We start from the raw sequence: 114,384 nt of genomic DNA, 5'->3' as shown, positions 1-114,384 counted from the left end.
TCGCGCTCGACGACGACGGGGACGACGCCGTGGGACTTGCGCACGGCGGCGGCCATGTCCTCGAACGTCGACACCGGGGTGTCGGCGACCTTGACGACGACGTCGCCGGCGCGGATTCCCGCGAGCGCCGCCGGACCCGGCCCGGTGCAGTTGCCGACCTTGCCCGGCGCCACTTCCGGTGCGACGCAAGCGGTTTCGCCCACCACGGCCCGGGTCGGCGGGTGCAGGTTGGGCAGCCCCCAGACGAGCGCGATGCCGTAGATCAGCACCAGGCAGATGACGAAGTTCATGCCCGGGCCGGCGAACAGCGTCGCGACCCGCTTCCAGGTCGCCTGCTTGTACATCGCGCGGTCGGCCTCGTCGGGCGCCAGGTCCTCGACCGGGGTCATGCCCGCGATGTCGCAGAAGCCGCCCAGCGGGATGGCCTTGACGCCGTATTCGATCTCACCGCGCCGGGTCGACCACAGCGTGGGCCCGAACCCGACGAAGTAGCGGCGCACCTTCATGCCGGTGCCCCGGGCGACCCACATGTGGCCGCATTCGTGCAGCGCCACCGAGATCAGGATGGCGAGCGCGAACAGCACAATGCCGACAACGAACATCATCAGGCTGCTACGACCTTTCTCACACCATTCCCGAGACTTTGTGGGCACCCGCCAGGGCGAGTGCGCGCTGCGCCCGCTCCCTCGCCCAGCGCTGCGCGTCGAGTACCTCATCCACGTTAGCGGGTGAAAGCGCCCATTGGTCGGCGGCGTGCAGCACGTCGGCGATGGTTTTGACGATGGCGGGGAAGCCGATGCGGCCTTGCAGGAACGCCTCCGCCGCCTCTTCGTTGGCCGCGTTGTAGACGGCGGTCATGCAGCCGCCGATCCGGCCGGCATGGCGGGCCAGCTCCACGGCGGGGAAAACCGCGCTGTCCAGCGGCTCGAATTCCCAGCTAGAGGCGGTGGTGAAGTCGCAGGCGGCCGCCGCCCCTGGCACCCGGTCGGGCCAGCCCAGGGCCAGCGAAATGGGCAGCTTCATGTCCGGCGGGCTGGCCTGCGCGATCGTCGAGCCGTCGACGAAGGTGACCATCGAATGAACAATCGACTGGGGGTGCACGACCACGTCGATGCGGTCGTAGGGAATGCCGAACAGCAGGTGGGTTTCGATGAGCTCGAGCCCCTTGTTGACCAGCGACGCCGAGTTCAGCGTGTTCATCGGGCCCATCGACCAGGTGGGGTGGGCGCCCGCCTGCTCGGGCGTGACGGCCTCGAGGTCGGCGGCGGTCCAGCCGCGGAACGGGCCGCCCGAGGCGGTCAGCACCAGCCTGGCCACCTCGTTGGGGCTGCCGCCGCGCAGGCACTGGGCCAGCGCGGAGTGTTCGGAGTCGACGGGCACGATCTGGCCCGGCCGCGCCGCCCGCAAGACCAGCGGTCCCCCGGCGATCAGCGACTCCTTGTTGGCCAGCGCCAGCCGGGCCCCGGAATCCAGCGCGGCCAGCGTCGGCCGCAGGCCCAGGGCCCCGACCAGGGCGTTGAGCACGACGTCGACTCCGCTGGTCTCCTCGACCAGGCGGGTGACCGCGTCCGGGCCGCTGTAGGGGACGTCCCCGAGCTGCGCCGCCGCGCGCTCGTCGGCGATGGCCACGTTCGTCACCCCGGTCTCGGCGCGCTGCCGCGCCACCGCCTCCGGGTTGGCGCCGCCGGCGGCGAGCCCGACCACCTCGAAACGGTCGGGGTTGGCCGCGATGACCTCGAGCGCCTGGGTGCCGATCGAGCCGGTGCTGCCCAGCACCAGCACGCGCAGCCGGCGCTCGGTGGTCGCGTTCGTCACTCACCCATTGTGCCCGCTCGAGTCCCGCGGCGGGTGTGCCAGAATCTCCCTACCAGCCGATCACGAAGGGGATTCGCCGTGGCCAGTACCGAGGTGGAGCACTACAACGGCGTCGACGTCGCCGAGGTGCCGTCCGCTGCGTGGGGATGGAGCAAGATCAACGTCCGCACCTGGCACGCCACCGGGCTGTTCATCGTGATCTTCCTGCTGGCGATGCTGCGCGGAAACCACGTCGGTCACATCGAGAACTGGTTCTTGATCGGGTTCGCCGCCCTCACGATCTTCGTTTTGGTGCGCGACTGGTGGGGCCGCCGCCGCGGCTGGCTCAGGTAGCCGCCGCACCCGACGGCGCCGGGCGGCGGCGAACGCGCCCGCCACCAGCACGCCCAGGGCCACCGCCCAGGGCGCGGCGCCGTGTTGGTGCACCCACCCGGCCAGCGCGCCCTGCAGCCGCCCGGCCGAGGCGATCACCGCGTCCTGCGGGTTCGCGTTGCCGGTGAAGAGGCGCAACTCGTAGACGCCGTAGTAGCCGACATACAGCCCGACCAGCACCAGCAGCGCACCGCCGACGCGGCTGACGAACGGCAGGAGACGGCGCAGCCGGTCGGCCAGGGCCGAGCCGGCCGTCCCCGCCGCGATCGCCAGGACCCCCACGACCAGGGTCAGGCCCGCGACGTAGGCGAGATAGATCGAGACGCCCGTCACCACCGATCCGCCCCGCAAGCCGGCCGCTGTGACCGCGAGGAACGGCCCGATCGTGCACGACAGCGAGGCGACGGCATAGCTGACGCCGTACGAATACATCGACGCCAGCCGCACGGTCGGCGCCCACCGCGGGCCGAGCGGCCGCGGCGTGAGCGCCGTCAGCTCGCGACCCGACAGCAGCCAAAGCCCGAGGGCGACAAGCACGACGCCGATCGCCGCGGTTCCGTAGGGCAGGTAGCGCTGCACGGTGCCGGCCGCCGAAATGGTCAGCGCGCCGAACGCCCCGAACACCGTCAAGAAGCCCAGCGCCATTCCGGCGGTGGCGCCCAGCGCGCGGCCCAGCGCGGCCGGAGCCCGCCGTTCGCCGGACCGCTGCCCCCGCACGACGAGGAGCAGGTAGGCGGGCAGCATGGCAAACCCGCAGGGGTTCAGCGCCGCGACCAATCCGGCGGCGAAGGCCAGGCCGATCAGACCCCGATCCACGGCGTCAGCGCAGCGCGGCCACCCGGCCGGCCAGCTCGCTCTGGGGCATGGCCGCGGTGGGGTTGTTGACGAACGTCGAGCTGCCGTCGGCGCGGTAGAACACGTAGGCCGGTTGCCAGGGGACGTGGTAGCGGGCCCAGATCGAGCCGTCGGCGTCGTTGAGGTTGGTGAAATTCAGGTTGTACTTGGAGACGAAGTTCTGCATGGCCCCGACGTCCGAGTGCGCCGCGATGCCGACGAACGTGACGCCGGGATTGGCGGCCGCCACCTGGCTGACGCCGGGGGCCTCGGCGTTGCAGAAGGGGCACCACGGCGTCCAGAACCACAGCACCGCCGGCTTGCCCTGCAGGGCGGCCCCGTTGAACGGAGCCCCGCCGAGCGTGGTGGCGCTGAACTGCAGGCGATCGTCGGCGGCCGCCGAGCGCGGCGCCTCGGCCAGGCCGAAGATCAGGGCAACGGCGACAGCGGCCGCGGCAAACAACTTGAGCGGCGAGAACAAGCGAACCATCACGGCATCCCCTCGTTTGCTGGTTTATGCCCTAAAGACGTGTTCGGCGCCGCTGAGGTTCATCCTTCGGCTCATCCGCCGATCTCCCGCCGAGCGTGAAACCAGAGCGAAAATTTCGCGGAAAACTCGCCACAGCTTCACGTTCGGCGCAGGCCGCCTTCGGCGGCCAGCTGTCCGCAGGCCCGCCGAATCGCCTGCGCTCCAGCTACCCGCCTTCGGCGGCCAGCTGTCCGCAGGCGGCGCTGATCTCACGCCCCCGCGTATCCCGCACCGTGCAGGACACCCCGGCCGCGCGGACCCGCCGCACGAATTCCCGCTCCACCGCCTTCGGGCTGGCGTCCCACTCGCTGCCCGGGGTCGGGTTGAGCGGGATGAGGTTGACGTGCACCAGCGGGCCGAGCGCGCGGTGCAACCGCTCGCCCAGCAGGTCGGCCCGCCAGGGCTGATCGTTGACGTCGCGGATCAGGGCGTACTCCACCGACACCCGCCGACCGGTCACGTCGGCGTAATACCGGGCCGCTTCTAGCGCCTCGGCGATCTTCCACCGGTTGTTGACGGGGACCAGGGTGTCGCGCAGCTCGTCGTCGGGCGCGTGCAACGACAGCGCCAGCGTCACCGCGAGGCGTTCGTCGGCGAGCTTGCGGATCGCCGGGGCCAGGCCGACGGTGGACACCGTCACCGACCGGGCCGAGATGCCGAAGCCGTGCGGCGGCGGCTCGGTGATGCGCCGCACCGCGGCCAGCACCCGGGCGTAGTTGGCCAGCGGCTCGCCCATGCCCATGAAGACCACGTTCGACAGCCGGTCACCGAAGTCGTCCCGCAGCGCCGCCGCGGCCGCCCGCACCTGTTCGAGGATCTCGGCGGTGGACAGGTTGCGGGTCAGCCCGCCCTGTCCCGTCGCGCAGAACGGGCAGGCCATGCCGCACCCCGCCTGCGACGAGATGCACACCGTGTTGCGGTCCGGGTAGCGCATGAGCACCGACTCGACCGTGGCCCCAGCAGGGTCGTTGACGGCCCGCCACAACGTCTTTCGCGTCTGCCCTTCGTCACAGGTGACCTCGGCCGCCGCGGTGAGCAGCGTCGGGAACATCGCCTCCGCGATCACGTCACGCACGGTCGCGGGAAGATCCGTCATCTGGTGCGGGTCGGCGATCAGCCGGCCGTAGTACTGGTGAGCGAGCTGCTTGGCGCGAAAGGCCGGCAGGCCGAGCTCGGCGACGGCCGACGCGCGGCCCGCCGCGTCGAGGTCGGCCAGGTGCCGCGGCGGCTTGCCCGGGCGCGGTTCGGTGAAAACCAATTGTTGGACCATGACCCGTCCAGTATCGGCCACCTCAGCGCACGAGCGTCAGGATCGTCCACGTCGCGACCGCCGAGGGCAGCACCCCGTCGAGCCGGTCCATCAACCCGCCGTGACCGGGCAGCAGCCGGCCCATGTCCTTGATGCCGAGGTCGCGCTTGATCTGGGACTCCACCAGGTCGCCCAGCGTGCAGGTGATGACCAGCACCACACCCAGCAACGCGCCGACCCACAGCGGTCTGTGGGCCAGCAGGGTCGCGGTGAGGATCGCGGCCGTGATGCCGAAGACCAACGAACCGGCGAACCCCTCCCAGGACTTCTTCGGGCTGATCGCCGGAACCATCGGATGCTTGCCCAGCAGCACGCCGACGGCGTAGCCGCCCACGTCGGAGGCGACGACGGTGATCATCAGGCAGAACACCCGTCCGGCGCCGTCCTTCGGGTACACCAGCATCGCGGCGAACGAGGCGAACAGCGGCACCCAGGCCGCCAGGAAGACGGTCGCGGACGCGTCGCGCAGGTAGTTCGCCGAGGGCGAACCGGCGAACGGCTCCGGCCGCTTGCTGTTGTCCTGCTGGAACAGCCGCCACACCATGCAGGCGACGACGGTGGCCCCGAAGCCGGCCAGCGCGCCGGCGGAGCGGTACGGCCAGGTCAGCCAGAGGGTGACCTGCCCGCCGATCAGCAGCGGGATGAGCGGGATGACGTAGCCGGCCTCGCGCAGCCGGCGCACCACCTCGTGGCTGGCGACGAGGATGGCCCCGGAGCACAGCACCACCCACAGGCGCGGGGCGAACACCAGCGTCACGACGAGGACGCTGCCGATGCTGACGCCCACCGCGATCGCCGCGCGCAGGTCGCGTCCGGCCCGTGAGGTCTTCTTGGCCGGCTGCTGCGTCGTCTCCTCGGCCCCCCGCCCCGGCTCGTCGGACGGGGTGCCTGCGCCGGTAGTCACCACGGATAGGTTGCTGAGCGGCCGCTAGACCTCCAGCAGCTCGCCTTCTTTGTGCTTGACCAGCTCATCGATCTGGGTGACGTACTGCTGGGTGGTCTTGTCCAGATCCTTTTCGGCCCGGCCGACCTCGTCCTCGCCGGCTTCGCCGTCCTTGCGGATGCGGTGCAGCTCCTCCATGGCCTTGCGGCGGATGTTGCGCACCGACACCCGGGCCTCTTCCCCCTTGTGCTTGGCCTGCTTGACCAGCTCGCGGCGGCGCTCCTCGGTCAGCTGCGGCACCGCCACCCGGATCAGCGTGCCGTCGTTGGTCGGATTCACGCCCAGGTCGGAGTTGCGGATCGCCGTCTCGATGGCGTGCAGCTGATTCGCCTCGTAGGGCTTGATGACGACGAGCCGCGCCTCGGGGACGTTGATGCTGGCCAGCTGGGTGATCGGGGTGTGGGTGCCGTAGTAGTCGATCACGATCCGGGAGAACATGCCGGGGTTGGCACGCCCGGTCCGGATGGTTGACAGGTCGTCACGGGCCACGGATACGGCCTTCTCCATTTTCTCTTCGGCGTCGAAGAGAGCCTCGTCGATCATCGCGTCTTCCCCTCAGGTGGTGACCAGCGTCCCGATCTTCTCACCCGCGACCGCGCGAGCGATATTGCCACTGGTCAGCAGGTTGAACACCAGGATCGGCATGCCATTGTCCATGCACAGGCTGAACGCGGTGGCATCGGCCACGCGCAGCCCGCGGTCGATGACCTCGCGATGGCTGATCGCGGTGATCAGCTCGGCCTCGGGGTTGATCCGCGGGTCCGCGGAAAACACCCCGTCGACCGCCTTGGCCATCAAGACCACCTCGGCTCCGATCTCCAGCGCCCGCTGCGCGGCCGTGGTGTCCGTGGAGAAGTACGGCAGGCCCATGCCGGCCCCGAAGATCACGACCCGTCCCTTCTCCAGGTGGCGGACGGCCCGCAGCGGCAGGTAGGGCTCGGCCACCTGACCCATCGTGATCGCGGTCTGCACGCGGGTGACGATGCCCTCCTTTTCCAGGAAGTCCTGCAGCGCCAGGCTGTTCATGACCGTGCCCAGCATGCCCATGTAGTCCGACCGGGTGCGCTCCATGCCGCGCTGCTGGAGCTGCGCGCCCCGGAAGAAGTTGCCGCCGCCGATCACCACCGCGACCTGCACGCCGCCGCGGACCACCTCGGCGATCTGGCGGGCGACCTGCGCCACCACGTCGGGATCCAGGCCGACCTGGCCGCCGCCGAACATTTCGCCACCGAGTTTGAGCAAGACCCTCGAATACTTGGATCGACTCTCCGGTGACGATGGCGGTACGCCGTTGGCACTTCTCGTCGGCTCCGTCATCAGACTCCTCGCATGAGAGTGCCATCCCGGGCGAACTCATCCGGAACGGCATTTCACATCCTGCCTCATCGCAACACAATGCGGCGTCGGCGGGGTGCATTATCTGCACACTTGGCGAATTCACGGGATTGTCGGGTGCTTGGGCCCACGTCGATCCGGCCGTCCACGCCGGCGCGGCTTTGCTTCCGGCGCCGGATGTTTGAGCGGGCGGCGGCATGGGGAATAGGCACCATCGCGGGGGGCGAAGCCAGCGGTCTTGAGAATAAGGACCACGCCCCGCCGTGTGACGGGTCGGTCGTTTCGGCGATCGGCGCTGAGCAGTTGCTCAAGTACGGACGCCAATGAGGAGGAACAATTCATGGCGGACAACGAGAACAAGTCGGGACCTGCGGAAGCGGTCAAGGGCGTCGTCGAGGACGTCAAGGGCAAGGCGAAGGAAGCCGTCGGCGCGGTGACCGGGCGTGACGACCTCACGCGCGAAGGCCAGGCCCAGCAGGACAAGGCCGAAGCTCAGCGCGACGCGGCCAAGAAGGAAGCCGAGGCGGAGGCCGCTCGCGGCGGCGCCAAGGCAGCTGAGGAGCGCCAGAAGGCCAACCAGTAGCGCTTGTCGCAAGGATGGGTCCGGTCCGTGTCAACGGGCCGGGCCCATCGGCTTTCCCCGACCAGAGCATTGACCCCGCGAACGCGGACAATAAACTTTGCATAGTTTGGCTCTGATTCGGGTACTCAGCGCTGCGCTGGCAGACATCTCGCCGTGAGGTGCCTACGGGTGGGGGGCGATACAAACTCACGAGTTTGGAGATGTCGTTGGACGTTTTACTTCTTACGGACGAAGACGACTTCGAATCGGCCCTGCCCACCCTGCGGTCGTTCACCCACTCGGTGCTGCACCTGCCCCTCACCGACGGCGTCGACGAGCATCGCGCTGACGCCGACGTCGCGATCATCGATGCGCGCACCGACGTCGACTCCGCCCGCAGCGCCTGTCGCCGGCTGGCCTCCGCGGCACCGTCCGTCGCGGTGGTGGCCGTCGTGGCGCCGGCGGACTTCGTCGCGGTGGACGTCGACTTGCACTTCGACGACGTGCTGCTGCCCGCCGCCGGGGCCGACGAGCTGCAGGCGCGGCTGCGGCTGGCGATCTCGCGCCGGCGCAGCGCGCTCGACGGCATCCTGAAATTCGGCGACCTGTTGCTGCACCCCGCGAGCTTCACGGGCTCACTCGGCGGCGCGGACCTGGGCCTGACGCTCACCGAGTTCAAGTTGCTGAATTTCCTTGTGCAACATGCCGGCCGGGCGTTCACCCGCACCCGGCTGATGCACGAGGTGTGGGGCTACGACTGCAGCGGGCGCGTCCGCACGGTCGACGTGCACGTGCGGCGGCTGCGGGCCAAGCTGGGGCCCGAACACGAGTCGATGATCGACACCGTCCGCGGGGTCGGCTACATGGCGGCCACGCCCCCCCAACCCGAATGGATCCTCGGCAGCGGGTCGACGCTGGCTCCGCTCTGGACGTCGACGACACGCCCCGCCACCGACCACGAAACGGCCGGCCGCGCATAGCTTTTCGCCGGTCCCGGTTCACGCGAACAGCGGCAGCGCCCGCTTTCGCGCCAGGGCGTCCATGCCTTCCTGGATCGAGTCCTCGACCTCGTGGTACTTGCGCTCGACGTAGGCGTCGTCCTCTGCGCGCGCCGGATCGTGGTCGACCTCGACGGCCGGCATGAACCGGGTCCTGATCTTGGCCGGCAGCGGCAGCTGCGGCAGCGCCGCCGGCGCGATCCCCCACGGCAGGGAGACCGCCAGCGGGAAAACCTTGAGCCGCAACACCCGGTCGAGCCTCAGCGCCTTCGACAGGCGGTCGCCGCGGATCAGCACCGGCATCGCGTCGGCGCCGCCGACGGTGGCGATCGGCACGATCGGCACGCCGGCGCGAATCGCCATCTTCACGAAGCCCTTTCGCCCCGCAAGGTTGGCGCGGTCGCGCTCGGTCCACGGCCGCAGCGAGTCCACTTCCCCGCCGGGCCACAGCGCCACGTCGCGCCCCTCGGCCAGCGCCGTGGCGATCGCGTCCGGGGCGGCCGGCAGCACGCCCATGGAACGGAAGTAACGCCCGAAGATCGGGATCGCCATCAGCGCGTCGTGCGCCGTGCCGTGCAGCGGGCGGTCCTGGCCGAAGCGCCGCCACCATTGCAGCCCGACAGTCCAGGCGTCCCAGACGAACGGGGCGCCGGAATGGATGCCCACCAGCAGCGCCGGGGGTGCGGGGATGTTCTCCCAGCCGTCGATCTCCATGCGAAACCAGTAGTCCACCAGCACATTCCAGAAGAATTTCTGGCGCTGCAGGGTGGCCTCGTCCTGGCCGCTGAGGTCCCACCTGCCGGCGCGCTCGGCGAGCCAGCCTGCGAGCCCGCCATCCTGCTTGCTGCGCCGCTCGTCCATCGTCACCCGCGCCCGCTTGGCGTAGAGCTTGGCTTGTGCACGTATTTCGGCTGGCCTGTGATCGGGATTACTCATAGGGGTCGGGTACCCGATTCGGTCGCGCGGGATTCCCCGCAGACGCAAAATCTCCCCGCGCCAATTGGGGAGGCGCGGGGAGATGGTTGCGACCGATCAGGTGTGCGGCGCCGGCGCCGGCGGTTGGCCCGGTGCCGGGCTCGCGTTCGGCGGTGCGCCGGGCGTCGAGGCGCCCGGGACGTTCGACGTCCAGATCAGGACGTCTTGCAGCCCGTCGTTGTAGACGACGCCGTTAGGCGGCGCCCCGGTCACGTCGAAGTACAGCGTCCCGGTCGACTCTTGGCCCTGCGGGATCGGCGCCGGGTTCAGGCTGCCCGGAGCGCCGGCCTTGTCGATCAGCTTGTACGTCTGACCGTTGGGCCCGCGGGCGCTGAAGTCCTTGACCATCGGGGTGACGAGTCCGGCGTCCGACCGGGCGGTGATGTCCGCCTGGTAGAGCGTCCCCTTGGGGGTGTAGCCCGGAATCGAGACGTTGCTCGGCTGCAGGTTGCTCACCGTGTAGTTGGTGATCATGGGCCCGTCGACGAGCTGTTCGCTGGTGCCGAAGCCCTGGATGTTGGGCGGCGCAGCGGAAGCGGTTGCTGCTGCGAAAACGCCAGCGGCCGCGATGCCCCCGGCGGCAATGGCACTCTTGACAGCGGTTTTTGTGACCTTCATGGTATTCCTTTCGTGTCGAACAATCGCTCCCACTTAGGGCGATAACCGCACTCCGAAGGCATAACCGCTCGGCCGCGAAGGTAAACCCCAGGTATCGGCCGAATTCCGCATAAGTCGGTCCTCAGCTGCATTTACCGCGCCGTTGTTGCTTTATCCCGCAGCCCCTTTCGCGTCACAGAATTCACATTTGCATCATTGCCATCACCGCTGGAACCGGCGATCAGTTCCGCCACCGAGGGGTAGCCGCACCGAGAGAGCCGCGGTGAAGAGCCGCTTACAGCGCGCGGGTGCCCCGTGAATCCTGAAGCGGCGCGAAAAGCGAAAGCGCGAAAGGACGAGTCACAAATGAGTTTTGCGGCGCAGCAACAAGAAGTTCCGGGCGTGCAGGCGCGAATGGATCCCGTGCCCGACTGCGGCGAAAAAAGTTACCGGGGCTCGGGAAAGCTGACGGGAAAAAGGGCGATCATCACCGGCGGCGATAGCGGCATAGGCCGCGCCGTCGCCATCGCGTTCGCCCGCGAAGGCGCCGACGTCCTCATCTCCTACCTCAACGAGGACGATGACGCGGCCATCGCCAACTTCTCGGCCAGCCTCGCCCAGTTGCTGGGCGACAAGGGAATTCGGGTCAACAGCGTGGCACCGGGCCCGATATGGACACCGCTCATCCCGTCGACCATGCCACCGCAGAGCGTCGAGTCGTTCGGCGACAACGTGCCGCTGGGGCGCGCGGGCCAACCGGCCGAGTTGGCGCCGATCTATGTGCTGCTGGCCTCCGACGACGCGAGCTACATCTCCGGGGCGCGGGTCGCCGTGACGGGCGGCCGGCCGATTCTCTAGGCGTCGCAATTCATGGACGGAACGGGCACGCGGCGCCCGGGGTCCAGCCAAGCGGGACCGCCGGGTTGGCCGGGTCCGGCGGGCACACCCGGCTGCACTGGGTCCCCCCGAAGCCGAGTACCGAGACGCTGACGCAGTGGTCGTAGCTGCCGTCGGGGTACGGGTTGCTGTCGCAGTAGGTGCCACCGCCCCACGGTGTCCATCCGCCCTGACACCCGGCCGTCGGCAGGCTGTCAGGCCCGGCGAGCGGGCCGTCCGTGGATGTCAAAGGCGCACCGGCGCAAAGGAGTCCGGCCTCAGCGGAGGCCGGGCGGTCATCGTCGAGGTCGTCGCCGCGGTGTTGCCTACTGAATGTGAAGCCGCCGAACGCCACGGCCGCCGCCACCAGGCTGGCAGTGAATCCGGCACCCCAGGCCGGCGCAACGCCGTCCTTCATGACACTTCCTATCCGGCACGGCCGAACGCGAATGCTTGCGCACCGTTGCGCAAGTCTGAGCGACGGGCTCGATCGGCAGATAGGGCCTCAGGTCACATGGGGCAGGGCACTCGGTAGGCGCTCAGGATCCCCGGTTTTCGCCCAACTCCTCGACGATCGGGCTCTGGGCGGCGTTGCCTGCGTCGTCGTTGTCGTCGGCGATCGTCACGGACGCGGCGACCTGACCGACGTTGGTGTAGGTCTCGGGTGGTATCCCACGCAGCGCGCGGACGGTGTCGTCGTCGCAGCCGTTGCGAACGGCGGAATCGATCAGGTCCTGCTTGTTAGCCGGAAAGTCGACGTCTGTGAGGCACTTTCGGAGTTGACTGCGGGTGGTGGTCGCGACCATGGCTGCCGGGATGCCCAGCGGAAGTCGGCCTAAACCCGGCCCGCTCAGCGCCCTCGCACCCGCCGGTTCTCCTTCTTGATCGCCTCGACCAGCTCCGACTTGCTCATCGTCGAGCGGCCGCGCACCTCAAGACGTCGGGCCACGTCGAGCAGGTGCTTCTTGCTGGCGTTGGCGTCGACGCCCTCGGCCGAGCGGCCGGCGTTGTCCAGACCGCCGCCCTCGGCCAGCTCGTCCGACGGACCCTTCTGGTCCTTGGGTTCCCAGTGGTCGCCGACCTTTTCGAAGCTGTGCTTGAGCGCCGAGTAGGCCACCCGGTGGGCGCGCTCCTCGCTGCCGTACTCCTCGGCGGCCGAGTCGTGGGTCTTGGCGAAGGTGCGCTGCGCCTTGGCGTTGGAACGCTGCAGGGTGCTCGGCAGCTCACTTTTCTTCGCCGCGCCGCCTTTGGTGGTCTTGGGCATCGAACCTCCTCGCGTTGTCAGCCCTCGGTGATCTGCTGTGCCTTCGCGTAGGCCAGCTGCAGGAAGTCGGCGCCGGCCAGTGCGGTGAAGGTGCCCGCGATCAGGCGGGTCGGCCTGGGCGCGAAGATCAACCCGATCACGAACGCGGTGGCCACCCACATGTCGAGGCAGAAGGGGCAGGTCAACAGCTCGCCCAGGCTGTGGCGCAGGGCGCTGCCGTGCCGCGTCTCCTCCATCACCTCGGCCGGGCCTCCCGAACCCGCGTACCGGGCGAACGGGGCCCGCAGCGGGCTGGTCACGGCGTCCTTGGACACCGTGCGCGACAACTTGTGGGTGCCGACGGTCACGGTCAGCAGGTCCTGGACGCCCCAGCGCTCGGGTAACCGTCGCCCGGTGGCCGCGGCGATGGCGCCGGTCAGGGCGACGAGGGCACCGTAGATCGCGAGGACCACCGTGTAGCCCTCCAGCGGTCGGGGGCTGTCCCCGCGGTACGCGTCGGCTTCCCGCCGCGCGCGCTCGGCCACCCCTTCGGTGATGCCGGTTGCTTCGCCCATGGGCGCTCCTTCACGTTGTGGATCCCCTGTGGGTTACCCGGTTGGGCGCCCGGGAACCACGATCCGCCGAACCGCACCGGCGCGGGTGCGCATCTGCGCGTCCCGGATATGTCAAGATCACTGACATGGGTCAGGCCGAAGACGCTCCGCTCGGTTTCCTGCTGTACCGGGTGGGAGCCGTTCTGCGCCCGGAGGTTTCCGCGGTGCTGGGGCCGCTGGGCCTCACGCTGCCCGAATTCGTTTGCCTGCGCATCCTTTCGCTGCACCCGGGCATGTCCAGCGCCGAATTGTCCCGGCACACCAACGTCACGCCGCAGGCGATGAACACGGTGCTGCGCGGGCTGGAAGACGTGGGGGCGGTGGAACGGCCGGCGTCGGTGTCCTCCGGGCGGGCGCTGCCGGCCACGCTGACCGGCCAGGGCCGCGCCCTGCTGAAGCGCGCGGAGGCCGCGGTCCGCCTCGCCGATGACCGGATCCTGGCCAAGCTGACCGACGCGCAGCAGCGCGAGTTCAAGCGGATGCTCGAAAAACTCGGATCCGACTAGAGCGCGGCGTAGCCGGGCGCTTGGGGGTATCCCCGCGGAGCCGGGGGACGGGTCGCCGCCATCAGGCCTGGACGGTAGGGGGCCGGGGCCTTTTCACGCCTGGATGCGGGCCCACGGCCGCGCCTCTTCGAGCTCGTAGGCGAGTTCCAGCAGCAGCGATTCGTGCCCCAGGTCGGCCGAGAGCATCATGCCCACCGGCATGCCGTCGGCGGATTGGGCCAGCGGCAACGAGACCGCGGGCTCGCCGGTGACGTTGTGCAGCGGGGTGAACGAGACCCAGTCGATGAGCCGCTCGATGACCTGGTGATAGTCGGTCGGCGCCAGATGGCCGATGCGGGGTGTCTCGTCGGCGAGGGTCGGCGTCAGCACCGTGTCGTAGGTGCGGTAGAGCTCGGCGGTGCGCCTGCGTACCCGGCGCAGCCGCACGATCGCCAGCGGCAACCGGTGAATGTTGCGGCCGGTGTTTCGCTCCAGCCCCAGCGTCAGGCTGTCCAGTTTGGCGCGGTCGAACGTTTTGCCGAACAAGCGGGGCCCGGTGCGCACCTGCGCCAGCGCCAAAAATCCCCAGTACAGAACGAAATCCTCGACGAAACTGGCCGACACCGGCGGCGTGTCGAGGTACTCGACGCGGTGGCCGAGTTCCTCGAGCAGAGCGGCGGACTTCAGGGTCAGCTCGCGCACCTGCGGACTGGATTCCCGCTGCACCGACCGGGTCAGCACCGCGATCCGCAGCCGCCGCCGCCCGGGACCGGTGACGTCGCCGATCGGCGCCAGCTTGGGGTTGCGCCAGATCCGCTCGGCCTCGCGATAGAACGCCGCGGTGTCGCGCACCGAGCGGGTCACCACGCCGTTGGCGACGATGCCCACGGGCATCCGGCGCAGATGGGGGTCCAGGGGCAGCCGTCCGCGCGACGGCTTGAGCCCGACCAGCCCGTTGCAGGCGGCCGGAATGCGGATCGAGCCGCCGCCGTCGTTGGCGTGCGCGATCGGCACCACGCCGGCGGCGACGAACGCGCCCGACCCCGACGACGAGGCGCCGGCGCTGTAGTCGGTGTCCCACGGGTTGCGGACCGGCCCCAGCCGGGGGTGTTCGGCGGACGCGCTGAAGCCGAATTCCGACAACTGTGTCTTGCCCACCGGGGCCAGCCCGGTGGCCAGGTACAGCCGGGTGAACTCGCTGTCGCTGGTGGCGTTCCAGGGCGTCCACGCGTCGGTGCCGTGCATCGTCGGCTGGCCGGCGACGTCGACGTTGTCCTTGACGAACGTCGGGACGCCTTCAAAAAACCGCGAGAAGCCCGTGCTCGGGCTGCCCGACGCGGCGGCGCGGGCCTGCTGGTAGGCCTTGTGCGCCGTCCCGTTCAGGACCGGGTCGACGGCCTCGGTGCGTGCGATGGCGGCCTCGATGACCTCGGCCCTGCCGACCGACCCGGCCCGGATGGCCTCGGCCACGCCGACAGCGTCGAGATCACCGAGGGCATCGTCAAAGAAGGCGTGGACACGTCGCATGACACGACGCTAGCCGCTGGCGCCCGCCGGTCAGGCCTGGCCCACCTCAAAACGGACGAACCGGGTCAGCGTCACCCCGGCGTCGTCGAGCAGGGCCTTGACCGTCTTCTTGTTGTCGGACACCGCGGGCTGCTCGAGCAGCACCACGTCCTTGAAGAAGCCGTTGAGCCGGCCCTCGACGATCTTGGGCAGCGCCTGTTCCGGCTTGCCCTCGGCCTTGGCGGTCTCCTCGGCGATGCGGCGTTCGCTGGCCACGACCTCCTCGGGCACGTCGTCCCGGGACAGGTACTTGGCTTTCAGCGCGGCGATCTGCAGGGCGGCGGTGTGCGCGGCGTCCTGGCTCTCGCCGGTGAACTCGACCAGCACGCCGACGGCGGGCGGCAGGTCGGCCGCACGCTTGTGCAGGTACGTTTCGACGTTGCCGTCGAAGTACTGCACGCGGCGCAGCTCGAGCTTCTCGCCGATCTTGGCCGACAGGTCGGCGATGGCCTGCTCGACGGTCGTGTCACCGATCTTGGCCTGTTTCAGGGACTCGACGTCGGTGGCCTTAGCGGCCAATGCGGCGTCGACGACCTGGTCGGCCAGTGCCTGGAACTCGGCGTTCTTGGCGACGAAGTCGGTCTCGCTGTTCAGCTCGATCAGCGCGCCGCCCTTGGCCGCGACCAGACCCTCGGCCGTGGCCCGCTCGGCGCGCTTGCCGACGTCCTTGGCGCCCTTGATCCGCAGCGCCTCAACGGCCTTGTCGAAGTCGCCGTCCGTCTCGGCCAGCGCGTTCTTGCAGTCGAGCATGCCGGCGCCGGTCAGTTCCCGAAGCCGCTTGACGTCGGCAGCGGTGAAATTCGCCAATGCTCAGCCTTCCTATGAGGGTTCGGTAGTCGGTTCGGTCGGGCCCGCAGCGGCGTCGGTGGGGGCGGCGGTAGCGGTCGCGGTCGCCGAGGCCAGCAGCTCCTGCTCCCACTCGGCGAGCGGCTCGGCGGACTCGGCCTCGGGCTTGCCGTCGCCGCGGCCCACCCCGGCGCGCGCCTGCAGGCCCTCGGCGACCGCGGACGCGATCACCTTGGTCAACAGGGCGGCGGAGCGGATCGCGTCGTCGTTGCCCGGGATCGGGTAGTCGACCTCGTCGGGGTCGCAGTTGGTGTCCAGGATCGCGATGACCGGGATGCCGAGCTTGCGGGCCTCGCCGACGGCGATGTGCTCCTTGTTGGTGTCGACGACCCAGATCGCCGACGGCACCTTGTTCATGTCGCGGATGCCGCCGAGGCTGCGCTCCAGCTTGTTCTTCTCCCGGGTCAGGCCGAGGATTTCCTTCTTGGTGCGGCCCTCGAAGCCGCCGGTCTGCTCCATCGCCTCGAGCTCCTTGAGGCGCTGCAGCCGCTTGTGCACCGTGGAGAAGTTGGTGAGCATGCCGCCCAGCCAGCGCTGGTTCACGTACGGCATGCCGACGCGGGTCGCCTCGGCCGCGACCGACTCCTGCGCCTGCTTCTTGGTGCCGACGAACAGCACCGACCCGCCGTGGGCGACGGTCTCCTTGACGAACTCGTACGCCTTGTCGATGAACGTCAGGGTCTGCTGCAGGTCGATGATGTAGATGCCGTTGCGGTCGGTGAAGATGAACCGCTTCATCTTGGGATTCCAGCGACGGGTCTGATGCCCGAAGTGGGTGCCGCTGTCGAGCAGCTGCTTCATGGTTACGACAGCCATTGCCGCCATTCCTTTGTTGTCGGTTGTCGCCCGGCATCGGGTGAGGCCGGGCCCTGGCGCCTGCGGATTGCCGCGCCCTCCCCGGATGTCTTGGACGTCCGGGACGGGACCGCACGGCAGTCGGTTGGCTGCAGGCGCGCGAAGTCAGCCCGCTAACGAGCTGCGAGCAGCAGTTTACACCGACTCAGCAGGTGGTTTTTCCACAGCGGTGAGTGGCGGGGTCACGCGGGCCGCGCTGGACTGAGCGCGTGCGGTGGGTGGCGCTGGTCCTGACGTTGGGCCTGGTCAGCGCGCTACCCGCCAGCGCCGACGACGTGCGGTTGGACTGGCCGCTGCGGCCGCCCCCGGCCGTCGCGCGCGGATTCGACGCGCCCTCACCCGACTGGCATCCCGGTCATCGGGGCGTCGACCTGCCCGGCTCCCCCGGTCAACCGGTCTATGCCGCCGGCGCCGCGACCGTGGTGTTCGCCGGGCTGCTCGCCGGGCGGCCGGTGGTGTCACTGGCCCACCCCGGCGGCCTGCGCACCAGCTACGAGCCGGTCCTGGCGGTCGTGCGGACGGGCCAGGCGGTGACGGCCGACACGGTGATCGGTTCGCTGGTGGCCGGGCATGCCGGCTGCCCGGCCGCCGCCTGCCTGCACTGGGGCGCGATGTGGGGTCCGGCGTCGCGCGCCGAGTATGTCGACCCGCTGGGGCTGCTGAACTCCACGCCGATTCGGCTTAAGCCGCTCAACGGGTAAGCCCGTGCGCTGAGGGCTTTGGGTGTGCGCCCAGGGCGGCCCGCCACGGCGTGTCGCCGCCGGCCTTTCACACTCAAAGCCCTGAGTGCACACTCAGGCCCGCGGGTGGGCCTGGTCGTGCACGGCCCGCAACCGCGACACCGCGACGTGGGTGTAGAGCTGCGTGGTCGCCAGGCTGGAATGGCCGAGCAACTCCTGGACGACGCGCAGGTCGGCCCCGCCTTCGAGCAGGTGGGTGGCCGCGCTGTGGCGCAGCCCGTGCGGCCCCATGTCGGGTGCGCCGTCCACCGCGGCGACGGTTTGGTGCACGACGGTGCGCGCCTGGCGCACGTCCAGCCGACGTCCCCGCGCGCCGAGCAGCAGCGCCGGCCCGGACTCCGCGGTCGCCAGGGCGGGACGGCCGTCGGCCAGCCAGGCCTGCAGTGCGTCGGCGGCCGGCGCCCCGAACGGCGCGCTGCGCTGCTTGTTGCCCTTGCCCAGGACGCGGACCAGCCGGTGGTGGCCGTCCACGTCGTCGAGGTCCAGGCCGCACAGCTCGCTGACCCGGATGCCGGTGGCATACAACAGCTCGACGATCAGCCGGTCCCGCAGGGCCAGCGGATCACCCTGCTCGGCACCGGATTTCGCGGCCGCCATCGCCTGCAGCGCCTGGTCCTGGCGCAGCACCGACGGCAGGGTCCGGTGCGACTTGGGCACCTGCAGCCGGACGGCCGGATCCTCCTTGAGCAGGCCGCGCCGCGTCGCCCAGGCGGTGAACGCCTTGATCGCCGAGGTGCGCCGGGCCAGGGTCGTGCGGGCCGCGCCGGCGCCGGCGGCCGATGCCAGCCACGCCCGCAGCACCGGCAGGCTCAGCGCTTCCAGGCCCCGCTCGTCGAGAAACGCGAACAGCGAGCGCAGGTCGCCGAGGTACGCCCGGCGAGTGTGCGCAGAACGGCCGCATTGCAGGTCCAGGTACTGGTCGAACTCGTCGAGGATCGCCTCCACGCCCCCACGTTCGCAGGCGCCGCGGGCTCGGCTCAGGTGACGCGCCGAAGCGTGTCCGGGGTGAGATCTTTGAGCGTGGGATAGCCGTCGACGGCCATGATCAGGTCCGCCTCGGCGAGCATTGTGCGCAGCACGTGCACGACGCCGTCGACGCCGCCCAACGCCAGTCCGTAGGCGTACGGGCGGCCGACGCCCACCGCCGTCGCGCCCAGCGCCAGGGCCTTGACGACGTCGGCTCCGCTGCGGATGCCCGAGTCGAAGAGCACGGGCAGCCCGTCGGCGGCCGCCACCACCCCGGGCAGGCAGTCGATGGCCGGCAGCCCGCCGTTGGCCTGCCGGCCGCCGTGGTTGGAGCAGTAGATGCCGTCGACGCCGCCGTCCCTGGCGCGCCGGGCGTCGTCGGGGTGGCAGATCCCCTTCACCAGCAGCGGCAGGTCGGTCAGCGAGCGCAGCCAGGGCAGGTCGTCCCAGGTCAGCGCGTTGCCGAAGAGCTGTATCCAGCGCAGCACGGCGCCCTGCGGGTCCTCCTCCGGCGGGCGGGGCAGCCCGGCGCGGAACACCGGGTCGCTGGTGTAGTTGGCCAGGCAGTGCCCGCGCAGCTGGGGGAAGTTCGACGTGCTCAGGTCGCGCGGGCGCCACCCGGTGACCCAGGTGTCGAGGGTGACGACGATGCCCTTGAACCCGGCCGCCTCGGCGCGGTGCACCAGGCTGGCGGCCACCTCCCGATCGGTCGGTGTGTACAGCTGGAAGAAGCCGGGCGTGTCGCCCAGGGCGGCGGCGACGTCTTCCATCGGATCGACCGTCAGCGTGGAGGCCACCATCGGCACGCCGGTGCGGGCGGCGGCACGCGCGGTGGCCAGGTCGCCGTGGCCGTCCTGGGCGCAGATGCCGATGACACCGATGGGCGCCATGAAGAGCGGGGACGGCAGGGTCATGCCGAACAGCTCGACGGACAGGTCGCGCCGGGCGGCGCCGACGAACATGCGCGGGATGAGCCCCCAGCCCTCGAAGGCCGTGCAGTTGGCCCGCTGCGTGCGCTCGTCGCCGGCCCCGCCGGCGACGTAGGACCAGACCGACGGCGGCAGCGCGGTGGCGGCCTTGGCCTCCAGCTCCGCGAAGGCCATCGGGAACGGGGGCACCACGCCGGCCAGGCCCTGCAGGTAGATCTCGTTCTGGTAGTCGCCGAAGTGCGCCATGCGCCTAGGCCCCGGCCTCGGCCTCGGCCAGTTCCCTCTTCCACTGCCGGAACGTCTCCTCGGTGCGGCCGCGCCGCCAGTAACCCGAGATCGACGACGCCCATTTCGCGTCCACGCCGCGCTCCTTGCGGATGTAGGGCCGCAGGTTGTGCATGACGGTTTGCGCCTCGCCGTGGATGAACACGTGCACCTGTCCGGGCAGCCACGGCGCGGTGGTGACCGCCTCGATCAGCGGTGCGAAATCCCCGGCGCGGTCCTCGGGGACCAGGTCGGCGCGGCCACCGCGGTACACCCAGCTCACCTCGACGCCTTCCGGTGCGGTCAAACCGATTTCGTCCTCGGGGCCCCCGACCTCGATGAACGCCTTGCCAACGGCGTTGGGCGGCAACGCTTCCAGCGCGACGGCGATGGCCGGAAGCGCCGACTCGTCGCCGGCGAGCAGGTGCCAGTCCGCGGTCGGGTCGGGGGCGTAGGCGCCGCCCGGCCCCCTCAGGTAGATCGGCTGGCCGGGCTGGGCCGCCGCCGCCCACGTGCCGGCCACGCCGTGCTCGCCGTGCACCACGACGTCCAGGGTGAGCTCGCCGGCCGCGGCGTCCACGCTGCGGACCGTCATGGTCCGCACGGAGGGCCTCTTCTCCGGGGGGAGCTCGTTGAAGCTGTCCAGGGTCAACGGCCGCGGCAGCCCCGCCACGTCGACGTCGTCGGCCACGAAGGCCAGCTTGACGTAGGAGTCGGTGAACTCGCTGGGCGCGAAGGTGTCGAAGTGGTTGCTGCCGAGCACCACCCGGACCATGTGCCGGGTGAGCTGTTCGGTGCGCACGACTTCGAAACGTTGCAGAGGTCGACCTGCCACTTGGTCCTCCTGTCCGGTCCTCCTGTCCGGACCCGACCCCCGTCGACTATACGAGCCGCGCCGCCGAGTGCCGGGCCCCAGCGGCCCGGACGATTCGCCACCGCCCGCCGTCGCGCTGCGCCAACCCGGCCACCTCGAGGATGGCCAGCGGCCCGAGCACCTGCTCGGGCGGCAGCGCCGACGCGATCGCGATCTCGTCGACCGTGGCGACGCCGCGGCCCGGCAACGCCTCATAGACCCGGCGCTCGGCGTCGCCCAGCCCGTCGAGCGCGGTGCTGGGGCGCTGCTCTTCGGGCGCCAGCTCACCGATGCGGCCGACCAGCTCGACGACATCGTCGGCGCGGGTGACCAGCTGCGCGCCGTCGCGCAGCAGCGCGTGACAGCCCGCCGACGCCGAGGAGGTCACCGGCCCGGGCACGGCGGCCACCACCCGGCCCAGCGCCCGCGCCCAGGCGGCGGTGTTCGCGGCGCCGCTGCGCAGGCCCGCCTCCACCACCACCGCCGCCCCCGCAGCCGCGGCCACCAGGCGGTTGCGGGTCAGAAACCGGTGCCGGGCCGGACGGACACCCGGCGGGTATTCGGTGAACACCAGCCCGCTCTGGCCGATGCGGTGCAGCAGCCCGGAATGCCCCGCCGGATAGGGGATGTCGAGGCCCCCGGCCAGGACCGCCACGGTGATCCCCTCGCAATCCAGCGCCGCGCGGTGCGCCGCGCCGTCGATGCCGTAGGCGCCGCCGGAGACCACCGCGACGTCGCGCTCGACCAGCCCGGCGGCCAGGTCGGCGGCCACCTGCTCGCCGTAGGCGGTCGCGGCACGGGTGCCGACCACCGCGGCCGCGCGCTGGGCCACCTCGTCGAGGCGTTCGGGCCCCAGCGCCCACAACACCAGCGGCGGGCCGCCGCCGGCCTTGGCCGCGGCGCCGCCGAACGCCGCGAAGGCCAGCACCGGCCACTCGTCGGCGCCGGGGGTGATCAACCGCCCGCCGCGACGGGCGAGCAGCTCCAGATCGGCTGCGCTGCGGTCGGTTTCGCGTCTGGCCTCGGTGCGTCGCGCCAGGTCGTCGTCGACCGATCCGCGCCGAACCCGGTCGGCCGCCTCGACCGGGCCCACCCGTTGTACCAACGCGGCCAGCTCCGCGCAGGGCGGTTCGGCCACCCGCGACAGGTACGCCCACGCACGCAGCAGCGGATCACTCATCGCCGGGCTCCCGGTTGCCGGAAGCTCAGCGCGGTACCGACCTCTTCGACCCCGGGCGACACCCGGCCCGCCAGGTCGGCCAGGCTCCACGCGACGCGCAACGTCCGGTCCACGCCGCGGATGCTGAGCAGCCCGTTGTCCAGGGCCCGCTTCAGCGGCTCCATCGCGGCGTTGCCGGGGCGAAACTTGCGGCGCAGCAACGTCCCGCTGACCTCGGCGTTGGTGCCGAACCCGTGTGGTCGCCAACGCTCGGCGGCCGCATCGCGCGCCGCGGCCACCCGCCGGCGAACCTGCGCCGTCGACTCCCCGGCGGTGGCCGCGAAGGCCCCGGCGCGCACCGGATGCATCTCCACCCGCAGGTCGACGCGGTCCATCAGCGGCCCGGACAGTTTGCCCAGGTAGCGGCGTTTGACCGCCGCCGCGCAGAGACAGTCGCGCGGATCGGCGGGCGCGCACGGGCACGGGTTTGCGGCCAGCACCAGCTGGAAGCGGGCCGGGTAACACGCCACCCCGTCGCGGCGGGCGAGGCGGATTTCGCCGTCCTCCAACGGGGTTCGCAGCGCTTCCAAAACACTGACGCCGATCTCGGCGCATTCGTCCAGGAACAACACCCCGCGATGCGCCCGGCTGACGGCGCCTGGCCGCGCCATGCCCGATCCCCCACCGACGAGCGCCGCGACGCTGGAGCTGTGGTGCGGCGCCACGAAGGGCGCCCTGGTGATCAGCGGCGTGTCCGCCGACAGCAGCCCGGCCACCGAGTGAATGGCGGTGACCTCCAGCGCCTCACCCTCGGACAGGGGCGGCAGCAATCCCGGAAGACGTTGCGCCAGCATCGTTTTTCCCACGCCGGGCGGCCCGGTCAGCATGAGGTGATGCGCCCCGGCGGCCGCGACCTCGACCGCGAACCGAGCCTGCGCCTGCCCGACCACGTCGGCCAGATCCGCCGCCGGCTCGGGGTCGCCGGCCGCCGCGCCGATCCTGTGGTCGAGGCCGCCGGAGCCGTCGAGCCAGCGCCTCAGCTGGCGCAGGGTGCGCACGCCCCAGACGTCGATCCCGTCGACCAGGCTTGCCTCGGCCAGGTTGTCCGCCGGGACGACGACGGCCGGCCAGCCTTCGCGCTTGGCGGCGAGCACGGCCGGCAGCACCCCGCGCACCGGGCGCACCCGACCGTCCAGCGACAGCTCGCCGAGCAGCACCGTCTTCTCAAGTCGCTCCCACGGTTGCTTGCGCTGCGCCGAGAGCACGGCGGCGGCCAGCGCGATGTCGTAGACCGAACCCATCTTCGGCAGCGTCGCGGGCGACAGCGCCAGCGTGAGCCGCGACTGGGGCCAGGCGTCGCAGCAGTTGGTGACCGCCGCCCGGACCCGGTCCCGCGACTCCTGCAGGGCGGCGTCGGGCAGGCCGACCAGGTGCACGCCGGGCAGCCCGGAGGTGATGTAGGCCTCGATCTCCACGATCGCCCCGTCCAGCCCGCGCACCGCAACCGAGAACGCCCGCCCCAGCGCCATTAGCCGACTCCGCGCAGGTGGGTGAGCTCCGGGGCGCGGCGCGAATTCCTCGGCCCGATGCGCACGCCGATCACGTCGATGCGCAGCGCCGCCCACCGCGCGTCCTGGCCGGCCAGCCAGAGCCCGGCCAGCCGGCGCAACCGCCAGACCTTGCGCGGGGTCACCGCGTACGCCAGCCCCCCGTAGCCGTCCCCGGTGCGGGTTTTCACCTCGACGAAGACGACGGTGCGGGTGGCCTCGTCGGCGGCGATCACGTCGAGCTCGCCGTAGCGGCAGCGCCAGTTGCGGCCCAGGATCCGCAGCCCCAGCCGGGTCAGGTGATCCACGGCGAGCGCCTCTCCCAGCGCGCCCAGCTGGGCCCGGGTCATGCTCTGTTCGGTCGTCATGGCGGCCACGCTGCCCGGCGATCCCGACACGGCGTGCCGCCGCCGGGTGCGAACGGCGACGGAAACGACCGGTTATCCCCAGTCGCGCGCCCGTCCACAGCCGGTTACGTGATGCGGTCGGCCCGGGTGTAGACGTTCATCGAGTCCTCCCGCAGGAAGGCCACCAGCGTCAGCCCGGCGTCGTCGGCGAGCGAGACCGCCAGCGACGACGGCGCCGACACCGCGGCCAGCACGGGAATGCCCGCCATCACGGCCTTCTGCGTCAGCTCGAAGGAGGCGCGCCCGCTCACCAGCAGCACCGTGGCCGAAAGCGGCATCCGCCGGTGTTCGGCCGCCCAGCCGATGACCTTGTCGACCGCGTTGTGCCTGCCGATGTCCTCGCGCACCACCTGCATCGTGCCGTCGACAGCGAAAAGGGCCGCGGCGTGCAGGCCGCCGGTGCTGTCGAAAACCTTTTGCGCGGAACGCAATTGGCCGGGCATCGCCTGGAGGGTGGCCGCGGCGACGGTCGCCGCATCGGCGCCGGGTGGGAACCGGCCCGACAGGCGCACCGCCTCGAGCGACGCCTTGCCGCACACCCCGCAGGACGACGTGGTGTAGAAGTTGCGGGTGACGTCGAGCCCGGGCGGATCGACCCCGGGAGCCAGGGTCACGTCCACGACGTTGTAGGTGTTGGCCCCGTCCCCGCCCCGACCGCCGCAGTAGCGGATGGCGAGCACGTCGCCGCGCCCGCCGATCACCCCCTCGGTGAGCAGGAACCCTTGCGCCAGTTCGAAATCCGAGCCGGGCGTCCGCATCGTCACCGTGACCGGCGCGCCGTTGACGCGGATCTCCAACGGCTCCTCGACGGCCAGGGTTTCCGGCCGGGTGACGGCCCGGTCCGCGGTGAGATGATGCGCGTGCCGGCGCGCCGTTACGCGGCTCACCCGCGCCGGGACCTCATGCAGCCAAAACTACATTGGCCGACGTCACACCGCCCTCGGACCGCCCCCGGCCAGCGCCGCCAGCGTCTCCGCCGACGAGTGCAGCGGCTGCCACCCCAGCTGGGTCTTCGCCTTCGCCGTGTCCATCACCACGGACGTCCGCGCGATGTGCAGCCACTCCAGCAGCGAGGGGACGAACGGGAGCCGGGACAGCGCCGCCGACGCCGCCGACGCTGCCAAGGCCGGGACGCGCACCGGCCGGCCGCCCAGCGCCCTGGCCACCTCGGAAACCGTCACCACGCCGTCACCGGCGATGTTGTACGCCCCTGGGGGCGCCGGAGCCGTCGCCGCCAGCGCGATCGCCTCGGCGACGTCGTCGTGGTGGACGAGCTGCAACGGAAAACCCGGATCGGGCACGACCGGCTTCAGCACCGGCACCACCCTGGAAATGGCGCGCACCGGGCCGGGCAGCTGGTTCCATGGCATCGCGTCGGCCAAAGCGGTCGCCTTGGGCCCGGCGACGATGCACGGCCGCAGGACGAACACCTCGAGCGACGACTCCTTGGTGACCTCCGCCAGCAGCGCCTCGCACGCCGCCTTCTGCGCCGAGTAGTAGTGCTCGGCGGATCCCCGCGTCGGCACCTCCTCGGTGAGGGGCACCGGGTTGTCGGAGTGGTAGCCGTACGCCGCCACCGACGACGTGTAGACCAGCCGCCGCGGCCGCCCGGCGGCGGCCCCGGCAGCCACCGCCTCGAACACGTTTCGGGTGCCCTGCAGGTTGATGCGCGAGCTCTCCTCGCGCGAGCCCATGATGATGAACGCCAGGTGGATCACCACGTCGGCCTGCGCCACCAGGGCGTCGACCGCCTCCCGGTCGAGGATGTCGCCCCGCTGGTAGACGGTCTTGACCCAGCCGCACGACACCGGGTCGAACGGCCGGCGGGCCATCCCGATGATGGTGTCCACCGCGGGCTCGCGCTCGAGCGCTGTCACCGCGGAGATGCCGATTTCCCCGGTCGGCCCGGTCACCGCAACGGTCAGCCCCATTCGAGATGAGCTTCCCTGCGGCGCCGCTTCGAAACCACAAGTGACCAAAGTCGCAAGTCGATATTCTCGACAAGGGAGCGTGAGCAGCCACGCCGCCTATACCCGGCAACTGGCCATACAGCGTTTGCGGTCGTGTTGGCGACCGATAATCTACGGCGATCGCGGGCCGAACACCGGCAGCGCAGGAATGGGGACACGACGTGGCACAAGACGCGAATGCGGTCGCGGACGGTCCGCCACCGGGCGGCGAGAAGGCCGACCCGGGGACGGTCTTCGCCGCCCTCGCCGAGATCATCTATCAGGGCTCGGACGCCAAGCAGATGTACGCGGCCATCTGCATCGCGGCGACCCTGACCGTGCGCGGCTGTGACCATGCCAGCCTGATGGTGCGCGAGGGCGACCGCTACGTCACGGTCGGCGCGAGCGACCGCCTCGCTCACCAGATCGACGAGCTGGAGCGGCGCGCCGGGGACGGGCCCTGCATCGATGCGATCGAGGAAGAGACGCCCCAGATCGACACGGACCTGACCACGCCGTCGCTGTGGCCCAAGCTGGCATCCGTCCTCGTCGAGGAAACCCCGGTGCGTGGGGCCATGGGCTTTCGCCTGCTGGTCGACAAGCGCAAGGGGGCCGCGCTGAACCTGTTCAGCGACACGCCCAACATGTTCGACGCCGAGTCCGCCGGCCGTGCGGCGGTGCTGGCGGCGTTCGCCAGCGTGGCGATCAACGCCGTCGCCAAGGGCGAGGACGCCGCCAGCCTGCGACGGGGCCTGCTGAGCAACCGCGAGATCGGCAAGGCGGTCGGCATGCTGATGCTGCTGCACGGCATGAGCGAAGACCAGGCGTTCGACCTGCTGCGGCGCCACTCCCAGGCGCTGAACATCAAGCTGGCCGACGTGGCGCGTGCCGTCATCGAAAATCGCGGCGCGCTGCCGTCGGACGCCGAGAATCAGCCGCCGCCGGACGCCTGACCGCGTTACTCGGGCAGCCGCAGCTCGGGCTTTTCGACCTCTTCGATGTTGACGTCCTTGAAGGTGACCACCCGCACCTGCTTGACGAACCGGGCCGGCCGGTACATGTCCCACACCCAGGCATCGGACAGCCGGAGCTCGAAGTAGACCTCGCCGTCGGCGTTGCGCGGCACCATCTCCACGCTGTTAGCCAGGTAGAAGCGCCGCTCGGTTTCCACGACGTAGCTGAACTGGCCGACGATGTCCTTGTATTCGCGGTACAGCGAGAGCTCCATCTCGGTTTCGTACTTTTCGAGATCTTCTGCACTCATCTGCCACTCATCTGCTCAGACGCCTCCGTCGCCACGCGGGAACCTGGTCCCATCTTTCCTCACCGGTATCCGTCACGCTCGGCCGGAGGGTCCGGTTTGCACTCGGCCACTATCCGGGCCCCCGATCCGGTTGCCACGCGCCGGACGTTGATGAACGAATAGCGGTGCTCGGCGCAGGGCCCCAGCTCGGTCAGGGCCGTCGAGTGCGCCGGCGTGCTGTAGCCCTTGTGATCGGCGAAGCCGTAGCCGGGATGCTCGGCGTCCATGGCGACCATCAGCCGGTCGCGGCTGACCTTCGCCAGCACGCTCGCCGCGGCGATGCAGGCGGCCGCGGCGTCGCCCCCGATCACCGGCAGCGACGGCATCGGCAGGCCGGGCACCCGGAACCCGTCGGACAGCACGTATCCCGGACGAACGGCCAGGCCGGCCACCGCGCGCCGCATGCCCTCGATGTTGGCGACGTGCACGCCGCGCCGGTCGACCTCTTCCGACGGGATGAACACCACGTGATAGGCCAGCGCGTAGCGGCGGATCAACGGAAACAGCCTCTCCCGCACCTTCTCCGTGAGCTTCTTCGAATCATCAAGGGCGGCAAGGCTTTCCAAGCGCCCCGGTCCCAGCACGCAGGCCGCCACCACCAGCGGGCCCGCGCAGGCGCCGCGGCCCACCTCGTCCACCCCGGCCACCGGCCCCAGGCCGCTGCGATACAGCGCCGACTCCAGGGTGCGCAGACCCCCGGCCTTGCGGATCACCGTCCGCGGCGGCCACGTGGTGGCCACGGCTACTGGCCCTGTTGGGGATTCACCGATCTGACTCCGCCCCACCGCGACGGCGGCCACACGATGAATCTGGCCTTGCCGATGACGTTGGACACCGGCACGGTTCCCGAGTTCGGGTCACCGGTGCACAGGATGCCCTTGAGGGCTTCGGCCGGGACGCTGGTGCAGTGGGCCCGCGAGTCCGCCGAGTGCGTCCGGTTGTCGCCCATCACCCACAGCCGGCCCGACGGGACGGCGACCGGACCGAACTCGCTGCCCAGGCACGGATACTTCGCCGGGTCGGCCATCATGGTGTTCGGATCCAGGTAGGGCTCCTTGAGCGGCTTGCCGTCGACCGTCAACCCGGTGTCGGCCCGGCACTGCACGGTCTGGCCCCCAACCGCGATGACGCGCTTGACCAGGTCGTTCTCGTCGGGCGGCACGAAGCCGATGAACGACAGCCCGTCCTGCACCCAGCGCAGCCCGGTGTTGTTCGAGCGGATCGACTTGTATCCGGCGTTCCACGACGGCGGACCCTTGAAGACGATCACGTCGCCGGGCCGCGGCTGACCGAAGCGGTAGGTCAGCTTGTCCACCATGATCCGGTCGCCGACACAGCCCGTGCACCCGTGCAGCGTGGGCTCCATGGATTCCGACGGAATCAGGTACGGACGCGCGATGAACGTCAGCATGACGTAGTAGAGCACCACCGCGATCAGCGCGAGGATCGCGAGTTCGCGCAGCGTCGACTTCTTCTTGGGCTCCGGCCCGGGCGGCACGGTCCGCTCGGCGGCGGGCGCCTCGGTGTCACCGGGGTCGCGGGTGGATACCTTCGGCTCCGGCTGGCCGGCGTCGGACGGGGCCTCGGAGGGGTCCGGGTTGTCGGTCACGGGATCAGCGTAGCCAGCATGGTCGGCGCCCCGGTGAACCGTGTCCGGTCAGCGCTTTTCCTTGATCTTGGCCTTCTTGCCACGCAGTTCGCGCAGGTAGTACAGCTTCGCGCGACGGACGTCGCCACGGGTCACCACCTCGATGTGGTCGATGTTCGGCGAGTGCACCGGGAAGGTCCGCTCGACGCCGACGCCGTAGCTTTCCTTGCGGACGGTGAACGTCTCGCGGATGCCCCCACCCTGGCGGCGGATGACCACGCCCTTGAACACCTGGATGCGCTCCTTGGCGCCCTCGATGACCTTGACGTGCACGTTGATGGTGTCGCCCGGGTTGAAGGCCGGGATGTCGTCGCGCAGCGACGCCTGATCGACGAAGTCCAGCCTGTTCATCGTACGAAGACACTTCCTTGCGGTCGCGGCTTGCGATGGCCGCCCACACCCGCGGGCGTGGGGCGGTCATCAAGCCGATGGGTTTCGGGCTCTTGGTGTGCATCTCGCGGCGGCCGGGAAGGAGCCCGGCCCGCTGACGGGTGCGAGACAACTGAACAATTGTGCCAGACGGCCCGCTTGCTTTGAAAATCACATGTAAACGCTGCGGTTCATAGCCCGCCGAAGACCCTGGTGAGTGGTAAATATGACTCGGGTCCACGTGCGCCGATCGACCCGACGACGTCAGGCGAAACCAAGGAGACCGACCCATGCGCCCCCGCCCGCTCACCGTGCTCGCCGCCGTGGCGGCGGTGACGCTGGTGTTGGCAGGGTGCGACGAGGCGCTGGTGGAGCGGCAAAGCCAACCGAAGGTGTCGGGCAGCCCGGAACGCAGCGCGCCGGTGCTCGAGTCGCCGAAGCAGCCTGAGACGGTTCAGCTGCTGCTGGACAGCCTGCCGATGCACGGGTCGCCGCAGGCGCTGTCCGGAACGGTGTTCGGCGGCCTGCCGGCGCGGATTCAGCAGGCCATCGACGAGGCGGCCGCCGCCGGAGCCACGCTCTCGGTGGCCGTGCTCGATCGCAAGACGCATGAGCTGGTCTCCAACGGCAACAGCCAGATCATCGGCACCGCCTCCGTGGCCAAGCTGTTCATCGCCGACGACCTGCTGCTGGCCGAGTCCCAGGGCAGGACCGCGCTGCCCCCGGAGGACCGCCAGGCCCTGGACGCCATGTTGCAGTCCTCCGACGACGGCGCGGCCGAGAAGTTCTGGGGTCAGGGCGGCGGCGACGCCATCGTCAGCCAGGTCGCGGCCCGCTACGGCCTGTCCTCCACCACCCCGCCCAGCGACGGCCGCTGGTGGAACACGATGAGCTCGCTGACCGACCTGGTCCGCTACTACGACATGCTGCTCGACGGGTCGGGCGGCCTGCCGGCCGACCGGGCGATGATCATCGTCAACGACCTGGCCCGGTCCACTCCCACCGGGATCGACGGTTACCCGCAGCGGTTCGGCATTCCGGATGGGCTGTTCGCCGAGCCGGTGGCCGTCAAGCAGGGCTGGATGTGCTGCATCGGCACCGACTGGGTGCACCTGTCGACCGGCGTGATCGGCGCCGACCACCGCTACGTCATGGTGGTCCAGTCGTTGCAGTCGTCCGACGACGCCACGGCGCGGCAGACGATCACCCAGGCCGTCAAGACGATCTTCCCCAGCGGTCGCATCTGAGCCCGGCCGGTCACGGCGCGAGCAGACGTAAACGCCCCTAATCTTCGGCGTGTCGCGGGGCTTTTGCGTCTGCTCGCGAGTCCTCCAATAAGTCGGGGCGGCGTTCCCGCGTGCGCTGCCGCGAGACCTCGCGTCGCCACGCGGCGATGCGCGCGTGGTCGCCGGACAACAGCACCTCGGGAACGTCGAGCCCGCGCCAGCTCGGCGGCCGCGTGTAGCTGGGGCCCTCCAGCAGCCGGTCCAGGGCCGGCGAGTGCGAGTCCTCCTGCAGCGACGCGGGATTGCCCAGGACGCCGGTCAGCAGCCGCAGCACGGCCTCGATCATCACCACGGCCGCCGACTCCCCGCCCGGCAACACGTAGTCGCCGATCGAGACCTCCTCGACCCGCATCCGTCGGGCGGCGTCCTCGATGACGCGCTGGTCGATGCCCTCGTAGCGCCCGCACGCGAACACCAAATGGCGCTCGGCGCTCCAGCGCTGCGCGGTCGCCTGGGTGAAGAGCGAGCCCGCTGGCGTGGGAACCACCAGAAGCGTTTCGCCGGAACACGTTTCGTCCAGCGCCTCACCCCACACCGGGGCCTTCATCACCATTCCCGGGCCGCCGCCGTACGGCGCGTCGTCCACCGAGTGGTGCACGTCGTGGGTCCACCGGCGCAGGTCGTGCACCTGCAGATCGACCAGCCCCGAGGCAATCGCCTTGCCCGGCAACGATTCTCGCAGCGGATCGAGGTAGGCCGGGAAGATGGTGACGACGTCGATCCTCATGCCAGATCCAGCAGCCCCTCGGGCGGGTCGATCTCGATGACGCCATCGTCCAGCGACACCGACGTCACGATCGCGGCGACGAACGGCACCAGGGCTTCGCCGGAGTCGCGCTGCACCGCCAGCAGCTCACCGGCGGCGGTGTGCAGCACCTCGGCGACGACGCCGACGTGCTGTCCGCCGGTGGTGCGCACGCGCAGGCCCTCGAGCTGGTGGTCGTAGTAGGTGTCGGGCTCGTCGATCGGCGGCAGCTCCGCGGAGTCAACCACGAACAGGCTGCCGCGCAACGCGTCGGCGGCGTCGCGGTCGTCCACCCCGGCCAGCCGCACCAGCAGCCGCGCGCCGTGCTCGCGCACCTGGTCGACGACGACGTTGCGTTCGTCACCGGTCCGGGAGTTCTTGGCGCGCAACGTGTTACCCGGGGCGAAGCGGGCGTCGGGATCGTCGGTGCGGACTTCGACGACCACCTCGCCGCCGATGCCGTGTGCCTTGACCACGCGCCCGACCGTCAACTCCAAAGGAGGCGCTCCGCTACTGGTCGGTGTCCACCACGTCGACGCGGATGCCGCGGCCGCCGATCCCGGCGACCAGTGTGCGCAACGCGGTCGCGGTGCGTCCGCCGCGACCGATCACCTTGCCGAGGTCGTCGGGGTGGACGTGCACCTCCACGGTGCGCCCGCGCCGACTGGTCACCATGTCGACCCGGACATCGTCGGGATTGTCGACGATCCCGCGGACCAGATGCTCGACAGCGTCAACGACGACCGTGCTCACCCCGGTCAGCCTTCCTCGGACGTCTCAACCGGCTGGGCCGGCTCGGCCTGCTCGCCGCCCTTGGCCGCCGGCTGTTCGGCGGCTTCGGCCGCCGGCTGTTCGGCGGCTTCGGCCGCCGGCTGTTCGGCGGCTTCGGGGGCCGCTTCCTCGGCCGCCTTGGCGGCCTTCTTGGCGGGGGCCTTCTTCTTCGGCTTGGCGGCCTCGGTGGTGGGTCCGCCGTCGGCCTCGGCCAGCGCGGCGTTGAACAGCTCCAGCTTCGTGGGCTTCGGCGGCGCGGCCTTCAGGGTGCCCTCGGCGCCGGGCAGCCCCTTGAACTTCTGCCAGTCACCGGTGATCTTCAGCAGCTTGAGCACGGGCTCGGTCGGCTGGGCGCCCACCGAGAGCCAGTACTGGGCGCGCTCGGAGTTGATCTCGATGAGGCTCGGCTCCTCCTTCGGGTGGTAGCGGCCGATGACCTCGATGGAGCGGCCGTCGCGGCGGGTGCGCGCGTCGGCGACGGCGATTCGGTACTGGGGATTGCGGATCTTGCCAAGCCGGGTGAGCTTGATCTTCACAGCCATGGTTGAGCGACTTCTCCTGTGGGTGTCACGCTGCAATTCAGCGATCCGGGCGGGATGCCCGGATCCGGTTTTGCCTCGCGTGTGTGACCACCGGGCGGCCGTAACCGCGCGGCGGACAGCCGCCCATTGTGCCAGAACGGGGCGGTCGCGCGGAAATTGCAGCGATCGCAAGCGCGGCGCAGCCGGGCGCGGCGGGTCGCCGCCATCAGATTCGTCTACATCACCTTCTGGAAGACTTTGGTCTCCACCCGGCGCGTCATGCGCCAGCCCTCGGGGGTCCGCACGAACTCGTCGTCGTACCAGAGCCCGCAGAACAGCGCCTGGTCGCCCCCGCCGGGCAGCACCATCGGGTTGAAGCAGATCACCCGCGACGCGGCCTTGTCCCCGTCGATGTGCACCGAGAAGTTGCCCAGCATGTGCGCGTACACCGGGAAGTTCGGCAGCACCTCCGCCAGCCATTTCTTGACCTCGGGGTAGTGGCCCTCGATGCCCCCGAGGGCGGTGTAGTCGATGTAGGCGTCCGGGGTGAACACCTTGTCCAGGTCGTCGAATCGGCGGTTGTCGATCGCGGTGGAGTAGTCCACCAGCAGCTGCTGGATCTCGAGGCGGTCGGAGATTTCGGCCAGGCTCAACATGGCTCGATTGAACACGACCGCTGGTCGCCGCGCTCAGCCGATCCGGACGACGAGCTTGCCGACGTGCTTGCCGTCGCGCAACCGTTCGAACGCCGCTTTCGCGTCATCGAATTCGAAGACGTCGTCGATCACGGGCACCAGCCCCGTGGCGGCCACGGCTCGCACAAGGTCCTGCAGATCGGACCGGCTCCCGACGGTGATGGACCGCGTCGTCGCGCCGGCCCCCTTGAGCAGGAAATAGTCGATGCCCGGATTGTCTTGGCTGAGAAAGCCGATCAGCGTGACCTCGCCACCCTCGGCGACCGCACGCAGCGACTGCTCGATGGTGGCCGGGCCGCCGACTTCGACGACGCGGTCCGCGCCGCGGCCACCGGTCAGTTCGCGTACCTGCTCACCCCAGTTGGGATTGCGGCGGTAGTCGATGACGTCGTCGGCCCCCAACCCTTTGAGGGTCTGGGCTTTCTCCGAGCTCGACGTCGTCGCGACCACACGGCCGCCCACCAGCTTGGCCAGTTGCAGCGCGAACAGCGAAACCCCGCCGGTACCCAGGGTCAACACGGTCTGGCCCGCGCGAATCGGCGCGGGGCCACCGAGTGCGTTCCAGGCCGTAACCCCGGCGCACGGCAGCGTCGCGGCCTGTTCGTCGGGTATGGCGTCGGGAATGCGCACGACCGCCTCCCGGGACACCACCTTGTACTCGGTCAACCAGCCGTCCTGGCCGCTGCCGTAGCTGTCCGAATTCGCCGTCGCAGGCATTGGGCCGCCGAACCATCTCGGCTGGAACGAGCCCACCACCCGCTCGCCGGGACGGTAGTCCTCGACGCCCTCGCCGACCTCCACGACCTCGGCGGCGGCATCGCTGCACGGCACCAGGCCCGGTGTGCTGTCCCGCACGTACCGGCCCAGGGGAATCGCCACGTCTCGGTAGTTCAGCGAGACCGCTCGTATCCGAAGCAGCAATTCTCCTCGCTGGGGCGACGGGACGGGTTCGTCGTGAATCCGCAATCCGTCCAGCCCGGTGAAGTCGTCGAACCGGTACACACGCATAACGCACTCCTCCCGATATCGGTCTTCAACACTTGCGGATGATTCCCTTGTTCCGCAGCCAGAAACCCGTCAGGTTAGTGTGAGTCGACGCGGACCGATAGAACTTTAGCGAGGGGGAGTTCGCCTGTCCCGCAAGCGATTCTACGTCGTGAACCGCGCCCGGTCGCCGACTTCGATCTCGGCAACGTCGCCACCCGAGTTGGGATCGGTAGCCGCGTGCGCGGTGTGCAGTTGCCACAGGATCGTCAGCAACGAGGGAGCTCAGATGAACCAACCGCGACAGCATTCCGGTCTTCCCAGGACACCAGCGGCGAACGAGCGCAATAATCCTGAATTTATGAGAGCGGCCCTCGCGGCTTTGGCAACGACGCTGTTGATGTTCGGCGGCTCGGGGCTGGCCGCGCCGTCGGCCGAGGCCGCCCCGTGCCCGGCCGGGAAGTCCTGCCAGCACTGGTGCCCGGGCGACGTCCTCCCGGCGGGCCGGCCCGTCCCGTGGGACGGCAACGTCTGCCACGACTACTTCTGGGACTACTACGGCGTGCACGACATCGGCGACGGGAAGTTCTACTCCTGGCGCGACATGCCCTGGCATTAGCGCCTCAACTCGTCAAAAACACTCGCCGGGAGGGTCGCAGGTCAGCCGGGCAGGCGCCGCCCGCACCGGCGGGTCTGATCAGCCCGGGGCCACCTCCGTCCGGCAGCGGGCCCACCGCACGAAGCCGGAAGTTAAACTGAGCGGCCATGCGCAAGCTCATGGCCGCAGCCGCCGCCCTGCTGGCGGCCGTCGCGTCCGGTGCCACCGTCGCAGTGGTGCCCGCCTCGGCCGACAGCGCGCAGCCGGTCGGCTCGGTGCCGATCCCCGACGGCCCCGCCCAGACGTGGATCGTGGCCGACCTGGACAGCGGCCAGGTCCTGGCCGGCCGCGACCAGAACGTGCCCCACCCGCCCGCGAGCACCATCAAGGTGCTGTTGGCGCTGGTGGCGCTGGACCAGGTCAGCCTGGACTCGTCCGTCGTCGCCGACGTCGCCGACACCGAGGTCGAGTGCAACTGCGTCGGCATCAAGCCGGGCCGCAGCTACACCGCGCGCCAGTTGCTGGACGCGCTGCTGCTGGTCTCGGGCAACGACGCCGCCAACACGCTCGCGCACCTGCTCGGCGGCGCCGACGCGGCGGTCGCCAAGATGAACGCCAAGGCCGCGTCGCTGGGCGCGATGAGCACCCACGCGGCGACCCCGTCGGGCCTGGACGGGCCGGGTGGCTCCGGGGCGTCCACGGCGCACGACCTGGCCGTCATCTTCCGCGCAGCCATGGCCAACCCGGTGTTCGCCCAGATCACCGCCGAGCCGTCGGCGATGTTCCCCGGCGATCACGGCGACGAACCCGTCACCAACCAGGACGAACTGCTGGCGCGCTACCCCGGCGCCATCGGCGGCAAGACCGGCTTCACCGACGCCGCCCGCAAGACCTTCGTCGGCGCCGCCGCCCGCGGGGGCCGCCGCCTGGTGATCGCGATGATGTACGGGCTGGTGAAACCGGGCGGCCCGACGTACTGGGACCAGGCCGGCAGCCTGTTCGACTGGGGTTTCGCGCTGAACCCCGAGACCGGCATCGGCTCGCTCTAGGCGCCGGCCTCCGGCAGCGCCGCGTTCAGCAGCGCCGTCAGCACCGGGATCCGCTGCTGGGCGATCGCGGGCTGCGGCAGCACCCCCTCCACCACCGCCGCGCCGTCGAACACGTTTGTCATCAGCGCCACGACGACCGGGAACGTCTCCTCCGGGAAGGCCTCGGCCCCGGGCAGCGCCCGCGCCGCGTCTACGATCTTGGCGGAGTACTGCCCGAGCTCGTGTTGCAGAGTCTCCCTGAGCTTTTCGTCGGTGCGCGCGGCGATCAGGAGCTCGTAGACCACCGCGTTGGTGGGGCCGCTGGTGATGTCGCGCAGTATCGCCAGCGCGGCCTCGAGGGCCGGCCGGTCGGCCGGTATTTCGGCGACGCCCTTGGTGAAGGACTCCAGCTGGCGGCGCAGCACCTCGGATGCGGTGGCCGCCATGAAGTCACCCATGGTTTCGAAGTGGCGGAACAGGGCGCCGACGGACACCCCGGCGCGCTTGGTGATCACGGCGGCCGATGCCCGCGCGTAGCCGACCTCGATGATGGTGGCGATGCAGGCGTCGATGAGCCGCCCGACGGTCTCCTCGCGCCGCTGCTGCTGCGTCCGGGCCATGTCAGGCGCCCACGCTCAGCGCGGTCCGCTCGCCGGCCCGCAGGTAGCGGCCCGACTTCACCGTCTGGCCGTAGCCGTCGCGGAATCGGCCCCGCGCGAAGACGACGACCCCGCCGACACCGGTCGCGACGACGGCGTCGTCGTTGCGGTTGACCATGCGCCGCAGGCCGCCGTAGAACGGCACCGCTTCCTCGTGATAGCCGTCCACCGCCTCGTTGAGCCCGGCCGGGTCGATCACGACGAAGTCGGCCCGGTCGCCCTCGCGCAGGGTGCCCGCGTCGATGCCGAACCACTCGGCTAGTTCGCCGGTCAGCCGGTGCACCGCCCGCTCGGTGGACATGAACGGCGCGCCCGCCCGGTGGGCGTCGCGGGTGCGCTTGAGCATCTTCAGACCGAAGTTGTAGAAGGCCATGTTGCGCAGGTGCGCGCCGGCGTCGGAGAAGCCCATGTGGATGCTCGGCTCGTTGGCGAGCTTGTCGAGTTGGCGGGGGCGGTGGTTGGCCACCACGGTCGTCCAGCGCACGTTGCGCTCACCGTTTTCGACGAGCACGTCGAGGAACGCGTCCAGCGGGTGCAGCCCGCGCTCGTCGGCGATGGCGCCGAGGCTCTTGCCGATCAACGATTCGTCCGGGCATTCGACGATGACCGCGTCGTGAAAGTCACGGTGCCACAACGACGGTCCGAGCTTGACGCGGTCGAACTCGCGGCGGAACTTGCGGCGGTATTCCTTGTCGGCGAGCAACTCGTTGCGCTGCAGTTGGTCGCGCAGGTGCAGGGCCGCCGTCCCGGCGCCGAACTCCTCGAACACCGGCAGGTCGATCCCGTCGGAGTACAGCTCGAACGGGACCGGCAGGTGCTGGAACCGCACGGCCGAGCCGAGGAACCTGTTCAGCATCCTGGTGCCGAACCCGAACGTGTGCACCGCCAGCGGCATCGACTTGGCGTCGGCCGACACCAGCATGCTCATCCGAACACCCTTGCCGCGCCCGAAGATCCGGCTGCTGGTCAGAAAGAACATCAGCGCCGACGCCGGGTTCTCGACGTCCGGGGCGCTCTGCAGCATCCGCCCGCGCTTGCGCAGGACATTGATGAGCTTGCGCCGTTCCCGCCAGGTGGCGAAGGTCGACGGCAGCGCGCGCGACCGGAAGCGATCGCCGTCGAGCTTGTCGATGGCCGCGTCCATGCCGGACATGCCGAGCATCCCGGCGTCCAGCGCCTCGTCGAGCAGCGCCGCCATCCGCTCCAGCTCGGCATCGGTGGGCCGGACGGTGTCGTCGGTGGCGCGATCGAGGCCGAGCACCGCGGTCCGCAAATCCGAATGACCAAGCAGGGAGCCGACATTCGGCCCGAGCGGCAGGGTGTCGATCGCCTTGACGTACTCCGCGGCGGTCGACCAGGTCTTGTTGGAATCCAAAGCGCCGTAAACGAATTCGCGCGGCACCGCCTCGACGCGGCTGAACAGGTCGGCCGCGTCCTCGGAATCGGCGTAGACCGTCGACAGCGAGCAGTTCCCCAGCAGCACGGTGGTGACGCCGTGGCGCACCGACTCCCGCAGCCCCGGGTCCAGCAGCACCTCGGCGTCGTAGTGGGTGTGCACGTCGATGAAGCCGGGCATCACCCACTTGCCGGCCGCGTCGATCACCTCGGGGCAACCGGTCTCGTCCAGCGGCGCGGCCGAGACCGTGGCCACCACGCCGTCGCGGATGCCGAGCGTGCGAGTCTGCGGCGCGCCGCCGGTGCCGTCGAACCACAGCCCGTCGCGAACGATCACGTCGTAGGTCACGGTTTCCTCCAAGGTCGTCGAGTTGGCACGAACCGTAACATAGATAGCAAGTACTCGCAATCTTTCCGCGAAGGCCGGCGCGCCGCGCCGAAAGCGCTGGTCAGGCGGGCTCAGCGAGGGGGGCCGGGGGGCGAGGCGTGGGGGTCAAGGGCCCCCGCCGGGTCCGGGACCGTGACGCCCGACGGCAGGTCGCCGCTGCGGGTGGCCACCGCGGGCGCCCGCAGCACGGCCCCGAGCTGGCCGCATTCGTCGCTCTGCACGGTGACGGTCATGTCGCCGGCGAACTCGCCTTGCGGCCGCGGTCGCAGCGACAGCACCTGCGTGGTCGCTTGCATCCCGTCGGCCCCGTTCCGGCCGATGCAGGCGACGGTCGCCTCCTCCGGCCGCGACAGCCAACGACCGTCGCGGAAGTCGAGCACGACCGGCCTGCGGACGGTCGGCTTCGGCTGGGTGTGGTTATCGTCGTCCAGCGGCTGGCCGACGGCCGTGCACGGACCGGCCGCGCATGACGAGCGGAAGGCCCACCAGGTGGTCACGTCGGGTGGCTGCGGGTCGGGCGTGTCGTTGAACGTCTGCCGGGTGCGCTGGACCTCGAGGCGGTACGTGCCGTCGAGCGGGATCGCTGCCACGGGTGGCGCCGGCGGCGCGCTCGTTGACGGGCGACCCGCAGGGGCGATGTTCGTGTCGGTCTTGCGCCCGATGGCGACGCCGACGGCGAGCAGCGCCGCGACGAGCAGCGCCGCCGCGGCGGCCACCACGATCCTGCGGGGCCGGCGCCTCTTCGGCCGGGCCACCGCGGGCTCCCGCTCGTGCGGGGCGGTCCGCGTGAGCGCGTCGTCCAGGCGAAGGGCCGGCGATCCGGCCGCCGCTCGTTCGGCCGCGGCGGGTGCGGTATACGCCGGGTACTCGGCCACCAGGGCGGCCTCGGGACTGCGGTCACCGCTGAGGACGCCCGCCTGTTCGTTCGCCGCCGCGGCGAACTCCCGGCAGGTCGCGAACCGGTCGTCGGCGTTGGGGGCGAGCGCACGGGCGAACGCGCCGTCGAGGCGCGCCAGTTCCGGGCGTTGGTCGCTGAGCAACGGGGGTGCGGCGTCGGGTGGCGGCGGCGCGCCGGTCAGCAGGTGGAAGGCGGTGGCGGCCAACGCGTACTGGTCGGAGCGCCCGTCGACGCCCGTGCCCAGCAGCTGTTCGGGCGCGGCGTAGCCGGCCGTGCCCGGGTCGCGAACCACCCCGAAGTCCGTCAGCAGCGTCCGCTGTTCGCCTTCCCAGAGGCCGGTCAGCAGGACGTTGGCGGGTTTGACGTCGCGGTGCAGCAGCCCGCGCTCGTGCGCGTAGTCGAGGGCGCCGGCGAGCGCGGTCACCATGGCGAGCACCTCGCCCGCCGCCGAGACGGCCGGGAATCGGTCGGCGATCAACCGCGCGGCGTTGATGCCCTCGACGTACTCCATCGCGACGTACAGCTGGCCGTCGAACTCGCCGCGGTCGCGCGCCTCGACGACGTTCGGGTGGTACAGGCGCGTCGCGACCGGGACCTCCGCCAGGAATCGCCGACGGAATGCGCCGTCGTCGGACAGCGCCGGCGCAAGGACCTTCAACGCCTGCCAGCGCGACGCCCGCGGGTCCTGGACAAGGTAGACCGCGCCGGTCGCTCCAGAACCCAGCCTCCGCGCGACCAGGTAACCGGCGAAGGTCGCGCCGCTGGCCAACGCCATTCGAGGATCCTATCCGCGATCGCTACGCCGCGCCGCCTAGTCGTGTGGCCGAAAAATCTTGCCGCGCAATATCACAAGGTCCGGCCGGTTCAGGACCCCCGGACTCTGCCGTGGGTCCTGTGCGTAGCACAACAGGTCGGCCGACACCCCGTATTCCAGACCGGGCCGGCCCAGCCAGCGGCGGGCATCCCAGCACGCCGCGCCCAACGCCTCGGTCGGGCTCATACCGATGCGCTTGAGCGCCTCGACCTCGTCGGCGATCCGCCCGTGCGCGATCATGGTGCCCGCGTCGCTGCCGGCATACACGGCAACGCCCGCCTCGCGCGCGGCGGCGGTCCGCTGCAGGCATCGGGCGTGCAGGTCGCGCATGTGCGCGGCATAGGCCGGGTAGCGGCCCGCGGCGTCCGCGATGCCTTCGAAGTTCTCCAGGGTGTTGATCAGGGTGGGCACCAGCGCGGTGCCGTGCTCGACCATCAGCGCGATGGTGTCGTCGGTGAGCCCGGTGCCGTGTTCGATGCAGTCGATGCCGGCGTTGATCAGGCCGGGCAGCGCGTCCTCGCTGAAGACGTGCGCGGTGACGCGGGCGCCGTGCTCGTGTGCGGCAGCGATCGCGGCCTTGAGCACGTCGTCGGACCATAGCGGGGCCAGGTCGCCGATGTCGCGGTCGATCCAGTCGCCGACCAGCTTGACCCAGCCGTCGCCGCGCTTGGCCTCGCGGGCCACCGCCTCGGGCAGCTGGGATTCGTCTTCGAGTTCGTCGGCGAAGCCCCGCGAATAGCGCTTGGGCCGCGCCAGGTGCCTTCCGGCGCGGATGATGCGGGGCAGATCCTCGCGATCGTCGAGGCTGCGGGTGTCGGTTGGCGAGCCGGCATCACGCAGCAGCAGCGCGCCGACGTCGCGTTCGGCCTCGGCCTGGCCGATCGCCTCATCGAGGGGGATCTCGCCGTCGTCGCCGAGCCCGACGTGGCAGTGCGCGTCGACCAGCCCGGGCAGAATCCAGCCACCTTCGAAGACGGTGTCCGCGCCGGCCACCGGTTCGGTGCTGATGCGGCCGTCGACGATCCACAGCTGCAGCTCGGTCTCGTCGGGCAGCCCCCGGCCGCGCACGTGCATCCGCACCGCGCGGCTACTTCCGCCGGTGACGACCCGCTTCGCCCGGCTCCGCCGCGCTCGCGATCGTCACGATCTGACGGTGACGACCCGCTTCGCCCGGCTCCGCCGCGCTCGCGATCGTCACGATCCGCCGGTGACGACCCGCTTCGCCCGGCTCCGCCGCGCTCGCGATCGTCACGACTTTTTGCCCGGGAACTTCAGCTTGGACAGGTCGAAGTCGGCCAGCCCGGGCGGCAGCTCGTTGAGGCCCTCGGGCATCTGCGACAGGTCGGGGAATCCGGCCGGCATGCCGGGCATGCCCTGCATGAGCGGGTTCCTGGCCTTCGGCGGAGTCGGCCCGCGCCCGCCCTTCTTGCCCTTCTTTCCAGCCTTCCCCTTGGCCTTTCGGGTCGCCGACTTGCGGCCGATGCCGGGGATGCCCATGCCGCCGAGCATCGACGACATCATCTTGCGGGCCTCGAAGAAGCGGTCGACCAGCTGGTTGACCTCCGACACCGTCACCCCCGAGCCGTTGGCGATGCGCAGCCGCCGCGACGCGTTGATGATCTTCGGGTCGGCCCGCTCCTGGGGCGTCATCCCGCGGATGATGGCCTGCAGCCGGTCGAGCTGCTTGTCGTCGACCTCGGCCAGCGCGTCCTTCATCTGTCCGGCGCCGGGCAGCATGCCCAGCAGGTTGCCGATCGGGCCCATCTTGCGAATGGCGAGCATCTGCTCGAGGAAGTCCTCCAGCGTCAGCTCGCCGCTGCCGATCTTGGCGGCCGCTTCCTCGGCGCGCTGCGCATCGAAGACCTGCTCGGCCTGCTCGATCAGGGTCAGCACGTCGCCCATGCCCAGGATGCGGCTGGCCATCCGGTCGGGGTGGAAGACGTCGAAGTCCTCCAGCTTCTCGCCGCTGGAGGCGAAGAGGATTGGCACGCCGGTGACCTCGCGGACCGACAGCGCGGCGCCGCCGCGGGCGTCGCCGTCGAGCTTGGTCAGCACCACGCCGGTGAACCCGACACCCTCGCGGAACGCCTCGGCGGTGGTGACGGCGTCCTGGCCGATCATCGCGTCCAGGACGAACAGCACCTCGTCGGGGTCGACGGCGTCGCGGATGGCCGCGGCCTGCGCCATCAGCTCGTCGTCGATGCCCAGCCGGCCGGCGGTGTCGACGATGACGACGTCGAAGTGCTTGGCCCGGGCCTCCGCGAGCCCCGCCGCCGCCACCGCGACCGGGTCCCCCGGTCCCGACTCGGGCGACGCGCCGGGGTGCGGGGCGAACACGGGCACGCCGGCGCGCTCGCCGACGACCTGGAGCTGGTTGACCGCCGCGGGCCGCTGCAGGTCGCAGGCCACCAGCAGCGGGGTGTGACCCTGGCCGCGCAGCCACGCCGCCAACTTGCCGGCCAGCGACGTCTTGCCGGAACCCTGCAGGCCGGCCAGCATCACGACCGTCGGCGGCGTCTTGGCGAACGCCAGCTGGCGGGTCTCCCCGCCCAGGATGCCGATGAGTTCCTCGTTGACGATCTTGACGACCTGTTGCGCCGGGTTGAGCGCGCCGGACACCTCGGCGCCCCGGGCGCGTTCCTTGATCCGGCCGACGAACGCCCGCACCACGGGCAGGGAAACGTCGGCTTCGAGCAGCGCCAGCCGGATTTCGCGGGTGGTCGCCTCGATGTCGGCGTCGGTCAGTCGACCCTTGCCGCGCAGGCCCGCAAGGGCACCGGTCAACCGGTCGGACAGCGATTCAAACACCTCGCAAGCCTAGCGGGCGCGAGCGCCGCGAAGCCGGGCGCCGGGGGTGCCCCCGCTTGCGGGGGACAGGTGCCGCCGCGCGGGGCAGGGGGCTTGACGCGGAGGGGCCTGCTGGCAAAAAGTCAGCTCATGCTCGAGGTGATCGACAAGGGGTCCTGCAGCGACGCGCATCCCGTGCCGTTGCTGTTCGTGCACGGCGGCTGGCACGGCGCGTGGTGCTGGGACGACGGTTTCCTGGACTTCTTCGCCGACGCCGGCTACCGCGCGGTCGCGATGAGCCTGCGCGGCCACGGCGGAAGCCCCACCGCCGAGCCGCTGCACCGGGTTTCCATCGCCGACTACATCGACGACGTCCGTTCGGTGGCCGACGATCTGGGCGGCTCCCCCGTCCTCGTCGGTCACTCGCTGGGCGGCTACACGATCCAGCGCTACCTGGAGGACCGGGACGCCCCGGCCGCGGTACTGGTGGGATCGCTGCCGCCGAGTGGCGTGCTCGGGGCGGCGCTGCGGGTCTGGCGGCGCCGCCCGTGGATGACCGTGCACTCGTTCAACGACCCCACCTTGGTCAGGTTCCTCCGGACGGCGGCGCTGGCCCGCGAGTATCTCTTCTGCGCCGACACGCCCGAGGACGTCGTCCAATCGTGCTGGCATCGCGCCGGGCCCGAGAGCATCCGCGCGGCGATGACCGATCCGATGTTCCGCCGGGTCGACACCGAGCGGATCACCACACCGATGCTGGTCCTCGGCGGCGTGCACGACGGCTTCGTCAGCGTGCGGGCGGTGCGGGCCACCGCGCGCGCCTACCGCACCGAGGCGGAGTTCTTCGACATGGGGCACAACATGATGCTCGAACCGGGATGGGCCGACGTCGCCGCCCGAATCCACGGGTGGCTACAAGCCCGGGACCTGGCGGGCCACGCCGTCTAGTGGGGATCGCACGCGCGGCGTAGCCGGGCGCGGCGGGTCGCCACCATGAATCGACCCAGTGCGTCGCTGCTGCGCCGAAAAGCGTTGGCATGCTACATTTCACACCCGTCGCCGAGCCGCACCTGACGCGTCGAGGACGCAACTTTGGGGGGAACCTTTTCAATGCAGTCGGGCAGCGACACGGTCCTGGCGTTGCGGGGCTGGCAGCGCCGCGCGCTGGTCAAATATCTCGCCGCCCAGCCGCGCGACTTCCTCGCCGTCGCCACCCCCGGTTCCGGCAAGACGACGTTTGCGCTGCGGGTGGCGGCCGAACTGCTCGGCCAGCGCGCCGTCGAGCAGATCACGGTCGTGGTGCCCACCGAGCACCTCAAGGTGCAGTGGGCGCTGGCCGCGCAGCGGCACGGCCTCGCGCTGGATCCGAGGTTCTCCAACACCAACCCGCAGACCTCACCGGAGTTTCACGGCGTGATGGTGACCTACGCCCAGGTCGCGGCGCACCCGACGCTGCACCGGGTGCGCACCGAGCAGCGCAAGACACTCGTCGTCTTCGACGAGATCCATCACGGCGGTGACGCCAAAACCTGGGGCGAGGCCATCCGCGAGGCGTTCGGTGACGCCACCCGACGACTCGCCCTGACGGGCACGCCGTTTCGCAGCGACGACAGCCCCATCCCGTTCGTCACGTACGAGTCCGGCGCCGACGGCGTGGCACGCTCGCAGGCCGACCACACCTACGGCTACGCCGAGGCCCTGGCCGACGGCGTGGTCCGGCCGGTGGTGTTCCTCGCCTACTCGGGACAGGCCCGCTGGCGCGACAGCGCCGGGGAGGAGCATGCCGCGCGGCTGGGTGAGCCGCTGTCGGCCGAGCAGACCGCGCGGGCGTGGCGCACCGCGCTCGACCCGGCCGGCGAATGGATGCCCGCGGTGATCGCGGCCGCCGACGAGCGGCTGCGCCAGAAGCGGGCGCACGTGCCCGACGCGGGCGGCATGATCATCGCCTCCGACCGGACCGCGGCGCGCGCGTACGCCGCACTGCTGACCAGGATCACCGGGGAGGCGCCCGCGGTCGTGCTGTCCGACGACCCGGGGTCGTCGGACCGGATCACCGAATTCGCAGCGAGTACCAGCCGGTGGCTGGTCGCGGTGCGCATGGTGTCCGAGGGCGTCGACGTGCCGCGGCTGTCGGTCGGGATCTACGCCACCAGCGCCTCGACGCCGCTGTTCTTCGCGCAGGCCATCGGCCGGTTCGTGCGCTCGCGTCGGGCGGGCGAGACCGCGAGCATCTTCGTGCCGTCGGTGCCCGGCCTGCTGCAGCTCGCCAGCGAGCTGGAGGCTCAGCGCAACCACGTGCTCGGCCAACCGCACCGCGAGTCCGACGATCCCCTCGACGGCGACCCGGCCACCCGGACGCGGACCGAAAAGACCGACGCCGAACCGGGTTTCACCTCGCTGGGCGCCGACGCGGAGCTGGACCAGGTGATCTTCGACGGGTCGTCGTTCGGCACCGCGACGCCTGCCGGCAGTGACGAGGAGGCCGATTACCTCGGCATCCCGGGGCTGCTCGACGCCGAGCAGATGCGCGCCCTGCTGCACCAGCGCCAGGACGAGCAGCTCAAGAGGCGGGCGGCCGGCGCCCCCGGAGCCCCGGCGACGGCGTTCTCCATGCACGGCCAGCTTCGCGACCTGCGCCGCGAGCTCAACACGCTGGTCTCGGCCACCCACCACCGCACCGGCAAACCACACGGATGGATTCACAGCGAACTGCGCCGCCGCTGCGGGGGCCCGCCGATCGCCGCGGCGACCCGCGAGCAGATCCAGGCCCGCATCGAGGCCCTGCGCCAGCTGAATTCGGAACCGTCGTGACCCAGTGGGCCTGAGCCGGACCTATCCACAGTTGCGGTTTTATCCACAGATTGAATACGGGCTGCCCGAAGGTCAGGCGCAGCCGCGCGCACAACCGCGCCCGGACGGCCGGGACGGATTCGGCGCCGTCGGGGGGTTCGGCGATCTCGGCGAACAACCGATACATCAGGCCCCGGTTGGTGCGCTCCCGGGTCTCCAACCGCTCGGCCACCTCGACGCGAAACTCGTCGCCCACCAGGTTCGAGTCTGACGCAGCACGTCGTGCGCGGCATCGATCGCGTCAAGCGCGGCGCTGATTCGCTGCTGGGCCGCTGCAGACTCCGACCCACCCGACGAGGACGAACAGTGAGCCGCGCCGGGCCTATCCTGCAAGGCCGCCCAGCACCGCCAGCAGCTGCTTCTCCACCGCCGCCTGCGCGCCCGGCTCTTCGGGCAGTTCCACGCAGAACACGTCGGCGGCCGTCGACCCGAACGTGTGAACCTTGGCCCATCGCAGGTCGGCCCCCGCGCGCTCCAGCGCCCGGGCCAACAGCGCCAGTAACCCCGATCGGTCCATGGCGCGGACCTCGACGAGCGAGTGGCCGGACGCGGCGGGGTCGAGCCACTGGATGTGCGGCGGCGCCGTCGAGCGGGTGACGGGCACCCCGACCTGGATCTCGCCGGCCCGCGCGGTCGCCGCGTCGACGGCGTCAGTGTCACGCTTCTCCACCGCGCCGATGACGTCGACGTCGCCGTTCAGCGCGTTGGTGAACTGCTGCCGCAGCAGCCCGGCTTCGGGCGGTGATCCGAACAGCGGCGACACCACGAATTCGATGATCGCCGCTCCCTCGTGGGTGTTGACCGACGCCGAATGGATGCGCAGCGAGTTCAGGGCGAGCACCGCGGCGGCGTTCGACACCAGTCCGCGCTGGTCCGGCGCGACCATCACCAGGTTCAGGCGCTCGCCGCCGCCGGCCTCGATCTCGACATGCACCCCGCCGTCGGCGGCCAGCGAAAGGTATTGCGGCGCAATCGGTTGCGCCTGAGGCAGCGGCTCCCCGGCCATCACCAACCGGCAGCGCCGCACCAGGTCCTCGATCAGGGACGCCTTCCAGTCGCTCCACACTCCGGGACCGGTCGCCTTGGAGTCCGCCTCGGTCAGCGCCTGCAGCACGTCGAGCAGGAGCGGATCGCCGCCCAGGGCCGCCGACACACCCTCGATGGTCTTGGGGTCGTTGAGGTCGCTTCGGGTGGCCACCACCGGCAGCAGCAGGTGGTGGCGGACCAGCTTCGACAGGAACTCGGCGTCCTCGGGGGCGACCCCGAGCCGGGCGCCCATCTCGATGGCCATCTCGGCCCCCAGCACGCTGTGGTCGACGCCGCGGCCCTTGCCGATGTCGTGCAGCAGCGCGCCGAGCGCCAGCAGGTCGGGCCGGGCCACGCGGGTGGCCAGGGGCGCCGCGTTGACGGCCGTCTCGACGACGTGCCGGTCCACCGTCCACTTGTGCGCGACGTCGCGGGGCGGAAGGTCGCGGATCGCGGCCCATTCCGGCAGCAACCGCTCCCACAACCCGGTGCGGTCGAGCGCTTCGACCGTCGCCACCGCGGTCGGCCCCGCCGAGAGCACGACGAGCAAGTCGTCCAATGCCTCGCTGGGCCACGGGGCCGGCATCTCGGGCGCGCCGGCGGCCAGACGACTCAGCGTCGCGGCGCCGATCGGCACACCGGTGCCGGCCGACGCGGCGGCCACCCGCAGCACCAGCCCGGCGTCGGTTTCCGGCGACGCGTCGCGGGCGAGCACGATTTCCCCGGCGTACTCGACCACGCCCTCGTCCAGCGGTCGCCGCTTGGGCCGCCGGACGAGCACCGACACGCCGCGCCGCGGCAACGCGTTTTCGGCCGTCCGCAGCCCCGTTTCGGCGTGGTAGGCGATGGTGCGCCCGGCCCCGGACAGCTTGCGCGCCAAGTCGAATCGGTCACCGATGTGCAAGTGGGCGCTGATCTCGTCGGCGTACTGGGCCAGCAGCTGATCGCGGCCGCGCCCGGACACCCGGTGCAGCTCGGTGCGCACGTCGAGCAGCGTCAGATAGGCATCGTCGAGCGAACCCCCGGGCGTTTCCGGGCGGGCCATGCCGTGCCGGTCGATCAACTGGGCCACCCCCAGCGCGTCGAGCAGTTGCACGTCGCGAAGCCCACCGCGGCCCGATTTGAGGTCCGGCTCGGCGCGCTGCGCGATCCGGCCGCAGCGCTGCCAGCGGGCCTGCGTGATGTCGACCAGCTCGTCCATTCGTGAGCGAATTGCGCTGCGCCACTGCCTTCTTGCGCCGGCGATCAAGTCCTCGGACAGCCGCGCGTCGCCGGCGATGTGACGGGCGTCCAGCATGCCCAGCGCGGCGATCATGTCCGTGTTGGCCACGCCGAGCGCCCCGGAGACAGTCCGCACGCTGTGGTCGAGCCGAACGTTGGCGTCCCACAGGGGATACCACAGCTTGTCGGCGACGTCTTGGAGCACCTCGACGGGCTTGTCGTCGTGCAACAGCATGAGGTCCAGATCGGAGTACGGCAGCAGCTCGTGACGGCCCAGCCCGCCGATCCCGACGATCGCGAAACCGCTGCCGTCGGTGATCCCGATCTCGTCCGCCTTGGCGGTCAGCCACGACTCGTGCAGATCCTGCCACGCGTGCCGCAGCTCGGCGGCTCCCAACCCACGACCATCCGACAGCAAACGGCGCCGCGCGACAACCAAATCGCTTGCCGCGCAGGCGTTTTCCGCTCCCGCTCCGGATGACCCGGACGGGCCGGGTGGGTCCTGTTTCATACCCTCCCGGCCCGTCCGGCCTGGTTCAGCAATGCACGACTGGGGTCAGAGGGCATCGGTTCCGCGTTCACCCGTGCGCACCCGCACGATGGTTTCCACGGGGCTCACCCAGACCTTGCCGTCACCGATCTTGCCGGTGCGGGCCGCGCGGACGATGCTGTCCACGACCTTGTCGACGATGGAGTCGTCGACGACGACCTCGATGCGGACCTTCGGGACGAAATCGACCGAGTATTCCGCACCCCGGTAGACCTCCGTGTGGCCCTTCTGCCGTCCGTAGCCCTGGATTTCGCTGACCGTCATCCCCAGGACGCCGGCCTCCTCGAGGGCGGTCTTGACGTCGTCGAGGGTGAACGGCTTTACGATCGCGGTGACCAGCTTCATGAAGTCTCTGCCTCCACTTTCTTGACTGCGTCGTCCTGTCCGTTGAGACTTTCCTCCGCGCCGCCGATCCGGTGCGGAATGGACGAGGCCCCGATAACTGCGAACTCGTAAGCGGTTTCTGCGTGCTCCGACTCGTCGATGCCGCCAGCCTCGGCTTCCGGACTCAACCTGATCCCGATGGTGTATTTCAAGATAAGCGCCAGGATAAGCGTCACGATGAACGAGTAGAAGAGGACGCTGAACGCGCCGACCGCCTGCCGCTCGAGTTGAGACCAGCCACCGCCGTAGAAGAGGCCCTTCGACACGCCGGTCACGCCGTTGATCGCCGTGCTCTCCGGGGCCGCGACCAGGCCGACCAGCAGCGTGCCCGTCAAACCGCCGACCATGTGGACACCGACCACGTCCAGCGAGTCGTCGAAGCCGAACCTGAACTTCAGCCCCACCGCCAGCGCGCACACCGCACCACCGACGAAGCCGATCACCAGGGCACCGAGCACGTTGACCGACGAGCAGGACGGCGTGATGGCCACCAGCCCGGCGACGATGCCCGAGGCCGCGCCCAGCGTGGTGGGATGCCCGTCGCGGATGCGCTCGACCAGGAGCCAGGCCAGCATGGCCGTCGCGGTTGCGATCGTCGTCGTCATGAAGGTCGACCCGGCGGAGCCGTTGGAGCTGGTCGCCGATCCGGCGTTGAACCCGAACCAGCCGAACCACAGCAATCCGGCGCCCAGCATGACGAACGGCAGGTTGTGCGGGCGGAACAGCGTCGTGGGCCAGCCCTTGCGCTTACCCAAGACGATCGCCAGCGCCAGGCCCGCCGCACCGGAGTTGATATGGACCGCCGTTCCACCTGCGAAGTCGATCGCATGCAGCTTGTTGTTGATCCAGCCGCCGTGCTCGGAAGCGAAGCCGTCGGCCGCGAACACCCAGTGCGCCACCGGGAAGTAGACCAGCGTCGCCCACAGTCCGGCGAACACCAGCCACGCGGTGAACTTCAGCCGGTCGGCCACCGCGCCCGAGATCAGGGCGACGGTGATGATCGCGAACATCAACTGGAAGGCGACGAACACCGTGGCCGGCATGGTGCCCGCCAGGGGGATGTCCACCTGGGCGGCGCCCTTGGACGGATCCGCCTTGACGGCGTTGCCGCCGATGAGCTTCGCCAGCCCCCAGTAGTCGGACGGGTTGCCTACGACGCCGCCCTTGCTGTTGCCGAACGACATCGAGTAGCCGTAAAGCACCCACAGCACCGTCACCACGCCCATCGCGCTGATGCTCATCATGATCATGTTGAGCACGCTTCGGGTACGGACCATGCCCCCATAGAAGAAGGCAAGGCCCGGCGTCATTAACAGCACCAGAGCGGAACTCGCCAACATCCAGGCGGTATCGCCGGTATCGGGTTGGCCCAATTGCGGGAATGCCACGCGCTATCACCTCCGGTCGCACAGGAAAGGCCGTCAGACGTCCGTCCGTGGCCTGCCAGAACCATGCGCAATTGTTGTTTCGGCGATGGTGCCGCCGTGTTTCGGCGGTATTAACGTCGCGCTTGGCGTGTAAGCGGTCTCAGCCGAGCAGGGCGTCCACGAAAGCGGCGGGTTCAAACGGCGCCAGATCGTCCGGACCCTCGCCGAGCCCGACCAGCTTCACCGGCACCCCGAGCTCTTGCTGAACGCGGAAGACGATGCCGCCCTTGGCGGTTCCGTCAAGCTTGGTGAGCACCGCGCCGGTGATGTCGACGACGTCGGCGAACACGCGCGCCTGGGCCAGCCCGTTCTGCCCGATGGTCGCGTCGAGCACCAGCAGCACCTCGTCGACGGCGGCGCGGCGGCTCACTATCCGCTTGACCTTGTCGAGCTCGTCCATCAGCCCGACTTTGGTGTGCAGCCGGCCCGCGGTGTCGATGACCACCACGTCGGCGCCCGACGCGATGCCCTTGTCGACGGCGTCGAAGGCCACCGACGCCGGGTCGGCGCCTTCTGCCCCGCGGACTACCTCCGCGCCGACCCGGGACGCCCAGGTCTGCAGCTGATCGGCCGCCGCGGCCCGAAAGGTGTCGGCCGCGCCCAGCACGACGCGCCGCCCGTCGGCCACCAGCACCCGCGCCAACTTGCCGACGGTGGTGGTTTTGCCGGTGCCGTTCACGCCGACGATGAGCAGCACCGACGGGTGGTCGGCGTGCGGCAGCGCGCGGATCGAGCGGTCCATGCCGGGCTGCAGCTCGTTGATCAGCACGTCGCGCAGCACGGCCTTGGCGTCGGCCTCGGTGCGCACGTTGCCGCTGGCCAGCCGGCTGCGCAGCTGCGCGATCACCGACTCGGTGACCACCGGGCCGAGGTCGGCGATCAGCAGGGTGTCCTCGACGTCCTGCCAGGACTCCTCGTCGAGGTCGCCGCCGCCGATCAGGCCCAGCACGCTGCGCCCGAGCGCGTTCTGTGACCGGGCCAGCCGGCCGCGCAGCCGCTCCAGCCGGCCCTCGGGCGGGGCCTGCGGCGGCGCGGCCTCGAGCGTTTCGGGGTGCGGCAGTTCGACCTCGGAGATCGTGCGCCGGGGGGCGTCGCGGGGAATGGTGGCGTCGTCGCCTACCGCGGGCAGCCCGGTGGTGTCGATCGTCGGCGCGGACTGGCTGAAGGTGATGCCCGACGACGCCGTATAGCGCCCGGAGCGGTCGAGCGCGCCGGGCTCGGGCCGGGCCAGCCGGATCCGTCGGCGCCGGTATCGCACCAGGCCTGCGACCAGCGCGGCGATGACGAGCAGGGCGGCGACGACCGCGACGGCGATCCAAAGACCTTGTGACACGCCGACAATCCTTCCAGCCGCGGGTCACCCGGCGGTCGGCGGGCATTGGTGCGCGTGCCGGCCGTTGAGTGTGTTGCCTGGGCGTCGGGTGTGTTCTCCTGGCGGAAAAATCGCCGAAATCCCGCCGTCAGTACACGCTGAAAGCCGTCAGTTCACACTCAAGCCCCGACCGGCGCTAGTTGGAGCTGGAGACCAGCTGCTCGACCTGCTGACCACGCATCCGCTGGGAGATCACCGCGGTGATGCCGTCGCCCTGCATGGTGACGCCGTACAGCGCGTCGGCCACCTCCATCGTCGGCTTCTGGTGGGTGATGATGATGAGCTGCGAGCGGGCCCGCAGCAGTTCGAACAGGCCGATCAGGCGGCGCAGGTTGGTGTCGTCGAGCGCGGCCTCGACCTCGTCCATGATGTAGAACGGCGACGGCCGGGCGCGGAAGATGGCCACCAGCATCGCCACCGCCGTCAGCGCCTTCTCGCCGCCGGACAGCAAAGACAGCCGGGTGATCTTCTTGCCGGGCGGGCGCGCCTCCACCTCGATGCCCGTGGTGAGCATGTCGCCCGGGTCGGTCAGCCGCAGCCGGCCCTCGCCGCCGGGGAACAGGACGGTGAACACTTCCCGGAATTCGCGTTCCACATCGGTGAATGCGTCGCTGAACACCTGCAGGATGCGGGCGTCGACGTCGGCGATGACGTCGAGCAGGTCCTTGCGGGCCGCCTTGACGTCCTCGAGCTGGGTGGACAGGAAGTTGTAGCGTTCCTCCAGCGCGGCGAACTCCTCCAGCGCCAACGGGTTCACCCGGCCCAGCTCGGCCAGCTCGCGCTCGGCCCGCTTGGCCCGACGCTCCTGGGTGGCCCGGTCATACGGGATCGGGGCCGGCGCGAACACCTGCTCGCCGCGCTCCCGGGCCTGCTCGTACTCGGCCATCTCCAGCTCGGTCGGCGGCAGCGCAACCTCGGGGCCGTACTCGGCGATCAGGTCGGCGGGCGCCATCCCGAACTGCTCGAGCACCATCTGCTCGAGCTGCTCGATGCGCATCGCCGCCTGGGCATTGGCCACCTCGTCGCGGTGCAGCGAATCGGTCAGCTGAGCCACCCGCGCGCCGAGCGCGTGCACCTCGTCGCGCACCGCCGCCATCGCCGCCGAACGCTCCTGGCGCTCGGCGACAAGCGCGTCGCGGATTCCCGACGCCGCGGCGACCACCCGGTCCAACCGCGCCGCCAGCAACCGCCCGGCGTCGGCCACCGCCGCGGCCACGGCGGCCGCGCGCAGCCGCGCCGCGCGCGCCTGCTGCGCCCGCAGCCGCGCCTCGCGCTCCGCGGCGGCCGCCCGGCGCAGCGAATCCGCCCGCCCGCGCACCGCGTGGGCGCGCTCCTCGGCCGTCCGCACCGCCAGGCGGGCCTCCACCTCCGCGCCGCGGGCGCTTTCGGCGGCGGCGGCGATCTGGTGGCGGTCCACCGGTTCGGCCGCGTGCACGTGCTGCGTCTCCTGGGCGTTGCGCAGCCGGGTCTCCAGCGCCGTGACCTCCTCGACGGTCTGCGTGCGCCCCGCCTCGAGCTCATCGCGCTGGCGCAGCAGCCCGCTCCACTCTTCCTCGGCGGCGCGGGCCTCCTGCCCGAGCCGGCCCAGCTGCTCGTACATCGCCGAGATCGCGGTGTCGGACTCGTTGAGCGCGGCCAGCGCCTGCTCGGCGGAATCCTGGCGGGCGATCTGCTCGGTCAGCGCGCCGGACAGCGCCGCGGTCAGCTGCGCCACCTGCGCCTCGGCGGCGGCCAGCTCGGCGCCGGCCTTATCGATCTCCGACGTGAGCTCCAGCGTGGACAGCTTGCGGTCCGACCCCCCGCTCACCCAGCCGGCGCCCACCAGGTCGCCGTCGAGGGTGACCGCCCGCAGCTGCGGGCGGGCCGCCACCAGGTCCAGGGCGGCGCCGAGGTCGTCGACCACCGCGACGCCCGAGAGCATCGCGGTCATCGCCCCGCGCAGCCGCGGGGGCGCCTCCACCAGGTCGAGCGCCCACAGCGCGCCGTCGGGCAGCGCCGCCGGATGCGCGGGCTGCTCGGCCGGCCAGTCGCCCAAAACCAGGGCCGCGCGCCCGCCGTCGGCCTGCTTGAGCGCGGCGACCGCCGAACGGGCCGCGCCGAAGCTGTCGGCCGCCAGCGCGTCGGCCGCCAAACCCAGCACCGCGGCCAGCGCCGCCTCGTAACCCGACCGGACCTTCACCAGCTTGGCGATCGGCCCGAAAAGCCCCGTGCCGGCGTGGTTTTGCGCGAGCCAGGCGGCGCCGTCCTTGCGTTCCAGTCCCACCGAGAGCGCGTCGATGCGGGCGCGCAGCGAGGCCACCTCGCGTTCGGCGCCGCGCTCGGCGGCCTGCAGTTCGGCGACGCGCTCGTCGGCCAGCCGCAGCGCGGCCACGGTCCTTTCGTGGTGCTCGTCGAGGCCCACCTCGCCCTGATCCAGTTCGCCGACGCGGGCCTGCACGGTCTCGAACTCGGCCCGGGTCTGCTGGGCGCGGGCGGCGGCCTGTTCGATGCGCTCGGACAGCCGCGCGACGCTGTCGTCGATCGATTCGACGCGCGCCCGCATCGTCTCCACCTGGCCGGCCAGCCGCGCCAGGCCCTCGCGCCGGTCGGCCTCGGCCCGGACCGCCGCGAGGTGGGCCCGATCGGCCTCGGCGGCCTCGCGCTCGCGCTCGGCCAGCTCGGCGCGGGCGGCGTCCAGGCGGGTGCGGGCGGTGGCCAGCTCGGCCAGCAGGCGCTGTTCGGTCACCTCGACCTGCCGGGCCTCGGCCTCCAGCGCATCCGGGTCGGTGTCGCCGGCGGCCACCGGCTCGACGTCGAGGTGCTGGGCGCGCTCGCTGGCAATGCGCACGGTCGCGCCCACCCGCTCGGCCAGGGCGGACAGCCCGAACCACGTGTGCTGGACCGATTCGGCGCGAACCGACAGCTCGGCCAGCGCCGTCTCGTGCGCGGCGAGCTCCTCGGACGCCACCGCCAGGCGGGCGGCGGCCTCGTCGTGCTCGCGGCGCATGACGGCCTCGGCCTCGAAGATCGCGTCGCGCTCCACCTGCCGGCTGACCAGGTCGTCGGCGGCCAGCCGCAACTTCGCGTCGCGCAGGTCGGCCTGGATGGTCTGCGCGCGACGGGCCACCTCGGCCTGGCGGCCCAACGGCTTGAGCTGGCGGCGCAGTTCGGTGGTGAGGTCGGACAGCCGGGCCAGGTTCGCCTGCATCGCGTCGAGCTTGCGCAGGGCCTTTTCCTTGCGCTTGCGGTGCTTGAGCACGCCCGCGGCCTCTTCGATGAACGCGCGGCGATCCTCGGGTCGCGACTGCAGGATCTCGTCGAGCTTGCCCTGCCCGACGATGACGTGCATCTCGCGGCCGATCCCCGAGTCGCTCAGCAGCTCCTGCACATCCATCAAACGGCAACTGGTGCCGTTGATTTCGTACTCGCTGGCGCCGTCGCGGAACATCCGCCGGGTGATCGACACCTCGGAGTACTCGATGGGCAGCGCGTTGTCGGAGTTGTCGATGGTGACGGTGACCTCGGCGCGGCCCAGCGGCGCCCGGGACGAGGTGCCGGCGAAGATGACGTCCTCCATCTTCCCGCCGCGCAGCGTCTTCGCCCCCTGCTCCCCCATCACCCACGCCAGGGCGTCGACGACGTTGGACTTGCCCGAGCCGTTGGGCCCGACGACCGCGGTGATGCCCGGCTCGAAGCGCAGAGTCGTCGGCGAAGCGAAGGACTTGAAGCCCTTCAGCGTCAGGCTCTTGAGGTACACGGCGTGCCAGACTACCGCTCAAATTGGCGGCGCCGGCCCTCCCCGAGGGGTGTCGGGGCGCCTCAAATTTGCCTGCCGTTCACACTCTGACGCACTGGCCCCAGTGGCCACATCCGTCACGTCAGCGCTCCACGAAGCCTTCGAACCGCTCTTGCGGCGACGACCAGTCGGCGACCACCTTGTCGACCCGGCCCGGCCTGGCCGGCCACGCGGCGCCGCCTTCCAGCAGTTGCAGCAGTTTCTCGGCGGCCCGGCGCGCGCCCTGAGCCACCACCAGCACCCGGCCGTCGGCCTGGTTGGCGGCGTAGCCGGTGAGCCCGAGCTCCAGCGCCCGGCACCGCGTCCACCAGCGGAAGCCGACGCCCTGGACGCTGCCGTGCACCCAGGCGGTGAGCCGGACGTCAGGATCCGGCATCGGCGATCTCGAAGTTGACCGTCGTGCCGGATTTCAGCGTGCGCCCGACGGTGCAGACCAGGTCGACGGCCCGGTTGGCTACCACCAGCACGCGTTGCTTTTCTTCATCGGAGAGTCCCGAGAGATCGATCTCGAGCGTCTCCTCGAGCAGCGGATAGCGTTCCTGCTCGCGGTCGGCCGCGCCGGACACCCTGACGACGGCCTTGTAGTCGTCGCCCAGCCGGCGGGCCAGCGGCTCGTCGGTGGACATGCCGCTGCACGCGGCCAGCGCGATCTTGAGCAACTCGCCCGGGGTGAACACGCCCTCGACGTCCTCCGAGCCGACCAGCACCTGCGCCCCGCGCGAGCTGTATCCGGTGTAGCGGCGGGTTCCGGTGCGCTCGACCCACAGTTGCGTCATGGCTTCTTTTCTACCGGGCGTGCGTTGCGGCCAAGCGACGCGACCGTCGCGTGTGCGCTGACGGCTTTGAGTGTGAGCTGAGTCAGCGAATTTCGAGCTTGGGCTCACAGTCAAAGCCCTGCGCGCACACTCACCGCCGCGGCTACGGCGGGCATACTGCGTTGAATGGCCACCGTCGTCGCATTCCACGCCCATCCGGACGACGAGGTGATCCTCACCGGCGGCACGCTGGCGCGGGCGGCGGCGGCCGGGCATCGCGTTGTCCTCGTCACCGCGACCGACGGCCGCGTGCACAACGACGAAGGTGATCTCCGGTTGGACGAATTGCGTTCGAGCGCAAGCATTCTCGGCGTACATCGGGTCGAATGCCTCGGCTATGCCGACAGCGGCTACGGCCCCGACTTCTACCCGGATCCACCCGGGCGCGTCAGGTTCGGGCGGGCCGACATCGACCGGGCGGCGGGGCGGCTCGCCGAGATACTCCGCGATGAGCGCGCGGATCTGCTGCTCAGCTACGAGCGCAACGGCGGCTACGGCCACCGCGACCACGTCCAGGTGCATCACGTCGGCACGCGGGGCGCCGAACTCGCGGCGACGCCGCGCGTGCTCGAGGCGACGATGCCACGCGAATTGCTGGTGCGGATCGGCCGTCTCGCCCGTCTGCTGCGGCTACCGGCGCCCTACGAACCGGAGATCGCCCGCACCGCCTACGCGCCCAGAGCGGCCATCACCCACCGCGTCAACGTCTTCGGTTTCGCGCGGCACAAGCGCGACGCGATGGCCGCCCACCGCTCGCAGATCGGCGACTCCGGCCTCGCCGCGCGCGCGTTCGACGTGCTGCTTGCCCTGCCGCCCCAGGCGTCCGGCCTGCTGTTTCCCTTCGAGTGGTTCGTCGATCCGGCGGTATCGCCGGGCGCTTTGCGCCGCGACATCTTCGACTGACTCGCAGTTCTGCGCGCACATTCAACCCCGCGGGCGCGGCTGGCATCGCGGGCAGTAGAACGACGAGCGGTTCATGAACTTCTCCCGGCGCATCACCGCGCCGCAGCGGCGGCATGGTTCGCCTTCACGGCCGTAGGCGTTCAGGGACCGGTCGAAGTATCCGGACTCGCCGTTGACGTTGACATACAACGAGTCGAAGGAGGTCCCGCCCTGGCCCAGCGCGTCGCGCATGACGTCGGCGGCGGCGTCCAGGACGGCGGTCAGCCGGCGGCGGCTCAACGTGTCGGCGATCCGGGCGCCGTTCACCTTGGCCCGCCACAGCGCCTCGTCGGCGTAGATGTTGCCGATCCCCGAGACCACGGTCTGATCGAGCAGCTGCCGCTTGATCTCGGAATGCTTGCGCCGCAACACCTCAACGACGGCGCGCGCATCGAACTTCGGGTCCAGCGGGTCACGCGCCAGGTGGGCGACCGGCACGGGCACCATGCTGCCGTCCACGGTCACCAGGTCGGCGAGCATCCAGCCGCCGAAGGTGCGCTGGTCGGCGAAGCTCAGCACGGTGCCGTCGTCGAGCAGCGCGGAGATCCGGACGTGGTCGGCGCGCGGCACCTCCCCAAGCAGCATCTGCCCGCTCATCCCGAGGTGGACGACGAGCGCCGTGTCGGGATCGTCCGGGCTGTCCAGCAGCAGCCACAGGTACTTGCCGCGGCGGTCGGTTGCGGTGATCCGCGCGTCGAGCAGCCGGGCGGTGAGGTCGGCGGGCCCGGCCTCGTGCCGGCGCACCGCGCGCGGATGGTGCACCCGGACGGCCGTGATCGTCTTGCCCACCACGTGGGCCTGCAAGCCGCGGCGCACCACCTCGACTTCGGGCAGTTCGGGCATCGATTACGCCGACGTTTTCCCCGCGGTGTCCAGCGTCTCGAGCGCTTTCCAGGTGGCCGCCGCGGCCTTCTGCTCGGCCTCCTTCTTGGAGCGGCCCACCCCCGACCCGTATTCGGTCTCCATCACGACGACCACCGCGGTGAATTCCTTGTCGTGGTCGGGCCCGGTCGAGGTGACCATGTACGACGGTGCGCCCATCCCGCGCGCCGCCGTCAGCTCCTGCAGGCTGGTCTTCCAGTCGAGCCCCGCCCCGAGTGTCGGCGCGGCGTCGAGCAGCGCGCCGAACAGCCGCAGGATCACCTCGCGCGCGGTGTCGATTCCGTGCTGCAGGTAGATGGCCCCCAGCAGCGACTCCATGCCGTCGGCCAGGATGCTCGACTTGTCGGCCCCGCCCGTGTTCGCCTCGCCGCGGCCCAGCAGCAGGTGCACGCCGAGGCCCTCGTCGGACAGCTTGCGCGCCACGTCGGCCAGCGCCTGCGTGTTGACCACGCTGGCCCGCAGCTTGGCCAGGTCGCCCTCGGAGCGGTCGGGATGGCGATGGTAGAGCTCGTCGGTGATGGTCAGGCCCAGGACGGCGTCACCGAGAAACTCGAGGCGTTCGTTGGTCGGCAGCCCGCCGTGTTCGTAGGCGTAGCTGCGGTGGGTCAACGCCAGCGACAACAGGTCATCGGGCAGGTCGGCCCCGAGCGCGTCCAACAGGGCTTGCCGCGACGTCACCGCTCATCCCGCTTGATCTCCGGCTCGCCGGGCTGCAAGGGCAACAAGTCGGCCAACTTGGCCCAGCGCGGGTCGATGCGGTCGTGGTGATGGCCGGGCTCGGCCGCGAGGGCGACACCGCAGTCGGGGCACAACCCCGGGCAGTCCGGGCTGCACACCGGCGAAAACGGCAGCTCCAGCCCGACGGCGTCGATGATCGGCTGCTCGAGGTCGATGGTGTCGTCGACGATGTGGCCGACCTCGTCCTCCTCGGTGGTCGCCTCGGTCGTGCTGTCCGGATATGCGAAAAGTTCGGTCAACCTGACCTCGACGCGCCCGTTGACCGGCGCCAGGCAACGGGCGCATTCGCCGACGGTCGGCGCGGCGACCGTTCCGGTCACCAACACACCCTCGGACACCGACTGGACCTGCAAGTCCATCTCCAACGGGGCACCCTCGTCGATCGCGATCATCGGCAGGCCGATTCGCGCCGGGCTGGGCACGGTGTTGCGCAGGGTGACCATCGCGCCCGGGCGCCGGCCCAGTCGGGTGATGTCGACCCTCATCGGCGAGTTCGAATGGCGCTGCGCCGTGCTGCTGTGCTGCCGCGTCATAGGAGAAATCCTACGGCGCGCCGCGCGTAAGGAAAGGAGCGCTCGCGATCGCCGCAGGCCCGATGGCGGCGACCCGTCCCCCAGCTCCGCGGGGGTACCCCCAGCGCCCGACTCCGTCGCGCTCGCGATCGCCGCAGGCCCGATGGCGGCGACCCGCTTCGCCCGACTCCGCGGGGGTACCCCCAGCGCCCGACTCCGTCGCGCTCGCGATCGCCGCTAACGCGTCGCGTAGTCGTGGGTGCCGGCAGCCGTCCGCAGCTGGTGACGACCGCGGCCGACGGACCGCAGGGTGCCGTTGAGGAATTCCTCGAACTCGGCCAGCTTGTTGTCGACGTAGATGTCGCACTCGCCGCGCAGCCGGTCGGCCTCAGCGTGCGCCGTGTCGATGAGGCGGGTCGCCTCGGCGTTGGCCGCCTCCACCACGCTGTTCTGCGACACCAGCCGCTGCTGCTCCTTGATGCCCTCTTGCACGGCCTTCTCGTAGGAGATGTTGCCGTTCTCGATCAGCCGGTCGGCTTCGGCCTGGGCGCGGCTGACGCTGGCCTCGTACTCGCGTTTCGCCGCCGTGGCGATGCGGATCGACTCCTCGCGGGCCTCGCCGACCATCCGCTCGCTGTGCTGGCGGGCCTCGCTCACCATCCGATCGGCCTGCGACTTTGCGTCGGACAACAGCCGGTCCGCCTCCGCGCGGGCGTGGTTGAGCATCGACTCCGACTCGGTGGTCGCCGAGGAGACCATCGATTCGGCGTGCGACTTGGCGTCCTGCAGCATCGAATCGCGCGCGTCGAGCACGTCCTGGGCGTCGTCCAGCTCGCCGGGGATCGCGTCCTTGATGTCGTCGATCAGTTCCAGCACGTCACCGCGGGGCACGACGCAGCCGGCCGTCATCGGCACACCGCGCGCCTCCTCCACGATGGCGCCCAATTCGTCCAGCGCCTCAAAAACTCGATACACGGCCATGCCCTCCTGGCGTCTTGCAAAGAAACCCTGTTGTTACCAGTGTGCCTGCTGTTGCCTCTGTGACAGCGGTGGCGACGCCGGTGTGTCGAAGATTTGCCCGGTAAACCCGCCCTTTGCGGGTGAAATCCATAGGTTCTGCCCGTTCACGCCATGCCGCGGGGCCAGCCGCCGCGCGGGATTCGTCAGTCCATATTCTTTTGCCCGGTCCCCCGCACCGATTGTGGAGCCATTCTAGGGAAATCGGCGACCCGGGCCCGGAAATCGGCCCTCGGCGCCCTTGACGTATACCCCATGGGGGTATAGCTTCACTGGCGGGACGCGGCCCGAGCAACCGAAGGGGAGGACTCGATGAGGGCGCTGGCAGCGGTCGGTCATGCCTTGGAGCTGGCGGGGTCGATGACGTGGGAGATCCTGTGGGCGCTGATCCTGGGCTTCGCCCTGTCGGCGGTGGTTCAGGCCGTGGTGCGGCGCTCCACGATCGTGTCCCTGCTGGGCGACGACCGGCCGCGCACGCTGGCGGTGGCGGCCGGACTCGGCGCGGCCTCGTCGTCGTGCTCGTACGCCGCGGTGGCCCTGGCGCGCTCCCTGTTCCGCAAGGGCGCCAACTTCACCGCCGCGATGGCGTTCGAGATCGGTTCCACCAACCTCGTGGTGGAGTTGGGCATCATCCTGGCCCTGCTGATGGGCTGGCAGTTCACGGCCGCGGAATTCGTCGGCGGTCCGCTGATGATCGTGGTGCTCGCCGGGCTGTTCCGGCTGTTCGTGCGCTCCCGGCTCGTCGACGCCGCCCGCGAGCAGGCCGAGCGCGGCATCGCCGGCTCCATGGAAGGCCATGCCGCCATGGACATGTCGATCCAGAAGGAGGGCTCGTTTTGGCGGCGGCTGCTGTCCCCGCAGGGCTTCACCTCGGTCTCGCACGTGTTCGTGATGGAGTGGATGGCGATTCTGCGTGACCTCGTCCTGGGCCTGCTGATCGCGGGTGCCATCGCGGCGTGGGTGCCCGAAAGCGTTTGGCGGATCTTCTTTTTGACCGATCATCCGGTCTGGTCGGCGGTGTGGGGTCCGCTCGTGGGACCCATCGTCGCGATCCTGTCGTTCGTCTGCTCGATCGGCAACGTGCCGCTGGCCGCGGTGCTGTGGAACGGGGGCATCAGCTTCGGGGGCGTCATCGCCTTCATCTATGCCGACCTGCTGATCCTGCCGATCCTGAACATCTACCGCAAGTACTACGGCACCAAGATGATGCTGACGCTGCTCGGCACCTTCTATGCCGCGATGGTCGCCGCCGGCTACCTCGTCGAATTGCTCTTCGGCACAACGGGTCTCATCCCTCGGCAGCGCAACGCCACGGTGCTGGAGGCGTCGATCTCCTGGAACTACACCACGTGGCTCAACATCGCCTTCCTCGTCGTCGCGGCGGTCCTGATCGTGCGGTTCGTGACGTCGGGCGGAGTCCCGATGCTACGGATGATGGGCGGCTCGCCCGCGCCGGCGGACGGCCATGAGCACTGCCATCACGGGGACTGACGGCTGTGACGCGGGGATGACCGGGTCGCCGCCCATTCGTCATCGCTGATCGTGCTTCGCCAGTCCACCGGCAGGGCGTCCAGGGCGTCCTCGATGCACTCCCAGATCGACTCGAGGGGCGACGCGCCCGGCGCGGCCGCGGCAATCCGGTCCTCCACAGCGCAATTCGGCTCGTGCGGCGCGTCGTCGAACGGCGCGAGCGCGTTGATGGCGTCCATGACGCGGCGCCGACGTTCGGCGTAGGGCCAGGCCGCCAGCTCGTCGGGCATGATGGGCCGGCCGAAGATGTAGTCCTGCGCGGCGTGGCGATACGGCACCTCCAGCTTTCCGTCCAGCGGTTCGGTCGGCAGGCCCCCCGCGAAGTACAGCGGCACGATCGGCAGTGCCGCGTCGATCGCCAGGTCCAGCAGCGTCGAGGTGAGCTTCTCGACGCGCTGGCCGGAGCGCACGTAGCGGGTGCCGTCGGCGTGCACCATGGTCGACACCCCGTGGGCGGAGACGTCGCGCTTGATCTCGTCGACCAACCGCAGGAACTGCTCGGGGTTGCGCTGGTCGAAGTATCGGTTGCTGCGCGGCTTCCCGTCCGCCGCGGCGTCGGCCAGCCGCGTGAGGGCGCCGACCCAACGGGTTTCGTGCTTGGCGTGGGCGATCGTCACGACCTTCGTGTCGGTCAGCCACGACGCGATCGACGTGCCCAGGATCGACTCGACCTGCACCTGGTGGTTGGCGAGCAACAACACCGGCCGGCCCCGAACCGCCGCCATCGCGGCGGGATCCGTGACGATGACGTGCCTGACGTAGCGCGACAGCAACGCCCAGTGCAGCAGGTCGGCGAACCCGCCCGGCGCCAACCCCTGCCAGTCGGTCGACCAGCCGCGCACCGGCCGCCAGTCCGTCCGCAGCGACGCGCTGACCCGGCACGCGCCGGGCGTCCGCTCGACCTCGACCGAGATGCGCTCCAGTGGCAGCGCCGGGCAGCTCACCTGCCCGTCGGCGACGCGGACCTGTGCCGGGTGGATGGCGCCGTGGGCCGCGTCCGCGACGGCTTCCTTGGTCGCGATGTCGGCGATCAACGAATCACCGCGGCCCTCGGTGTCATACACCGCGCGCAAGGTTCCTTTGAACCAGTCCTGCGTTGCGGCCCGGGCGGAATCGAGCGTGACGACGCCGCGGCCCAGCCGCTCGCTCAACGCCATCCCGGGCACCGCGCGCCGCTGCGCCATGAACGCACGCCGCTTGCGGCCGTCGACCCGGACGAGATGCCCCTTCTCCAAAAGGAATTCGACGACGCGGAGGTAGGCCCAGGGCTTGCCCGCCACGCTGAGCCACAGATCGACGATCGGCAGGCGGGCAGCGGCGTCGGCCGCGTCGTCGAACCCGACGAACCGGGCTTCCACGTCCACCGTGCCCTGCGCGGGGGCGCCGCTGTAGAACCGCGCCCAGACCACGCGACGCGGAAAGCCGACGAGCGGATCCGCCGCGTCCGCGTACGACGCGACATCCGCAGTCTGTGTGGTCCATACGTTCATCGCGGTGTGGGGAACGATGTGAAACGCCCCGTCGAGCAGTCCGGGGTGCTGTTGACCCACGGGCACGGCGCAGCGCTCGACGGCCAGCCTCCCCGAGGATCCGTTGCGGCCTATCCGGGCGCCGTCCATCAGCGTCGCGAACGCGGGCCCGTGGAACACCGTGCCGTCGTACGGGCTGGCGTACGGCACCGCGTCGCGCAAGGGCGAGGGGCTCGGCGGTTCGCCCGAATACTGGTTCGCCGTGGCAATCACGGCCGTTGCGTGGGTTTCCCAGCGCGACAGCTCGGGCCTGGATGCGTCGCGCCACACCTCCAGGCGGCCCGTGAAGCGGCCCGGCCCGACGGGTTCGACCACCACCCGCACCCGCGTGGGCGAGTCGAGGACGACCCAGCGCACCAGTTCCAAGTCGGTGACCTCGACCACCTTGTCCGAGCCGGCGGCGCGGCCGGCCGCCTGTGCGAACAGGTCCAGCACCGACATCATCGGCAGGGAGGGGATGACATACGTCGGGCAGTGATCGCCGACCCAGGTGTCCCGGGCGGGATCGAGCGTGGTCTCCACCGTGGTCGCCGCGGCCTCGGTGGGCGCGGGGTCCGGTGCGGCTCCCGTGATGCGCATGCCCAAATCCGTGGCGCTGTAGATGCGTATTCCGTCGCACCACAGGGAGGCGTCGGCGACGGCCAAAACGCCCGGGGTGCCCTCGTTTTCGTGCACGATCCGGGTGATCTCCACCTCGGCGGTGATCTGGTTGTTCGTGGGCACGATCTGACCGCGATACCGCCACGTGATCGCGTGGTGCAGAGCGACCGGCTCGAAGCGCGCCGACGGTCCGGCTTGTTCGCCGAAACCGAGGTCGAGCATCGCGAATTGGATGAGCTGGAGCAGCATTTCGATGCCCAACGACCCCGGCTGGACCGGATCGCGGTAGAAGTGCGCCTTGAAGTACCACTCGGCGGGGTTGATGTCTTTGACGGCGCGCCAGCGGCCCAGGCCGGCGCCGCCCGCGGTGGGCCACCGGCCCGTGACCCGGTCGATCATCAACAGCATCGGGTCGGCCAGCCGGGCTCCCGGACCGAAGAACTTTTCCGGCCGGGTGCGCAGGTCGACGACCGGCGCCTCGCACCCGAGCTCCAACAGGGTGCGCTGCTCGGCGCTCACCGGCAGGCCCACCTGCTGCTGCAGTGCTTCGAGGCGGAAGTATCCGAACACCGTGTCGAAGGTGTAGACGACTCCGCCGTCCGCGGAGATTTCGCCGTCAAAGCTCACGATGATGGTTCCGCCCGCCTGGGCGATGCTCTTCAACACGGCCTTGACGGCCAGCGTTCCGGTCGACGGTGTGATCTCCCGGTGCTGTGTCCCCGTTCCGTCGAGGTTGCGGAAGAAGAGGTCCACGTCGAAGTCCAGCGGGCAGCCGGCGTAGGCCCCCAGCCAGCCGCAGGGCTGCAGCGCGATCTCCATCAGGACCGCGTTGGGCATCGTCGGTGTGCCGTTCGAGCCCTTGTTCTCGGCGAAATACCAAGCGTCGCGGGGAACGTCGTACTCCGCCACAACTTCCGCGCCGGGCTTTGCCACGCCGAGCTCACCGACCACCCGGGTGACCCGGGACATGAAGTGGTAGGGCGGCCCGGGCAGCCGCGCAACCCTGCGGTGCGTGTCGAACTTCTCGTAGAGGGGACCGACCGCCAGGGAAGGCTTGGCGATGGCGCAGGCGAGCATCGCTTGGTAGTCGAACTTGACCCCATGGCCTTCGGCGACGGGCTTGGGCTCGACGTAGCCGTCCAGCTCTTCGACGCCCATGTCCATCGGGCATCCGGGCGAAAGCCGCAGTCCCATGCGACGGCAGTGGAAGGCCGGCAATCCGTCGACCGTGCACAGCAGGTCCGCGAACACGGTGGGCTCGGGCCCGGCGATGACCTCGCGCACGAACACCTCGTAAACCAGCTCGCGTGATCGGGGCGTCACCTGACCGCGGCATGCCAGCTTGTAGGTCTCGAAGGGCACGGGCTCGAAACGCCAGCCGTCGCAATCCAGCGTCATGCCGAGACCGGTAATGTAGATGGCCATCGTCTGCAACGTCGCCTCGTACATGAGCGTGCCCGGCATGCACGGGTCGTTCTTGAAATGACCTTTGAAGAACCATGTCTCGGGGGTCACGCGCGCCACCGCACGCAAATAGCCCCTGCCCCAGGGCCCGCCGGTGAAGTCCAGCCGGGTCACCTCGTCGACGAACAGCATGTCGCCGCCGGCGATGCTCGGCGTGCGGGTGTGGCTGGCGGCGCGCTCGAAGCCGGCGCCGAACGTGTGCCAGATGTCGCCCGCGGCCATCGCCTCGAGATCAGCGCGCTGCAGTGCGGTGCGCGAGGTTTGCACCCGCGTCGACTCCATCGGCCCGCTGACGGTCTCGTCCTCGGGACGCCAGAGGATCCCGCCCGACGCCGCCAGCTCCTCGTCGGAGAAGAACCCGGCCTGGCCGTTGCGCATCGACATCCGCTCGACGCCGTCGATGGTGCAGTCGTAGTGGAAGAAGAACATGCGGATGTCGCCCTGGCTGGCGTGGCCGTCCACGTGGATGTCGAAGCGCAATGTGTCGCCGATCTCGGGCAGGCCACCCAGATAGGTCACCTCGCAGCCCAGCAGGCGGTACACCCGCTCCCCTTTGTTGGCGAAGTCGGCACCCATCCACGAGATGAGCATGAGGTCCGCCTGCCCCGCCTCGATCATGATTCCGGCCGGCATCCGGCCCTGATGCAGCCACCACGCGCCGGCGGTGACGTCGGTTTCGGTCCACAGGGTTCCGGTGCCGCTGCGGCCCGGCTCGGCGTCGATGCCCAGCAGGCGATCCGCCAGCAGCAGCGGAGGTTCGGGCATCCGCACCTGCCGCGCGTAGTCGTCCTGCACCGCGAACGCCGGGCCGTAGATCTCGGAGATCTTGCCCGACGCATGCACGCGCAGGCCGTCCTTGTCCAGCCGGAGGCCCACCGGTGTGCGTTTGGCGGTCGGCTCCGGCAACCGTTTGTCGACGGGCCGGGCCGGTTGGGTCGCCCGGTATGCGCCCGCGCCGGGCGGGGCGCCAGTCCTGTTGTGGCTCGGCGGTTTCCGGCCGTTCGTCGACGGCGGCGGTGGCGCGCCGGAGGCATCGGTCCCCGTGTGGACGCCCGAGCGATCGGCGGCCGGTTGCGAGTCCGGCGCAGGACCGATCGACAGCGGCTGCGGCGGCGTCGGGCCGAGCACGTCCGCGCCCAGCGGCACCCGCGCCAGCGCGTCGGTGACTTTCGGGAGAACCGGCGGAACGGGCAGGTGTGTTGTCATGCGCTGCTCCAGTCGAGGGGTGTCACCATTGCCGGCTCCGGCGCGAACGCGGGCCGGTAACCGAACGGGGGGCGGGTGAGCCGGAAAGGTCAACCGTGCGGGTTTCCCCGCACGGGATGCGGGGCGCACCAGGGCGTTAAGCGGGTCGACGCCGGTGCGTTCGGATGCCGTTGGCACCAGGACGATTTGCTGGCGCTGGCCGCCGAGCGCGTCGAGCGAGACGACGACCGAACGGTTTTCGGACGTCCATGCCGTGCCGTCGGGGCAGATGCCCATAAAGCCGTACAGCGCTCCGGCCGCGACATGCAGCAGTCCCGACGCGGCGTGGGCGTGGCCGAGCAGCGGCGTCAGGTTCAGCGCGCCGGGTGCGGTGCCGACATGCAGGCACTCCCCCTGTGGTTCCTGATCGGCCGGCAGGGTGGCGATGACGGTGTCGCCGTCCCGGCGCGCGTCGTCGGCGCGTTTGAGGACGACGACGACGGCGGCGTCGCCGGGGATCTGCTCGCCCGGTCCGAGCAGAGCGCGTGCCGACGCTTCGTGCACCGGCTCGCAGCTGAGGTCCACCGCACCGACGACGGCGGCGTCGACCTCGCGCCGCCGCAATTCGCGGGCCGCCATCAGCAGGGCCGTGGCGCCGGACAATTCTTCGCCGGACACCGTGAAACTCGGTCCCCGCAAGTCGAATTGCCGGTTCAGACGGTTGGCGACGATGTTCGGCATGGCTCCTACCACGCCGGCGGCCGTCCAGGCGGGCGCGACGGCGTCGCGCGCCTGCGCCAGTCGGACCGGGTCATCGATATCGCCGGCCAGCCGCCAGCGCAGTCCCAGCCGGGTGATCTCGGTGTCGCAGCCCATCCCGACGATGACGCTCGTCCCGTCCGGCGGCAGCGCGCCGATCAGCGCATCGATGTTGACGGCCGCGCCCAGCAGGGCCAGCTGCTGGGGCAGCGTCTGCTCGAGATCTGTTGGAGGGAAGCGTGTTTGGGTGATATCGAGACAGACCTCGGTCATCCGCGCGCGCCGGGCGCCGGCGGCGTCGGGGCTCGGGATCGGTTCGGATTTCCTCAGCCGCTCCGCCACCGAGGCCGTGTCGTGATCACCGACCAGCAGGCTGATGCCCACGATCGCGACGTCACCGCCGGCGACGCGGCCGGTGGCCACGGATGCCGGCCGGACGCGCCGTCCGCCAACGGGCTCGATCCATTCCTCCAGCAGCAGGTGGGCGTTGTTGCCGCCGAAGCCGAAGTTGTTGATCGCGGCGCGGCGCGGTCCGATGCACGCCCAGGGCTCGGCGTCGGTCAGCAGGCGGAACGGGGACTCGGCGACGAACGGCAACGGATCGTCGACGTGCAGCGTCGGGGGACGTATGCCCGCACGCATGGCCGCCAGCACCTTGATGGCTCCCGCGGCGCCGGATGCCGTGATCGAGTGTCCCAGATTGGATTTCAGGGATCCGATGGGTACGTTCGCCATACCGTCGAAGATGCGTGCCATGCTCATCAGCTCGGTCAGGTCGCCCCGGGAGGTTCCCGTCGCATGGCACTCGACGAGTGAGATGTCCTGCGGCTGTAGCCCGGCCATCTCGTAGGCGAGCCGCATCGCGCGCTCCTGCCCCGCCTGCGCGGGTACCAGCAGGCCCTGACCCCGGCCGTCGTTGCTGAGCCCGACCGCCCGGATGACGCCGAGGATGGCGTCCCCGTCGGCGATCGCGTCGTCGAGCCTCCTGAGCGCCAGAAACGCCGCGCCTTCGGCCGGGACCAGCCCGTCGGCGCCACGGTGGAAGGGACGCGACGTTCCGGTGCGGCTCAGCGCCTGGAGTGCGCTGAAGCCGACGTGCAGCAGGAGGTCACCGGCGCCGTTGACGCCTCCCGCCACCATCACGTCCGCGGTGCCGTCGTGGAGCCGATCGCACGCCAGCTTGATCGCGTACAACGAGGAGGCACACGCGGCGTCCAGCGCGGCGGCTCCTCCCGTCAGCCCCAGCGCGTCGGCCACGACGTGCGCCGGGAGCCCGGACATGAAGCGGTTGCGCCAGTCGATGCCGTGTTCGTCACCGCGCCAGACACTTTCGGCCAGGTCGGTCATCGATTTCGTCGGATAGCTCAGGTTGCCGAGAATCACCCCCGCCGGCCCCGGAACCTCACCGGGTCTCCAGCCGGCGCTCTGCACGGCTTGGCGGGCGGCCTCGAGGGCCCACAGGAACAGCGGATCGAGACCGTGGAACCGCTCGGCGTCGAGCAGGAAGCGGCCGGGGTCGAAGATGTCGTCGAAGCCCCGCACGTATCCGCCGCGGTCCGACCAGGCGTGGTCGAGGAACGAGGCGTTCTCGTCGTCGGCGACGATCCGCGCCGCGGGTACGCCCCAATAGCCGGGCGGGGGTGAGCCGAGCACGTCCCGGCCGTCGTGCACGGTCTGCCACAACTCGCCCGGGTTCAGCCCGCCGGGCAGGACGCAGCCCTGGCCCACGATCGCGATGGGCTCAAACTTCACGGCGGCTCCGCGGCATCGTCGAATCAGCCGCCGTAGGGGTACAACTCGAGCCTCCTGATGCCGGCAACCATGCGGTTGTCGGCGTCCAGGAGATCCAGGTCGCAAACGGCCCGGCTGTTGTCGGCGTCGCCGTTGGAGAGCACGCAGCGCAGTCCGTCGCCGAGTGCACCGGCCCGGTAGCGGGCGACCTCGCCCACCCGCAGCGGCAGCACCGTGCGGCCGAGCCGCTCGAAGCCCCACACCAGTGCCACCTGCAGGCACCCGTCGAGCGCCGCCGGATCCGTGGCCCAGCCCTCACCCCGCCAGCCCGCGCGCGTCAGGCCGTGCAGGGATGCCGTCGCGGTCGAAACCCCGCAGTCCACCGAGTCGAGGACCTGAAACGCCGGGCCGTGGAAGAGCGCGCCGCCGCCGTAGCAGGCGGCCCGGTCCAGCCGGCGGCCGCCGGCCGGCGTCGTTGGGGTCGCGGGGAGTGTGGTTGTTTCCCAACCCATTTCGGCCGTCGCCGAGTAGTGGGCAGTCGATCCCGAGCCGTCGGACAACGTGCAGGTCAGCCGATGCGGATGTCCCTCCACCGCCGCGCAGCGCACCAGCATCGGGTCGCCGTGCTGTTCGATGTCGGACAGCGTCACTCCCCGCAGCACCCTGAGGTCGAGGACACGGTCCACCCGGTGCCCCGGCCGGCAGGCCTCGGCCATCCGCACAAACCACTCCAGGGCCTGGACGATCGGCAGCACGACCTTGCCCCGGACGCGGTGATCGACCAGGTACGGCTGCCGGGTCACCTGGGCCACCACGCGCGCGACCCGGCCCTCGGCGGGGACGGGATGGGTTGGCAGGCCGGCCAATACGCCGTCGCCGAGGGTGACCTCGGGGGTCTCGGTTCCGCCGTCCAGGACGTCCGAGACGAATGCCCGAGCGCCGTCGGCGAGCGGGATCAACGAGATGCCCCGCGACTCGAACATCGCCTTGAGGCCGGGCGTGACCATGCCGGAGTCCCACGGCCCCCAGCCCAGGGCCCGCACGAGGCAGGCCGGACCGCGGCGCGCCTGCTCCGCCAGGGCCACCTTGTTGAGGATCTCGTTGGCCATGGCGTAGTCGCTTTGACCGACGTTGCCGCTGCGCGCGGCCACCGAGGAAAACAGGCAGATGACCTTCAGCGGATCGGCGGCCGTCGCGTCCAGCAGTGCGCCGAGGCCACCGACCTTCGTCTCGAAGACGCGGTCGAACCCGTCCAGGGTCTTCTTGTGCAGTGGCGCATCGGCCAAAACGCCTGCGCCATGCACCAATCCGGTGATCGGACCGAATTCGGCCCGCACGCTGTCCAGCAGCGGGCCGAGCGCGGCCGCGTCCCGCACATCGGTCGCGGCGTAGCGGACCCGTGAGCCGGCCGCGGTCAGGGCGGCGAGGGTGGCGCGCACCTCGCGATCGGCGAGGATGCGCTGCACCTGCTGCTCGAGCTGTCTGGGCGTGGGCTTGAGCCCTTGTGCCGCAGCGCTACCGAGCAGCGCGCGCTTGAGCTCGGCATCGGTCGCCAGCCCGCGCGCCGCGGGCGGTTCGTCGGACAGCTCCGTGCGCCCCAGCAGGACGAAACTCGCTTGCGTCTCCTTGGCCAGGGCGATCACCGACGCGGCGGTGACGCCGCGGCCGCCGCCCGACACCACGACCACGTCACCGCGGTCCAGGCGGCGCGTGTGGGTGGTCACCCGCCGCGCGTCCGCCGCGACCGTGACGCGACCGTGCGAGCTGCCCAGACCGACTTCGAGTTCCGCGCCGCCGGCCAGAATCTCCTGAGCGAGGCGTTCGGCGACGGCGACCGGCGGCAGCTGCCCAACCGCGATGTCGATCGCCTTGATCTGCGCGCGGGGCCACTCCTGTGCGGCCGTCTTGGCGAGTGCGGCGATGCCGCCGGCCCAGGCGCGCGGGCCGGGGTCGGTGAGCAGGCCGAAGGTGCCGCCGGTGTCCTGGACGGTGACGAAGACGCCGCCGTGTTCGGCGAAGTGCGCGGCGACGCGTTGGGCGTCGGCGAAAACCGTTCGATTGACGGCCAGCGTGTCGTCACGGGTGGCCATTCGCCGCAGACCGGCGAGGTGGATCACCGCCCGGGCATCCGCACTGGGCGCGGCCACGACTGTGGCGTCGACGCCGTGCGTGCGCAGGATGACGGCCAGGGCTTCGGCCGTGGCGTCCTGCTCGTCTCGCGTTGTGACGATCTCGACGCCGGCGGCGGTGTGGAGACCGGGCATTCCCATCCCGCTGGCCGGAGCGGGGATCGCGCGCACCGCGTAGCGCGCGACCCCCGCTAGGTCAAAAGGGAGGCGATCACCTACTTCGGTCGCCGGGCCGGTCAGGTTTTGTAGGTAATCGATGATCTCGCCCAGCGTGCCCAACGTGGCCATCGTCGACGTCTCCACCTCCGGCAACCCCGGAATCCGCTGCTGCACAGCGGACAAAATCTCCACCCGCTTGATCGAGTCGATCCCCAGATCGGCCTCCAACGCCATCGACAAGTCCAGCATCTCCACCGGATAACCCGTCTTGTCGGCCACCACCGCCAGCATCTGACCCACCAACTCCGAGCCGTCCACCGAAACGGCGACCGGCGCCGCGGACCCGTTGTGGGCGGCCGCGCTGCCGTTAAGGGCCACCGGGGCACTCAGGCTGTGCAGGTAATCGATGATCTCGCCCAACGTGCCCAACGTCGCCATCGTCGACGTCTCCACCTCCGGCAACCCCGGAATCCGCTGCTGCACAGCGGACAAAATCTCCACCCGCTTGATCGAGTCGATCCCCAGATCGGCCTCCAACGCCATCGACAAGTCCAGCATCTCCACCGGATAACCCGTCTTGTCGGCCACCACCGCCAGCATCTGACCCACCAACTCCGAGCCGTCGGCCGAAACCGCCACCGGCGCAAGCGTGCTGACGGGCGCCGGGGCCGCGGGCGGGACCGGCGCCGTCGTCCCGTTCCGAACGGCGACGTGGTCGTTGTGGACGGCCGGGACCGCCGGCGCTGTGGGCATCACCGGACCGCCATTGTGGGCGGGGGCCGGTGGTGGTGTCGGCATTGCCGGTTTTCCGTTGGGGACGACCGGCGGTGCGGCCGGTGGTCCGGCTACCGCGGGCTGCGGCACGAGAGCCTGCAGGGCCCTTTGTATTCGGCCGATGCCTTCCTGCACGGTTCCAACAGCGGCCAGCAGCTCCGTTACGACGTCGGCGCTGACGTGCGGCACGGGTGCGGCAGCAGCGCGGGCATGAGCACCGTTGCCGCCGAGCTCAGCCGGCGGGGCCGCCGTCGGCGCCGAAGGCACCGCGGCGGATGCCGTCGCGGGTGGGCTTGCGGGCGTATGCGATTCGGATGGCGCCAATGTGTACTCCGATTCGGTCCTGTGCCCGTTGCTGCGGACACTGCGGTCGGTAGGGGCTTCGACACCGATCGGCCGCCGCACGGGCTGCTCGCTCATGCGCGGCTTTCCGTAGTTGGATCCGTTGATCGTCAGCGTGAGCTTGGGTCGCTGGCGAGCGCGGGGGTCGTCGCCGGGGCGGTAATCGGCCCACAGCGGATCGAAATTCATCGGGACGCCGGCGGCGGCGAGTTGGGCCAGCCCGAGCCACAACGACCGAATGCCGTTTCGGCCCTTGGCATCCAGGGATACCGCGGTGTGCTCCCTGCCGGCCAGACACTTGCCGACGAGGTTCGTCAACACGCCGCCGGGGCCCACCTCGACGAAGGTGCGAGCGCCGGCCCCCCACATCGCCTGAACCTGTTCGGCGAACCGCACGGGCTGGGCGATCTGATTGGCGAGCGTGCTCCGGATCTGTTGGGGATCAGCACCGTACGGCTGCGCCGTCGCGTTGGCGTAGACGGGCACCTGCGGCGTGCCGAACGGGATATCGGCCAGGAACGACGCGAAGGGACCGGCCGCCGCGCTGACGATGTCGGAGTGGAAGGCGGTCGCGACGTCGAGGCGGCGCGCGGTGATGCCCACCTCGCCGAACCGTTGCGCCGCATGGTTGATGGCCGTCGTGTCGCCCGACAGCACAACCTGGTCGGGAGCGTTGTGGTTGGCGACGACAACGGGGAGCCCCCACTCTGCGATCAGCTGACGGACCTGCTCGACGGGTGCGCTCACCGCGCACATCGCCCCGTCGCTGTTGTTCGCCGCGTCGGCCATCAGCGCACCGCGAGCGCGGGCGATCAGGAGGGCGACCTCCTCGCCGAACACACCCGCGGCGCACAACGCGGTGACTTCGCCGAAGCTGTGCCCACCGACGGCGACGGGCGCAATCCCCAGCGCCCGGATCACGGCGAGCAGACTCAGGCTGTGCGCGCCGATGCCCGGTTGCGCCCACTCGGTCCTCGTCAGCTCGGCCGCCTGCCGCGCCCGCTCGTCGTCGGTGAACGCCGTCCTCGGCCAAACGACCTCGTGCAGGTCGCGATCCGCGTTCAACAGGCCGGCGCGGGCGACCTCCCATGGCGACAGTGCCGCGTCATGGAGCTGAGGCAGGTCGGCGCCCATGCCGACGTACTGGCTGCCCTGTCCGGGGAACAACAGCGCCACCGGCCCGGGTCGTTGTGCCGAGTAGTGGTAACCCTTCGGCGAGCTCAACGACGCCGGGCAGTCGGCTGCGCGGAGCCTGTCCGCGAGCTCGTCGAGCAACGCCCGCAGGTTCGAAACGCTGTCGGCCACGACGGCCAGGCGGTGCGGTTGCGCAGCGTCGTAAGCGGACTGGGTGCTGCGTGCGATGTAGCTGAGCATGTCGTTGCTGTCGACGAGCGACGCGGACAGCCGAGCGGCCTCGTCGGAAAGCGCCGGCGCGGACTGCGCGCCCAGCAGGATCAGCTCGGAATCCCAGGATCGGAACCGCCATGCCCGCTTCCCGGTGCCGGTGTACTCCTCGACCGTGACATGAAAGTTGGTGCCGCCGAAGCCGAATGAGCTGACGGACGCGCGCCTCGGCAAGCCGTGGTCGGCGATCCACGGCTTGGTCTGCGTCGAGAGGTAGAACGGCGTCTTCTCGATTTCGAGGGCGGGATTGGGCCGATCCACTTTGATGGTCGGCGGCAATGCCTTGTGGTGCAGCGCCATCACGGCCTTGAACAGGCCGCACGCCCCCGCCGCGCCCTTGGTGTGGCCGACTTGGGACTTCACCGAACCGAGCGCGCACCACTGCCGCTCCGCGCGACCCGATTCGTCGAAAACCTCGCGCAGCGCGGTGAACTCGGCGACGTCACCGGCCTTCGTTCCCGTGCCGTGCGCCTCCACGAGCCCGACCGTCTCCGGGCCGTAGCCGGCGGCGGCATAGGCTCGGCGAAGGGCCTTGGCCTGACCGGCCGGGCTCGGTGCGTAGATGCTCTTGGCCCGGCCGTCCGACGACGTGCCGAGGCCGCGGATCACGGCGTAGATCCGGTCGCCGTCGCGTTCGGCGTCGTCCAGACGCTTGAGCGCGAGCATCGCCAGACCCTCGCCGAGCATGGTCCCGTCCGATTGCGCGGAGAAGGGCCGGCAGTCGCCGGTGGGCGACAGCGCGGTGACCCTGGCGAAGCACATGAACATCAAGATGTCGTTGAACGCGTCGACTCCCCCGGCGATCACCATGTCGGCCGCACCGAGGTACAGCTCGTGCAGGCCCACCTCGAGCGCGGCCAGGGAGCTGGCGCACGCCGCGTCGATGACGCAGTTCGTGCCGCCGAGGTCGAAGCGGTTGGCGATTCGCCCGGCGATGACGTTGCCGAGAAGTCCGGGAAAGGTGTTTTCCTGCCACGGCGTGTAGGCGGACGCGACGCTCTCGCTGAATGCCGCGATCTCGCGTTCGGAAAGGCCGGCAGCGCGAAGCCCGCGCTCCCAGACCGGCCGGTGCAGGCCGCCGCCCATATAGTTGGTCATTTCGGTTCCGCCGGACGCTCCCAGCACCACGCTGACCCGCTCGCGGTCAATGTGAGACAGGTCACCGCCGGCGGCGTCCTCCAGTACCTGCTGCGCGACCATTAATCCGAGCAATTGCGCGGTGTCCGTCGCGGGCACTGCATTCGGTGGAATTCCGAAATCCATCGGCGAAAAGTCGATATCGGGCAGGAATCCCCCGCGGCGCGCGTAAACCTTGTCCAGCGCTTGCGGCGACGGGTCGTAGTAGTCGTCGACGCTCCAGTGCGAGGCGGGGACCTCCGACAACAGGTCGACGCCTCCGACGATGTTGCGCCAGAAGCGCTCGGCCTCGGGCGAGCCGGGAAACAGTGCGCTGACGCCGACAACGGCAACCGGGGGATGCTTGGATACCACGGGTCTCCTTCGCGCCGGTTATACGTACCGCGTCGGGATGTTCACCACGCCCCACTGACCGTCAGTTTTGCTGAATTGATCAACCGAGACTGGTCGAACGCTCGCCGGACGATACCAGAGCATAAGCCAGCGTATTGACGGATTGTCAATAACCCCGGATTCGTCTTAGGGCCGCCTTATGAGCAACGGTTTTGATTGGCCGCCATCCGATCCGGACCGCGCCGGGTTTCCTTCGACGCCGACGCGTATCGGCCGCCAAACCGAACCGCGATTACACGCGCGTAACTATTCGCCGCACGCAAATGCGCCGAGCGCGGAGATTGCCGCGCAATTCGGGCGCCGCGGCGCTACACGGACAACGGATGTGGCACGTAATGGAACGCGCTCGCCGGGACGGGCACCCCGCAGGTGCGCGCCTGCTGGGCCCGGCTGATCTGGGCGGCCCCCTCGAGCAGGTTGAGCGCCACCTGGTCGACGTTGCGGTGCTCGCACGGCTCCAGGTAACTGCCGGCCACCCAGCTGTTGAAGGCCCCCATGGCGGGACCACACCAGATCTGGTAGTCCAGGACGCGATCGGGTTGACCGTCAATCGCCCACCGGCTCGACAGGCCGAGGTACCACCGGAACACCAGGCCCATCTGGTACTTGGGATCGCGGGCGGCGAGTTCCAGCACCGCGGGGTCGCGCTCTTCCCAGTACCGGCGCGTTTCGGCCCAGACCTCGTCGACGCCCTTGCCGAGGATCTTCTCCAGCTCCGCGCCGTGCTTGGCCACGACGGTGGCCAGGTCCGGGTTGCCGGCGTACCACTGGTAGAGCTTTCTCGCTCGGGGCGCGAACATCGAGCCGCGCTTGAGCACCTGCAGGTTCACGCCCATCTCGAACATGTCGGATGCCGGGGCCATCATCACGTCCGCCACCCCGGCCTTGGCGAGCATTTCGCGCGCCTGTGGGGACAGCCCCGACTCGACGCACGACTGGTTGACCGAACCGGTGACCACGTAGGCGGCCCCCATCGCGAACGCGCCGGCGACGGACTGCGGTGTGCTGATGCCGCCGCCCGCCCCGACGCGCACCCGTGCGTTCAGCGCGTGTTGTCGCGCCAGCGTGTCGCGCAGCAGCACGATTTCGGAGAAAAGCGACGAAAGCGGGCGGTTGTCGGTGTGTCCCCCGCTGTCGGCCTCGACCGTGATGTCTTCTGCCACCGGCACGTGCCGTGAAAGTTCGGCCTCCCGCGCGGTGAGCTTGCCGGAGGCTTCGAGCGCCGAAACCAGCGCCGCCGGGGCGGGTTCCATGAACATGCGCGCGACCTCGGGCCGCGACACCTTCGCCATCACATTGTGCTTGCGGACGATGGCGCCGGCCGGGTCGGTCGACAGGCCGGACAGCGCGTAGTGGACGACGGCGGCGGTGAGCTTCATGAACGCCGATGCCTCGACGATGCGAACGTCCTGCGCGATGAACAGCTCGGCCACCCGCGCCTCCAGGGCGGGTTCGTTGGGCGAGTGGATCAGGTTCGCACCCCACGCGAGTCCGGTTCTGCCCGCCAGCCTCGCGTGGATGTCGGCCAGCCCCCGCTCGACGGCGGCGTAGGACAGGCCGCCCGCGCCGAAGAAGCCCAGCATGCCGGCCTCGGCGACCGCCACCACGAGCGCCGGTGTCGCGATGCCGTTGGCCATGGCCCCGGTGACGTACGGAAAACGGGTCCCGTGGGCCTCGCAGAACTCCCGGTCGCCCAGCCACTCCGGGTATATCGGGGGCAACGTCGCCACCAGTGACACGTCGGACGCGCCGGCGCCCACCAGCTCACCGCCCATGGCAAGCCCCAGCTGCCCGGTTGCGTGCTCGCGCACGACGTGAACCGGGTGCCGCACGTATCGCAGGATGTGCGCGATGTCTTCCGGGGCGAACGCGGGCGGCGCGGTGGTCGGGCGCCACCCACCAAGAACCGGGGTCACGTCGGCCTCGGCGCGATTCTCCACCGCGACGGCGGGTCCCTCATCCACTGCCAAGTCCCTTCGAAATCATCCGGCGCGCATTGCTTCGTTGGCAGAATGCCTCAACCCGGGCAATCGAGCACGCGTTTCTGGTGAATCACCGCTGCGACCACATTCCCCGGGCGCTGCCTCCATTCGGGTTCGGCGAGTGCCCACGGATCGCCGATCGCATCAAATGAGCGGTGTCACAGCGGAAGTCACGTTCGGGACCATTCGCTTCCCGGGAAAGCCCGATGGCGAACGCATGACGGACGGTATCCTGGCCTGCGGAAATCTGAATCTCACCGTCCTTCTATTCCAAGCCCAGTGACGAAGGAAGCCAAGATGGCGCGATCCGGGATGCCGACGCCGGCGGAGGCCGGTAACTATCCGCCACCGCCGGCCGGCCCGCCGCCGCCGGCCGACATCGGCCGACTGCTGCTGCGCTGCCACGACCGGCCCGGGCTGATCGCGGCGGTCAGCAACTTCCTGGCCCAGGCCGGCGCCAACATCATTTCGCTCGAACAGCACTCCACCGCGCCGGAGGACGGAACGTTTTTGCAGCGAGCGATTTTTCACCTGCCCGGCCTGGCCGCCGCCAAGGACGAACTCGAGCGCCAGTTCGCGGGCACCGTCGCCGACAAGTTCGCCATCGACTACCGGTTCACCGAAGCCTCGAAGGCCAAGCGGGTCGCGATCATGGCCTCCAAGGAGGACCACTGCCTGTTGGACCTGTTGTGGCGCAATCGCCGCGGCGAGCTCCAGATGTCGGTTGCCATGGTGATCGCCAACCATCCCGACCTGGCCGACCACGTGCGCCCCTTCGGCGTGCCGTTCATTCACATCCCCGCCACCCGCGACACGCGGGCCGAGGCCGAACAGCGCCAGCTCCAATTGCTCAGCGGCAACGTCGATTTGGTGGTGCTGGCGCGCTACATGCAGATACTGAGTCCGGAGTTTCTCAACGCGGTCGGCTGCCCGTTGATCAACATCCACCACTCGTTTCTCCCCGCCTTCACCGGCGCGTCACCCTATCGGCGCGCGCGTGAACGCGGTGTGAAGCTGGTCGGCGCCACCGCCCACTACGTCACCGAGGTGCTCGACGAGGGCCCGATCATCGAGCAAGACGTCGTGCGCGTCAACCACACCCACACGGTCGACGACCTGATCCGCGTCGGCGCCGACGTCGAACGCGCGGTGTTGTCGCGCGCCGTGCTCTGGCATTGCGAGGACCGGGTGATCGTTCACGACAACCAGACCGTCGTGTTCTGACCCACGCCTCAGGCGCGGCCCGACAGCTTCTCCCGCAACCGGCGGTTCACCGGTTCGGGCAGCAGCTCCGACACGTCGCCGCCCAGCCACGCGACCTCCTTGGCCAGCGAGGACGACACGAACGAATAGCGCGGCGTGGTCGCGACGAAAAACGTGTCCACACCGGCGATGTGCTTGTTCATCTGCGCCATCTGCAGCTCGTATTCGAAGTCGGTGCCGGTGCGCAGGCCCTTCACGATGGCCGTCATCCCCCGCGCCCTGACGAAGTCGACCACCAGACCCTGACCGGACTCCACCCGCAGGTTGGGCAGGTGCGTCGTCGACTCCTCGATCATCGCGATCCGCTCGTCGAGCTCGAACATGCCCTTCTTGGCGGGGTTGGTCAGGATCGCCACGACCACCTCGTCGAACTGGGCCGACGCGCGCTCGAAGACGTCGATGTGGCCCAACGTCACCGGGTCAAACGACCCCGGACACACCGCGCCGCTCATGCCGACTGACGCTACACGGCGGCGTCACGCAAATTCGGCCAGCTCCAGACGGGTGTCGCCGTACACGCGCTCCGACCACACGGACCAGCCCGGCGGCCAGGTCAGCGCCGCTGCGGCGGCCGGACGCTCAACGGCCGCGACGGTGCCCTCGCGCACCCAGCCGTGCGCGGTCAGTGCGGCCAGCACGGCGTTCAGCTCCGTGGTGTCGATGTCGTAGGGCGGGTCGGCCAACACCAGGTCCACCGCGGTGGCCCTCCCGCCGGTCAGCACGGTCGCGGCCGTGCCGCGGCGCACGGTGGCGCCGGGCAGTCCCAGGGCCTCGACGTTGCGCGCGATGACGGCCGCGGTGCGCGGGTCGGACTCCACGAACACCGCGGAGGCCGCCCCGCGCGACAGGGCCTCCAGCCCCAGCGCGCCCGAGCCGGCGTACAGGTCGAGCACCGCCAGGCCGGCCAGGTCGCGTCGCGCGGCGACGATGTTGAACAGCGATTCGCGGACCCGGTCGGTGGTGGGCCGGGTGCCCCGCGGGGGGACGGTGATGCGCCGCCCCCCGGCGACGCCACCGATGATCCGGGTCACGGGCAGACGTTCACAACAGGGTGGACCAGTAGTCCCAGAACCGCGCCATGATCAGCAGGAACACCGCGGTGAACCACAGCGCGGCGATCGACCACCGCCATTGGTAGAGCAACCAGGCCGGGCCGGATCGGTGCCGCAACGCCGGCCGAAAGACGATCGACGCCACCACCACCAGCAGCGAGATGGTGATCGCCCAGACGACCATGCAGTACGGGCACAACGCCCCGATGCGGTACAGGCTCTGGAAGATCAGCCAGTGCACGAACGCCGAACCCATCAGCACACCCACCAGCAGCCCGGCCCAATACCATTGCGGCAGAGCAACTTTGGCCACCGCCAAGACACCGGTGACGACCACCACGGTGAAACCCACCAGCCCGAGCAGCGGGTTGGGGAATCCGAGCACCGACGCCTGCGGTGTGACCATCACCGAGCCGCACGACAGGATCGGGTTGATGTTGCATGTCGGCACGTAGGAGGGGTTGACCAGGAGGTCGATCTTCTCCACGGTCAGCGTCATCGAGGCGACCAGGCCGACCACACCGGCGATGAGCACCCACCACGCGCTGGGCGCGGGCACCCGCGCCCGGTCGGGCGAATCCGGTGCCAGGCCGCCGGCCTCTTCGGCGGGTTGCGCTGACACCGGGGTCGTCATCGCGCCGCGGGAGAAACGGCGGTGTCGATGCCCGGCACGTCGCCCACGATGGACTTGATCTTGCTGACCAGCGCGTCGGGCGTCGACGGCTCGTAATCCTGGCCGTTGATCTTGATGGTCGGCGTCGCGGTGATGTGCGCGGCCGCGGCCTCGCCGGCGACCCTGGACAGGTACTTGCCGCTGTTGATGCAGTCGGGCACCTTGCCCACGACGCCGTCCACCCGGGCGATCTCGATCAGCCGCGCGTTGTCGGGGAAGCTGGTGCCGCGCTCGTCGGGCTGGATCTCGGTGCTGTACAGCGCGCTGTGGAAGCGGCGAAACGCGTCGATGGATTCGTCAGCGACGCACAGTGCCGCCGCGCCGGCCCGCGAGGAATAGTTCTGGTTCTTCTGGTTGTCGAGGATGGCCACCATGGAGTAGTCGGCCGCGATCGCGCCGATGTCGATGAGCTTGGACACCGTCGGCCCGAACGCCCGCTCGAAATTGCCGCAGGCCGGGCACAGGAAGTCCTCGTAGAAGCTCACCACGGCCTTGGGGTTGCTGGTGCCGGGCTGGGTGACCACCTTGCTCGACGCCACCCGGACCGTGTCGCCCTCTCCCGTCGCGCCGCCCTTCTTGTGATGCGATGTCACGATGTAGAAGACGAGCGCGACCGCGAAGATCACGATGAAGGCCGTGCCGCCGATCTGGACGAGTCGGCCGGATTTGCCGGTGGCGGACTTCACATCGAATCGCGGGGGACGCTTGGATTTGTCGGCCACAGGTACGCTGATCCTTCGGTGCTGGCCCGTCCGGCGGTCGGACGGAGGCGCCTCTAGAGTACCGGCGTTCCGCACGACAGCTCAGGCGCGGCTCAGGTGCGCGCGCAGGGCGGAAACCAGCTCGCTCGTCCCCACGGCGCTGTCACCGCCCAGCTGGAACAGGTTCGCGAAGCCGTGGGTGAGCGAGCCCATGTAGCGCAGGTCGACCGGGGTGCCGGCGGCCTGCAGCGCCGCCGCGTAGGCCTCGCCCTCGTCGCGCAGCGGGTCGAACCCGCCGACCGCGATCAGCGCCGGCGCCAGCCCCGCCAGCGACTCGGCGTGCAGCGGCGAGACCCTGGGATCGGTCGGGTCGAACGCCCTCAGGTACTGGGCGGTGAACCAGTCCATGTCGCGCCTGGTCAGCAGGAAGCCGCGGGCGAACAGGCTCATGGACCGGGTTTGCGCGGTGAAGTCGGTCCTCGGGTAGATCAGCCACTGCAGCACCGGGGCGGGGCCGCCCTCGTCGCGGGCCAGCTGGGAGACCACGGCGGCCAGGTTGCCGCCGGCGCTGTCGCCGCCGACCGCGACGCGCCCCGGGGTGGCGCCGAGCTCACCGGCGTGCTCGTGGGCCCACCTGAAGGCCGCGTAGGCGTCTTCGACGGCGGCGGGGGCCGGGTGCTCGGGGGCCAGCCGGTAGTCGATCGACAACACGTGGATGCCGGCGTCGCGGCACGTGAGCCGGCACAGGGAGTCGTGGGTGTCCAGGTCGCCGATCACCCAGCCGCCGCCGTGGTAGAAGACCAGCAGGGGCGCTTCGGCGCCGCCGGGCGGCCGGTAGTGTCGCGCGCGGATCTCGCCGGCCGGTCCCGACAGCGAGAGGTCCGCCACGTCGACGTGGATCTGCGGCCCGGGCAAGCCGGCGAGCGTCTCGCGCATCTGGGCGCGGGAGGCGGCCGGTTCGTCGTCGACGACGAGGCCGTCGATGCCGACGGCGCGCAGACCCGACAGCATCAGCTGAAGCGTGGGGTCGAGCGTGTTGCCGTCGATGATGACCGAGCGGCCGTGGAAAAGCACCCGCTTGGCGGCGCCCGGGATCCACGGAATCACCTTGACACCCGCGGTGGTGACGACGCCCTGCACGCGGCTGAGCCAGCGCATCTGTGCACGCTGGGCGCCAATGTCGAGGTCCGGCGCCCCCGGCAGACTTCTGGTCATGGCTGCTCCTGCTCCCCTGGCTGAAAATTCTGGCCACGCTGGACGACGGAAATGGGATACCCGTTGTCGGGCTCGAAGAGTCTTCCGGGTCCCGCCGGCGCAAATGCCGATTCCGACGTGCCGCGCGATCAACTCTACGTCGTCGCCACTGTGCCGCATTCGGCCATGCTCAGCCGCATTCGACCATGCTCGAGGCGCCACCGGGCGGCTGGGGCAGCCCGGGCGGCATTGATTAGGTGCATATCCGGCTGGGTAATATCGTGGTCCCCGGTCGGTGAAACGCACACGGAACCCGGCCGAAATGACGTCGAACTCGGGCTCGATGAGGGAGCCTGACTGGGTCGGATCTACGAACCTTCAATTCACAGGTAGGTGAATGACATTGACTGGCGAGTCGGGCACCGCCATACCCTCGATAGCTCTCAACGACGAAAACACCATGCCGGTGCTCGGCCTGGGCGTCGCCGACCTGTCGGAGGACGAGACCGAGCGCGCGGTCTCGGCCGCGCTGGAGATCGGGTGCCGGCTCATCGACACCGCCGCCGCCTATGGCAACGAGGCCGCGGTGGGCCGCGCGATCGCGGCTTCCGGCATCCCGCGCGCCGAGCTGTTCGTCACCACCAAGCTGGCCACCGCCGACCAGGGGTTCAACGGCGCCCAGCAGGCCTGCACCGCCAGCCTGGAGCGACTCGGCCTCGAGTACGTCGACCTCTACCTCATTCACTGGCCCGCGCCGTCCGTGGGCAAGTACGTCGACTCGTTCGGGGGTCTGATCCAGTGCCGGGGCAACGGCCAGTCCCGCTCGATCGGGGTGTCCAACTTCACCGAGGATCACCTCTCGACGGTCATCGACCTGACGTTCGTCACCCCGGCGGTCAACCAGATCGAGCTGCACCCGCTGCTCAACCAGGACGAACTGCGCAAAGCGAATGCGCAGCACAACGTGGTGACGCAGTCCTACACGCCGCTGGTTCTGGGCAAGCTGATGGACAACCCGACGGTGACCTCCATCGCCGGCGAATACGGCAAGACGCCGGCACAGGTTCTGCTCCGGTGGAATGTGCAACTGGGCAACTCGGTGATTTTCCGCTCGAGTAAACCCGAGCGCATCGCCGGCAACCTGGACATCTTCGACTTCGAATTGGCCGCCGAACACATGGACCTGATCAACGGCCTCAACGACGGCACCCGGCTGCGCCCGGACCCCGACACCTACGACGGTCCGTAACCCGTCGCGGCCTACCCCGCCGGGCAGGTGGCCGCGGCCTGGCGCAGCACACCCGCGGAGGCCTGGTCCACCGGCAGCTGGTAGCCGCGCAGCACGGCGATGAACTGCATGGCGTACTGGCACGCGAACGCGGTGTTCGGCGGCATCCACTGCGCCGGCGGCGAGTCGCCCTTGTCCTGGTTGGCCTGCCCCTCCACGGCCAGCAGGTTCGCCGGGTCGTTGGCGAAACGCAGCCGTTCGGGGAACGGCCAGCCGTAGGCCCCCATGTCCCAGGCGTAGGCCAACGGGACGATGTGGTCGATCTGCACCGCCTCGCCGACCTTGGCCCCGCGCTGGAACGCGATCGTGGTGTTGGTGTACGGGTCGTGCAGGGTGCCGGTGGCGACCGCGTTCGGGCAGCGCTTGGTCGACACGTACGTCTTGTCGACGAGGTCGCGGTTGAGGATGTCGTCGCGGGTGTCGCACCCGTTGTGCCCGAGGGGCGCGTCGTTGTCGTCATCCCAGGCGTCGCCGAACGCGGGGCGGCGGTAGTCGTAGCGGTGGGCGCGCTCCGGCAGCACCGCGACGCCGCCGAGCACGTCGGTGCCGGGTTGCACCGTGGGCACGTCGGCGCGGGCGGCCACTTCAGCGCGCTTGGCCGACTCCGATCCCAGCGTCTGGTAGGCGACCAGCACCGCGAGCAATGCGATCGCCGACAACCACAGCAGCAGTTTGCGATTCATGCTTTGTCCAGATAGTCGATCCGGTCGGTGTCGGTGAATCGCCTTGCCAGCAAGGCCAATTCGGGGTTCGAGGGGTCCCGCTCGTATGCCTGGACGGCGAATTCGCGGGCTGCTTCGATGTAGGTTTCGTGATCGGCCAGCGACAGCAGCCGCAGGGTGACCGCTCTGCCGGATTGGTTGCGGCCCAGCACATCTCCCTCGCGACGCTCCTTGAGGTCCAGGTCGGCGAGGGCGAACCCGTCCATCGTCTCGGCGACCGCGCGCAGCCGCCGGCCGGCCGGCGAGTCCGGGGGGACCCAGCTGGCCAGCAGGCACAGGCTCGGATGCTCGCCGCGGCCGATGCGCCCGCGCAGCTGATGCAGCTGGCTGATCCCGAACCGGTCGGCGTCCATCACCAGCATGACCGTGGCATTGGGGACGTCGACTCCCACCTCGATGACCGTGGTGCACACCAGCACATCGACCTCACCCGAGCGAAACGCCGCCATCGCGGCGTCCTTCTCGTCGGCCGACAACCGACCGTGCATCAGCGCCAGCCGCAGGTCCGCCAGCTCCCCGGAGCGCAATCGGTCGAAAAGCCCCACCGCGGTCGCCGAGGGCCGGCGGACCTCATCGCTTTTGTCCGCGTCGTCGGTCTCGTCGATCCGGGGTGCGACCACGTAGGCCTGGCGGCCCGCGGAGACCTCCTCGATAATGCGGTGCCAGGCCCGATCGAGCCAGGTGGGTTTGTCGCCGACGAAGATGACGTTGGTGGCGATCGGCTGGCGTCCGCGCGGAAGTTCGCGCAGCGTCGAGGTCTCCAGGTCGCCGTACACGGTGAGCGCGACGGTGCGCGGTATCGGCGTGGCGGTCATCACCAGCAGGTGCGGCGTGATGCCGGCGCGAGCCTTGGCGCGCAATTGATCTCGCTGTTCGACGCCGAAACGGTGCTGCTCGTCGACCACGACCATGCCGAGGTTGTGGAAGTCCACCGCGTCCTGCAGCAGCGCGTGGGTGCCGACGACGATGCCGACCTGCCCGCCGGCAACCTCATCGCGCACGTGCTTCTTGTGCGCGGCCGTCATGGAGCCGGTCAGCAGCGCCACCCGGGTCGCGTTGTCCGCCCCGCCCAGCTGGCCCGCCATCGCCAACTCGCCGAGGACGTCGTTGATGGACCGAAGATGCTGCGCCGCAAGAACTTCCGTTGGAGCGAGCAACGCGCACTGGTAGCCCGCGTCGACCATCTGCAGCATCGCCAGCACCGCGACGATCGTCTTGCCGGAGCCCACCTCACCCTGCAGCAGGCGGTTCATCGGGCGGGTCGCCGCCAGACCGTCCGACAGCACCTCGAGCACCTCGCGCTGTCCCGCCGTCAGCTCGAAGGGCAACCGCCGCAACAACTCCGCCGCCAGGCCGTCGTCCCGCCGCGGCGCTGGGGGCCCGGATTCGGACAGCTCGCCGTGCCGGCGGGCGACCAGCGCCCACTGCAGGCCGACGGCCTCGTCGAACGTCAATCGGTCACGCGCCCGTTGCCGTTCGCGCTCGTCTTCGGAAAGGTGAATCGCGCGCAGCGCCTCGTCCTCGGGGATCAGGCCGAGCCGCTCACGCAGCCCCGTGGGCAGCGGATCGGGCACCGGGTCGAGGACGTCGAGCACTTGCCGGACAGCGCCGAAGATGTCCCAGCTCTGCAGTTTCGAGCTGGCCGGATAAATCGCGTAGAAACGACCCTCGAGAACTTCCATTACTTCTTCGCCGCTGGCGGCGTGGGATGCGTTCGCGATGGTTTTCAGCGATTTGGTGCCGCGGTTGCGCCCGTCCGGTGAGTCGAGGACGAGGAAGGCCGGGTGCGTCAGCTGCATCGCACCCCGGAAGAACCCGACTTCACCGGAGAGCATCACGCGCGTGTTCTTGGTGAGGTCCCTGCTGATGTAATCCGCGTTGAAGAACGTCGCGGTCACCTTGCCGCGCCCCGACCCGACGGTGATGCGCAGGCACTTCCTCTTGGGCGTCTTCTTCATCGGGAAGGAGTGCGCATCGGTGATGGTGTCGACGATCGTGATGTGCTGACCCTCTTCCGGCCGCTCGTTTTCGGCGCCCCGCACGGCGGCGCCCTCGGTGTAGGCGCGCGGGTAGTGGCGGAGCAGGTCGTCGACGGTGCGAATGCCGAACACCTCGTCGAGGAGGGGCACGATCTTGCCGCCCACCACGTAATCCAGCCGGTCGGACAGCGACGCCACGGCTACTCGACCCCGATCAGCAGCACGTCGCCCCGGTGGCCGGTGCGGTAGGTCATCAGCTCGGTGCCCGGGTGGTGGTCGTGCACGTGGTCCTGCAGGATGTCGCCCAGGGCGGTGGCTCCCATGCCCGAATCCTCGATGCCGGCGCCGATCAACACCGTCACCAGGTCGCCACCGGAGGCCAGCAGCAGATCGAGCAGGCCGATCGCCGCCCCGGCCGCATCGGCGGCCACGATGAGCACCTCGTCACCCGCGATGCCGAGCCCGTCGCCCGGCTGGCAGCGACCGGCCCAGGTCAGCGCGCTGTCGGTCGCGATGCGCACCGAACCGTGCCGCGAGGCGCCGGCGGCGCGGGCCATCGTGAAGCCGTCGTCGACCGCCTGCCTCTCCGCGTCGTGCACGGCCAGCGCGGCCAGCCCCTGCACCATCGACCCGGTCGGGATCGGCACCACGTCGATCCCCCACCCGATGGCCGCGGTGCACCCGGCCACCAGTTCCTCGGCGGCGACGTAGCCGTTGGGCAGCACCATCACCTGGGCGGCGCCGGTGTCGACCACGGCCCGCACCAGCTGGTGGGCGCTGACGTCGGCCCCCGGTTCGGGCCGCAGCACGCTGGCGCCCTCGGCGGAGAACAATTCGGCGGCGCCGTCGCCGTCGACGACGGCCAGCACGGCCCGTTCGCGCGTCCAGCCGCCCGCCGGCAGCCCGGTGGCGCCGGAGCCGAGCGCCGAGATGACGATCCGGCTGAGCCGCCCGAGCGCCAGGCCCGCCTCGACGGCGGCGCCGGCGTCGTCGGTGTGCACGTGCACGGAGTAGCTGTCGAGCGGGGCGGATTCCCGCCCGGCCGCCTGCGCCAGGGCGACCGATTCGCCGAGCTCGTCGAGCCGATTGCGCAGCCGGTGCGCGGCCGCGGCGTCGCAGCCGTCCAGCCGGTACATCACCTCGAACTGCGGGCCGAGGTGCCGCGCGGGGGCGGTGGGTTCGGGTTCGCGCGGCGACGGCTCGTAGACCGTGCGGGGCGGGGCCTGCCCGCCGATGGTCGAACGCAGCGCGTCCAGCAGGACCAGCAGGCCGCGCCCGCCGGCGTCCACCGCGCCCGCGTCGGCCAGGACGTCGAGCTGCTCGGGCGTTTTCTCCAGCGCGATCACCGCCGCGTCGCCCGCGGCCGTGACCGCCGCGGCCAGCCCCTGGTCGGCGCACTCCTCGACGGCGCAGGCGGCCGCCCGCAGCACCGAGACGATGGTGCCCGGCACCTCGTCGCCGCCCATCGACGCGATGACCAGCTCGACGCCGCGCTGCAGCGCGGCCCCGAGGGTGGCCGCGTCCAGGTGGCGCAGCTCGCCGCCGGCGTCGGCCGCCGCGGCGGCGGTGACGTCCGCGATTCCCCGCAGGATCTGCGACAGGATCACCCCGGAATTGCCGCGGGCGCCGTTCAGCGCGCCGGCGGACAGGGCCGCCGCCGCCCGGGCCACGCACGCGGCACCGCCTTCCGTGCCGGCGCCCGCATTGGCCTCCGCCAACGCGGAACGCATGGTGAACAGCATGTTGGCGCCCGTATCGGAATCGGCGACCGGGAACACGTTCAGCCGGTTGATCTCGTCGATGTGGGTGATCAAGTCGCTGACGGCGGTGTGGGCCCAGTGCCGCAGTGTCGCTGCGTCCAGCAGAGCTTCCGACGTGCCCAAGCGACCCACCTCCCATCGGAGCCTCCCGGCGCCTGCCAGCGCCGGCCCCCGGTGGGCGCCAGCGTAGCCCGGCGACGACACGCGCGGCGGCGAGCCGCGTCGGCGCATTGAGCCTAGCCAGGATGGGCGACACTCCCGGCGCTACGTCGCCGGAGGCGTGTTGATCGTTTTGGCGGTTGCCCATGTCAGTCGGTATCCTGGGCTGGCCCGAGTCATTCCGGGCTGTCCTGGCCACCTGCCGGACCCACGAACCTCTGAGGAGTTTGAACCATGGCCGCTGTGTGCGATATCTGCGGGAAAGGCCCCGGCTTCGGCAAGTCGGTGTCGCACTCCCACCGCCGCACCAGCCGCCGGTGGGACCCCAACGTCCAGACCGTGCACGTCGTGACCCGTCCCGGCGGCAACAAGCAGCGGCTGAACGTCTGCACGTCCTGCATCAAGGCCGGCAAGGTCGGCCGGGGCTAGTCCGGGGCTAGTTCCGCACGACGAGGACGGTCTTGCCCGGGCGCCGGCCCGGTCGCCGACCGCTTTCGAACGCTTCCCTGCCCGCCTCGAGCGGAAACGTCGCCGCGATCTCCACGCGCAGCCGCCCGGTGTCGACGAGCGCGGCGAGCTCGGCGAGCTGATCCCGATTCGGCCGGACGATGAAAAACGTGGCCGTGACGCCGCTCGCGTCGGCCCGTCCCGGCGGCGGTGGGGCCGACAGGGTGATCAGCCGTCCGCCGCGGGGCAGCACCCCGAACGATCGGTCGAGCGTCGCGCCGCCGACGGTGTCGATCACGACGTCATACGGGCCGCTGTCCTCGAACGCCTGGGTGCGCACGTCGATCACGCGTTGCGCGCCGAGGTCGCCGACGAGCTCGCGCGCGGCACTGCGCACGGTCGCGGTGACCCGCGCGCCGAGCGCGGCGGCCAGCTGCACCGTCAGGGCGCCGACCCCGCCCGCCCCGCCGTGGACCAGGACCGCCTCGCCGGGTTGCACCCCGGCGTGCTCGACCAGCGCCTGCACCGCGGTAAGCCCGGCCAGCGGCAGCGCGGCGGCCACGACGTGGGACACGGTCGACGGCCTGGCGGCCAGGTCGGCGGCCGGCACGGCGACGAATTCGGCCGCGGCGCCGTCGCGGTCGAAGTCGATCAGCCCGTAGACCTCGTCGCCCGGCTCGAAACCCGTTACGCCCGGCCCGATTTCGGTGATCACCCCGGACACCTCGTGGGACGGGACCACTGGCGTCCGGTCGGCGCCGTCGCGGGTCCAGGTCTCCTCCCACGTCAACTCGTCGAACGTGATGGCCGCGGCGTGTACCGCGACCAGGACCTCGCCGGCCGCGGGGACGGGGACGGGCGCCTGCTCGACGACCAGCACCTCCGGGCCACCGCGGTGGTGGGCGCGCAGGGCCGTCATCCCGGTCACGGCAGCCGCCAATCGACGGGATCGGCGCCGAGCCCGGCGAGCAGCTCGTTGGCGCGGCTGAACGGGCGCGACCCGAAGAAGCCGCGAGACGCCGACAGCGGCGACGGGTGCGGCGACTCGATCGCCACGCAATTGCTTTCGGCCAGAATCGGTTTCAGTGTCGAGGCGTCGCGGCCCCAGAGGACGGCCACCAGGGGCAGCGATCGCGCCGCCAGCGCGCGAATCGCGCACTCCGTCACCACCTCCCAACCCTTGCCCCGGTGCGACGCCGGGTTGTTGGGGCGCACCGTGAGCACCCTGTTCAGCAGCAGCACCCCGCGCTGCGACCAGGGCGTCAGGTCGCCGCACGACGGCCGGGGATGACCGAGGTCGGCGGAATACTCGTCGAAGATGTTGGCCAGGCTGCGCGGCAGCGGGCGCACCTCGGGTGCCACCGAGAAGCTCAGCCCCACGGCGTGCCCGGGGGTCGGGTACGGGTCCTGGCCGACGATCAGCACCCTGACGTCGTCGAAGGGATACGTGAAGGCGCGCAACACGTTTGGCCCCGCCGGCAGGTACCCGCGGCCGACCGCGATCTCGGCCCGCAGAAACTGCCCCATCAGGGCGACCTGGTCGGTAACCGGTTCGAGCGCCGCCGCCCAGCCGGACTCGACGAGCTCGCTCAACGGGCGCGCGGTCATAGGAGGCCTTGCACGAGCAGCACCACCGTGTCGGCGCCCGCGCGACGGTCCTTCGCGATTTCCTCGTATTCGGGCGACTGCACGAACTCCCGAAATGCCGCCTCGTCGGGAAAGGACATCAGCACCACCTTTTCGCGGTCCGACCGCCCCTCGACCACCCGGGGCGCCTCGTCGGCGGCCAGCAGCGTTCCCGCGTAACGGCTGAAGACTTCCATGAACCTCGCCTGATACCGGTCGTAGGCTGCCCGGTCGGTGAACTTCAGCTGTGCGATGGCGTAGACGGTCACGTTGATATTTAACGTCACCCTAGTACGACTGCCACCCCGCGTAGCCGCTCCACTCCGCGCCGTCGACGAGCACGCCGGCCGGCCCGTCGAGCACGCGGCCGATGACGCGCCAGCCGGGCGGCGCGGCGGACGCGAAACACGCTGCCAGGGCGTGATCCTCACCGCCGCCCAGCACCCACGCCAGCGGGTCGGCGCCGACCGCGTCCGCGGCCGCCGCCACCGCGTCCCGGTCCGCGGCCAGCGCCGCGGTGGACACGTCGATGGCCACCCCCGACGCCTCGGCGACGTGCCGCAGGTCGGCGACCAGCCCGTCGGAGACGTCGATCATGGCCTGCGCCCCCGCGGCCGCGGCCGCCGCGCCCTGTCCGTACGGCGGCCGCGGCACCAGGTGACGGCGCCGCAGTTCCTCGAATCCCTCGGTATGCCCACCAATGCCCTTGTCCCACAACGCATATCCGGCGGCGGAGCGGCCCAGATCACCGGTCACCCCGATCACCGAGCCGGCCTTCGCCCCCGACCGCAACACCGGCGTACGACCGTCGAGCTCGCCCAGCACCGTCACCGACAACACCCACAGCGGGCAGCTGACCAGGTCGCCGCCGGCGATCCCGGCGCACAGTCGCCCCGCCTCGTCACACATCCCGTCGACCAAGGCGTCCACCTGGTCCGCCGGCGTGTCACCGGGCGCGGCGAAGCCGGCCACGAAGGCGGTGGGCCGCCCGCCCATCGCCTCGATGTCGGCGGCGTTCTGGGCGATCGCCTTGCGGCCGACGTCGTGGGGTGTCGACCAGTCCAGCCGAAAGTGCCGGTCCTGCACCAGCACATCGGTCGAGACCAGGGTGCGGCCGTCGCCCGCGGACACCAGCGCCGCGTCGTCCCCGGGCCCCACCAGCACCGCGGCGGGTTGCCGGCGGCCCCGCACCAACCGGTCGATGACGGCGAACTCGCCGAGCCGTTGCAGCGTGGGGGGTCGGCCCGGCGTCCCGGGATCGTCGTCGCGCACGCCACCTCCTCCGGCCCCTCGCGGCCGGTAAGTTGGATTCCTGCCCGCGCGAGCGGACCGCGCCAGTCTACGAGATCAGGAGGTGCGCGGGCGGTGGAGACCGATCCCGATGCCGTCGCAGCCGCCGACGACGGACCGCCGCGCGCGGTGCTGATCGCCGCGGTGCTGCTGGCGGTCGTGGCGATCGGCGTGATCCTGGCCGTCGCGGCAACGCGCCAGGCGCCCACGTCACCGGTGGCCGTCGCAGCGGCCCCGGCGCCGCACGCGAACGACGGCGCGTGCCGGTCACTGGCCGGCGCGCTGCCGCAGCGGCTGGGTGACTATCAACGCGCCCAGCTGGCGCAGCCGGCCCCCGACGGCGCCGCGGCGTGGCGGACGCAGGCGGGCGGCGAGCCGGTGGTACTGCGCTGCGGACTCGACCGCCCGGCCGAGTTCGTGGTGGGATCGCCGATCCAGGTGGTCGACCGGGTGCAGTGGTTCGAGGTCTCGGCCGGTCAGCAATCCGCGGGCGACGCCGGCAGGTCCACCTGGTACGCGGTCGACCGGCCGGTGTACGTGGCGCTCACGCTGCCCCCGGGCTCGGGGCCGACGCCCATCCAGCAGCTCTCCGACGTGATCGACCGCGCCATGGCGGCCGTGCCCATCAACCCAGCGCCCGCCGGCTAACGGAGCCCCACGCCGCGGGCCAACGCCGTCTGCACCATGGTCGCCAGCAGGGTCGGATAGTCGACACCGCTGGCCGCCCACATCCTGGGATACATCGAGATCGTGGTGAACCCCGGCATCGTGTTGATCTCGTTGATGATCGGGCCGTCCTCGGTCAAGAAGAAGTCGACCCTGGCCAGTCCCTGGCAGTCGATGGCTTTGAAGGCCCGGATTGCCAACTGGCGCACCGCATCCGCGACGTCGTCGTCGACCTTCGCGGGCACGTCCAATTCGGCGGCGTCGTCGAGGTATTTCGTCGCGAAGTCGTAGAAGGAGTCCTCGCGCCCCCGCACCCCGGCCACCCGGATCTCGCCCACCGTGCTGGCTTCGACTGTGCCGTCGGGCATCTCGAGCACCCCGCACTCCAGCTCGCGACCGTTGATCGCCGCCTCGACGATCACCTTCGGATCGTGCCGGCGAGCATCGGCCACCGCGGCGGCCAGCTCGTCCCAGCTCGAGACCCGGCTGACGCCGATCGAGGAGCCGCCCCGCGCGGGTTTGACGAACACCGGCAGGCCGAGCCGCTCACGCTCCGCGAGATCCAGTGCCGACCGCGACGGGCGCAGCACCGCGTGCGGGCCGACCGGAAGTCCCTCGGCGACAAGGAGTTTCTTGGTGAACTCCTTGTCCATGCCGGCGGCGCTGGCCAGCACGCCGGCGCCGACGTAGGGCACACCGGCGAGTTCGAGCAGCCCCTGGATGGTGCCGTCCTCCCCGTAGGGGCCGTGCAGCACCGGGAACACCACGTCGACGGACGCCAGGACCTCGCTCGCACCGGTCTGCAGCGACACCAGCTGGCCGCCGCGCCGCGGATCGGCCGGCAGGGCCAGCTCGGTGCCCGATTCGGCGGTCACCTCCGGCAGCCGCCGGTCGGTGATCGCCAGCGCGTCCGGATCGCCGTCGGTGAGCACCCAGGAACCCTCCGGCGTGATGCCGACCGCGACCACCTCGAAACGCTGCGGGTCGAGATTGCGCAGAATGCTGCCCGCCGACACGCAGGAGATGGCGTGCTCGTTGCTGCGGCCGCCGAACACGACGGCGACGCGCACGCGGTCGCTGGCACTCACAACCTTCAGAGGCTACCGGTTGAGGGCGCCCGGGGGCGGGTGGCGGGCCGCGACCTGCGGTTTGGTCATTCGGGCTTGGTGCTGCGGCCCAGCAGCAGCGCCATCGCCTCGTCGACCGACAGGCCCTTGTGGCACACCCGGTGCACGGCGTCGGTGAGCGGCATCTCGACGTCGTAACTGGACGCCAGCGCCAGCACCGCCTCGCACGACGTCACCCCCTCGACGACGTGCCCGTGGCCTGCCTCCGTGGCGGACTCCACGGTCCCGCCGCGGCCCAGGGCCTCGCCGAAGGAGCGGTTGCGCGACCGCGGCGACGTGCACGTGGCCACCAGGTCACCGACGCCGGCCAGCCCGGCCAGCGTCGCGCCCTTGGCGCCGAGGGCGATTCCCAGGCGGATGATCTCCGCCAGGCCCCGCGTGATGATCGCGGCCGCGGTGTTTTCGCCGAGCCCGACGCCGGCCGCCATCCCGCACGCCAGCGCGATGACGTTCTTGCACGCCCCGCCGATCTCGGTGCCTACCACGTCGCTGTTGGTATACGGGCGGAAGTACCCGCTGTTCAGCATCCGCTGCACGGCGACCGCGCGGCCGGAGTCGCTGCACGCGACGACCGTGGCGGTGGGCTGGCATTCGGCGATCTCGCTGGCGAGGTTCGGTCCGGAGATGACCGCGACCTGGGTCGGGTCCACGCCGGTCACCGAAACGATCACCTGGCTCATCCGCATCAGCGTGCCCAGCTCGATGCCCTTGGCCAGGCTGACCAGGGTGGCGCCGTCGGCCACCAGGGGCGCCCACCGCTCGAGGTTGCTCCGCATCGTCTGCGCCGGAACCGCCAGCAGCACTGTCGTCACACCGGCCAGGGCCTCGCCCGCGTCCGTCGTGGCGCGGATGCCCGGCGGCAACAGGGTCCCGGGCAGATAGGCCTGGTTGTACCGGGAGGCGTTGATCTCGTCGGCCACTTCGGATCGCCGCGCCCATAATTTGACTTCGGCTGCCGTTCCCGCGGCGTCGGCAAGCACCTTGGCCAGTGCCGTACCCCAGGCGCCGGCGCCCATCACCGCAACGGCGCGCTCCGAACCGGCCATCGACCACCCCGTCTGTCTGAAAGAAGCCCGTCTGTCTCAAAGAAGAATGTGACGTCACGCTACCGTGGCGCCGGGCCGCCGCGGCGGCGCTGGCAGGATGGCGGGATGAGCGGCACACGGGCCGATGGCGCGGGCAACGGCGCCGGTGACGTGGCGTTGATCATCGCCGTCAAGCGGTTGGCCGCCGCCAAGACCAGGCTGGCGCCGGTGTTCTCGGCGCGGACCCGGGAGAAGGTGGTGCTGGCCATGTTGATCGACACACTGACCGCCGCCTCCGCCGTGGCCGCGCTGGGCTCGATCACCGTCATCACGCCCGACGAGGCCGCGGCCGCCGCCGCCGCCGACCTGGGCGCCGGTGTGCTGGACGATCCGACTCCCGAAAACAACAGCGACCCGTTGAACACCGCGATCGCCACCGCCGAACGGGCGGTGGCCGGGGCCTTCACCAATGTCGTTGTGCTGCAAGGAGATTTGCCGGCGTTGCAGAGCCAGGAGCTCGCCGAGGCGATCGCCGCCGCGCGCCACCACCGGCGCAGCTTCGTCGCCGACCGGTTGGCGACGGGAACGGCCGCACTGTGCGCGTTCGGGGCCGCGCTCGATCCGCAGTTCGGCCCGGATTCCTGCGCGCGGCACCGGCGTTCGGGCGCGATAGAGCTGACCGGCGCGTGGCCGGGTCTGCGCTGCGACGTCGACACGCCCGCCGACTTGGCGGCCGCCCGTCGCCTCGGGGTCGGGTCCGCGACGGCCCGGGCCGTCGCGCAGCACTGACGACGACCCCGCAACAGCAAACCTGTACAGCCGGTGAACTGCGCGACAACGGCGAATGGATGTCCCCCGGGCGCTAGCAGCACCAGCGGGAATGAGCAATGATCGCAGGGTGACCGAAATCGAAGCCGAGGCGCGCCTCGAAGAACCCGTATGGCAGCCCGACGGCCCGGCTGTCGGCGCACCGCCCGCCGCAACCCCGGCGGCGATCGACGACGCGCTACCGGAGGACCGCTATCTCAACCGGGAACTGAGCTGGCTGGACTTCAACGCGCGCGTGCTCGCGCTGGCGGACGACAACTCGCTGCCGCTGCTCGAGCGCGCGAAGTTCTTGGCGATCTTCGCGTCGAACCTCGACGAGTTCTACATGGTCCGGGTCGCCGGCCTCAAGCGCCGCGACGAGATGGGACTTTCCGTGCGCTCGGCCGACGGTCTGACGCCGCGCGAGCAACTGGCCCTCATCGGCGAGCAGACGCAGCGGATCGCGACCCGGCACGCGCGCGTGTTCCTCGATTCGGTCGAACCGGCCCTCGCCGCGGAGGGCATCCACATCGTCACGTGGGCCGATCTGGATTCCGATGAGCGCGACCAACTGTCGACGTATTTCAACGAGCAGGTCTTCCCGGTCCTCACGCCGCTGGCCGTCGACCCCGCCCACCCCTTCCCGTTCGTCAGCGGGCTGAGCCTGAACCTGGCGGTCATGGTGCGCCAGCCCGAGGACGGCGGCCAGCACTTCGCCCGGGTCAAGGTGCCCAACAACGTCGATCGCTTCGTCGAACTCGAAACCCGCGGCGACACCGACGGAGCCGACGGGCCCGCCGTCGTCCGCTTCCTGCCGATGGAGGAGCTGATCGCCGCCTTCCTCCCGGTGCTGTTCCCGGGCATGGAGATCGTGCAGCATCACGCGTTCCGCATCACCCGCAACGCGGATTACGAGGTCGAAGAGGACCGTGACGAAGACCTGCTGCAGGCGCTGGAGCGAGAGTTGGCGCGCCGCCGGTTCGGTTCGCCGGTTCGGCTCGAGATCGCCGACGACATGACCGAGAGCATGCTGGAACTGCTGCTGCGCGAACTCGACGTGAATCCCGGTGACGTCATCGAAGTGCCCGGATTACTCGACCTTTCGTCGTTGTGGCAGGTCTACGGATTGGACCGGCCGGCGCTCAAAGACCCGGCCTTCGTCCCGGCCACCAGCCCCGCCTTCGCCGACCGCGAAACACCGCGGAGCATCTTCGCCACGCTGCGCGAAGGCGATGTGCTGCTTCATCATCCGTATGAGTCGTTCTCCACCAGCGTGCAGCGATTCATCGAGCAGGCCGCCGCCGACCCCAATGTCCTTGCGATCAAGCAGACGCTGTATCGCACCTCCGGCGACTCGCCGATCGTTCGCGCTCTCATCGCCGCCGCCGAGGCCGGAAAGCAGGTGGTGGCGATGGTGGAGATCAAGGCCCGCTTCGACGAGCAGGCCAACATCCGTTGGGCGCGCACACTTGAGCAGGCGGGCGTGCACGTGGTGTACGGGTACGTCGGGCTGAAGACGCATTGCAAGACCTGCCTTGTGGTGCGCCGCGAAGGCTCGACGATCCGGCGGTACTGCCACATCGGGACCGGCAATTACAACGGCAAGACGGCGCGGCTGTACGAGGACGTCGGTCTGCTCACGGCTTCCCCGGAGATCGGCGCCGATCTGACCGACCTGTTCAATTCGCTCACCGGCTACTCGCGGAAGGTGTCCTACCGCAACCTGTTGGTGGCGCCGCACAGCATCCGCACCGGCATCATCGAGCGCGTCGAGCGCGAGATCGCCGCGCACGGCGAAAGCGGCGGGGGCAGGATCCGGATGAAGATGAACGCTCTGGTCGACGAGCAGGTGATCGACGCGCTGTATCGCGCGTCGCGCGCCGGCGTGCGCGTCGAGATCGTGGTGCGCGGCATCTGCGCGCTGCGCCCTGGCACGGAGGGCTTTTCGGAGAACATCTCGGTCCGTTCGATACTCGGCAGGTTCCTGGAGCACTCGCGGATCATGCATTTCGCCCGCATCAACGAGTTCTGGATCGGCAGCGCGGACATGATGCACCGCAACCTCGACCGGCGCGTCGAGGCGCTGGTTCAAGTGAAGGACCCGAGGCTCACGGCCTACCTGGACGACCTGTTCGAATCCGCCTTGAACCCGTCCACCCGGTGCTGGGAGCTGGGCACCGACGGGCAGTGGACCGCGTCGCCGCAGGATGGTCACACGGTGCGCGACCATCAGGAGTCGCTGATGGAGCTGCACCGGAGCGCCTGAGGCCATGTGGTAGCTTTCCTGGTCGCGCCCATGGCCGGCGCGCCGTCGCCGAATTGACCTGCAGGAGTTGAGTTGCCAGCCCAGACCTCGTCCGGCAGTCGGCGCTCGGGCAGTCGGGTCGTGCACGCCGCGGGCGCGGTGCTGTGGCGACCGACGGATTCGAGCAACCCCGGCCTCGAGGTCGCCGTCATCCATCGCCCCCGTTACGACGACTGGTCGCTGCCCAAGGGCAAAGTCGATCCCGGCGAGACGGAGCCCGTGGCGGCGGTGCGGGAGATATTCGAGGAGACGGGCCACGGCGCCGTGCTCGGCAGGCGGCTGGACATGGTGAGCTACCCGATCGAGCAGGGCGTCAAGAAGGTTCACTACTGGGCGGCGCGCAGCACCGGCGGCGAGTTCACCCCGGGCAGCGAGGTCGACGAACTGGTGTGGCTGCCCGTCGCCGAAGCCAAGGACAGGCTCAGCTACCCGCACGACCGAAAGATGTTGCGCCACTTCGCGAAACATCCCGCCGACACGCAAACGGTACTCGTGGTCCGTCATGGCACGGCCGGCAGGAAGTCACGCTTTTCCGGCGACGACACCAAGCGACCGCTGGACAAGAGGGGACGCGCGCAGGCCGAGGCTCTGGTTCCCCAACTGCTCGCCTTCGGCGCCTCCGACGTGTATGCGGCGGACCGGCTGCGCTGCCATCAGACGGTGGAACCGCTCGCACAGGAGCTCGGTGTCACCGTGCACAACGAGCCGGCGCTCACCGAGGAGGCCTACGCCAAGAACCCCAAGCGCGCCCGCCAGCGGATGCTGGGCATCGCCGAGGAGGGCGGCACCCCGGTGATCTGCACGCAGGGCAAGGTGATTCCGGACCTGATCGACTGGTGGTGCGAACGCGACGGCGTGCGAGCGGATAAATCCCGCAACCACAAGGGCAGCACGTGGGTGCTGTCGCTATCAGGCGGCCGGCTGGTGTCGGCGGACCACATCGGCGGCGCGTTGGCCGCCAACGTGCGGGCCTGACACGCGGATACCCTCCGGGTGGCAGCGCTGCCATCCCGAAGGGTATCCGCGTATGCGAATTCCTAGCGGCGGCCGCGCCGCGCCGGAGCCTTCTTGGCAGGAGCCTTGCTGGCCGGCCTCTTTGATGCCGCCTTCTTGGCCGGAGCCTTGGTCGCGGCCTTCTTGGCCGGAGCCTTTTTGGCGACGGCCTTCGTTGCGGCCTTCTTGGCCGGGGCCTTGGTTGCGGCCTTCTTGGCCGGGGCCTTGGTCACTGCCTTCTTGGCCGGAGCCTTCTTGGCGGCGACCTTCTTGGCCGGAGCCTTCTTGGCCGCGGCCTTCTTGGCCGGAGCCTTGCTCGCGGCCTTCTTGGCCGGAGCCTTCTTCGCCGCCTTCTTGGCCGCGGCGCCGGCCACAACACCACGCTTCACTGCTGGTCCTTCCGCCGGGAGGCGCTGTGCGCCAGAGACAACCGCTTTGAATTGAGCACCGGGCCGGAACGCGGGGACCGATGTCGGCTTTACCTTTACCGTCTCGCCGGTACGCGGATTGCGGGCCACCCGCGCCGCACGCCGCCGCTGTTCGAACACACCGAAGCCGGTAATGGTGACGCTGTCGCCCTTGTGCACCGCGCGCACAATGGTGTCGACGACATTCTCGACGGCCTCGGTCGCCTGCCGCCGATCCGTCTTCAATTTCCGTGTGAGCTCATCTATGAGCTCTGCCTTGTTCATCCATACCCTCCGAAGCCAGTGGTCCTCGTTTGAACCGACTAGCGAACACGGTAAACCCTCACCCAGCAAATTTCCAAGAGCCACGCGCAATTTCGCCGAGCTAACAACGAAAATTTTCGCAATCCGGTTGCCGCCCTTGACCGGTGGCCGGGCCGCGAAATCGGCCGGTTTACTTAGCCGGCCGAGAAGAAAAGCCGTCCCGATCGACCTTTCAAGACGCGGTCGAAGTGCGCGGTTTGTACTCCGGCCGCGCGGCCTCGAACGCCTCGATGTCGTCGAGTTTCCGCAGCGTAAGGGCTATATCGTCGAGGCCCTCGAGCAGTCGGTAGGCCGTGTAGTCGTCAATCGTGAACGGCAGCACCGTTGTTCCTGCGGTGATATTTCGATCTTGAAGATTGGCAGTGATTTCCAAGCCCGGACTCTGCTCGATGAGCTTCCAAAGCAGTTCCACGCCGTCGGCGGAAACTTCGGCGGCCAGCAGGCCGGCCTTGCCGGCGTTGCCCCGGAAAATGTCACCGAATCGAGACGAGATGACCACCCGGAACCCGTAGTCCATCAGCGCCCACACCGCGTGCTCGCGCGACGAACCGGTGCCGAAATCGGGCCCGGCGACCAGAACCGAGCCGCGGTCAAAGGGGCTGAGATTGAGCACGAATGAGGGATCCGAGCGCCACGTGGCGAACAGGCCGTCCTCGAAACCGGTTCGGGTAACGCGCTTCAAAAACGCGGCGGGAATGATCTGGTCGGTGTCGACATTGGACCGCCGCAGCGGCACGCCGATGCCCGTGTGGGTGCGAAAGGCTTCCATATTTCGTCCTCGATTCGAAGTCAGTTGGAGTTCAGGTCGGCCGGTGCGGACAGCCTGCCCCGCACCGCGGTTGCGGCCGCGACGGCCGGCGACACCAGATGGGTGCGGCCGCCTTTGCCCTGCCGCCCTTCGAAGTTGCGGTTGGACGTCGCGGCGCACCGCTCCCCCGGCGAAAGCTGATCGGGGTTCATGCCCAGGCACATCGAGCATCCGGCCTGACGCCATTCGGCGCCCGCGGCGGTGAAGATCTCGCCCAGCCCCTCCGCCTCGGCCTGAGCGCGCACCCGCATCGAGCCGGGCACGACCAGCATCCGCACCCCGTCGGCGACCTTGCGCCCGCGCAAGACGTCGGCCACCGCGCGCAGATCTTCGATACGACCATTGGTACAAGAGCCGACGAACACGGCGTCGACGCCGATGTCGCGCATCGGCGTGCCCGGTCGAAGGTCCATGTACGCCAAGGCTTTCTCCGCGGCCTGGCGCTCGGCGTCGTCGGCCATCAGTTCGGGGTCCGGCACGACCGCGTCCAGCGGCACTCCCTGGCCGGGATTCGTCCCCCACGTGACGAACGGGCTCAGCGAGGCCGCGTCCAGATAGACCTCGGTGTCGAACACGGCGCCGGGATCGGTGCGCAGCTGCTCCCAGTACTCGACGGCGGCATCCCACCCCGCGCCGACGGGCGCGTGCGGGCGTCCGCGCAGAAAGTCGTACGTGGTCTCGTCCGGCGCCACCATGCCCGCCCGGGCGCCGGCCTCGATGCTCATGTTGCAGACCGTCATCCGGCCTTCCATCGACAGCGATTCGATGGCGCTGCCGCGGTATTCGATGACGTGGCCCTGCCCGCCGCCGGTGCCGATCTTCGCGATCAGCGCAAGGATGATGTCCTTGGCTGTCACGCCGGGGGGCAGCGGGCCGTCGACGTTGACCGCCATCGTCTTGAAAGGCCGCAGCGGCAAGGTCTGGGTGGCCAGCACGTGCTCGACCTCCGAGGTGCCAATCCCCATGGCCAGCGCGCCAAATGCGCCGTGCGTCGACGTGTGACTGTCGCCACAGACGATCGTCATGCCCGGTTGGGTGAGACCCAGTTGCGGACCGACCACATGCACGATGCCCTGCTCGATGTCGCCCATCGGGTAGAGCGGCACGCCGAATTCCGCGCAGTTGTGGCGCAACGCCTCGACCTGCGTGCGCGACACCGGGTCGGCGATCGGCTTGTCGATGTCGACGGTGGGCACGTTGTGGTCCTCGGTGGCCAGCGTCAGGTCCGGGCGTCGCACCCGCCGGCCGGCCAGGCGGAGACCGTCGAAGGCCTGCGGGCTGGTCACCTCGTGCACCAGATGCAGATCGATGTAGATCAGGTCTGGAGCGTCCCCCTGTTCGGTGTCGTCCCCCCTCACCACAACGTGGTCGTCCCAGACCTTTTCGGCCAGGGTGCGCGGATTGTCGGATCCCATCTCGAATTGCCCCTCTTCGGTCTCTCGCTGACATCTCACAATATGAGACGCTAATATCTCCTTATGAGACAGCATAGCGGGATCGGCGTCCTCGACAAAGCGGTGGTCGTGCTGCACACGATCGCGGAATCCCCCTGCGGGCTGGCCGAACTGTGCGAGCGAACGGGGTTGCCCAGGGCCACCGCCTACCGGCTCGCCGCCGCCCTGGAAGTCCATCGGCTGCTGGCGCGCGACGACGCGGGGCGGTGGCGGCTGGGTCCGGCGGTCGCCGAGCTGGCCGCCCGGGTCAGCGACCCGCTGCTGGCAGCGAGCGCGGCGGTGCTGCCCGCGTTGCGCGAGACCACCGGCGAGAGCGTCCAGCTGTATCGCCGCGAGGGCACCTCGCGGGTCTGCGTGGCCGCCCTGGAACCGGCTGCGGGTCTTCGCGATACGGTTCCGGTCGGGGCGCGGCTACCGATGACGGCCGGCTCCGGGGCCAAAGTGCTCCTGGCCTACGCCGACGCCGCCACCCAGAAGGCGGTCCTGCCCGCGGCCAAATTCAACGACCGTGCGTTGGCCGACGTGCGCCGGCGCGGTTGGGCGCAGAGCGTGGCCGAGCGCGAGCCCGGCGTGGCCAGCGTGTCGGCGCCGGTTCGCGACAACCGCGGCGCCGTCGTCGCGGCCATCTCGGTGTCCGGGCCCATAGACCGGATCGGCCGGCGCCCGGGAGCGCGCTGGGCCGCCGATCTGCTGGCCGCCGCGGAAGCGCTCGCCCACCGGCTCTAGTTGCGCGGCGAGCAGACACAAAAGCCCCCGACACGCCGACGAAAACGGAGCTTTTGCGTCTGCTCGCGAGGAGCCGCAGCGGACCTGACACACTGACCGCCATGGGAACGAATCAGCGCGCGAGCATCGTCATGTCGGAGGACGAGATCGCCGATTTCGTCGTGAAGAGCCGCACCGGCACGCTGGCCACCGTCGGTCCCGACGGCCAGCCGCACCTGACCGCGATGTGGTACGCCGTCGTCGACGGCGAGATCTGGCTCGAGACCAAGGCCAAGTCGCAGAAGGCGGTCAACCTGACCCGCGACCCGCGCGTGAGCTTTCTGATCGAGGACGGCGACACCTACGACACGCTGCGCGGGGTGTCCTTCGAGGGCGTCGCCGAGATCGTCGACGATCCGGACGTCGCGCACCGGGTCGGGGTCAGCGTGTTCGAGCGCTACACCGGCCCCTACACCGACGACATGAAGCCCTTCGTCGAGCAGATGATGAACAAGCGGGTCTGCGTGCGCATCGTGGGCCGCCGCGCCCGCTCGTGGGATCACCGCAAGCTCGGGTTGCCGCCCATGCCGGTGGGGGGATCGACGGCGCCGGCCGCGCTGCGGACCGGCCAGTAAAACGTGTTGTAGCCCCGATGGGATTCGAACCCACGCTACCGCCGTGAGAGGGCGGCGTCCTAGGCCGCTAGACGACGGGGCCAGAACCGATCCGAGCTGCCAGCATAGCTCACCCGGGAAGGCGCACCTAATCGCTGATCGTGCAGCGACCTTGCTGGGGTACCAGGACTCGAACCTAGAATGGCTGAACCAGAATCAGCTGTGTTGCCAATTACACCATACCCCATTGGCGGCCTAAAACCGCTGGTCACAACGGTTCTGCAGTGTCCTGCAGCCGGTGTGGCCAGCCGTAGCGGCCTTTGTGAACCGCAGTGCAGACTACCAAAAACTCAGACCGCATCGTCGCGCGCGGCCCGTAACCGCGCCAGGCTGCGGTCGCGGCCCAGCAGCTCCAGGGATTCGAACAACGGCGGGCTGATCGTCGTTCCCGTCGCCGCGACCCGGATCGGACCGAACGCCTTGCGTGGTTTGAGGCCCAGACCCTCGATGAGCGCGGCCTTGAGGGCGGCCTCGATTTCGCCGGTCGTCCAGTCCGCCACGCCGTCCAGCGCGGCCAGGGCCGCGTCCAGCACCGTGACGGCGTCCGGGCCGAGCTCCTTGCCGGCGGCCTTCGGATCGATCGCGTACTCGTCGTCGTTGAGGAACTTCAGCAGATCCCACGCGTCGCCGAGGACGACGATGCGGGTCTGCACCAGCTCGGCGGCCACGGCGAATCCGGCCTCGTCGAGCCCGGTGTCGTGGCCGTGCACAGCGAAGAAGTCCCGCAGCCTGGTGGCGAAGTCGCCGGCGTCCAGCATCCGGATGTGTTCGGCGTTCAGGGCGTCGGCCTTCTTCTGGTCGAAGCGGGCCGGGTTGGAATTGACGTCGACGACGTCGAAAGCGGCCACCATCTCGTCGAGGCTGAACAGGTCGTGATCATCGGCGATCGCCCAGCCCAGCAGCGCAAGGTAATTGAGCAAACCCTCGGGGATGAAGCCCCGGTCGCGGTGCGCGAACAGATTCGACTGCGGGTCGCGCTTGGAGAGCTTCTTGGTGCCCTCCCCCAATACCGTTGGCAAGTGCGCGAATTGCGGGGTTTGTTCGGCGATGCCGATCCGGATCAGCGCCTGATACAGCGCCAGCTGCCGCGGCGTCGAGGGCAGCAGGTCCTCGCCGCGCAGCACGTGGGTGATCTTCATCAGCGCGTCGTCGACCGGGTTCACCAAGGTGTACAACGGTTCTCCACTGGCGCGGGTCAGTGCGAAATCGGGCACGGTGCCCGCCGCGAAGGTCGTCGGCCCGCGCACCAGGTCGTCCCAGCCGACGTCTTCGTCGGGCATGCGCAGCCGCACCACCGGCTGACGTCCCTCGGCCAGATACGCCGCGCGCTGCGAGTCGGTCAGCTGCCGGTCGAAGTTGTCGTAGCCCAGCTTGGGATTGCGGCCCGCCGCGATGTGGCGCGCCTCGACCTCCTCCGGCGTCGAGAACGCGTAGTAGGCCTGTCCGGACTCGAGCAGCCTGGCCACCACGTCGCGATAGATCTCGCTGCGCTGCGACTGCCGGTACGGGCCGTAAGGCCCGCCGACCTCGGGCCCCTCGTCCCAGTCGAGGCCGAGCCAGCGCAGCGCGTCGAGCAGCGCCAGGTAGCTTTCCTCGGTGTCGCGCTGCGCGTCGGTGTCCTCGATACGAAAGACGAAGGTGCCGCCCGTGTGTCGGGCGTACGCCCAGTTGAACAGCGCGGTGCGGACCATCCCCACGTGTGGGGTGCCGGTCGGCGACGGGCAGAACCGGACGCGTACTGTCACGACTTTCCTTTTCGCACAACGGGATTGACGAGGCTTCCGATGCCCTCGATGGTGACCGAGACCGTGTCTCCGTCCTCGATGGGGCCGACGCCCGCCGGGGTTCCGGTGAGGATCAGATCGCCCGGCAGCAGGGTCATCACGGCCGAGATCCACTCCACGATCGCGCCGACGTCGTGGATCATCAGCGAGGTCCGGCTGTGTTGTTTCACCTCGCCGTTGACCTCGGTGCGCAATTCGAGGTCCGCCGGATCGACATCGGTGACGATCCACGGTCCGACCGGGCAGAAGGTGTCATGGCCCTTGGCGCGGGTCCATTGGCCGTCCGCCTTTTGTTGGTCGCGCGCCGAGACGTCGTTGGCGGCCGTGTAGCCGAGGATGTTGTCGGCGGCCTGGGCGGCCGTGACGTCCTTGCACGGCCGGCCGATCACCGCGGCCAGCTCGCCCTCGAAGTGCACGGGTGAGGCGTTGGCGGGCAACCGAATCGGCGCATTGGGTCCGATGATCGCGGTGTTGGGTTTGAGGAAGATGATCGGATCCTCCGCAGCGGGGCCGGTTGCGAAACCGGCCATCTCCGCGATGTGGTCGGCGTAGTTCTTGCCGACGCAAACCACCTTGCCGGCCAGTATCGGCGCCAGCAGTCGCACGTCGGCCAGCGGCCAGGAGCGACCGGTGAAGTTCGGCGTGCCGAAGGGGTGCTCGGCGATCTCCCGCGCGACCATGCCGGCGGGATTGTCGAGTTCGCCCTCGATGCTGACGAAGGCGACACCGTCCGGACTGGCGATTCGACCAAGGCGCATTTGCCTGAGCCTAATGGTCGTTTTCCGCGCTACCGCGGCCGGTGTCAGCCCTGTGGAAACTGCCATTCGCGGTCGCCACTAAAGCACCGAGGGCGACCCGCTTCCCCCGGCCACGCCGCGCTCGCGGTCGCCACTAAAGCACCGAGGGCGACCCGCTTCCCCCGGCTACGCCGCGCTCGCGGTCGCCACTAAAGCGCGGCGGCGATCCGTTCGCCGACGGCGCTGGTGGCGAGCCGTTCCGTCCCGCGAGTCGCCAGGTGATGCTCGACCGCACGGTCCACCCGGGCGGCGGCCTCGTCCTCGCCGAGATGGGCGAGCAGCAGCGCCACCGACATGATCGCCGCGGTCGGGTCCGCGATGCCCTGACCGGCGATGTCAGGTGCGCTGCCGTGCACCGGCTCGAACATCGAGGGATTGGACCGGGTGGCGTCGATGTTTCCACTGGCGGCCAAGCCAATTCCGCCGCACACCGCCGCGGACAGGTCGGTGATGATGTCGCCGAACAGGTTGTCGGTGACGATCACGTCGAAGCGGCCGGGGTCGGTGACCATGAAGATGGTGGCCGCGTCGACGTGTTGGTACGCCACCTCGACGTCGGGATACTCGTCGGCGACCTCGGCGACGATCCGCGACCACAGCTTGCCCGCGAACGTCAGCACGTTGTTCTTGTGCACCAGCGTCACGTGTTTGCGCCGCTGCATCGCCCGCTGGAACGCGTACTGCACCACGCGGCGCACGCCGAACGCGGTGTTCAGGCTGACCTCGGTGGCCACTTCGTGGGGCGTTCCGGCGCGGATCGCACCGCCGTTACCGGTATAGGGCCCCTCGGTGCCCTCGCGGACGACGACGAAGTCGATCTCTGGGTTCCCCGCGAGCGGGCTGCTCACCCCCGGGTAGAGCCGGCCCGGTCGCAGGTTCACGTGGTGATCCAGTTCGAACCGCAAGCGCAGCAACAAACCTCGCTCCAGCACGCCGCTGGGCACCGACGGATCGCCGACCGCGCCGAGCAGGATGGCGTCGTGCTCGCGCAATTCGGCGAGCACCGAGTCCGGCAGCAGCTCGCCGGTGGCGTGGAAACGGCGCGCGCCGAGGTCGTAGCTCGTCTTCGCCACGCCCGGCACCACGGCGTCAAGGACCTTGACGGCCTCGGCCACCACCTCCGGCCCGATCCCGTCGCCGCCGATCACCGCCAACCTCATCGGCGCCGCTCCTTGTCCTCGCTTCGTTCCGCATCGTCGCCGGCTCGCCTCACGAGAGGTCAACCACCTCGAGCTTCTTGGCGCTCACCGCGGCCGCGATCGCCGCCCGCACATCCTCGGGCACGTCCTGGTCGAGGCGCAGCAGGATCGTCGCGAACGGACCCTCGGCGTCCTCGGACAGCTGGGCCGCATGGATGTTCACCCCGGCGCCGCCCAGCAGGGTGCCGATCTTGCCGAGCGCGCCCGGCTGGTCGACGTAGTGCACGATCAGGTTGGTGCCTTCGGCGCGCAGATCGAAGTGGCGACCGTTGATCTGCACGATCTTCTGCACCTGCTGCGGCCCGGCGAGCGTGCCGGCGACGTTGACGGCCGAACCGTCGTGGGTCACGGCCCGCACATCGACCACGCTTCGATAGTTGGGGCTTTCCGACGCCGTCGCGATCTCGGCGGAAACGCCGCGTTCGGCGGCGAGCGCCGGCGCGTTGACGAACGTGACCGGCCCCTCGACGACGGCCGAGAACAGCCCGCGCAGGGCCGAAAGCTTCAGCACCTCAACGTCTTCGGAAGCCAGCTCGCCGCGCACCTGCACCGACAGCGACACCGGCGGCCCGTCGGACAGGGTGGCGACCAGCACGCCGAGCTTGCGCGCCAGGTCCAGCCAGGGCGCCACCTCCTCGTTGACCACGCCGCCGCCGACGTTGACCGCGTCGGGCACGAACTCACCGGCCAGCGCCAGCCGCACGCTTTCGGCCACGTCGGTGCCGGCTCGGTCCTGGGCCTCGGCGGTGGACGCGCCCAGGTGCGGTGTGACCACCACCTGCGGGAGCTCGAAAAGCGGGCTGTCGGTGCAGGGTTCGGTCGAGAACACGTCGAGGCCGGCGGCCCGAACGTGCCCGCTGCCGATGGCCTCGGCCAGCGCCGCCTCGTCCACCAGGCCGCCGCGCGCCGCGTTGACGATGATGACGCCCGGCTTGGTCTTCGCCAGCGCCTCCTTGTCGATCAGGCCCGCGGTCTCCGGTGTCTTCGGCAGGTGCACCGAGATGAAGTCGGCGCGGGCCAGCAGGTCGTCCAGGGGCAGCAACTCGATGCCGAGCTGCGCGGCCCGGGCCGGCGGCACGTACGGGTCGTAGGCGACCACGTGGGTGCCGAAGGCCGCTATCCGCTGGGCGAACAGCTGGCCGATCCGCCCCAGCCCGACGACACCGACGGTCTTGCCGAAGATCTCGGTGCCCGAAAATTTCGACCGTTTCCACGTGTGCTCCCGCAGCGTGGCGTCGGCCGCCGGGATCTGCCGCGCCGCGGACAGGAGCAGCGCCAACGCGTGTTCGGCGGCGCTGTGGATGTTCGACGTCGGGGCGTTGACCACCAGCACGCCGCGCTCGGTCGCGGCGTCCACGTCGACGTTGTCCAGCCCGACGCCGGCGCGGGCGACGATCTTCAGCTTGGGGGCGGCGGCCAGCACCTCGGCGTCGACCGTGGTGGCCGAGCGCACCAGCAGCGCGTCGGCCTCGGGCACGGCCGCCAGCAGCTTCGGCCGGTCGGGCCCGTCGACCCAGCGCACCTCCACCTGGTCCCCCAGGGCGGCGACGGTTGATTCGGCGAGTTTGTCGGCAATGAGTACCACAGGCAGATTCACGCGGCCAGCCTATCGGCTGTAATTGACCGGTGGACGTGACCTCGCACGTGACCATCGTCGGGAGCGGACCCAACGGGCTCACCGCGGCCGTCATCTGCGCCCGCGCGGGGCTGAAAGTGCACGTCGTCGAGGCCCAGCCGACCTTCGGAGGCGGCGCGCGCACGGCGGCTGACATCGGATTCCCAGAAGTTTCACACGACGTGTGCTCGGCGGTTCACCCGCTGGCGCTGGCGTCGCCGTTCTTCGCGGCGTTCGACCTGCCCGCGCGCGGCGTGCGGCTGGCGGTCCCGGAGATCTCCTACGCCAACCCGCTGCCCGGCCGCCCGGCCGCGATCGCCTACCGCGATCTCGGGCGCACCTGCGCGGAGCTGGAGCGCGGCGCGTCCTGGCGGCGGCTGCTGGGCCCACTGGTCGAGCGCTCCGAAGACGTCGTGGGGTTGCTGTTGGGCGACAAGCGTTCGGTGCCGCGCTCTTTGCCGTCGGCGTTGCGGCTCGGACTGCGGATGGTGGCGCAGGGGACGCCCGCCTGGGGGTCGCTGGCCGGGCCGGACGCCCGCGCGTTGTTCACCGGCGTTGCCGCGCATGTGATTTCGCGGATGCCGTCGCTGACGGCCGCCGGCGCCGGCCTCATGCTGGCTACGCTCGCCCATTCGGTCGGCTGGCCGATCCCCGTCGGCGGCAGCCAGGCGATCACCGATGCGCTGATCGCCGACCTGCGCGCGCACGGCGGCGAACTCACGGCCGGTGTCGAAGTCACCGGGCCGCCAGAGGGGGTCGTCGCGTTCGACACCGCACCCACCGCCCTGCTGCGGATCTACGGTGACGCACTTCCGGACCGCTACGCCACGGCGTTGCGCCACTACACGTTCGGACCCGGGGTCGCCAAGGTCGATTTCGTGCTCAGCGAGGACATCCCGTGGTCGGACCCGCGGCTGGCGCGGGCGCCGACCCTGCATCTCGGCGGCACCCGCGAGCAGATGGCACAGGCCGAGGCCGACATCGCCGCCGGGCGCCACGCGCGGTGGCCGATGGTGCTGGCCGCGTCGCCGCACATCGCCGACCCCGACCGCATCGACCTCGCGGGCCGCCGCCCGTTCTGGACCTACGCCCACGTGCCGTCGGGCTCCACCCTCGACGCGACCGAGGCCGTCACCGCCGCCGTCGAGCGGTTCGCGCCTGGCTTCCGCGACATCGTGCTGGCCGCGCGCGCCGTACCCGCCGCCCGGATGTCCGACCACAACGCCAACTACGTCGGCGGCGACATCGGGATGGGCGGCAACTCCGCCCGGCGCGCGATCGCCGGCCCGACGCCGCGGATAAACCCATGGAGCACACCCATTCCCAAGGTGTACCTGTGCTCGGCGGCAACCCCGCCCGGCGGCGGCGTGCACGGCATGTCCGGTTACTACGCCGCGCGCACGTTGCTGCGCCGCGAATTCGGGCTCGACATGCCTACGCTGACCCCATGACCAAACTCGCGATCATCTACTACTCGGCCACCGGTCACGGCACCGCGATGGCCCGGCGCGTCGCCGCGGCGGCCGAGGCCGCGGGGGCGGAGGTGCGGCTGCGCCACGTCGCCGAAACCCAGGACCCGGGTTCGTTCGCGCACAACCCGGCGTGGACCGCGAATTACGAAGCCACCAAGGGCCTCCCGGCGGCCACCGGCGACGACATCGTGTGGGCCGACGCGGTGATCTTCGGCTCGCCGACCCGCTTCGGTTCGCCCGCCGCGCAATTGCGCGCCTTCCTCGACTCGCTGGGCGGGCTGTGGGCCGAAGGCAAGCTCGCCGACAAGGTCTATGCGGGCTTCACGTCGTCGAACACGCTGCACGGCGGCCAGGAGACCACCCTGGTGGCCCTCTACGTCACCCTGATGCATTTCGGCGGCATCATCGTGCCGCCGGGATACACCGATCCGGTCAAGTTCGTCGACGGCAACCCGTACGGGGTGAGCCTGGTGGCCACCCACGACAACATCCACGAGTTCGACGAGGCGACCAACAACGCGCTGGACCACTTGGCCCGCCGGGTGGTGGCTGTCGCCGACCGGCTCCGCGACACGTAAACGTTTGCGACGACACGCCGAAAACGGTCGCAAAGGTTTACGTTTCGGCGCAGCCGATCCCTATGCCGTTTCCGTGATCGGGCGGTCCACCCAGCTCATCAGGTCGCGCAACCGCTTGCCGACGACCTCGATCGGGTGCTCGGCGTTCTGCTTGCGCAACTGCTCGAGTTCCTTGTTGCCGCCCTCGACGTTGGCGACGAGCTTGCGGGTGAAGGTGCCGTCCTGAATCTCGCGCAGGATCTCCCGCATCCGATCCCTGGTGCCCTCGTCGATGACGCGCGGGCCCGACAGGTACCCGCCGAACTCCGCGGTGTCGGACACCGAGTAGTTCATCCGGGCGATGCCGCCCTCGTACATCAGGTCGACGATCAGCTTGAGCTCGTGCAGCACCTCGAAGTACGCCATCTCCGGCGGATAGCCCGCCTCGACCATGATGTCGAAGCCCGCCTTCACCAATTCCTCTGTGCCACCGCACAACACGGCCTGCTCACCGAACAGATCGGTTTCGGTCTCGTCCTTGAAGGTGGTCTTGATGACGCCGGCCCGGGTGCCGCCGATGGCCTTCGCGTAGGACAGCGCCAGCGCCTCGCCCTGCCCCGTCGGGTCCTGGTCGACGGCGATCAGGCACGGCACACCCTTGCCGTCGACGAACTGGCGGCGCACCAGGTGGCCGGGCCCCTTGGGGGCGACCATCGCCACGGTGACGTCGGCGGGGGGCTTGATCAGGTCGAAGTGGATGTTGAGCCCGTGGCCGAAAAACAAGGCGTCGCCGGCCTTCAGGTTGGGCTCGATGTCGTTTTTGAAGATGTCGGCCTGGGCGGTGTCGGGGGCCAGCAGCATGATGACGTCGGCCCACTTGGCGACCTCGGCCGGCGTGTCGACGTCCAGGCCCTGCTCTTGGACCTTGGCCCGCGACTTCGAGCCCTCCTTGAGCCCGACGCGCACCTGCACGCCGGAGTCGCGCAGGCTCAGCGAGTGCGCGTGCCCCTGGCTGCCGTATCCGATGACGCCGACCTTGCGGCCCTGGATGATCGTCAGGTCCGCGTCGTCGTCGTAGAACATCTCTAATGCCACGATTGAATATCTCCTTGCTTGTTCCAGGGGTCTGCTACTTGGCGGTGCCGATGCCGCGCGGACCGCGCGACAGCGACACCATTCCGGATTGCGCGATCTCGCGGATGCCGAAGGGCTCCAGCACGCGCAGGAACGCCTCGATCTTGCCGCGGTCACCGGTGGCCTCGATGGTCAGCGATTCCGGTGACACGTCAATCACCTTGGCGCGGAACAGGTTCACCGCCTCGATCACCTGGCTGCGGGTGCCGGCGTCGGCCCGCACCTTGATCATCGCCAGCTCACGGGACACCGAGCCGTCCTCGTCCTGCTCGATGATCTTGATCACGTTGATCAGCTTGTTGAGCTGCTTGGTGATCTGCTCGAGCGGAGTCTCCTCGGCGGAGACCACGATGGTCATCCGCGACATGTCCTTCTGCTCGGTCGCGCCGACGGCCAGCGACTCGATGTTGAAGCCCCGCCGGGAGAACAGCGCCGCCACCCGGGCGAGCACACCGGGTTTGTCCTCGACCAGCACCGACAGGGTGTGCGTTTTCGCGTGCATCAGGCGTGCCCTTCGGTCTCGTCGTCGAACAGCGGGCGAATGCCGCGCGCGGCCTGGATCTCGTCGTTGCTGGTGCCCGCGGCCACCATCGGCCACACCTGCGCGTCGGCGCCGACGATGAAGTCGATCACCACGGGGCGGTCGTTGATCGCCCGGGCCGCCTGAATCACGTCGACCACGTCTTCCTCGCGCTCGCAACGCAATCCGACGCACCCCAGCGCCTCGGCCAGCTTCACGAAGTCGGGGATCCGGTGCGAGTGGGTGGCCAGGTCGGTCTGCGAGTAACGCTCCTGGTAGAACAGCGTCTGCCACTGGCGCACCATGCCCAGGTTGCCGTTGTTGATCAGCGCCACCTTGATCGGTGCGCCCTCGATCGCGCAGGTGGCCAGCTCCTGGTTGGTCATCTGGAAGCAGCCGTCCCCGTCGATCGCCCACACCTCGGCGTCCGGGCGGGCGATCTTGGCGCCCATGGCCGCCGGGATGGCGAACCCCATGGTGCCCAGCCCGCCGGAATTCAGCCAGGTGCGCGGCTTCTCGTAGGAGATGAACTGCGCGGCCCACATCTGGTGCTGACCCACCCCGGCGACGTAGACGGCATCCGGGCCGGCGATCTCGCCGAGCTTCTCGATCACGTACTCGGGGCTCAGGCTGCCGTCGCTCTGCGGGCCGTAGCTCAGCGGGTAGGTGGACTGGACGCTGCGCAGATACGCCCACCAGTCGGTCAGCTCGAGGTCTTTGGGCACGTCGTGGTGGCGCAGCATCGCGATGAGCTCGGTGATGACGGCCTTGACGTCGCCGACGATCGGCACGTCGGCGTGCCGGTTCTTGCCGATCTCGGCCGGGTCGATGTCGGCGTGGATGACCTTCGCCTCCGGGGCGAACGAGTCCAGCTTTCCGGTCACCCGGTCGTCGAACCGGGTGCCCAACGCGATCAGCAGGTCGCTGCGCTGCAGCGCCGCCACCGCGGCCACCGTGCCGTGCATGCCGGGCATGCCCAGGTTCTGCGGATGGCTGTCCGGGAACGCGCCGCGGGCCATCAGCGTGGTGACCACGGGGATGCCGGTCAGGTCGGCCAGTTCGCGCAGCTGCTCGGTCGCCTCGCCGCGGATGACCCCGCCCCCGACGTAGAGCACCGGTTTGCGCGCGGTCGCGATCAGCTTGGCGGCCTCGCGGATCTGCCGGTTGTGCGGCTTGGTGTTCGGCTTGTAGCCGGGCAGGTCCATGCGGGGCGGCCAGCTGAAAGTGCACTGGCCCTGCAGCACGTCCTTGGGGATGTCGACGAGCACCGCGCCCGGGCGTCCCGAGCGCGCGATGTGGAACGCCTCGGCGATCACCCGTGGAATCTCGTCGCCCGACCGCACCAGAAAGTTGTGCTTGGTGATCGGCATCGTGATGCCCGAGATGTCGGCCTCCTGGAAGGCGTCGGTGCCGATCAGGCCGCGCCCGACCTGCCCGGTGATGGCGACGACGGGGATCGAGTCCATCTGGGCGTCGGCCAGCGGGGTGACCAGGTTGGTGGCGCCCGGACCCGACGTCGCCATGCACACGCCGACCTTGCCGGTGGCGTGCGCGTATCCGCTGGCGGCGTGACCGGCACCCTGCTCGTGACGAACGAGCACGTGGCGCAGCTTTTTCGAGTCGAACAGCGGGTCGTACACCGGCAGCACGGCGCCGCCGGGAATCCCGAAGATCACTTCGACGTCGAGTTCCTCCAGCGCCCGAATCACCGACTGGGCCCCGGTAAGTTGCTCGGGCCCAACGCGTTTCGGTGCGGTCGCCGGCGTGTTTGCGGCCGGTTTCACCGCGTCGGTGGCGACGCCGGCCGCGTCAGGCGGCCGGGGTGATTGTGGCTTGGTGGGTGCGCTCACTGTCGTCCTCGCCCTCTTGTCCCGTCTGTTCACGCTTCGCGTTATGTTTCGTTGCCGCGCAAGAAAAAACCCCCGTCAGCTCGGCTGCTGAACGAGGGTTGCGCGTTGGTGCTGGATTGCTGCGAATGCCGAAGAGCAGTCAGCCACCAACGCGCTGACTAAGTACTACGAGCATTCCGGGCTTTCCGGCGGTATCCATAGCGTCCGACGGTAGCCTTCGCACAGCTCAGGAGTCAAATCCGGGCCCCGTCGGCCGCGCGGGCCTGCGGTGAAATGATGCTCTGGTGGCTACCGATTCCCCCGTGGTGATCAAGGTGTCGCCGATGGCCCACTTCGCCGTCGGATTCTTCACCCTGGGCCTGCTGATACCGGTGCTGGCCTGGCCGGTGACCGCGCCGCTGCTGATCATCCCGGTGGTGTTGTCCGCGTTGATAGTCCGGCTGCGCACGGTCGCCGACGCGGACGGCGTGACCGTCCGGACCCTGTTCGGCAGCCGGACGGTGCGCTGGGACGAGGTCGAGGGGCTCCGCTTCCATCGCGGCTCCTGGGCGCGGGCCAGGCTGAAAAGCGGGGCGGAGCTGCGCCTGCCCGCGGTCACCTTCGCGACACTGCCGCAGCTGACCGCGGCCAGCTCGGGGCGGGTGCCCAACCCCTATGATGTCAGGCGATCGGGTTGACCCCGTTGAGCAGCACCCACACCGCGATCCCGGCGGCGATGCCGGCCAGCAGGGCGACGAACGACCCGATGAAGGGCCGGTGCGCCCAACCCCGGTTGGCGTCCAGGCCGTAGCGGCCCGGCCCGCACAGGATGACCGCGGCGGCCAACACGATCAGCGTGATCTGGTATTCGTGGCCCTGCGGCAGGAAATACGAGAAGGCGTGTGAACGGGAGCCGCCCGACACGGTGGCCAGCAGCTCATT

102 protein-coding genes, 2 tRNA genes and 4 pseudogenes (2 of these 108 cut by a window edge) are annotated in these 114,384 nt (G+C 70.1%); 26 read left to right on the top strand and 82 right to left on the bottom strand.

Translation table 11 applies throughout. The annotated features are described in order from the left end of the window. Together A5705_RS07005 and dxr are read right to left on the bottom strand one after the other, a co-directional pair. A protein-coding gene (locus tag A5705_RS07005; RefSeq protein WP_067880433.1) for an RIP metalloprotease crosses the window boundary here: on the bottom strand, window positions 1–605 show its 5' end (the start). It extends 613 nt beyond the left edge of the window; only the first 605 of its 1,218 coding nucleotides appear in the window; the start codon lies at window positions 603–605; the stop codon falls past the left edge of the window. A 19-nt stretch (window positions 606–624) separates the two neighbouring features. Next, window positions 625–1,815 (bottom strand): 1-deoxy-D-xylulose-5-phosphate reductoisomerase, encoded by a 1,191-nt coding sequence (dxr, locus tag A5705_RS07000; RefSeq protein ID WP_067880430.1) that lies wholly within the window; start codon window positions 1,813–1,815, stop codon window positions 625–627. A gap of 78 nt (window positions 1,816–1,893) precedes the next feature. Between dxr and A5705_RS28440 the strand changes: the two genes are divergently transcribed. Continuing rightward, window positions 1,894–2,148, top strand: coding sequence for a DUF2631 domain-containing protein (locus A5705_RS28440; protein WP_082956343.1), 255 nt, complete (start codon window positions 1,894–1,896; stop codon window positions 2,146–2,148). On the opposite strand, the pseudogene A5705_RS06995 reads toward A5705_RS28440, so the two are convergent. The 6 genes and pseudogenes from A5705_RS06995 to pyrH form a co-directional block, all read right to left on the bottom strand. Then, window positions 2,149–3,003: pseudogene (locus tag A5705_RS06995) on the bottom strand (cytochrome c biogenesis CcdA family protein); the annotation flags it as partial. It abuts the gene before it with no gap. 4 nt (window positions 3,004–3,007) lie between these two features. Beyond that, complete coding sequence (locus A5705_RS06990; protein ID WP_156763049.1) at window positions 3,008–3,514, bottom strand: protein disulfide oxidoreductase; 507 nt, start codon at window positions 3,512–3,514, stop codon at window positions 3,008–3,010. Between the two features lie 202 nt (window positions 3,515–3,716). After that, complete coding sequence (gene rlmN, locus A5705_RS06985; protein ID WP_068276414.1) at window positions 3,717–4,820, bottom strand: 23S rRNA (adenine(2503)-C(2))-methyltransferase RlmN; 1,104 nt, start codon at window positions 4,818–4,820, stop codon at window positions 3,717–3,719. Between the two features lie 22 nt (window positions 4,821–4,842). Further along, window positions 4,843–5,766 (bottom strand): phosphatidate cytidylyltransferase, encoded by a 924-nt coding sequence (locus A5705_RS06980; RefSeq protein WP_067880424.1) that lies wholly within the window; start codon window positions 5,764–5,766, stop codon window positions 4,843–4,845. A gap of 21 nt (window positions 5,767–5,787) precedes the next feature. Next, a complete protein-coding gene (frr, locus tag A5705_RS06975) occupies window positions 5,788–6,345 on the bottom strand; it encodes a ribosome recycling factor (protein WP_067880421.1) in 558 nt (185 codons plus the stop codon). 12 nt (window positions 6,346–6,357) lie between these two features. Further along, window positions 6,358–7,119, bottom strand: coding sequence for a UMP kinase (gene pyrH, locus A5705_RS06970; protein ID WP_067880418.1), 762 nt, complete (start codon window positions 7,117–7,119; stop codon window positions 6,358–6,360). A gap of 358 nt (window positions 7,120–7,477) precedes the next feature. Here pyrH and A5705_RS06965 point away from each other — a divergent pair, with 358 nt between their 5' ends. Further along, the gene (locus tag A5705_RS06965; RefSeq protein WP_066909539.1) at window positions 7,478–7,720 is read left to right on the top strand and encodes a CsbD family protein; all 243 of its coding nucleotides are present in this window, start codon (window positions 7,478–7,480) and stop codon (window positions 7,718–7,720) included. Between the two features lie 200 nt (window positions 7,721–7,920). Next, complete coding sequence (locus tag A5705_RS06960) at window positions 7,921–8,679, top strand: winged helix-turn-helix domain-containing protein (protein ID WP_068276411.1); 759 nt, start codon at window positions 7,921–7,923, stop codon at window positions 8,677–8,679. A gap of 18 nt (window positions 8,680–8,697) precedes the next feature. Here the strand turns inward: A5705_RS06960 and A5705_RS06955 are convergent, their stop codons facing one another. Together A5705_RS06955 and A5705_RS06950 are read right to left on the bottom strand one after the other, a co-directional pair. After that, window positions 8,698–9,633: a lysophospholipid acyltransferase family protein gene (locus A5705_RS06955; protein WP_068276403.1), complete on the bottom strand. Its 936-nt coding sequence runs from the start codon at window positions 9,631–9,633 to the stop codon at window positions 8,698–8,700. 96 nt (window positions 9,634–9,729) lie between these two features. Next, window positions 9,730–10,290 carry an MPT63 family protein gene (locus tag A5705_RS06950; RefSeq protein WP_067880409.1) on the bottom strand — a complete coding sequence of 187 codons (561 nt, stop codon included), beginning with the start codon at window positions 10,288–10,290 and terminating at the stop codon, window positions 9,730–9,732. Between the two features lie 345 nt (window positions 10,291–10,635). On the opposite strand from A5705_RS06950, the gene A5705_RS06945 reads away from it, so the two are divergent. After that, window positions 10,636–11,127 (top strand): SDR family oxidoreductase, encoded by a 492-nt coding sequence (locus tag A5705_RS06945; protein ID WP_068276397.1) that lies wholly within the window; start codon window positions 10,636–10,638, stop codon window positions 11,125–11,127. A 10-nt stretch (window positions 11,128–11,137) separates the two neighbouring features. On the opposite strand, the gene A5705_RS29130 is transcribed toward A5705_RS06945, so the two are convergent. From A5705_RS29130 to A5705_RS06925, 4 genes are all read right to left on the bottom strand, one after another. Further along, window positions 11,138–11,563: a hypothetical protein gene (locus A5705_RS29130; RefSeq protein WP_068276392.1), complete on the bottom strand. Its 426-nt coding sequence runs from the start codon at window positions 11,561–11,563 to the stop codon at window positions 11,138–11,140. 121 nt (window positions 11,564–11,684) lie between these two features. After that, on the bottom strand, window positions 11,685–11,951 hold the full coding sequence (locus tag A5705_RS06935) for a DUF2795 domain-containing protein (protein ID WP_068276390.1): 267 nt from the start codon (window positions 11,949–11,951) through the stop codon (window positions 11,685–11,687). Window positions 11,952–11,995: 44 nt separating this feature from the next. Further along, window positions 11,996–12,409 (bottom strand): ChaB family protein, encoded by a 414-nt coding sequence (locus A5705_RS06930; RefSeq protein WP_067880395.1) that lies wholly within the window; start codon window positions 12,407–12,409, stop codon window positions 11,996–11,998. A gap of 17 nt (window positions 12,410–12,426) precedes the next feature. Then, complete coding sequence (locus tag A5705_RS06925; RefSeq protein WP_067880392.1) at window positions 12,427–12,963, bottom strand: DUF1360 domain-containing protein; 537 nt, start codon at window positions 12,961–12,963, stop codon at window positions 12,427–12,429. A 125-nt stretch (window positions 12,964–13,088) separates the two neighbouring features. Between A5705_RS06925 and A5705_RS06920 the strand changes: the two genes are divergently transcribed. Further along, window positions 13,089–13,508, top strand: coding sequence for a MarR family winged helix-turn-helix transcriptional regulator (locus tag A5705_RS06920; RefSeq protein WP_067880389.1), 420 nt, complete (start codon window positions 13,089–13,091; stop codon window positions 13,506–13,508). Between the two features lie 93 nt (window positions 13,509–13,601). Here the strand turns inward: A5705_RS06920 and A5705_RS06915 are convergent, their stop codons facing one another. The 3 genes from A5705_RS06915 to rpsB are packed head-to-tail and all read right to left on the bottom strand — an operon-like array spanning window position 13,602 to window position 16,715. Next, the gene (locus tag A5705_RS06915) at window positions 13,602–15,014 is read right to left on the bottom strand and encodes an amidase (RefSeq protein ID WP_068276387.1); all 1,413 of its coding nucleotides are present in this window, start codon (window positions 15,012–15,014) and stop codon (window positions 13,602–13,604) included. Window positions 15,015–15,044: 30 nt separating this feature from the next. Then, window positions 15,045–15,860, bottom strand: a complete 816-nt coding sequence (gene tsf, locus A5705_RS06910) for a translation elongation factor Ts (RefSeq protein WP_068276384.1) — start codon at window positions 15,858–15,860, stop codon at window positions 15,045–15,047. 12 nt (window positions 15,861–15,872) lie between these two features. Continuing rightward, window positions 15,873–16,715, bottom strand: coding sequence for a 30S ribosomal protein S2 (gene rpsB, locus A5705_RS06905; protein ID WP_067880379.1), 843 nt, complete (start codon window positions 16,713–16,715; stop codon window positions 15,873–15,875). Between the two features lie 212 nt (window positions 16,716–16,927). Between rpsB and A5705_RS06900 the strand changes: the two are divergent. Beyond that, window positions 16,928–17,449 (top strand): annotated as a pseudogene (locus A5705_RS06900) (M23 family metallopeptidase); the annotation flags it as partial. Between the two features lie 99 nt (window positions 17,450–17,548). Here the strand turns inward: A5705_RS06900 and A5705_RS06895 are convergent. The 8 genes from A5705_RS06895 to A5705_RS06860 form a co-directional block, all read right to left on the bottom strand. Beyond that, entirely contained in the window at window positions 17,549–18,439 is an 891-nt protein-coding gene (locus A5705_RS06895; RefSeq protein WP_067880376.1) for a tyrosine recombinase XerC, read from the bottom strand. A gap of 32 nt (window positions 18,440–18,471) precedes the next feature. Further along, window positions 18,472–19,635, bottom strand: coding sequence for a lactate 2-monooxygenase (locus A5705_RS06890; protein ID WP_068276378.1), 1,164 nt, complete (start codon window positions 19,633–19,635; stop codon window positions 18,472–18,474). 4 nt (window positions 19,636–19,639) lie between these two features. Next, window positions 19,640–20,488 (bottom strand): siderophore-interacting protein, encoded by an 849-nt coding sequence (locus A5705_RS06885; RefSeq protein ID WP_067880365.1) that lies wholly within the window; start codon window positions 20,486–20,488, stop codon window positions 19,640–19,642. A 46-nt stretch (window positions 20,489–20,534) separates the two neighbouring features. Beyond that, window positions 20,535–21,686: a DNA-processing protein DprA gene (dprA, locus tag A5705_RS06880; protein WP_068276374.1), complete on the bottom strand. Its 1,152-nt coding sequence runs from the start codon at window positions 21,684–21,686 to the stop codon at window positions 20,535–20,537. Next, window positions 21,683–23,194, bottom strand: a complete 1,512-nt coding sequence (locus A5705_RS06875) for a YifB family Mg chelatase-like AAA ATPase (protein WP_068276371.1) — start codon at window positions 23,192–23,194, stop codon at window positions 21,683–21,685. Before A5705_RS06875 ends, dprA begins: the two co-directional genes overlap by 4 nt. Next, entirely contained in the window at window positions 23,194–23,580 is a 387-nt protein-coding gene (locus A5705_RS06870; protein ID WP_068276499.1) for a YraN family protein, read from the bottom strand. Before A5705_RS06870 ends, A5705_RS06875 begins: the two co-directional genes overlap by 1 nt. Before the next feature lie 104 nt (window positions 23,581–23,684). Then, complete coding sequence (gene fdhD, locus A5705_RS06865; RefSeq protein ID WP_068276368.1) at window positions 23,685–24,506, bottom strand: formate dehydrogenase accessory sulfurtransferase FdhD; 822 nt, start codon at window positions 24,504–24,506, stop codon at window positions 23,685–23,687. 42 nt (window positions 24,507–24,548) lie between these two features. Further along, on the bottom strand, window positions 24,549–25,550 hold the full coding sequence (locus A5705_RS06860; RefSeq protein WP_068276365.1) for an NAD-dependent epimerase/dehydratase family protein: 1,002 nt from the start codon (window positions 25,548–25,550) through the stop codon (window positions 24,549–24,551). 200 nt (window positions 25,551–25,750) lie between these two features. Between A5705_RS06860 and A5705_RS06855 the strand changes: the two genes are divergently transcribed. Then, on the top strand, window positions 25,751–26,521 hold the full coding sequence (locus A5705_RS06855; protein ID WP_067880353.1) for a GAF and ANTAR domain-containing protein: 771 nt from the start codon (window positions 25,751–25,753) through the stop codon (window positions 26,519–26,521). 5 nt (window positions 26,522–26,526) lie between these two features. Here the strand turns inward: A5705_RS06855 and A5705_RS06850 are convergent, their stop codons facing one another. From A5705_RS06850 to rplS, 4 genes and pseudogenes are all read right to left on the bottom strand, one after another. Then, window positions 26,527–26,832 (bottom strand): DUF2469 domain-containing protein, encoded by a 306-nt coding sequence (locus A5705_RS06850; RefSeq protein ID WP_007171389.1) that lies wholly within the window; start codon window positions 26,830–26,832, stop codon window positions 26,527–26,529. Between the two features lie 7 nt (window positions 26,833–26,839). Beyond that, window positions 26,840–27,611: pseudogene (locus A5705_RS06845) on the bottom strand (ribonuclease HII). 2 nt (window positions 27,612–27,613) lie between these two features. Then, window positions 27,614–28,480 carry a signal peptidase I gene (gene lepB, locus A5705_RS06840; protein ID WP_067880347.1) on the bottom strand — a complete coding sequence of 289 codons (867 nt, stop codon included), beginning with the start codon at window positions 28,478–28,480 and terminating at the stop codon, window positions 27,614–27,616. A gap of 48 nt (window positions 28,481–28,528) precedes the next feature. Next, window positions 28,529–28,870: a 50S ribosomal protein L19 gene (rplS, locus tag A5705_RS06835; RefSeq protein WP_044510756.1), complete on the bottom strand. Its 342-nt coding sequence runs from the start codon at window positions 28,868–28,870 to the stop codon at window positions 28,529–28,531. A gap of 308 nt (window positions 28,871–29,178) precedes the next feature. Between rplS and A5705_RS06830 the strand changes: the two genes are divergently transcribed. Then, window positions 29,179–30,135: a hypothetical protein gene (locus tag A5705_RS06830; RefSeq protein ID WP_068276362.1), complete on the top strand. Its 957-nt coding sequence runs from the start codon at window positions 29,179–29,181 to the stop codon at window positions 30,133–30,135. Between the two features lie 37 nt (window positions 30,136–30,172). Here the strand turns inward: A5705_RS06830 and trmD are convergent, their stop codons facing one another. The 6 genes from trmD to A5705_RS06800 form a co-directional block, all read right to left on the bottom strand. Next, a complete protein-coding gene (gene trmD / locus A5705_RS06825) occupies window positions 30,173–30,901 on the bottom strand; it encodes a tRNA (guanosine(37)-N1)-methyltransferase TrmD (protein WP_068276359.1) in 729 nt (242 codons plus the stop codon). Next, window positions 30,898–31,416: a ribosome maturation factor RimM gene (gene rimM / locus A5705_RS06820; protein WP_068276356.1), complete on the bottom strand. Its 519-nt coding sequence runs from the start codon at window positions 31,414–31,416 to the stop codon at window positions 30,898–30,900. The genes trmD and rimM overlap by 4 nt, the downstream gene beginning before the upstream one ends. A gap of 13 nt (window positions 31,417–31,429) precedes the next feature. Continuing rightward, on the bottom strand, window positions 31,430–31,672 hold the full coding sequence (locus tag A5705_RS06815; protein ID WP_003878715.1) for an RNA-binding protein: 243 nt from the start codon (window positions 31,670–31,672) through the stop codon (window positions 31,430–31,432). A 5-nt stretch (window positions 31,673–31,677) separates the two neighbouring features. Beyond that, complete coding sequence (gene rpsP, locus A5705_RS06810) at window positions 31,678–32,232, bottom strand: 30S ribosomal protein S16 (RefSeq protein ID WP_067880334.1); 555 nt, start codon at window positions 32,230–32,232, stop codon at window positions 31,678–31,680. A gap of 215 nt (window positions 32,233–32,447) precedes the next feature. Further along, a complete protein-coding gene (locus tag A5705_RS06805; RefSeq protein WP_067880331.1) occupies window positions 32,448–32,867 on the bottom strand; it encodes a nuclear transport factor 2 family protein in 420 nt (139 codons plus the stop codon). A 33-nt stretch (window positions 32,868–32,900) separates the two neighbouring features. Further along, a complete protein-coding gene (locus tag A5705_RS06800; protein WP_068276353.1) occupies window positions 32,901–33,914 on the bottom strand; it encodes an NAD(P)-dependent alcohol dehydrogenase in 1,014 nt (337 codons plus the stop codon). Between the two features lie 337 nt (window positions 33,915–34,251). Between A5705_RS06800 and A5705_RS06795 the strand changes: the two genes are divergently transcribed. Together A5705_RS06795 and A5705_RS06790 are read left to right on the top strand one after the other, a co-directional pair. After that, window positions 34,252–34,509, top strand: coding sequence for a hypothetical protein (locus A5705_RS06795; protein ID WP_067880325.1), 258 nt, complete (start codon window positions 34,252–34,254; stop codon window positions 34,507–34,509). A gap of 146 nt (window positions 34,510–34,655) precedes the next feature. Further along, the gene (locus A5705_RS06790) at window positions 34,656–35,537 is read left to right on the top strand and encodes a D-alanyl-D-alanine carboxypeptidase family protein (RefSeq protein ID WP_068276347.1); all 882 of its coding nucleotides are present in this window, start codon (window positions 34,656–34,658) and stop codon (window positions 35,535–35,537) included. Here A5705_RS06790 and A5705_RS06785 read toward each other — a convergent pair. The 6 genes and pseudogenes from A5705_RS06785 to ffh form a co-directional block, all read right to left on the bottom strand. After that, window positions 35,534–36,136 carry a TetR/AcrR family transcriptional regulator gene (locus tag A5705_RS06785; RefSeq protein ID WP_067880319.1) on the bottom strand — a complete coding sequence of 201 codons (603 nt, stop codon included), beginning with the start codon at window positions 36,134–36,136 and terminating at the stop codon, window positions 35,534–35,536. The two genes, A5705_RS06790 and A5705_RS06785, sit on opposite strands and share 4 nt — an antisense overlap. 1 nt (window position 36,137) lies before the next feature. After that, window positions 36,138–37,931: an amidohydrolase family protein gene (locus A5705_RS06780; protein WP_068276344.1), complete on the bottom strand. Its 1,794-nt coding sequence runs from the start codon at window positions 37,929–37,931 to the stop codon at window positions 36,138–36,140. Between the two features lie 98 nt (window positions 37,932–38,029). Further along, a complete protein-coding gene (locus tag A5705_RS06775) occupies window positions 38,030–39,631 on the bottom strand; it encodes a serine/threonine-protein kinase (protein WP_068276342.1) in 1,602 nt (533 codons plus the stop codon). 36 nt (window positions 39,632–39,667) lie between these two features. Then, window positions 39,668–40,744 (bottom strand): amidohydrolase family protein, encoded by a 1,077-nt coding sequence (locus A5705_RS06770; RefSeq protein ID WP_156738418.1) that lies wholly within the window; start codon window positions 40,742–40,744, stop codon window positions 39,668–39,670. 13 nt (window positions 40,745–40,757) lie between these two features. After that, window positions 40,758–40,925 (bottom strand): annotated as a pseudogene (locus A5705_RS27695) (hypothetical protein); the annotation flags it as partial. Next, on the bottom strand, window positions 40,919–42,478 hold the full coding sequence (ffh, locus tag A5705_RS06760) for a signal recognition particle protein (protein ID WP_068276338.1): 1,560 nt from the start codon (window positions 42,476–42,478) through the stop codon (window positions 40,919–40,921). The pseudogene A5705_RS27695 and the gene ffh, both read right to left, overlap by 7 nt. Window positions 42,479–42,607: 129 nt before the next feature. Between ffh and A5705_RS06755 the strand changes: the two genes are divergently transcribed. Both A5705_RS06755 and A5705_RS06750 read left to right on the top strand, forming a co-directional pair. Next, window positions 42,608–43,405 carry an alpha/beta hydrolase gene (locus A5705_RS06755; protein WP_067880302.1) on the top strand — a complete coding sequence of 266 codons (798 nt, stop codon included), beginning with the start codon at window positions 42,608–42,610 and terminating at the stop codon, window positions 43,403–43,405. A gap of 162 nt (window positions 43,406–43,567) precedes the next feature. Beyond that, a complete protein-coding gene (locus A5705_RS06750) occupies window positions 43,568–45,268 on the top strand; it encodes a DEAD/DEAH box helicase (protein WP_068276336.1) in 1,701 nt (566 codons plus the stop codon). Window positions 45,269–45,629: 361 nt separating this feature from the next. Here A5705_RS06750 and A5705_RS06740 read toward each other — a convergent pair whose 3' ends face one another. From A5705_RS06740 to A5705_RS06710, 7 genes are all read right to left on the bottom strand, one after another. Continuing rightward, window positions 45,630–48,065 (bottom strand): [protein-PII] uridylyltransferase, encoded by a 2,436-nt coding sequence (locus tag A5705_RS06740; protein WP_068276330.1) that lies wholly within the window; start codon window positions 48,063–48,065, stop codon window positions 45,630–45,632. 45 nt (window positions 48,066–48,110) lie between these two features. Then, on the bottom strand, window positions 48,111–48,449 hold the full coding sequence (gene glnB / locus A5705_RS06735; RefSeq protein ID WP_067880293.1) for a nitrogen regulatory protein P-II: 339 nt from the start codon (window positions 48,447–48,449) through the stop codon (window positions 48,111–48,113). Further along, a complete protein-coding gene (locus A5705_RS06730; protein ID WP_067880597.1) occupies window positions 48,446–49,828 on the bottom strand; it encodes an ammonium transporter in 1,383 nt (460 codons plus the stop codon). Before A5705_RS06730 ends, glnB begins: the two co-directional genes overlap by 4 nt. Window positions 49,829–50,015: 187 nt before the next feature. Next, window positions 50,016–51,248 carry a signal recognition particle-docking protein FtsY gene (gene ftsY / locus A5705_RS06725; RefSeq protein WP_067880289.1) on the bottom strand — a complete coding sequence of 411 codons (1,233 nt, stop codon included), beginning with the start codon at window positions 51,246–51,248 and terminating at the stop codon, window positions 50,016–50,018. Between the two features lie 175 nt (window positions 51,249–51,423). Further along, window positions 51,424–55,023, bottom strand: coding sequence for a chromosome segregation protein SMC (smc, locus tag A5705_RS06720; RefSeq protein ID WP_067880286.1), 3,600 nt, complete (start codon window positions 55,021–55,023; stop codon window positions 51,424–51,426). Window positions 55,024–55,144: 121 nt separating this feature from the next. Beyond that, window positions 55,145–55,438 carry an acylphosphatase gene (locus tag A5705_RS06715; RefSeq protein ID WP_067880282.1) on the bottom strand — a complete coding sequence of 98 codons (294 nt, stop codon included), beginning with the start codon at window positions 55,436–55,438 and terminating at the stop codon, window positions 55,145–55,147. Then, window positions 55,425–55,838, bottom strand: coding sequence for an OsmC family protein (locus A5705_RS06710; protein ID WP_067880279.1), 414 nt, complete (start codon window positions 55,836–55,838; stop codon window positions 55,425–55,427). The genes A5705_RS06715 and A5705_RS06710 overlap by 14 nt, the downstream gene beginning before the upstream one ends. A 165-nt stretch (window positions 55,839–56,003) precedes the next feature. Between A5705_RS06710 and A5705_RS06705 the strand changes: the two genes are divergently transcribed. Next, window positions 56,004–56,780: a PIG-L deacetylase family protein gene (locus tag A5705_RS06705; protein WP_067880276.1), complete on the top strand. Its 777-nt coding sequence runs from the start codon at window positions 56,004–56,006 to the stop codon at window positions 56,778–56,780. A gap of 21 nt (window positions 56,781–56,801) precedes the next feature. Here the strand turns inward: A5705_RS06705 and mutM are convergent, their stop codons facing one another. The 4 genes from mutM to sepIVA form a co-directional block, all read right to left on the bottom strand. Next, on the bottom strand, window positions 56,802–57,662 hold the full coding sequence (gene mutM / locus A5705_RS06700; protein ID WP_067880273.1) for a DNA-formamidopyrimidine glycosylase: 861 nt from the start codon (window positions 57,660–57,662) through the stop codon (window positions 56,802–56,804). Between the two features lie 3 nt (window positions 57,663–57,665). Beyond that, window positions 57,666–58,379 (bottom strand): ribonuclease III, encoded by a 714-nt coding sequence (rnc, locus tag A5705_RS06695; RefSeq protein WP_067880270.1) that lies wholly within the window; start codon window positions 58,377–58,379, stop codon window positions 57,666–57,668. After that, on the bottom strand, window positions 58,376–58,972 hold the full coding sequence (locus A5705_RS06690; RefSeq protein WP_156738409.1) for a DUF177 domain-containing protein: 597 nt from the start codon (window positions 58,970–58,972) through the stop codon (window positions 58,376–58,378). The genes rnc and A5705_RS06690 overlap by 4 nt, the downstream gene beginning before the upstream one ends. Before the next feature lie 216 nt (window positions 58,973–59,188). Then, entirely contained in the window at window positions 59,189–59,926 is a 738-nt protein-coding gene (gene sepIVA, locus A5705_RS06685; RefSeq protein ID WP_066970141.1) for a cell division protein SepIVA, read from the bottom strand. Between the two features lie 354 nt (window positions 59,927–60,280). Here sepIVA and A5705_RS06680 point away from each other — a divergent pair, with 354 nt between their 5' ends. Further along, complete coding sequence (locus A5705_RS06680; RefSeq protein ID WP_068276327.1) at window positions 60,281–61,459, top strand: permease; 1,179 nt, start codon at window positions 60,281–60,283, stop codon at window positions 61,457–61,459. Here the strand turns inward: A5705_RS06680 and A5705_RS06675 are convergent. From A5705_RS06675 to A5705_RS06665, 3 genes are all read right to left on the bottom strand, one after another. After that, entirely contained in the window at window positions 61,447–68,787 is a 7,341-nt protein-coding gene (locus A5705_RS06675) for a beta-ketoacyl synthase N-terminal-like domain-containing protein (protein WP_068276325.1), read from the bottom strand. The genes A5705_RS06680 and A5705_RS06675 overlap by 13 nt on opposite strands. Window positions 68,788–68,810: 23 nt before the next feature. Further along, window positions 68,811–75,065, bottom strand: coding sequence for a type I polyketide synthase (locus A5705_RS28840; protein ID WP_068276322.1), 6,255 nt, complete (start codon window positions 75,063–75,065; stop codon window positions 68,811–68,813). A 347-nt stretch (window positions 75,066–75,412) separates the two neighbouring features. Continuing rightward, window positions 75,413–77,068, bottom strand: a complete 1,656-nt coding sequence (locus A5705_RS06665; protein ID WP_231982375.1) for a PfaD family polyunsaturated fatty acid/polyketide biosynthesis protein — start codon at window positions 77,066–77,068, stop codon at window positions 75,413–75,415. Between the two features lie 315 nt (window positions 77,069–77,383). On the opposite strand from A5705_RS06665, the gene purU reads away from it, so the two are divergent. Continuing rightward, the gene (purU, locus tag A5705_RS06660) at window positions 77,384–78,310 is read left to right on the top strand and encodes a formyltetrahydrofolate deformylase (protein WP_156738408.1); all 927 of its coding nucleotides are present in this window, start codon (window positions 77,384–77,386) and stop codon (window positions 78,308–78,310) included. Window positions 78,311–78,318: 8 nt separating this feature from the next. On the opposite strand, the gene coaD is transcribed toward purU, so the two are convergent. The 5 genes from coaD to A5705_RS06635 all read right to left on the bottom strand — a co-directional run bounded on the left by coaD (window position 78,319) and on the right by A5705_RS06635 (window position 81,990). Continuing rightward, window positions 78,319–78,801 (bottom strand): pantetheine-phosphate adenylyltransferase, encoded by a 483-nt coding sequence (coaD, locus tag A5705_RS06655; protein WP_067880258.1) that lies wholly within the window; start codon window positions 78,799–78,801, stop codon window positions 78,319–78,321. Between the two features lie 24 nt (window positions 78,802–78,825). After that, window positions 78,826–79,380 (bottom strand): 16S rRNA (guanine(966)-N(2))-methyltransferase RsmD, encoded by a 555-nt coding sequence (gene rsmD, locus A5705_RS06650; protein WP_068276319.1) that lies wholly within the window; start codon window positions 79,378–79,380, stop codon window positions 78,826–78,828. 10 nt (window positions 79,381–79,390) lie between these two features. Continuing rightward, complete coding sequence (locus A5705_RS06645) at window positions 79,391–80,035, bottom strand: vitamin K epoxide reductase family protein (protein ID WP_067880252.1); 645 nt, start codon at window positions 80,033–80,035, stop codon at window positions 79,391–79,393. Next, complete coding sequence (locus tag A5705_RS06640) at window positions 80,032–80,796, bottom strand: DsbA family protein (RefSeq protein ID WP_067880249.1); 765 nt, start codon at window positions 80,794–80,796, stop codon at window positions 80,032–80,034. Before A5705_RS06640 ends, A5705_RS06645 begins: the two co-directional genes overlap by 4 nt. An 81-nt stretch (window positions 80,797–80,877) precedes the next feature. Further along, a complete protein-coding gene (locus A5705_RS06635; RefSeq protein ID WP_067880246.1) occupies window positions 80,878–81,990 on the bottom strand; it encodes an alpha/beta hydrolase in 1,113 nt (370 codons plus the stop codon). 382 nt (window positions 81,991–82,372) lie between these two features. Here A5705_RS06635 and A5705_RS06630 point away from each other — a divergent pair, with 382 nt between their 5' ends. Then, the gene (locus A5705_RS06630) at window positions 82,373–83,218 is read left to right on the top strand and encodes an aldo/keto reductase (protein ID WP_197516990.1); all 846 of its coding nucleotides are present in this window, start codon (window positions 82,373–82,375) and stop codon (window positions 83,216–83,218) included. Between the two features lie 11 nt (window positions 83,219–83,229). Here A5705_RS06630 and A5705_RS06625 read toward each other — a convergent pair whose 3' ends face one another. The 3 genes from A5705_RS06625 to A5705_RS06615 are packed head-to-tail and all read right to left on the bottom strand — an operon-like array spanning window position 83,230 to window position 87,841. Further along, entirely contained in the window at window positions 83,230–83,940 is a 711-nt protein-coding gene (locus A5705_RS06625) for an HNH endonuclease family protein (RefSeq protein WP_067880240.1), read from the bottom strand. Then, window positions 83,937–86,156 (bottom strand): ATP-dependent DNA helicase RecG, encoded by a 2,220-nt coding sequence (recG, locus tag A5705_RS06620; RefSeq protein WP_068276316.1) that lies wholly within the window; start codon window positions 86,154–86,156, stop codon window positions 83,937–83,939. Before recG ends, A5705_RS06625 begins: the two co-directional genes overlap by 4 nt. Window positions 86,157–86,158: 2 nt before the next feature. Further along, entirely contained in the window at window positions 86,159–87,841 is a 1,683-nt protein-coding gene (locus A5705_RS06615; RefSeq protein ID WP_067880586.1) for a DAK2 domain-containing protein, read from the bottom strand. 270 nt (window positions 87,842–88,111) lie between these two features. Here A5705_RS06615 and rpmB point away from each other — a divergent pair, with 270 nt between their 5' ends. Further along, a complete protein-coding gene (rpmB, locus tag A5705_RS06610) occupies window positions 88,112–88,306 on the top strand; it encodes a 50S ribosomal protein L28 (protein ID WP_067880234.1) in 195 nt (64 codons plus the stop codon). A gap of 7 nt (window positions 88,307–88,313) precedes the next feature. On the opposite strand, the gene A5705_RS06605 is transcribed toward rpmB, so the two are convergent. From A5705_RS06605 to A5705_RS06590, 4 genes are read right to left on the bottom strand one after another with little or no spacing between them, the layout of a single operon-like run. Continuing rightward, window positions 88,314–89,243 (bottom strand): NADP-dependent oxidoreductase, encoded by a 930-nt coding sequence (locus tag A5705_RS06605; RefSeq protein WP_068276494.1) that lies wholly within the window; start codon window positions 89,241–89,243, stop codon window positions 88,314–88,316. A gap of 5 nt (window positions 89,244–89,248) precedes the next feature. Next, a complete protein-coding gene (locus A5705_RS06600) occupies window positions 89,249–89,932 on the bottom strand; it encodes a uracil-DNA glycosylase (RefSeq protein WP_068276313.1) in 684 nt (227 codons plus the stop codon). Further along, window positions 89,929–90,219 (bottom strand): DUF1330 domain-containing protein, encoded by a 291-nt coding sequence (locus tag A5705_RS06595; protein ID WP_067880580.1) that lies wholly within the window; start codon window positions 90,217–90,219, stop codon window positions 89,929–89,931. The genes A5705_RS06600 and A5705_RS06595 overlap by 4 nt, the downstream gene beginning before the upstream one ends. A gap of 19 nt (window positions 90,220–90,238) precedes the next feature. Continuing rightward, window positions 90,239–91,222, bottom strand: a complete 984-nt coding sequence (locus A5705_RS06590) for a thiamine-phosphate kinase (protein WP_068276310.1) — start codon at window positions 91,220–91,222, stop codon at window positions 90,239–90,241. A 93-nt stretch (window positions 91,223–91,315) separates the two neighbouring features. Between A5705_RS06590 and A5705_RS06585 the strand changes: the two genes are divergently transcribed. After that, complete coding sequence (locus tag A5705_RS06585) at window positions 91,316–91,888, top strand: DUF3515 domain-containing protein (protein WP_067880225.1); 573 nt, start codon at window positions 91,316–91,318, stop codon at window positions 91,886–91,888. Here A5705_RS06585 and A5705_RS06580 read toward each other — a convergent pair. Next, window positions 91,885–92,994, bottom strand: coding sequence for a D-alanine--D-alanine ligase family protein (locus A5705_RS06580; protein ID WP_067880222.1), 1,110 nt, complete (start codon window positions 92,992–92,994; stop codon window positions 91,885–91,887). The two genes, A5705_RS06585 and A5705_RS06580, sit on opposite strands and share 4 nt — an antisense overlap. 65 nt (window positions 92,995–93,059) lie before the next feature. Then, window positions 93,060–94,079 carry an NAD(P)H-dependent glycerol-3-phosphate dehydrogenase gene (locus tag A5705_RS06575; RefSeq protein ID WP_067880219.1) on the bottom strand — a complete coding sequence of 340 codons (1,020 nt, stop codon included), beginning with the start codon at window positions 94,077–94,079 and terminating at the stop codon, window positions 93,060–93,062. A gap of 105 nt (window positions 94,080–94,184) precedes the next feature. On the opposite strand from A5705_RS06575, the gene cofC reads away from it, so the two are divergent. From cofC to A5705_RS06560, 3 genes are all read left to right on the top strand, one after another. Next, the gene (gene cofC, locus A5705_RS06570; RefSeq protein WP_067880216.1) at window positions 94,185–94,847 is read left to right on the top strand and encodes a 2-phospho-L-lactate guanylyltransferase; all 663 of its coding nucleotides are present in this window, start codon (window positions 94,185–94,187) and stop codon (window positions 94,845–94,847) included. A gap of 55 nt (window positions 94,848–94,902) precedes the next feature. Further along, window positions 94,903–97,131: an RNA degradosome polyphosphate kinase gene (locus A5705_RS06565; RefSeq protein ID WP_067880213.1), complete on the top strand. Its 2,229-nt coding sequence runs from the start codon at window positions 94,903–94,905 to the stop codon at window positions 97,129–97,131. Between the two features lie 72 nt (window positions 97,132–97,203). Continuing rightward, on the top strand, window positions 97,204–98,145 hold the full coding sequence (locus A5705_RS06560) for an NUDIX hydrolase (protein ID WP_067880210.1): 942 nt from the start codon (window positions 97,204–97,206) through the stop codon (window positions 98,143–98,145). A 62-nt stretch (window positions 98,146–98,207) separates the two neighbouring features. Here A5705_RS06560 and A5705_RS06555 read toward each other — a convergent pair whose 3' ends face one another. From A5705_RS06555 to leuC, 3 genes are all read right to left on the bottom strand, one after another. After that, window positions 98,208–98,855 (bottom strand): HU family DNA-binding protein, encoded by a 648-nt coding sequence (locus tag A5705_RS06555; RefSeq protein WP_068276307.1) that lies wholly within the window; start codon window positions 98,853–98,855, stop codon window positions 98,208–98,210. Between the two features lie 211 nt (window positions 98,856–99,066). Then, window positions 99,067–99,663 (bottom strand): 3-isopropylmalate dehydratase small subunit, encoded by a 597-nt coding sequence (gene leuD, locus A5705_RS06550; protein WP_067880204.1) that lies wholly within the window; start codon window positions 99,661–99,663, stop codon window positions 99,067–99,069. 20 nt (window positions 99,664–99,683) lie between these two features. After that, on the bottom strand, window positions 99,684–101,117 hold the full coding sequence (gene leuC / locus A5705_RS06545; RefSeq protein ID WP_068276304.1) for a 3-isopropylmalate dehydratase large subunit: 1,434 nt from the start codon (window positions 101,115–101,117) through the stop codon (window positions 99,684–99,686). A 63-nt stretch (window positions 101,118–101,180) separates the two neighbouring features. On the opposite strand from leuC, the gene A5705_RS06540 reads away from it, so the two are divergent. Continuing rightward, window positions 101,181–101,882, top strand: coding sequence for an IclR family transcriptional regulator (locus A5705_RS06540; RefSeq protein WP_068276300.1), 702 nt, complete (start codon window positions 101,181–101,183; stop codon window positions 101,880–101,882). 101 nt (window positions 101,883–101,983) lie between these two features. Continuing rightward, complete coding sequence (locus A5705_RS06535; RefSeq protein WP_068276297.1) at window positions 101,984–102,496, top strand: pyridoxamine 5'-phosphate oxidase family protein; 513 nt, start codon at window positions 101,984–101,986, stop codon at window positions 102,494–102,496. Window positions 102,497–102,505: 9 nt separating this feature from the next. Here A5705_RS06535 and A5705_RS06530 read toward each other — a convergent pair. The 6 genes from A5705_RS06530 to serA all read right to left on the bottom strand — a co-directional run bounded on the left by A5705_RS06530 (window position 102,506) and on the right by serA (window position 107,912). Further along, a tRNA-Glu gene (locus A5705_RS06530) sits at window positions 102,506–102,578 on the bottom strand. 72 nt (window positions 102,579–102,650) lie between these two features. After that, a tRNA-Gln gene (locus A5705_RS06525) sits at window positions 102,651–102,722 on the bottom strand. Window positions 102,723–102,825: 103 nt separating this feature from the next. Next, window positions 102,826–104,280 (bottom strand): glutamate--tRNA ligase, encoded by a 1,455-nt coding sequence (gene gltX, locus A5705_RS06520; protein ID WP_082956330.1) that lies wholly within the window; start codon window positions 104,278–104,280, stop codon window positions 102,826–102,828. Next, the gene (locus A5705_RS06515) at window positions 104,277–105,077 is read right to left on the bottom strand and encodes a fumarylacetoacetate hydrolase family protein (RefSeq protein ID WP_068276290.1); all 801 of its coding nucleotides are present in this window, start codon (window positions 105,075–105,077) and stop codon (window positions 104,277–104,279) included. Before A5705_RS06515 ends, gltX begins: the two co-directional genes overlap by 4 nt. 188 nt (window positions 105,078–105,265) lie before the next feature. After that, a complete protein-coding gene (locus A5705_RS06510; RefSeq protein WP_067880186.1) occupies window positions 105,266–106,276 on the bottom strand; it encodes a 3-isopropylmalate dehydrogenase in 1,011 nt (336 codons plus the stop codon). Window positions 106,277–106,325: 49 nt separating this feature from the next. After that, complete coding sequence (serA, locus tag A5705_RS06505) at window positions 106,326–107,912, bottom strand: phosphoglycerate dehydrogenase (protein ID WP_067880184.1); 1,587 nt, start codon at window positions 107,910–107,912, stop codon at window positions 106,326–106,328. Window positions 107,913–107,959: 47 nt separating this feature from the next. Between serA and A5705_RS06500 the strand changes: the two genes are divergently transcribed. Then, window positions 107,960–109,381 carry an NAD(P)/FAD-dependent oxidoreductase gene (locus A5705_RS06500; RefSeq protein ID WP_068276491.1) on the top strand — a complete coding sequence of 474 codons (1,422 nt, stop codon included), beginning with the start codon at window positions 107,960–107,962 and terminating at the stop codon, window positions 109,379–109,381. Beyond that, window positions 109,378–109,980 (top strand): NAD(P)H:quinone oxidoreductase, encoded by a 603-nt coding sequence (wrbA, locus tag A5705_RS06495; protein WP_067880181.1) that lies wholly within the window; start codon window positions 109,378–109,380, stop codon window positions 109,978–109,980. The genes A5705_RS06500 and wrbA overlap by 4 nt, the downstream gene beginning before the upstream one ends. 60 nt (window positions 109,981–110,040) lie before the next feature. Here the strand turns inward: wrbA and ilvC are convergent, their stop codons facing one another. From ilvC to A5705_RS06480, 3 genes are read right to left on the bottom strand one after another with little or no spacing between them, the layout of a single operon-like run. Next, window positions 110,041–111,042, bottom strand: coding sequence for a ketol-acid reductoisomerase (ilvC, locus tag A5705_RS06490; RefSeq protein WP_082956329.1), 1,002 nt, complete (start codon window positions 111,040–111,042; stop codon window positions 110,041–110,043). A gap of 46 nt (window positions 111,043–111,088) precedes the next feature. Then, a complete protein-coding gene (gene ilvN / locus A5705_RS06485) occupies window positions 111,089–111,595 on the bottom strand; it encodes an acetolactate synthase small subunit (protein ID WP_067880175.1) in 507 nt (168 codons plus the stop codon). After that, entirely contained in the window at window positions 111,595–113,397 is a 1,803-nt protein-coding gene (locus A5705_RS06480) for an acetolactate synthase large subunit (protein WP_231982379.1), read from the bottom strand. Before A5705_RS06480 ends, ilvN begins: the two co-directional genes overlap by 1 nt. A gap of 389 nt (window positions 113,398–113,786) precedes the next feature. Here A5705_RS06480 and A5705_RS06475 point away from each other — a divergent pair, with 389 nt between their 5' ends. Beyond that, window positions 113,787–114,140, top strand: coding sequence for a PH domain-containing protein (locus A5705_RS06475; protein ID WP_068276487.1), 354 nt, complete (start codon window positions 113,787–113,789; stop codon window positions 114,138–114,140). Here the strand turns inward: A5705_RS06475 and A5705_RS06470 are convergent. Next, window positions 114,124–114,384, bottom strand: partial view of a DoxX family membrane protein gene (locus A5705_RS06470; protein WP_067880169.1) — the end only. Its footprint extends 591 nt past the window's final position; only the last 261 of its 852 coding nucleotides appear in the window; its start codon lies off the right edge, out of view; its stop codon occupies window positions 114,124–114,126. The genes A5705_RS06475 and A5705_RS06470 overlap by 17 nt on opposite strands.

Origin of the sequence: Mycobacterium sp. E787, assembly GCF_001668725.1 — a bacterium.
Taxonomy (GTDB): Bacteria; Actinomycetota; Actinomycetes; order Mycobacteriales; family Mycobacteriaceae; genus Mycobacterium.
Note: the sequence above shows the minus strand (reverse complement) of the source record. Positions and strands in the feature narration are given on the sequence as shown.

Bases quoted from the DNA above. Each gene is read 5' to 3' on its own strand.
- rlmN (WP_068276414.1), bottom strand. From the start codon at position 4,820: ATGGTCCAACAATTGGTTTTCACCGAACCGCGCCCGGGCAAGCCGCCG.
- frr (WP_067880421.1), bottom strand. From the start codon at position 6,345: ATGATCGACGAGGCTCTCTTCGACGCCGAAGAGAAAATGGAGAAGGCC.
- pyrH (WP_067880418.1), bottom strand. From the start codon at position 7,119: ATGACGGAGCCGACGAGAAGTGCCAACGGCGTACCGCCATCGTCACCG.
- A5705_RS06965 (WP_066909539.1), top strand. From the start codon at position 7,478: ATGGCGGACAACGAGAACAAGTCGGGACCTGCGGAAGCGGTCAAGGGC.
- A5705_RS06960 (WP_068276411.1), top strand. From the start codon at position 7,921: ATGTCGTTGGACGTTTTACTTCTTACGGACGAAGACGACTTCGAATCG.
- A5705_RS06955 (WP_068276403.1), bottom strand. From the start codon at position 9,633: ATGAGTAATCCCGATCACAGGCCAGCCGAAATACGTGCACAAGCCAAG.
- A5705_RS06950 (WP_067880409.1), bottom strand. From the start codon at position 10,290: ATGAAGGTCACAAAAACCGCTGTCAAGAGTGCCATTGCCGCCGGGGGC.
- A5705_RS06945 (WP_068276397.1), top strand. From the start codon at position 10,636: ATGAGTTTTGCGGCGCAGCAACAAGAAGTTCCGGGCGTGCAGGCGCGA.
- A5705_RS29130 (WP_068276392.1), bottom strand. From the start codon at position 11,563: ATGAAGGACGGCGTTGCGCCGGCCTGGGGTGCCGGATTCACTGCCAGC.
- A5705_RS06935 (WP_068276390.1), bottom strand. From the start codon at position 11,951: ATGGTCGCGACCACCACCCGCAGTCAACTCCGAAAGTGCCTCACAGAC.
- A5705_RS06930 (WP_067880395.1), bottom strand. From the start codon at position 12,409: ATGCCCAAGACCACCAAAGGCGGCGCGGCGAAGAAAAGTGAGCTGCCG.
- A5705_RS06925 (WP_067880392.1), bottom strand. From the start codon at position 12,963: ATGGGCGAAGCAACCGGCATCACCGAAGGGGTGGCCGAGCGCGCGCGG.
- A5705_RS06920 (WP_067880389.1), top strand. From the start codon at position 13,089: ATGGGTCAGGCCGAAGACGCTCCGCTCGGTTTCCTGCTGTACCGGGTG.
- A5705_RS06915 (WP_068276387.1), bottom strand. From the start codon at position 15,014: ATGCGACGTGTCCACGCCTTCTTTGACGATGCCCTCGGTGATCTCGAC.
- rpsB (WP_067880379.1), bottom strand. From the start codon at position 16,715: ATGGCTGTCGTAACCATGAAGCAGCTGCTCGACAGCGGCACCCACTTC.
- A5705_RS06890 (WP_068276378.1), bottom strand. From the start codon at position 19,635: ATGGCGCACTTCGGCGACTACCAGAACGAGATCTACCTGCAGGGCCTG.
- dprA (WP_068276374.1), bottom strand. From the start codon at position 21,686: ATGAGTGATCCGCTGCTGCGTGCGTGGGCGTACCTGTCGCGGGTGGCC.
- A5705_RS06875 (WP_068276371.1), bottom strand. From the start codon at position 23,194: ATGGCGCTGGGGCGGGCGTTCTCGGTTGCGGTGCGCGGGCTGGACGGG.
- A5705_RS06870 (WP_068276499.1), bottom strand. From the start codon at position 23,580: ATGACGACCGAACAGAGCATGACCCGGGCCCAGCTGGGCGCGCTGGGA.
- A5705_RS06860 (WP_068276365.1), bottom strand. From the start codon at position 25,550: ATGGGGCTGACCGTTGCGGTGACCGGGCCGACCGGGGAAATCGGCATC.
- A5705_RS06850 (WP_007171389.1), bottom strand. From the start codon at position 26,832: ATGAGTGCAGAAGATCTCGAAAAGTACGAAACCGAGATGGAGCTCTCG.
- rplS (WP_044510756.1), bottom strand. From the start codon at position 28,870: ATGAACAGGCTGGACTTCGTCGATCAGGCGTCGCTGCGCGACGACATC.
- A5705_RS06830 (WP_068276362.1), top strand. From the start codon at position 29,179: ATGCGCCCCCGCCCGCTCACCGTGCTCGCCGCCGTGGCGGCGGTGACG.
- trmD (WP_068276359.1), bottom strand. From the start codon at position 30,901: ATGAGGATCGACGTCGTCACCATCTTCCCGGCCTACCTCGATCCGCTG.
- rpsP (WP_067880334.1), bottom strand. From the start codon at position 32,232: ATGGCTGTGAAGATCAAGCTCACCCGGCTTGGCAAGATCCGCAATCCC.
- A5705_RS06805 (WP_067880331.1), bottom strand. From the start codon at position 32,867: ATGTTGAGCCTGGCCGAAATCTCCGACCGCCTCGAGATCCAGCAGCTG.
- A5705_RS06800 (WP_068276353.1), bottom strand. From the start codon at position 33,914: ATGCGTGTGTACCGGTTCGACGACTTCACCGGGCTGGACGGATTGCGG.
- A5705_RS06795 (WP_067880325.1), top strand. From the start codon at position 34,252: ATGAGAGCGGCCCTCGCGGCTTTGGCAACGACGCTGTTGATGTTCGGC.
- A5705_RS06790 (WP_068276347.1), top strand. From the start codon at position 34,656: ATGCGCAAGCTCATGGCCGCAGCCGCCGCCCTGCTGGCGGCCGTCGCG.
- A5705_RS06785 (WP_067880319.1), bottom strand. From the start codon at position 36,136: ATGGCCCGGACGCAGCAGCAGCGGCGCGAGGAGACCGTCGGGCGGCTC.
- A5705_RS06775 (WP_068276342.1), bottom strand. From the start codon at position 39,631: ATGGCGTTGGCCAGCGGCGCGACCTTCGCCGGTTACCTGGTCGCGCGG.
- A5705_RS06770 (WP_156738418.1), bottom strand. From the start codon at position 40,744: ATGCACGTGCGCGGCCGGGGGCTGCCCGACGAGACCGAGCTGCAGCTG.
- A5705_RS06755 (WP_067880302.1), top strand. From the start codon at position 42,608: ATGCTCGAGGTGATCGACAAGGGGTCCTGCAGCGACGCGCATCCCGTG.
- A5705_RS06750 (WP_068276336.1), top strand. From the start codon at position 43,568: ATGCAGTCGGGCAGCGACACGGTCCTGGCGTTGCGGGGCTGGCAGCGC.
- A5705_RS06740 (WP_068276330.1), bottom strand. From the start codon at position 48,065: ATGAAACAGGACCCACCCGGCCCGTCCGGGTCATCCGGAGCGGGAGCG.
- glnB (WP_067880293.1), bottom strand. From the start codon at position 48,449: ATGAAGCTGGTCACCGCGATCGTAAAGCCGTTCACCCTCGACGACGTC.
- A5705_RS06730 (WP_067880597.1), bottom strand. From the start codon at position 49,828: ATGTTGGCGAGTTCCGCTCTGGTGCTGTTAATGACGCCGGGCCTTGCC.
- A5705_RS06715 (WP_067880282.1), bottom strand. From the start codon at position 55,438: ATGCCGGATCCTGACGTCCGGCTCACCGCCTGGGTGCACGGCAGCGTC.
- A5705_RS06710 (WP_067880279.1), bottom strand. From the start codon at position 55,838: ATGACGCAACTGTGGGTCGAGCGCACCGGAACCCGCCGCTACACCGGA.
- A5705_RS06705 (WP_067880276.1), top strand. From the start codon at position 56,004: ATGGCCACCGTCGTCGCATTCCACGCCCATCCGGACGACGAGGTGATC.
- mutM (WP_067880273.1), bottom strand. From the start codon at position 57,662: ATGCCCGAACTGCCCGAAGTCGAGGTGGTGCGCCGCGGCTTGCAGGCC.
- A5705_RS06690 (WP_156738409.1), bottom strand. From the start codon at position 58,972: ATGACGCGGCAGCACAGCAGCACGGCGCAGCGCCATTCGAACTCGCCG.
- A5705_RS06680 (WP_068276327.1), top strand. From the start codon at position 60,281: ATGAGGGCGCTGGCAGCGGTCGGTCATGCCTTGGAGCTGGCGGGGTCG.
- purU (WP_156738408.1), top strand. From the start codon at position 77,384: ATGGCGCGATCCGGGATGCCGACGCCGGCGGAGGCCGGTAACTATCCG.
- coaD (WP_067880258.1), bottom strand. From the start codon at position 78,801: ATGAGCGGCGCGGTGTGTCCGGGGTCGTTTGACCCGGTGACGTTGGGC.
- A5705_RS06645 (WP_067880252.1), bottom strand. From the start codon at position 80,035: ATGACGACCCCGGTGTCAGCGCAACCCGCCGAAGAGGCCGGCGGCCTG.
- A5705_RS06635 (WP_067880246.1), bottom strand. From the start codon at position 81,990: ATGACCAGAAGTCTGCCGGGGGCGCCGGACCTCGACATTGGCGCCCAG.
- A5705_RS06625 (WP_067880240.1), bottom strand. From the start codon at position 83,940: ATGAATCGCAAACTGCTGCTGTGGTTGTCGGCGATCGCATTGCTCGCG.
- rpmB (WP_067880234.1), top strand. From the start codon at position 88,112: ATGGCCGCTGTGTGCGATATCTGCGGGAAAGGCCCCGGCTTCGGCAAG.
- A5705_RS06605 (WP_068276494.1), bottom strand. From the start codon at position 89,243: ATGACGGCCCTGCGCGCCCACCACCGCGGTGGCCCGGAGGTGCTGGTC.
- A5705_RS06600 (WP_068276313.1), bottom strand. From the start codon at position 89,932: ATGACCGCGCGCCCGTTGAGCGAGCTCGTCGAGTCCGGCTGGGCGGCG.
- A5705_RS06575 (WP_067880219.1), bottom strand. From the start codon at position 94,079: ATGGCCGGTTCGGAGCGCGCCGTTGCGGTGATGGGCGCCGGCGCCTGG.
- cofC (WP_067880216.1), top strand. From the start codon at position 94,185: ATGAGCGGCACACGGGCCGATGGCGCGGGCAACGGCGCCGGTGACGTG.
- A5705_RS06565 (WP_067880213.1), top strand. From the start codon at position 94,903: ATGGATGTCCCCCGGGCGCTAGCAGCACCAGCGGGAATGAGCAATGAT.
- A5705_RS06555 (WP_068276307.1), bottom strand. From the start codon at position 98,855: ATGAACAAGGCAGAGCTCATAGATGAGCTCACACGGAAATTGAAGACG.
- leuD (WP_067880204.1), bottom strand. From the start codon at position 99,663: ATGGAAGCCTTTCGCACCCACACGGGCATCGGCGTGCCGCTGCGGCGG.
- leuC (WP_068276304.1), bottom strand. From the start codon at position 101,117: ATGGGATCCGACAATCCGCGCACCCTGGCCGAAAAGGTCTGGGACGAC.
- A5705_RS06540 (WP_068276300.1), top strand. From the start codon at position 101,181: ATGAGACAGCATAGCGGGATCGGCGTCCTCGACAAAGCGGTGGTCGTG.
- A5705_RS06535 (WP_068276297.1), top strand. From the start codon at position 101,984: ATGGGAACGAATCAGCGCGCGAGCATCGTCATGTCGGAGGACGAGATC.
- A5705_RS06515 (WP_068276290.1), bottom strand. From the start codon at position 105,077: ATGCGCCTTGGTCGAATCGCCAGTCCGGACGGTGTCGCCTTCGTCAGC.
- A5705_RS06510 (WP_067880186.1), bottom strand. From the start codon at position 106,276: ATGAGGTTGGCGGTGATCGGCGGCGACGGGATCGGGCCGGAGGTGGTG.
- wrbA (WP_067880181.1), top strand. From the start codon at position 109,378: ATGACCAAACTCGCGATCATCTACTACTCGGCCACCGGTCACGGCACC.
- ilvC (WP_082956329.1), bottom strand. From the start codon at position 111,042: ATGTTCTACGACGACGACGCGGACCTGACGATCATCCAGGGCCGCAAG.
- ilvN (WP_067880175.1), bottom strand. From the start codon at position 111,595: ATGCACGCGAAAACGCACACCCTGTCGGTGCTGGTCGAGGACAAACCC.
- A5705_RS06475 (WP_068276487.1), top strand. From the start codon at position 113,787: ATGGCCCACTTCGCCGTCGGATTCTTCACCCTGGGCCTGCTGATACCG.